The following is a 114,034-nucleotide window of genomic DNA, read 5'->3' on the forward strand; positions in this document are numbered from 1 at the left end:
ATACATGGACTACACCGACTTATTAATAAAACTAGGTCTCTCGGCTATTTTAGGATTCGCCATCGGTTTAGAGCGCGAATTAAAACGTAAACCACTCGGTTTAAAAACGTGTTTAGTTATTTCTATAATTAGTTGCCTCCTGACGATTGTTTCTATTAAAGCTGCTTACAACTTACCACATACCGATCATATGAATATGGATCCACTTCGACTTGCCGCTCAAATTGTATCAGGAATCGGTTTTTTAGGTGCCGGTGTAATTTTACGCAGAGGAAACGATAGTATTGCGGGATTAACGACCGCCGCTATGATTTGGGGTGCTTCTGGTATTGGCATTGCCGTTGGAGCTGGTTTCTATATCGAGGCTACTTTCGGAATGTGTTTCCTTATGATTAGTGTAGAACTTATACCCTTAACGATGAAATTCGTCGGTCCTAGATCATTTCGCCAACGTGATATCGCAGTGAAACTTGTTGTACGAAATATGGACAATATCCCCATTGTAATTGAAGAAATAAAAGAAATGGATATAAAGGTTAAAAATATGAAGCTTAAAACATTAGAAAGCGGCGCTCACTACTTACATCTTAAATTGTCTATCGATCAAAAAAGACATACTGCCGATGTTTACTATGCTCTCCAACATCTTGAGAGTGTTCAACAAACTGAAGTTGAAAGTATGTATTAATTATGAAACGAACTCTCTTTTTAATTAGAGAGTTTTTCTTTTTTCTATAATGGTAACAATGAATGTAGTCCTGAAACGTAAGGAGGAATAGGAACTTGAAATCCCGTCCGAATTTAGTAGATACATTTCGTGATTCCATTATTTTTCGTTTAATTTGTTTTATTATTGTACTTACTGCTTTCTCCGGCTTTCTTATACATATATTAGAGCCAGATCACTTCACCACATGGTTCGACGGGATTTGGTGGTCAATCGTTACCATTTTCACCGTTGGATACGGCGATTTCGCCCCCCATACAACGATAGGAAAAATTATCGGGATAGGCATCATTTTATTAGGAACGGGATTTTGTTCTTATTATATGGTTCTATTCGCTACCGATATGATTAATAAACAATATATGAAAATTAAAGGAGAAGAAGCTGCTACCTCTAATGGTCATATGATTATCGTTGGCTGGAATGAGCGCGCAAAACATGTTGTAAAACAAATGCACATATTACAACCGAACCTTGATATCGTTTTAATTGATGAAACACTTTCTTTACTTCCAAAGCCATTTCATCATTTAGAATTTATAAAAGGTTGTCCGCATCACGATCAAACTTTATTAAAAGCTAACATTACAACAGCTCACACTATATTAATAACATCAGATAAAGAGAAGAACGAAAGCTTAGCAGATACACAGTCCATTTTAAATATTTTAACTGCAAAAGGACTTAATCCAAACATTCACTGCATCGCTGAACTTCTTACTTCTGAACAAATCCAAAATGCAATGAGAGCTGGCGTATCAGAAATTATAGAAGGAAATAAATTAACGAGCTATGTATTTACCGCTTCTCTTTTATTCCCTTCCATTTCAGGCGTACTATTCTCCCTTTACGATGAAATCTCTGATAACAAATTACAACTGATGGAGATTTCCCCGTCCTGCACCGGACAATCCTTTGCAAATTGTAACTATACTCTTTTAAAACAAAATATTCTCTTACTAGGTGTAAAGCGCGACGAACAATATATGATCAATCCAGTTCATTCTTTCATTCTCATCGAAAGCGACATACTCATCGTTATTCACCATTAAAAAAATGACTTTCTAGTTCTTGTACTAGTACTTTACCAATATTGATATATTTTCTTTTCACGTCTCCATCGGGATCTTTCGGCTCAGCAAATTGATCAACTCCACTCGTTCCAGCTGTTAAAGAATTAACATTATCATCTAGTTCGTCTTGATATACATGCGAAAGAATATACGGCGTTTCAAGACGGACTATTACCTGAGGCACATCTAGTTCTCCATCCACCGCTGTAAATGGTACTCGTAAAAATTGATAACCATCTTCTTCGTCGATTTTATAATCAAAACATCCTTTATCATAATCCCAATTACCACCAATACTATATCCAAGTGGTTTCATAACCTCTTCTAACTTATATAACGCATATGTACGTCCTTCTAAATTTGATTGAATCGGAATCAATCCCATCCCTCCTAGACTTTTCCTTTAGCATACCCATTCTAGTTTGAATATACCGGTGTACTTTTCAGTAAAATAATAAAAAGCGATCGGAGACCCGATCGCTTTTTATTATTTTAAACGCTCTTCTAATTCTGCTTTTAACTCTTCAAATCCTGGTTTTCCAAGTAGAGCAAACATATTTTTCTTGTACGCTTCTACTCCTGGTTGGTCAAATGGATTTACGCCTAATAGGTAGCCGCTCATCGCACATGCTTTTTCGAAGAAGTATACAAGGTAACCGAATGTGTACTCGTTTAGTTCTGGAATGTTTACGATTAAGTTCGGTACTCCGCCATCGCTATGTGCAAGTAATGTACCTTCGTATGCTTTTGTGTTTACGAAGTCTATCGTTTCACCAGCAAGGTAGTTTAATCCATCTAAATCGTTGTCGTCTAATTCGATTTTTAGTTCGTGTGTAGATGTACCTACTTTAAGAACTGTTTCGAATAGGTCACGACGACCTTCTTGAATGTATTGACCTAATGAGTGTAAGTCAGTTGAGAAGTTTGCTGAAGATGGGAAAATACCTTTTTGATCTTTTCCTTCACTTTCACCAAATAACTGTTTCCACCACTCAGAGAAGTAGTGAAGTGCTGGCTCATAGTTAACAAGCATTTCAATTGTTTTCCCTTTATTGTATAGGGCATTACGAACTACTGCGTATTGGTAAGCTGGGTTTTCTTCAAGTTCTGATTTCGCGAAGTCATTATGACCAGCAGCTGCACCGTTCATCATCTCTTCAATGTTTAGGCCACTTACTGCGATTGGTAATAATCCTACTGGTGTTAATACAGAGAAACGACCGCCAACATCATCTGGAATTACAAATGTTTCGTAACCTTCATTGTCAGCTAATGTTTTTAATGCACCACGCGCTTTATCTGTAGTTGCATAAATACGTTTGCGAGCTTCTTCTTTTCCATACTTTTCTTCTAATAATTTACGGAAAATACGGAATGCGATTGCAGGCTCTGTTGTTGTACCTGATTTGGAAATAACGTTAATAGAAAAGTCTTTACCTTCTAGTACGTCCATTAAATCTTTCATGTAAGTGGAGCTAATGTTTTGTCCAACAAATAGCACTTGTGGAGTTTTACGTTGTTCTTTAGAAAGCGTGTTATAGAAAGAATGGTTTAACATTTCGATTGCTGCGCGTGCTCCTAGGTAAGAACCACCAATACCTACAACAAGTAAAATGTCAGAGTCATTTTTAATTTTTTCTGCGCATTTTTGAATGCGAGCAAATTCTTCTTTATCATATTGAAGCGGAAGCTCTACCCACCCAAGGAAATCGTTCCCAGCTCCAGTTTTTTCGTGGATTGCATGATGTGTTACTTTTACTGCATCACGTAAATAAGTTAGTTCATTTTCACCGATGAAGGATAACGCTTTAGAATAGTCGAACGTTACATGTGTACTCATCTTTTTCCCTCCAATTATGTATATGTATTTCTGTATTCACTTTAGCGAAACTAAAGTTGTAAATCAAGCGATTCAACAATTGTAAACGTAACCATTATTTATTTTTTAGAAAAAGTTCATTTTTTGCATAAAAATTCGCATTTTTCGGTATAGATGTATATACATCCTTTTTTCGTACATTTTTCATGTATAAAAACAACAAAACTATACCATTCTATAAAGGAGTTAAATTTTCTTATTAACTCCTTGCTTGCTCACGCTTCACATTAAGGGGGGACTTTTCATGAGTACCTTGCAACGTATCGCATTAGTCTTCACTGTAATCGGCGCTGTTAACTGGGGACTGATCGGGTTCTTCCAGTTTGACTTAGTAGCAGCCATTTTCGGTGGACAAAACTCAGCTCTTGCACGTATTATTTACGGCATCGTTGGTATTTCTGGGCTTATCAACCTCGGCTTACTATTTAAACCATCCGAGAATCTTGGTACTCACCCAGAAACACATGAAATTCAATAGTCAGTATGTCTTTTTCGCCTCCGACATACGAATATGATTGCATGCAATCATATTTGCAAATATATATATCATAAGTCAAAGTAAAAGAGGAACGCTCATATGCGTTCCTCTTTTACTTTATTACCTCCGACTCTTCAATCCATTCTGCTAGCTTTTCTCGCAGTGTATTAAATCCGTTCTCAGATGGATTCGGTATAAGAATTCGTCCTTGCTTTCTTTTCGCCGCCTTTAACGATAAACTCATTTTTCTGTGTTCTTCATCAATTGAAAGTACTTTTACTTCTACTGTATCTCCGACCTTTAAAAAGTCATGAATATCTTTTACATACCCATTTGTGATTTCAGATATATGCACAAGTCCTTGTGTTTCTGCATCCAAAGCTACAAATGCACCGTAATCTTGAATTCCAGTTACTTTCCCTGTTACAACCACTCCCGTTGTATATTGTTCTGACATGTGAAACACTCCCATACGTTTACCATTTTCTCTACAATTGTAAATAGCAAAGCAGATGTATTTATTGTTAAATATCCGATTAGTGAGTAAGTATCCTAAGTAAAACACCGAGGATACCCCTACCTTATATTAGTAAATTATACCACTTTGATAGAACTCATTCAAAATTCACGAAAAAATTTCCTGTAATACGTATAATTCTCCAATATTAGGATAGAATACTAACACATGGCTTTCTAGTATTCCCCCCCTTTTTATGGACAAAACGTATTGTGTTTTGTCCTTTTTTTATTCTCTATGAACCGTTCCATTCTCTTCATTGCTTCCATAAGTTGCTCCAGCGATGTTGCATATGAACAACGAATAAATCCTTCACCACTCCCGCCAAACACATTTCCAGGAACAACAGCCACTTTTTCTTCTAATAATAATTGTTCTGCAAATTCTGCTGAAGATAGTCCGGTTGAAGCTATAGAAGGGAAGACATAAAATGCCCCGCCTGGCACATGACATGTTAAGCCCATTTCATTGAAAGATGTCGTCATAAAGTTACGACGTTTTTTATAGCTATCTCTCATTCGAATTACTTCATCATTTCCCCCGCGTAATGCTTCAAGTGCTGCAAATTGAGACATCGTCGGTGCACACATCATTGAATACTGGTGGATTTTGAGCATTAATTCTGAAAATTGCACAGGGGCTGCAATCATCCCAAGACGCCATCCCGTCATTGCAAATCCTTTTGAAAACCCTGAAATTAAAATTGTATGGTCACGCATATTTTTAATACTCGCGAAACTCGTATATGCTTCGTCGTATACGAGCTCTGCATAAATTTCATCAGATAGCACGATTAAATTATACTTCTCAACAATAACTGCTAGCTTTTCTAATTCGGATTTATTTAACATTGCGCCTGTTGGGTTATTGGGAGAACAAAGTAATATTGCCTTTGTTTTCGTTGTAATAGCTGCTTCAATTTGATCTGGCTGTACTTTAAATTCATCTTCTAATGAAGTCGCTACTGGAACTGGGACCCCGCCCGCTAACGTAACAAGTGGTGCATACGAAACGAAACTTGGTTCAATAATAAGTATTTCATCATCAGGGTTTACAATAGTACGCATCGCTATATCTAGCGCTTGACTCGCTCCAACTGTAACAATGATTTCATCATTCGGATCATAAGATACTGCAAATTGTTTTTTTAGATACTTTGCTATTTCTTGACGGAGCTCCAATAATCCTGCATTTGCTGTATATGACGTATATCCTTGTTCTAAAGAACGAATACATGCTTGCCTTACATTCCAAGGTGTAACAAAGTCCGGCTCCCCCACTCCAAGTGAAATAACACCTTTCATACTTGCCGCTAAATCAAAAAACTTTCGTATACCGGACGGTTGTAAAGATTCTGCTACTCTAGATAGGTCAAATTGCTTCACGGTGTCACCACAATTCTCTTATCATCATCTGTCTTTTCATAAATAATCCCCTCATGTTTATACTTCTTCAAAATAAAATGAGTTGTCGTTGAAACGACAGATTCAATTGTTGCTAATTTCTCAGAAACAAACATTGCTACTTCTCCCATTGTCTTCCCTTCTAATGTAATAGAAAGGTCATATGTCCCAGACATTAAATAAACGGATTTCACTTCTGAATAGCGATAAATTTGTTCAGCTACTGCATCAAAACCGACACCACGCTTCGGTGTAACTTTCACATCAATCATCGCCGTTAAACCAGTATGTTCTTTCACTTTTGTCCAATCGATATGTGTTACATAGTCCACGATAATCTTTTCACTTTCTAATTTCGTAACCATTTTTTTCGCTTCTTCTACTTCTATATTTAACAACTTCGCTAATGTATCTACAGATAAACGACTATTCTTTTCAAGACAAGCTAATAATTCCAATTCTTTCTCTGTCACCATATAAATCATCCTTCCTTTTAGTTTGTGTCTAAATTATACAAATACTCTTTCCAGTTTGAAAAGAAGATTTTTTTTGAGAATTATGTCAAAATAAAGTGAAACTTTAATCAGCGGAATGCTTTATCCCGCTGATTATTAGTTGAACCAATCGGGCTTTTACGGACAGTTGCTTTCCAACTTATATTCTTTGCCTTAGCTGTTCTTCAAGGCGGAAAGCTTACTGTCCGTTAATGCGGGGTAAAGTGAAACTTTAATCAGTGGTAGGGTTCATACCCGCTGATTATTAGCACACACCAATCCGGGTAAAGAGGAAAGGGGATGGAACCGTGAAAACAAAAGTATATATTGCCGAACCAGTTCCAACATTTGTAGAAAACTATTTATCAGAACACTGTGATTTTGAAAAATGGGATCAAAACGAGAAAGTACCTCGTGATGTTCTATTGGAAAAAATAAAAGATAAAGATGGGTTATTAAATTTCGGATCTGCTATAAATGAAGAATTATTGCAGGCTGCTCCTAATTTAAAAGTAGTAAGTAATATTTCTGTTGGCCATGATAACTTTGATTTAAAAGCGATGAAAAAACAAAATGTTATCGGAACGAATACTCCATATGTGTTAGATGATACAGTAGCCGATCTCGTTTTCGCTCTTATGTTATCTGCTGGTCGCCGTGTTTGCGAACTCAATTCCTATGTAAAAAATGGTGAATGGAACGCTGAAATCGGAAAAGAACACTTCGGACTAGATGTACATCATAGTACGATCGGTATTATCGGAATGGGACGAATTGGAGAAGCTGTCGCAAAACGAGCGAAATTCGGATTTGATATGAATGTCCTTTACTATAACCGTCGCCGTAAAGAAGAAGCTGAGCAAAAATTTGATGCTACATATTGTGATTTACAAACTCTAATCAAACAATCTGATTTTATTATTCTTCTTACTCCATTAACAGATGAAACGTATCATCTTATCGGTGAAAAGGAATTTTCACTAATGAAAGAAACAGCAATTTTCATTAATGCTTCTCGCGGGAAAACAGTAGATGAAACTGCATTAATTCATGCGCTAACAGAAAAGAAAATATTTGCAGCCGGCATCGACACATTTACACAAGAGCCGATTCAAAAAGAGAATCCGCTCTTATCATTACAAAACGCTGTAACTTTACCGCACATTGGATCTGCAACATTAAAAACTCGGCAGCAAATGGCTATGACAGCTGCTGAAAATTTAGTGGCAGGATTACAAGGAAAAACACCACCTAATATTGTGCGTGGGTAATTATAAATCCGCAAAAGGCAAGATGACGATGTCATCTTGCCTTTTTTTGTTAACATATTTTGTTTCTTGCCGGGAGATGATATGAACAAAAATCAATGGAGTGACAAAAAATGAACCATGAATGCAAATGCCCTTACTTCACTTTTTCCACTCGCGGGACTACTATTCATTACGAATTGTATGAAAATAATACTAAAAAAGAACGACCTACTTTCGTACTCGTTCACGGCTTCCTCTCTTCCTCATTTAGCTATCGACGACTCATTCCTTTACTAACAAAGGAAGGTACAGTAATTGCCCTTGATTTACCACCATTCGGAAAAAGTGATAAATCTCATCTCTTTAAATATTCTTATCACAATTTAGCAGCTATTATTATCGATTTAATCGAACATTTATCTCTCTCAAATATTGTATTAGTTGGTCATTCTATGGGCGGACAAATTTCACTCTTTGTAAACCGACTACGCCCTGAATTAATTTCAAAGACGATTTTACTATGTAGCTCTAGTTATTTAGCACGCGCAAACTTCCCTTTACTGTACTCCTCTTATTTACCGTTCTTCCACTTATACGTGAAGAACTGGATTATTCGAAGGGGCATCGTTCATAATTTAATGAATGTCGTTCATGACCATTCATTAATTGACAATGAAATGATGGAAGGCTATGCTGCTCCTTTTTATGATGATCGTATATTCCCTGCTTTAACTCGAATGATAAGAGACCGTGAAGGTGACTTATCTTCAACTGAATTACAAAAAATCGAAACCCCAGTATTACTCATTTGGGGTGAAAAAGATCGCGTCGTCCCTGTACATGTAGGACACCGTCTCCATAAAGACCTACCTAATTCCACTTTCATTTCTTATGAAAATACAGGACACTTACTACCTGAAGAAAAGCCGGATCATGTTTATGAAGAAATTATTGCGTTTGCGGCGCAATAAAGTGAAGCTTGAATCCGTGGGAGGTTCTATCCCCACGGATTATTAGCCTTCATCAATCGGGTTTTTACGGGCAGTTTGATTTCTCGCCTAACCTCTTTGCTTCAACCGAGTTTTGAGGCGGGAGTCTTACTGCCCGTTAAAACGGGATAAAGTGAAGCTTTAATCAAACCGCACAAATGAAAATAAACAAAAAGGCTGTCGTAAATTCCGACAGCCTATAATGAACAACTTCCGCCTTCTTTTAGTACGAGTAACTCTACTGCTAATTTTTCGCATTTTTCAAGTGCAGGTACTTCTTCAAAAGACATAAAGTATATATGTTGAATCTTCTTTGCGATGTATTTCGGATCATCAAACACACTTACGACGTTTACGACATCGCTCGCTTCTGTTTCATAAAACTCCGGTCCCATTTGAAACGGATCCCAATTTTTCACAACCTCAATCATTTTGTCATATGCACCCATCTATTTCCCGCCTTTTCACTTTTTAATGCTTTTCTTTATCGTATCATATCAGCTATTCTATAAGAAGAGTGAGAATTTTCATAACTTAACAGTTTGACAGAAGAAAGGAGCAAACATATGCAACTATTTCATAAAACGGTAAATCGTCGCGGAACACATAGTACAAAATGGGATACATATAAAAATGAAGAGCTCATCCACGCTTGGATTGCAGATATGGATTTTGAAGTACCAAAACCAATTCAAACTGCATTACAAAAACGCACAGAACATCCTATTTTCGGCTATACACTTCCTCCTGAAAATATTGGGGATATCATTTGTAATTGGACGAAAAGCCAATACAATTGGGAAATACAAAAAGAATGGATTGTATTTAGCGCAGGTATCGTTCCAGCTCTTAGTACGAGCATACAAGCTATAACGAAAGAAGGAGAAGCCGTACTCGTACAACCTCCTATTTATCCACCATTTTTTGAAATGGTCAAAACAAATAATAGACAATTATGTGAGAGTCCCTTATTTAAACAAAATGGCATATATAAGATAGACTTCGAGCATCTAGAAACTCAATTTAAACAAGGTGTAAAACTAATGCTTCTTTGCAGCCCTCACAATCCTATCGGACGCATTTGGACGAAAGAGGAGCTAATAAAACTCGGTACGTTATGTACGCAATATAATGTAACCGTTGTCGCGGATGAAATTCACGCCGATATTATTTATAAAGGCCATACTCATATACCGTTTGCTTCTTTATCTGAAGAATTAGCAGCACGCACTATTACTTGTATGGCTCCGAGCAAAACATTTAATATCGCTGGATTACAAGCATCGATCATTATTATTCCGAATGAAAATCTCCGTAATGCCTTTATGTCTATCCAATATAGACAAGGATTCCATGGATTAAATACATTTGCTTATACAGCAATGCAAAGTGCCTATACAGAATGTAATGATTGGCTAAATGAAATTCGATTGTACGTTGAAGATAACGCTCAATTTGCTTGTGAGTATATTCAAAATCACATACCAGCTCTTTCTGTAATTAAACCAGAAGGTAGTTTTTTACTGTGGATTGATTGTTCCCACTTGGACCTTTCTCAAGATGAACGAACAGCATTGCTTGAAGAGAAAGGTAAAATCATTATTGAGCCTGGTGAGAAATATGGAACAGGTGGAGAAGCCCATATCCGAATTAACATTGGCTGTCCTAGATCTGTTTTAGAAGAAATTTTAAACAGACTACACCATACATTCTCATAACAAAAAAGGAGGCTATCCCAAAACGATTTTGGGACAACCTCCTTTTTTCGGTAAATCGATATAATTCCACTTACCATCATGTGGTTTTAGAACAAAATCTACCATTCGCGGTAGCTTCTATTTTTTCTTCATATCCGACGCTTTTTTAACAATAACACCGCAAGCAATTCGGCCACCAGATTTACCCGTTGGTTGTGTCATACCATCATCAGCGTTTTCTGTAATAATAATAGACGCTCCATCTTTTCTATGAATCGTCGTTTTTCCTTCTTCAAGCGTTATATGCGGAGCATCGATTTCTGCTTTAATCTTTCCCGAACCGTCTGCAACTACGTTCGGTAAATCACCATTTTCCGCACCTTTCGGATTCAAGAGCCCATGTTCTTTATTATCCGGATTAAAATGATTCCCAGATGATTCGAAACGTGGCGCTTTACATTCTCCGATTTCATGTACATGTATCCCGTGTGATCCTGGTGTAAAGCCTTCCGCTTTAATCGTAATTTTCACTCCACTTGTTTGCTGAGTTACTTTTGCAGTCCCAACTTCATCACCTGAAGCATTATGTAATTTCACATCAATTTCTTTCGGCTTCCCTTGGTCACAACCCGCCATTAGAAATAATAAACAACAACTGAAAAAAAGCCGTCTTTTCATTCAATTCCCTCCAAAATACTTTCTGCCCTTAGATTGTCCGAGCATAGAGGGAAACATGCAAAAATGAATTACTGTTTCTTTTCAGCTAAAAGCTTTTCTTCTACTTTCTGTAATCGCTCTGCTTCTCGTTTTGATACACGAATAAACATACGCCACGTAGCAACCGCACCGATGATAAATAGAACGCAAACAATACCTGGAATAATATACTCCGTTTTATCTTCAGGAAAATATAAAGGCATCATATAGAACACTCCTTATCAGGGAATTTATGAAAATAATTAACATCAGAATTTTCTGTTATATCATTTTAAATTATAGTTGAAGCCTGTCATATTCTCAAGGACATTCAAAAATCAACTGATTTCTTTGACTACTTCTTATACTTTCCTTACTATAAACTTGAGGTGAAAAATATGAGAGAAACATTTGAAATTGGTGAAATCGTTACTGGTATTTATAAAACTGGAAAATACATTGGCGAAATTACAAATAGCCGTCCTGGCAGTTACGTCGTAAAAGTATTAGCTGTTTTAAAACATCCAGTGCAAGGGGATTTACATAATGTAAAACAAGCTGAAGTACCATTCTTCCACGAAAGACGTGCTTTAGCTTTTCGTGAACAGACGAACATTCCAGAGCAAATGGTGAAGAAATATGAAGGAGAAATTCCGGATTATACAGAGTCACTAAAATTAGCATTAGAAACTCAAATGAATTCATTTTCTGAAGATGATTCACCTTTTGCGGGGCGTAGTCTAGAAACACTTCAGCAATTGAAGCAAGATTACAAACTTTAAAAAACAAAACGACCAAATTACATGTTTTGCAATTTGGTCGTTACTGTGTACTTACTTTCTTTAACACTTTCGAAAAATCAACAAGTTCCCCTAATGTTGGAGGTGCTGGTTTGACTAAATACTCTTTATCTTTTTCTACTAACTTAAAAATATTATATGTCGTCATCGCATCATCAAGCGCACAATGATGCTTTCCTGTTCCTGCTTTTCCATACGCCTCAATTGCTTTCCACAGCCCTGTTTGATTTCTCTCTCCAAAAAACTTCTTATACTCAAGCGATAAATCACGACACTGTCCAAAGAATGGAAATTCTACTCCCGCCATTTCGCAATTATGCTTTAAGACTTTCATATCCATATTTCCCCACGTTACAATTGTCGGTTTACAACTCTTTTCATATTCTGCAAGTTTCTCAACAAGTTCATGAAAAGAAATTCCTTTGTCCACTACTTCCTGTTTAATTCCTAAAAATTTTTTACATCGATCCGTTAAAGACGGAAATGTTTTCGGTCTAATATGCGATGAATACGTATCTTCCACCTTACAACCAACAACTGAAACGAGTCCGACCTCAATAATTTCTGGGAAAAAACCTTTTGGCTTTTTTCTATGCTGGGGCATCGTAAACTCAAAGTCTAAAAACAAAAATCGTTGTTCATCCATACGATCCCTTCCTTATCATCTTTGTCATTCCTTTCTATTTGACACTCCTACACGAACAAGCTCGAATGCTGATTCAATTTTAAATATTCAGATTGGATGTATCTTATATATATGTTAAATGCCCACAAATATTTTTAAAAATAAGAAAAAATGACCTATGCAGAAAATATGACAAAATAAACCCTTTCATTTACATCCGCCATTTTTCTACTTTATAATGACGTTATGTGTGTTTCATCTAGTTAATTTTTTGACACACTAAGAAAAGTGAATGAAAGGAGATGAGAGTTTTGCACGAAACAACGCAAGAACTCGCAAACTGGCAGTATTATTTCGCTATCGCAGTCTTTTTAATTACATATGCCATTATTATTTCTGAAAAAATTAACCGCGCTGTCATCGCACTTCTTGGTGCAGCATTCATGGTAATTGCCGGGGTCGTTGACTTACACAATGCCTTTACGAAACATATTGAATGGGGAACAATTACATTACTCATCGGTATGATGATACTGGTAAACATTACAAGTAAGTCAGGTGTCTTCCAATACGTTGCCATTAAAGCCGCAAAAGGAGCACAAGGAAATCCAATTAAAATTTTAATTTCACTTTCCTTACTTACCGCGCTTGGCTCCGCATTTTTAGATAACGTTACAACCGTACTTCTTGTTGTTCCAGTTACTTTATCTATTACGCGCATCTTGCAAGTAAATCCTGTTCCATATTTACTTTCTGAAATTATTTTTTCAAACATCGGAGGAACAGCAACATTAATTGGTGATCCGCCAAATATTATGATTGGTTCTGCTAATAAACATTTAGACTTCAATGCTTTCTTATTCAACTTAGCACCTATCGTAATCATCATTATTGCTGTTACAGCAACAATGCTTTACTTCATGTACCGTAAGCAATTAATTGCTGATCCTGTACAAATTAAAAAGCTAATGAGCTTAGATGAAAAACAATACATTAAAGATCCAGTATTAATGAAAAAATCTTTAATAGTACTTGGACTTACTATTTTAGGTTTCATGACTCATTCCATCTTCCATATTGATGCAGCTATCATCGCCTTAACTGGTGCTACTGTCCTTATGTTAATCGGTGTGAAAGAACATGAAATTGAAGAGGTATTCGCAAGTGTAGAATGGGTAACAATCTTCTTCTTCGCGGGACTATTCGTACTCGTTGGAGGACTTATCGATATCGGTCTTATCAAAACGTTAGCTCAAAAAGTAATTGGAATAACAGGCGGAGATATTTCTCAAGCATCTATCCTTATTCTATGGGTATCTGGTATCGCCTCTGCAACAATCGATAACATTCCATTCGTTGCAACAATGATTCCGCTTATTAACGATATGGCAGTTGGGCTAGGTTTATCACCTTCTGACGCACAAGTCGATGTACTATGGTGGGCATTAGCATTAGGTGCTTGCCTAGGTGGAAACGGAACATTAATCGGGGCTTCTGCTAACGTAATCGTAGCCGGAATCGCAAGTCGTGAAGGACATAAATTCAGCTACATGGAATTCCTTAAAGTCGGCTTCCCAATTATGATCGTTTCATTAATCATTTCTCACATTTACATTTACTTACGCTATCTTATGTAGTAGAAAAAAGCGCCCCGCTTAGCAGGGCGCTTTCGTTCTTTTTTCAGCATATCCGAATTATTATAGAACCAAATATATCGACCGCTCGACAACTTTGATACGCCTACTCTTTATACCTCACCGGCTCATTCCGAATAATGAACAAATGAATCGGCAAGAAAACCGAAAACGTGATTGTATGAATGATCGTAAATAGTATGGAATTCGTTCCGTATCTATCCAAAATAGCGTAGATGAGATAAATAGACAGCACAATCGATACGGCTGTTGCTAGCAAACTTATAATTGGTACGAAATTAAAAATGAAACATCCGACATATATGCCAAATACTTTCCACCCTGCCTCTTCTTTCAAGAAATCTGGTAATTTATCTTTCGCTAAATCGCCCCATGTCTTACTATTTATAAACGGAATAAAAGCAAGAACACCATCAGTTGCACCATCATTTTTCGCCATCGTATAAAGTGCAAAAGCCGTTAACAAATACGAAATAATTGCCCAAATTATTATAACAAGAATAAACGCAAAACTAAGAGCAAAGAAACCTGCTAGTACGCTTTGATCTTCCATCTTATCCTCTCCTCTCTCTTCTCAACATATTTCATTACATTGCAAGTTATGTTTTAAAATTCACCCAAACTCTTTGTATAATAATATGAGAAAGATAATAAGAGAGGAGCACATACCTATGCATCCATTTGTAAAGGCATTACAAGAGCATTTTACAGCTCATCAAAATCCCGAAAAAGCAGAACCGATGGCACGTTATATGAAAAATCACTTCCCGTTTCTCGGTATTCAAACTCCCGAGAGAAGACAATTATTGAAAGACGTCATTCAAATACATACGCTCCCAGATAAAAAGGACTTCCAAATTATCATACGTGAGCTTTGGGACTTACCAGAACGTGAATTTCAAGCTGCCGCACTCGATATCATGCAAAAATATAAAAAGCACATAAACGAAACTCATATCCCATTTCTAGAAGAACTTATTGTCACAAAATCTTGGTGGGACTCTGTTGATAGCATCGTCCCTACATTTTTAGGTGCCATCTTTTTAAAACATCCAGAATTAATTTCTGCATATATTCCAAAATGGATTGCATCAGAAAACATATGGTTACAGCGTGCCGCTATTTTATTCCAGCTGAAATATAAACAAAAAATGGATGAAGAACTCCTTTTCTGGATTATCGGACAACTACATTCTTCAAAAGAATTTTTCATTCAAAAAGCAATCGGCTGGGTCCTTCGCGAATATGCAAAAACAAAGCCAGATGTAGTTTGGGAATACGTTCAAACTAACGAGCTCGCTCCACTAAGCAGACGCGAAGCAATTAAGCATATTAAGCAAAATTACGGAATAAATAACGAAAAAATAGGCGAGACTCTATCCTAGATAGGCACGTTCCTCTATTGAGATTTAAAAAAGAACGTGTTAGAATATGTTCATTATTATTAATATAAGTAGCGATGACGGACTTATAAGTACTTGCATAAAAAGCGATTCAGGGATAGTGAAAGCCTGAAGCTGCGAGGAAACGGCAGTCTCGAGCAATACGTGATAAAGTGGATGCACATTTTGTGTATCAACTAGGGTGGAACCGCGGGCAAACGCTCGTCCCTAGGCGATTAAGCCTTGGGATGAGCGTTTTTTTATGTTTTTTAAAGCATATATTGCTCGTTTCCAAAGTACCCATCACGTCATCGCAAATACGTTAACTTTCAAAAGGAGGATTTTATTATGTATTCAATGGAACAAGTTGTAAACTTAGCAAAACATCGCGGTTTCGTTTTCCCTGGTTCTGAAATTTACGGTGGTCTTGCAAACACATGGGATTACGGTCCACTTGGAATCGAATTAAAAAATAACGTTAAAAAAGCTTGGTGGAAAAAGTTCATTCAAGAATCTCCACACAACGTTGGTTTAGATGCTGCTATTTTAATGAACCCAAAAACTTGGATCGCTTCTGGTCACGTTGGTAACTTTAATGATCCAATGATCGACTGTAAAAAATGTAAAGCTCGTCACCGTGCTGACAAATTAATTGAAGATGCATTAGACGCAAAAGGCATCGAAATGGTCGTTGACGGTCTTACTTTCGACCAAATGGCTGACTTAATGAAAGAACATGAAGTAAAATGCCCAGATTGCGGTAGCCAAGAATTCACGGAAATCCGTCAGTTCAACTTAATGTTCAAAACATTCCAAGGTGTTACAGAGTCTAGCACAAACGAAATCTTCCTTCGTCCTGAAACAGCACAAGGTATTTTCGTAAACTTTAAAAACGTACAACGCTCTATGCGTAAGAAACTTCCATTTGGTATCGGCCAAATCGGTAAAAGTTTCCGTAACGAAATCACACCTGGTAACTTCACATTCCGTACACGTGAATTCGAACAAATGGAACTTGAATTCTTCTGTAAGCCTGGTGAAGATTTAGAGTGGTTCGCATTCTGGCGTGAAACTTGTAAAAACTGGTTACTTTCACTTGGTATGACTGAAGAAAGCATGCGTCTTCGTGACCACGGTGAAGACGAATTATCTCACTACAGTAACGCAACAACTGATATTGAATTCAGATTCCCATTCGGTTGGGGCGAACTATGGGGCGTTGCATCTCGTACAGACTTCGATTTAAAACGTCATATGGAACACTCTAACGAAGACTTTAACTATATCGATCCACAAACGAATGAGCGTTACGTGCCATACTGCATCGAGCCATCTCTAGGTGCAGACCGTGTAACATTAGCATTCTTATGTGATGCATATGAAGAAGAGCAATTAGAAAACGATTCTCGTACAGTTCTTCGTTTCCACCCTGCTTTAGCACCATATAAAGCAGCTATCTTACCATTATCTAAAAAGCTATCTGAAGGTGCTACTGAAGTATTCGCAGAACTAGCTAAAGACTTCGTGGTAGACTTTGATGAAACTGGTTCTATCGGTAAACGTTACCGTCGTCAAGACGAAATCGGTACACCATTCTGTATCACATACGACTTCGACTCTGTTGAAGACAAAGCTGTTACAGTACGTGACCGTGACACTATGGAACAAGTTCGTATGCCAATTAGCGAACTAAAAGGTTTCTTAGAGAAAAAAATCCAGTTCTAATTATAAAGTGAAACTTTAATCAGTGGGGGTTTTGTTCATCCCCCACTGATTATTAGTTGAACCAATCGGGCGTTTACGGGCAGTTAATCTCTCACCTAACTTCTTTGCTCCAACCGAATTTTGAGGTGGGAGTTTTACTGCCCGTTAATGCGGGATAAAAAAGAGGCAGCTCATAAGAGCCGCCTCTTTTCTATTTTTCACGTTTTTCTTTAATTGCTACTGTACATCTTGATATGCATAGTAAATCATCATTTTCATCAATGATGCGAATATCCCAAACCATTGTCGATTGTCCTCTATGTATCGGTGTTCCGATTGCTGTTACAATTCCATCTTGCTTTGAGCGAATATGATTTGCATTAATTTCTAATCCAAAACAAATACATTTCTCTTGATCAATTAAATTGTATGAACCAACGCTTGCCACAGTTTCTGCTAATGCAACAGATGCACCGCCATGTAAAAATCCAAACGGCTGATGCGTACGTTCATCAACAGGCATCGTAGCAACTACTTTATCCTCTGTCATTTCTAACAACTCAATTCCAAGCGAATCCATTAAAGTTTTTGACATATCGTTTTCAACCTCTCTCACCTTAAATCAAATGTATAATTTTACCTGTTTAATTTCAAACTACCTATAACACTTATATAAGGAGGTTTCACCTAAATGAAACAGAAATTTTGTATACTATTGCTTATGTTCTCCTTCCTGACTATTGTACCAAATTGTGCAATAGCAGCCAAAGCATCCAACCTGACAATCAATGTTAAGACTGTAACACAAAAAGGTAAGAAACCTTATATAGAATATCAAATTAATAGGCCTTCCTTTCACAACTTTTCTGATTCGAAATTTCAAAATAAGCTAAATTCCTATTACAAAAACTCTACTGCTACATTTAAAAGTAAATTAGAAAAAGAAGCGAAGAAATATTATAAAGAAACAGAAGGATCTAGCACACCTTTTCATCCATACGTTGCAAATGTTGACTATAAAGTAGCTTTAAACAAACCACCTTTCCTAAGTCTATATGTGAATTACTATCAATATACAGGCGGAGCGCACGGACTTTATACGTGGAAGGCAAATACATTTGATTTAAACGAAAAAAAATTATTACACTTAGACGATTTATTTCAACAAGAGGATAAATATAACGAAATAATTCGCACAGAGATTGTAAGACAAATTAAACAAAATGAAAGCATTTATTTCCCTGACGCAGCCGAAAAGGTAACGAGCACTAAAAAGTTTCACTACTTTTTAGAACCGGATAATCTTGTGATTTATTTCCCTTTATATGAAATTGCTCCTTATTCAAGCGGAATCCCGCAATTTCGTATTCCATACACATTGCTTAGAGACTATTTAAAGCCTTCTTATCAAAATATTTTGATTGACAACAAGTAAATATTTTCGCTACGATAATGTTAACCTAAACACAACTGGAGGTTAACATTATGAAGAAGCTTCATGTTTTAGATTTAGCATTAGCTGCGATGTTCGTCGCTCTTATGGCTATTGGTGCAAATATTGTATCGTGGGCACCATTCCTACAAATAGCGGGCGTCCCGTTATCTATGCAACCATTTTTCGCAATTTTAGCAGGTCTTCTTCTTGGGAGTAGACTTGGGGCATTATCAATGACTGTTTACATGCTTGTTGGAGTAGCGGGTGCGCCAATCTTCGCTAACTTCAAAGCTGGATTCGGGGCACTTTTAGATCCTACTGGTGGTTTTATTATCGCATTTATTATCGTTGCTTACGTATCAGGAAAACTAGTAGAACAAAAAGAACGACCAACATTCAGCACCTTTGCAATTGCTTCTTTCGTCGGAATCATTTTAACTTATATTATCGGTACTACTTATATGTACGGGGCAGTCAATATTTTCATGGGTGGTAATATGAGTTATAAAGCTGCCTGGATGATTATGATGTGGTTTGCAGTAAAAGATATTGCGTTTACAATTATCGGCGCTATTATCGCACCTCGCATATACTATGCTGTACGTCGTTCGGCTTATCAGCATTCTCATTCGACGATTTCATAATAAACAAGGAGCTGTTCCTATAGGAACAGCTCCTTGTTTATTATATTAAGACTCTTGCTACATTTGTTCTTCTAAAATTTTCTTCATCATTACTAGCATATCATCACGTAATTCTGGGTGTTGCAATGCCATTTCAATTGTTGTTTGAACAAATCCTAATTTTTCACCAACGTCATAACGCTTTCCTTCGAAATCATATGCAAATACACGTTGAATTTCATTTAAACTTTGAATTGCATCCGTTAACTGAATTTCGCCGCCCGCTCCAGCTTGTTGCTGTTCCAAGAACATAAAGATTTCAGGAGTTAAAATGTAACGTCCCATAATCGCTAAGTTTGAAGGCGCAGTACCTTTCGTTGGTTTTTCAACGAATTGACGAACTTGATAACGACGTCCCTCTTGCTCTAACGGATCAATAATTCCGTAGCGATGTGTTTCTGCTTCAGGAACAGTTTGTACACCAATAACAGAAGAAAGTGTTTTGTCATACTCGTCCATTAATTGACGTAAACATGGTTTTTCAGCTTGAACGATATCATCGCCTAATAATACTGCAAACGGCTCATCACCAATGAATTTACGTGCGCACCAAACAGCATGTCCTAATCCTTTTGGTTCTTTTTGACGAATGTAATGGATATCTACCATTTTAGAAGAAGCTTGTACTTTTTCAAGTAACTCATACTTTTTCTTCTCTAATAAGTTTTGCTCTAATTCAAATGCGTTATCAAAATGATCTTCGATAGAGCGCTTTCCTTTACCAGTAACGATAATAATATCTTCGATGCCTGATTTTACTGCTTCTTCTACGATGTATTGAATTGTTGGTTTATCTACAATTGGAAGCATTTCTTTTGGCATTGCTTTCGTTGCTGGTAAAAAGCGTGTTCCTAATCCCGCTGCCGGAATAATTGCTTTTCTCACTTTTTTCATGACAAATACCCTCGCTTTTCATTCTAATTCTCTTAGTAAAGTGCAAATTTATAACACTCGCTCGTAATAATCCTCTACATCAAACAAAACTACAAGAAAAGAGGAGGCCGTTCTCCGTTCTCCCCTTTTCCTATCAGTAGCACTCTATTCTATTATAAACGATTCATAATATCTTCTTTAATAGTAAGTAACTTTTGTTCACTATTTTGTAAGGAATCATCTTGTACACCAAAGTAGAATTTAATTTTCGGCTCTGTTCCAGATGGACGTAAGCAGAACCAAGAACCATCTGCTAATTGATATTTTAACACATTTGATTTCGGTAAGTGAATCTCTTCCTTATTTCCATCTTGTAACGTTGTAATGATGCTTTCCTTATAATCCTCAACTGCAACGACTGTTAAACCAGCTACTTCTTTCGGAGGATTCGCACGGAATGTTGCCATCATCTTTTGAATCTGTTCGGCACCATCTTTTCCTTTTAACGTTAACGATACAAGGTCCTCACGGAAGAACCCATACTTCTTAAATACTTCTAACAAACCATCGTATAACGTTTTACCTTGTGATTTGTAGTACGCAGCTACTTCACATGCAAATAGGACAGATTGAACCGCATCTTTATCACGGCAGAATGGACGGATTAAATACCCATAGCTTTCCTCATAACCGAATTGGAATTCATATTGTCCGCTTTCTTCATACTGTCTAATTTTTTCACCGATAAATTTAAATCCAGTTAACGTATCAACTGTATCTAAACCGTATGCTTTTGCGATTGTACGGCCAATTTCAGACGTTACGATTGTTTTTAAAACAACACCGTTTTCTGGAAGCGTTCCGTTTTCCTTCTTTTGTGATAATAAGTAATCAAGCATTAACGCACCTGTTTGGTTACCAGTTAACACTTGGAACTCACCATCATGATTGCGAACTGCTACACCTAGACGGTCTGCATCAGGATCTGTTGCGATTAACACATCAGCGCCTACTTTTTCACCGTCGCGAATTGCATACTTAAACGCTGCATGCTCTTCTGGATTTGGTGATTTTACTGTAGAGAAGTTTGGATCTGGTAACTCTTGCTCTTTTACAACTGTTACATCTGCAAATCCAACTTCTTCTAAACCACGGCGTACCGAAATATTTGATGTTCCATGTAATGGTGTAAAGACGATTTTTAAATCTTTTCCTACTTCTTTCACCATCTCTTTATTAATAATGACATTGTTCAATTCTGCCGCATATGCATCATCTACTTCTTGTCCAATTATATGTAATAAACCGTCAGCTTTTAATTGCTCAACATCAGCAACTTCAACTGTTAATTCATTTTCTACTGCATTTACGTAGCTAATTAACTCATCAGCTTCTTTTGGAGGCAACTGCCCACCATCTTCACCATATACTTTATAACCGTTATATTCGGGCGGATTATGGCTTGCCGTAAGAACGATTCCACTTACTGTATGTAAATGACGAACTGCGAAAGAAAGCACTGGCGTTGGACGTAAGCTTTCAAATACGTATGTTGTAATACCCTGTGCACCAAGAGTAGCAGCTACTTCCATTGCGAATTCAGGTGATTTATGACGAGAATCATACGCGACAACAACACCTCGTTTTTTCGCTTCTTCACCTAATTTTTCAATAAACCTAGCTAATCCTTTTGTTGCTTTACGAACTGTATATACATTTAAACGGTTCGTACCAGCACCAAGTTCACCACGCATACCACCTGTGCCGAACTCTAGATTTTTATAAAAGCTATCCTCGATTTTCTTCTCATCTTGCTTCATGTTTTCTAGCTGTTCTTTTAATTCTGCGTCTAATTCTGCATATGAAAGCCAGCGACTAAATTCTTGTTTCCAATTCATACTTCCATCTCCTCTCACCTGTCGTACCTTCATTATATGAAAAAAACAACCTGCATCTCAATATTTTTAAAAATCTAACAGGATTTTACTATAAATATTTGTATACACTATGGTTAAATACTCCACCAAAGGGAATGAGGATTATGCAAGAATGGGGCTTGTCAGAAGAGCTCAAAATAAAAACAAAGCAGATGATTGAAATTGCTGAAAAAGAATTATCAAACATGAAGCATGCAATCGATAAAGAAGATGAATGTATTTTATGTAAAATGGAAGATATTCATCATATGTTAACAAATGTACAGACGTTAGCAGCTACATATTATATTCAAGCATATTTATCACCTTATACGGAAAGTTCACATTTCATCACTACAGCTGTCCAACATTTAAGCGCTCGAAAACACGGTGCTCTTATCGTTGTGGAACGAAACGAGACGCTTGAATCTTGTATTCAAACTGGAACAACATTAAACGCTCATTTAACCGCACCATTACTCGAATCAATTTTTTACCCAGGTAACCCTCTTCATGACGGCGCCGTTCTCGTTAAAAATAATCATATTGTCTCAGCTGCTAATATTCTTCCGTTGACGAAAAGCACAGAAGTTGATCCTGAGCTAGGAACACGTCACAGAGCTGCAATTGGCTTATCAGAAAAAAGCGATGCACTTATATTAGTTGTCTCTGAGGAAACAGGGCGTACTTCATTCGCTTTAAGCGGGACGTTATATACGATTTCTTTATAGAATACCTATAAAATAAAAAAAGCTGTTCCGGAAAGGTTCAGTATGTAATGACCTTTCCAGACAGTTTTTTTTTCATTCTTTATTCTTCTCCGAAACGCTCAACAAGTGTTGCAAGTGTACGCACCATTGCACCTGTTGCTCCAGATGGTCCTAAATCATGTGCACCTGTTGTTTCAGATGTTCCAGCGATGTCTAAGTGTACCCATGGTGTTTCTTCTGCAAATTCACCAAGGAATGTCCCAGCCATAACCGCATGTCCTTCACGGCCTGGTGAGTTATTTAAATCAGCAAATTTACTGTTTTTGACACGTTCTTTATCACGTTCAAAAATCGGCAATTGCCAAATTGGCTCATCCGTTTCCATAGAAGCCTCTAACACTTGTTCAAACAATTCTTCATTATTTGTCATCGCGCCTGTTGTATGATTTCCAAGTGCAACAATTACACCGCCTGTTAATGTTGCAACATCAACTAAGTAATTTGCACCAAGTTTCTTCGCATACGTAATACCGTCAGCTAACGCTAGGCGACCTTCTGCATCTGTATTTAATACTTCAATTGTTTTTCCGCTCATAGATGTAATAACGTCATCTGGCTTAAATGCTGTACCACTTACAACGTTGTCAGTTGATGGAATAACAGCAATTACATTTTGCTCTGGGCGAAGTTCACCGATGATCTCCATCGCGCCAAGAACAGCTGCAGCGCCGCCCATATCACCTTTCATACCAACCATGCCTTCACGTGGTTTTAAAGAATAGCCGCCAGTATCATATGTAATCCCTTTTCCAACAAATCCAATTACATCTTTCCACTCTTCTTTTCCTTTATAAATAAGAGCGATCATTTTTGGCGGTTCAGTAGATCCTTGGTTTACTGCAAGTAATGCACCCATACCAAGCTCTTCCATCTCTTCTTTCTCAAGAACCTTATAATCCATATCGTATTTTTCCGCTAATTCAACTGCATACTCAGCAAGCTTTGTCGCTGTTAATACATTTGGCGGCATATTTACAAGCGTACGAGCTGAATTCGTTGCACGTCCATGTACGTATCCTACCGTTAATGCTGCTTCAATTTCTTGTGCATCTTCTGCTGTAATAGCAATCAGTTTTTCTAACTCTACTCTTTCTTTTTCATCCGTTTTATATGTTTGCAATCCGTATGTACCAAGGCAATATACTTCCGTTGCAATATGAGCTACATCAATCGCATCTAATTTCTCTGTTACGAAAGAATCAAGTAAGATTGCTGCGTCTTTTACTTTTGCTGATTGTAACGATTTAAAAGCTTTACTAAGAGCTGCACGTAACGTTTCTGTTGTATATGACTCTTTCTTACCTAAACCAACAAAATAATAACGTTTAACACTTGTTTTTCCTAAGCTATGTACTTTTGAAATGGCCTTCTTCTTAGTTGAAAGTTCTTTTTCTTCTAATAAAACTTGTAATTGTCCTTCAAACGCTTTATCCAGTTCTTGTACAAAGCTACTCGTTTTATCTTCTTCAAATAAGGCAACAATTACCGCTTCATGACTTGCTAATTCTTTTTGTACTTGAAACATGTTCAGACCCCCTAAATTTCTCTACGTCCATTATAACTTTATTTTCGATAAAATGCGACAATTCTAAATTCTGTTATTTCATATAAAGTGAAACTTTAATCAGTGGGGGGTTTTGTTCATCCCCCACTGATTATTAGCCTTCACCAATCGGGCGTTTACGGGGAGCCCGACTCCCACCTAACTTCTTTGCTCCAGCTGAATTTTGAGGGGGGGAGTTTTACTGCCCGGCAAATAGCGGGATAAAGATGCTATCTCCTATGGTGAAATAAGACAAGAAAAAAGTCTAGCGTTATTACCACTAGACTATCTTTGTTTTAAATATTGTCCACGAAACACTTGCATCGTTTCGTCTTGATTTAACATCGTTAACTCTTCTTCCGAAAACTTACCATTTCCTATTTTCACTATATACACATTTACTTTTTTCTTACCCCATTGGCTATAAACATCTTTCACCGTATCATAATATAAATCGAGACGATTTCCTTTTATAGCACCGCCCTTATCAGCTACAACACCATATCCGTAACCTGGCACGAATAGAATTGTCCCAAGCGGGAATACGCGCAAGTCAGCAGCGATTGTGGAATATAAATCCCTTTTTGCTTTAACACCTGAATATGTAATGCCATACTCTGGATGCCCCGGCCTCTTTCCAGTTGACTCTATACCTGATGTATAACCAGTTGCAGTCATTTCTATAACACGATATTTAGACCAGTCATTTGCCTGTTCTAAAGCATTTATCACTTCTTTACTCGGAGCAACTTTTTTCTCAATTTCTGCTGCATGTACTTCTTTTACACTTGTTCCTTCATATGATTTTATAATCTCTAATAAAGAAACTCCTGTGAAAGCCTGCCATGTTACGCATAATGCGAATGCAAGTAAACAAGTCATCATAATGCGAATACAATATCGTTTTAACATTTTTATATTCCACACTCCTTCATCGTTAATCATTCCCTATACGATGAAGGAATATGCAAAAAAATAATCTCCAAATTGATTGGAGATTAAAACATTTGATATCCACTTTTCCGAAGTTTCTTAATTATGATTCCTGCTAAAGCAGCACCTACTAATCCAGTAGATAGAATAAACACATCTGCGTGTCCTAAATGCGATACACTCGTCCCAAATGAAAAAAATGTTTCTTTTGGCTTTGAAAAATAGTCCCATACACTCGCTTTATTAATAATAAGCATACAAATAATCGGATACACAATAACCATTACCCACGTAGCTCGCAAAATCATGTTGAGTAAAAATCCAATTCCAAAAAATAAAATAAAGAACAACATCATTGAAATAAGTAGTACCGGTATACTCACTTCTTCTCCCTCTCCTTCGCATACGCCGTAAACACATGATAAGCCGTATAACCAAATTGCTCTCCTGGATTTAATGTTTTGTCCATTTCAAAATGCGACTCTGCTCTTCCTTCTAATAAATATTTGATGAGTACAGAAGTATTTTGATCATCTGCAATATTTTCTGGATGTAAAAAAGCTACTTCCGACAATTCTTTCTCCTGTACGATAATGTCTTCTCCCTCTGGCTCTAGAAGAAAAATAATCATATTATCACTAATTTCATTATGAATAACACCTGAGCGAATACCAATAATCCCCTTTACATGAGCAACAATGCCTGTCTCTTCCAAAATTTCACGTTTCACAGCTTCATCAACAGTCTCGCCTTCATTAACAAAACCAGCTGGTAAAGACCATTGCCCTTTCAATCCACCGTATTTTTTCTTAACGAATAGCCATCTCCCATCTTCTGTAGCTACTAAGCCACTGACAGCTAACCACACTTTCCCTCGCTTCCCCATGATATAACCTCCTCCATCGAACGGACAGAATATTCTTTCTTTTTTATATATTATACTATATTTTCAATACGAAAAAAGCAGAAACAGCTCATAGCCGTTTCTGCTTTTTCTACTATATATTAAAAGAACTTCAATTTACCTTTTTTTAGAACTAATAAAGGTCCGCCTAGTAAGAATAAGTAACGGTTGTCGATTACTTTCTTCATGAATGAAGCTTTCCAACCTGTTAACTTTTTACCCATAACAACGCCCATTGCATCGTCATGACCTAATGAACATACAGATCCTTTATTATCAAATGCGAACTTTTTCATTTCGCCTTTGCCGCGAACTAACACAGTTAAATTGTGTGCAATGTTATAACCTTCTTGAATTGCAATCTGTGCTGTTGGTGGGTATGGACGGTTAATCTCCTCATTGATGATTAATGCTGCGTCACCAACCATGAATACATCTTCATGACCCGGAGCGTGCATGTACTCATCCACTTTAATACGTCCGCGCATTGCTTCAAATCCAGACTCTTCCACAATACCGTTACCACGAACACCTGCAGCCCAAACTACAGTTTCAGATTTAAGAAGTTCAGCATCATCACCGTTTGCAACGATAATACCTTCCTCAGTTGCTTCCTTAATTGCTGTACCGATGCGGAATTCTACACCTTTTTTCTCAAGTTGTTTTACAGCGTACTCTACTAATGCTGGATCGAAACCAGGAAGTGCTGTTGGAGCAGCTTCTACACAGATGATACGTGCTTTTTCACGTGGAACATCGTACTCTTTGCAAAGTTCAGGAATACGGTTTGCAAGCTCACCTACGTACTCGATACCAGTAAATCCAGCACCACCAACAACGATTGTTACTAACTCATCACGTTTTTCAGTCGCATATTGAGCAAACTTTTCTTCCATATGCTCACGAATTTGACGAGTTGCATTAATGTTAGTGATTGAGAATGCATGCTCTTTTAATCCTTTAATTCCGAACGTTTCTGATTCGAAACCAAGACCAATTACTAAGTAATCATACTCTAATTCACCATTTTTTAAGATAATACGTTTTTCAGCAGCTTTAATCTCTACTACTGTATCTTGTACAAAGTTCACTTTATTTGTATCGATAACGTCTTGAATATCTAGACAGATTTTATCATCTTGTAATGTACCAGCTGCACTCTCATGTAACCAAGTTGCTTGGTAGTGATAGCTATTGTTGTTTACTAACGTAATTTCAGCTTCACTTACAGATAATGTTTTTTGCAGACGAACAGTCGTAATCATCCCGCCATAACCTGCACCTAAAACTACGATTTTTGGAGTCTTCACTAAATCACAACCCTTTTCTTTATATAATAGTAATAAAAAATAATACCAAGTACTAAAAACTCTATTTGTCAAGAATGTGGAATTTATCACATTCTATATCATAACAAAACGCAGTCAAGAAATCGTACGAAATTTGTCATAGAAATTTAACATAATACTTCCCTATATTAGTCGGTTTCATTCCATAATTCAAGCACCTAGAGAATTATCAATATTTTAAAATAACATAGCGTTTTCAAGGGTTTTTCAGCCTTTTTTTCATGTATTTTCCTTTCGCTATATTTTATACGATTCTAAAACATCTATGCGTAAACTTACTTATTATTCAGTCGTTTTCAGAAGTATTATTAACTGAAATATGCTATCATTTATTTGAATGTGTCATCATTTGCAGGATTTTCATGTACATATGAACAATATATGAAATCAATATTAAAATTCCATCATCTATAGGGGGAATGAAAATGACAGAAAATCAAAAAGTTTACGACATAACGATTATTGGTGGTGGCCCAACAGGACTATTCACCGCATTTTATGGCGGAATGAGACAAGCAAGTGTAAAAATTATTGAAAGCTTACCTCAACTTGGAGGGCAATTATCCGCATTATATCCCGAAAAATATATTTATGATGTAGCTGGGTTCCCAAAAGTGCGCGCACAAGAGTTAGTTGATAACCTAAAAGAACAAATGAAAAAGTTCGATCCAACTGTTTGCTTAGAAGAAGCTGTTGATACGCTTGAAAAACAAGCTGACGGTATATTTAAACTTGTTACAAATAAACAAACTCACTACTCTAAATCTGTCATTATTACTGCTGGCAATGGTGCTTTCCAACCACGCCGCTTAGAATTAGAAGGCACAGCAAAATACGAAAAGAAAAACTTACATTATTTCGTTGATGATATGAATAAATTTGCTGGAAAACGCGTCGTAGTATTTGGCGGCGGTGACTCAGCAGTAGACTGGACAATGATGTTAGAACCGATTGCGGACAAAGTTACAATTGTTCATCGCCGTGATAAATTCCGTGCACATGAACATAGCGTAGAAAGCTTAATGAATTCCCGTGCAGAAGTAAGCACACCGTATGTTCCAGTTGAACTCATCGGTGATGACACGATTGAACAAGTTGTTCTTCAGCACGTAAAAACAGAAGAAAAAGTTATCCTTGATGTTGATGACGTAATCGTAAACTACGGCTTCGTTTCTTCGCTTGGTCCAATTAAAAACTGGGGCTTAGATATTCAAAAGAACAGCATCCTCGTGAACTCAAAAATGGAAACAAATATTCCTGGCATTTACGCTGCTGGTGACATTTGTACATATGAAGGAAAAGTAAAACTCATTGCTTGTGGCTTTGGTGAAGCACCGACAGCAGTAAACAATGCAAAAGCTTACTTCGATCCAAACGCAAAACTTCAACCAATGCATAGCTCAAGTATGTTTTAATATAGAAATAAAAAGAACTCCTTTTAGATGAGAGGAGTTCTTTTCATACCCTCTTCTTTTCCTAACTAAAATACATTCCAATTTGATAAAAAACACTACTTACTTCCAAAATATGTTACAATAAAAACAGAACGTACGTTTCTTTTAATAAAGGGAGGTTTTATTAATGAAAGAACCTATTATCGTAAAAAAAGGAGCTTTCCAAGCAATCGGTGTTTCTATTACAACTACAAACGAAAAAGAAGCATCGACTGAAGGAAGGATTCCAATGCTTTGGAATCGCTACTTCCAAGAACAAATTATGCACCAAATTCCAAATCAACAAACAAAAGAAACATTCGCTTTCTACTCAAACTACGAATCGGATGAAACTGGTACATATCAATTTACTATCGGCATGCCTGTTTCTTCATTAGAAGATGTTCCTGAAAATATGACAACTTTAACATTACCTGCCGCAACGTATGCGGTATTTACAACGAGAAAAGGTCCTGTTTCTGAAGTCATTTGTGAAACTTGGGAATATATTTGGCAATGGTCGAAAGAAAACAAGCGTGCTTTTACAACAGATTTTGAGCTTTATGACGAAAATGCAGTAGATCCAAATAACGTACAAGTGGATATTTATATTGCATTAGCCTAAAACATAAAAAAGAAGATGCCCTTGGTATCTTCTTTTTTTGTCGTGAAATAGCCACTGTGCAAATTCATTATTATTGTCTACAATGAGAAAGTGCAGTATAGAACTATTAGAAACTGTATAAAGTGAAACTATACTCAGTGGGGGTTTTGTTCATCCCCCACTGAGTATTAGCCCTCACCAATCGGGCGTTTACGGGCAGTTGGTCTCCCACCTAACTTCTTTGCTCGAGCCAAATTTTGAGGTGGGAGTTTTACTGCCCGTTAACGCGGGATAAAACGATTGTTAATAGGTTTTTCAGTCTAAAATCGGTACATAGAAAGGAAGCACTATGGAGGAACTACAACAAAATAAATCTGCTTTAGAAGGAAGCGGAAAACCGTTATTAAAAAATACGAACTTCCTTTTTCTTTGGGCAGCTACTCTCTTTTCAAGTTTTGCTTTAGCCTTTTTTACTTTTTCACAAACATGGTACATAGCAAAAACATTAAACCTTGAGGCTTCACTCGGTATTGTTTTCGTGGCTCTTAGTGTTCCAAGGCTCATCTTTATGATTATCGGCGGAGCATTAGCTGATAAATTCCCGAAAAAAAATATTATGTTTTACTCTAATATTATTCGCGCTATTCTTGTCGCAACCATTCTCACCTGGTTCATCGTCGGTGATGTAACACTATATACATTTGCTTTGTTCGCTTTGTTCTTCGGACTTGCTGACGCTTTCTTCTGGTCAGCAGATGGATCTATTCTGCCTGAACTCGTAGAAAAAAGCCGTTTAACACAAGCAAATTCACTTACTCAAATGACAAACCAAGCATCTGTCATTTTAGGACCTGTACTTGGCGGTATTCTCATTAAATTTACGAACTATGAAACGATTTTTTCAATTACAATCCTGCTACTCATTATCGCTGCAATACTCGTTCAAAAAATACAATTTACCGTACCCGAAAAAAATGAAACAGACAAAGGCATGTTCACTTCTATTAAAGAAGGAATCTTATACGTAAAGGAATCACCATTCCTTTCAACTTTCCTGATTTGTAGCGCCTTTCTAAACTTATTTTTAATCGGTCCGATGCAAGTCGGTTTCCCTCTTTTTGTTAAAAACGTTCTGCACGGTGATTCACTTCAATTTAGTTACTTAGAAGCATCTGTCGGCGGTGGAATGGCCATAGGTGCTATCATTGTCGGGTTAAAAAACATTAACCGCAGACGTGGTCTATTTTGTATTATCATGATGCTACTGTCTGGTGTATTCTTCTTATCCATCAACTTTAGCACTGTACTTTGGCAAGCGTTATTAGCCGGAATGTTTTACGGTATTACAATTGCGATGGCTATCGTTCCACTTATGGCAATGATTCAATCAACAGTAAAAGAAGAGATGATGGGACGCGTTATGAGTTTACTCATGCTTTCATCGATGGGATTCATTCCGCTCTCTTACGCATTTACATCGCTTGCACTTGGGATCGGCATTCCAATTGTAACGGTTATGAAAAGCGGTGCAATCGCGGTTATCGTCTTCGTACTATTTGTAGCGATTCGTGTTCCAGTTGTAAGAAAGTTCGATTAAATACTTGGAGTCATGTATTATACGCATGGCTCTTTTTTAAACGGATCAAATAACGGTATTCCCTTACTTCTCCTTAATGCCGCTCCCCACTCTAATCCAATTTCTAAAAATAAATCTCGCATCGTACTATACAACAGTGCTCCAACATCTTTACGAATTTCTCCGTACTTATACGCTCTCACAACACTTTTCACCCTCCAAATTAAATTTCCACGCACTTCTTCATCAGCTAATATTCCCTCTAATACAGCACCTTGTTCTAGTAATCCGCTCTTTTTATAAGCAAGTTCCACCTTACTCCAAAATATATTAATCTTCTTCGGATTACTCGTCATCGGTATGAGCGCGTATATAAAAGGCTTCGGTATATCGTGACGACAATACGTTTCATCAAGCTCGTACGTTACTTTTCTTTTCTCTTTTATTTGTGGAATGTTTTTAGAAAGAATTGTTTCCCCCTCATTTTTTTGCTCATTTCCACTACAGCCATCTGCACGATCATCACTTTCACATGCGGACATCTTCATACGGTCATCCATGCGGTCAATCGCAGATTTAAGAAATACATATAAGTTTGCACTATATCCGCCGCGCTTATATCTTTCTTTTGTCGCAACACGCTTTATAATTCCAAGCTCCTCTAACTTCGCAATCGAGCGGCGTACCGTACGAATACTCTTTCCAACATTTGTAGCAATTGTCTCCATTAACGGACAAGCAACCCCCACTGTTTTTTGTTTCTCATTCACCGCATACTTTCCTAAAAAATGAATAATGATAGAATCCGTTTTATTCAATTGAAATCGATAGCACTTCAAAACTTGTTTTTGATATACATTAAACTCTTCTTTACTTCGAAATTCACTATATGGTTTCATTAAATTATATAAGCTTCCCATTTTTATCACCTCATTTATAGGTAAGAGTCAGGAAGAGAAATTGGCGGGATATTTAATATTTTTTATTGGAGATGAAAATATGATTGTAATTAGCGCTTGTTTAGGTGGCATTGCTTGTCGTTATGACGGCAACGATAATCTCGTTTCAAAAATAGAAGAGTTATTACAAAGGGAAGACACCACCCTCGTTTGCCCCGAAGTATTGGGCGGTTTACCTACACCTCGTCCTTCGGCTGAAATTATTGGTGGTAATGGTGATGACGTTTTAGACGGGACAGCAAAAGTGATAACGAAAGAAGGCCAAGATGTCACGGAGGCTTTCGTGCTTGGTGCTTATAAAGCATTAGAACAAATAAAAGGTTTAAACCCAGAATATATTATTTTAAAAGAACGCAGTCCATCTTGTGGCAGTTCTACTATTTACACAGGAGAATTTAATGGCAATAAACAAATCGGTTACGGGGTCACAACGGCTTTATTTAAAAGACATGGATTTATAGTCATTTCAGAAGAGGATTTTGAGAACGAAAAAAGGAATTGACCCTGTTCGTCAATTCCTTTTCCATCTGTCTTATTTCACACCTAATTTTTCTTTCACTTTCGCAGGAAGTTCGTCCTTCTTCACTTCTTCCCAAGCTGTTACACCTTTTTTATCTGAGTGGAATACGCGTAAGAATGCTTCTTTACGAAGGTTTTTCGCAGCGGTAAATTCCATTTCTTTTTCTTTACCATCCTTATCAAATGCAGGTAACTTATACTCGAATGATTTGTACGGCTGACCATTATCAGCTTTTTCATTCTTTTCGATTCCATCAGTAGTAATTTGAACGTAGTACTCATCTTTACCCATACGGTTTAAATCACAGCCAACTAACAAACTTGCGAATACAACTAAAATACTAAAAAGTGCAATATATCTTTTCATTTCCTTCACCTCATGTGTTTTTCTTATATTGTTATCTTAAAGCCTAAGCTTTAAAGAAGAAATTCAAAAACATGACATGAACATTACACTTTTGTAAGATAGTAAAAATCCGTATGTACAACCGTTCAAATATAATTATTTCTTCACTCTAGAAATTGGCCTTCCCCTTCATGTATCCTCTTTAGCCTTCTTCTTGCATATATTCACTATCTTTGTCCTGCTCTTTTTCTTTTTAAAGGCAAAAGAAAAGACCTTCTAACGATTTGATTTCATCGCTAAGAAGGTCTTTATATGCAACCTACCCATTCAATTTCCATTTAGCATAACGGAATGAAAAAACTTAGCACTCTTCCGGCTTACCAGCATTCGACGATGTACGGAAAGATGATCCGCATCCACATGATGCAATTGCGTTTGGATTATCAATTGTGAATCCGCCGCCAAGCATAGATTGCTTATAGTCAACTTTCACTCCTTTAACAATCGGAGCACTTTCTTTATCGATAACAAATTCAACACCGAAAAACTCAAGAACTGTGTCGTCTTCCTTTGGTTCTACTTCAAATCCTAAGCCGTAAGAAAGACCACTACATCCGCCGCCATGTACAGCAAGGCGCACGTACTTCTCTCCATCTTCAGCATCTTTTAACATATCTTTAATTTGAAAAGCTGCTTGTTCTGTTACTTCAATCATGAAATACACCATCCTTTCTGTTCTCATTCTATTATACATCTTTACGCTTCTATCTTGTACTCATACACTCCGCGGCAAATTATTTCCGCAGGTCCTTTCATTAATACATTTCCTTCTTCTGTCCATGCGATCATTAAATCGCCGCCTGCTAAGTGAACTGTAATTTCTTTATCGTGTTCCATTTTTCCATTTAAAATTGCCGCAACGACAGCTGCGCATGCTCCTGTCCCGCAAGCTTGTGTTACACCAGATCCACGTTCCCAAACGCGGAAATTCATCTCTTCATCATTCAAAATCTCGATAAATTCAACATTCACTCGCTCTGGGAACATTTCATGCGTCTCAAGAACCGGTCCTAACGTTGTAAGAGGCGCTTTTTCTACATCATCAACAAAAATAACCGCGTGCGGATTCCCCATTGAAACAGCTGTAAATGCATAACGGTGATTATTGTATAAGAAGTTTTCACGAATAAATGGTGTTTCTCCTTCACCAAGCATCGGTATCTCTTCACGTGTTAAACGAGGTGCCCCCATGTCGATTTTCGCTAATGTAACTTTGTCATCTTCTACCGTTACTTCTGCCGTAACAATACCAGCTAACGTTTCAATTGTGAAAACTTTACCTTCTACTAGTTTATGCTCATACGCATATTTCGCTACGCAGCGTAAACCATTTCCACAGCTCTTTCCTTCTGAACCATCGTTATTAAACATGCGCATTTTTACCGGTGCCACGTCAGAAGGACAAATTAAAATCATTCCATCTGCACCAATACCAGTATTAATATTTGAAACCTTCTCCGCTACAAGTGCTAAATCTTCTTCTCTAATTTGTTCCTCAAACATATTTACATATATATAACTATTTCCAAGACCATGCATTTTTGTAAAAGAAAATTGGCTCATTTTTATTCACTCCAAAAATAATTTATTATTTCAAGTATAAAATGCATGCTTTTAGAACACAATACGAATGTCCCCCCTTTCTCATATTTGACAGTATTTTGGCAATAAGCCGTTCTTACACAAATCGCGTAAGAAAAAAGCCCTTCTAAAAGGGCCTTTTTTTTCGAAATAAACACTCCTAATAAATGAAAAAAGAAAAACGTTGCCTGTTTGCAACGCTTTAAAACATCGGATTTTCATCCATATAATCATATATATTATTTACAAGTTCTTCTACTGTTGCACCTTGTACAACTTCACCATTTACAAGTGCAAATGGACCTTCAAAACAAATGCCACAATACCCTAAACACCCATATTCCATGACATCTAAATTAGGATCTTTTTCTAATTTTTCTAAAGCCGCTTGCGAACCGCTTGCAAGGTTACCTACACAAAATTCGATTAATGGTTTAATCAAAACTCTCCCCCCTGTATCTCTAAACAAATTACCATTTACTTTAGCAGGCATGAAGTGCATACCTAATTTGCGAAACGGATAAGTAACCCTTTGTTACCATTCCACTTTATTTATAAGAAGAAAACTAAGCTGTTTCTTGTTGTTTTCGTTATATATTCTAAACTATCTAGTTACTTCACTATTTCACTTCACAATAGATAGTCTTCCTTATATAACATACTACTCATAATGAAATAGTAAATAGTAACTAGAAAATGAAAACAGTTTACTTTACTTTTCTTCTTATTGTACAACAGAGTATTCATTCATGCATTGTTATTTGTTCACAAATTCGATATAATTTGATTGTGTAAAGTCAAAATATTTTATTAATATAAAATTGTATGATTAGGGGATATTTCAACAGAAAAGGGGTAATCCATCATGAAACACCTCGTAATACTGGGTGGGGGCTACGGTGGAATGAGAATTCTGCAGCGGCTACTTCCAAGCAATCAACTTCCAAATGATGTACAAGTGACATTAATCGACAAAGTACCATATCATTGCTTCAAAACTGAATATTATGCATTAGTTGCGGGTACAATTTCAGAAACGCATATTCGTATACCGTTTCCTGAACACCCACGCCTCAATATTCAATACGGCACAATAACAAATATTGATCTCGAAGAAAAGGCTGTTCATCTCGATGGCGGCGAAGCAATCCCATATGATGATTTAATTATCGGACTTGGGTGCGAAGATAAATATCACAACGTTCCTGGGGCGAAGGAATATACACATAGCCTACAATCAATTGAACAAACACGTAAGACATATGAACAATTAAATAGCTTAGAACCAAATGCAACAGTAGCTGTCGTTGGGGCTGGTTTAAGCGGCGTTGAAGTGGCAAGTGAACTTCGTGAGAGCCGTTCAGATTTAAAAATCTATTTATTTGATCGAAAAGATAGAATTTTATTCCCGTATCCAGAGAAATTAAGTAGATACGTAGAAGAATGGTTTGTAAAACATAAAGTTACCATTATACGAAACTCTAACATTACAAAAGTGGAACCAAACATTGTATACAACCATGATGAACCACTTGAATGTGATGCAATCGTATGGACAGCTGGTATTCAAGCAAATGAAGTTGTTCGAAACCTTCCAGTTGAACAAGATGGTAGCGGACGGGTTGTTTTAACTAAATATCACAATATTCCAAATAATGAGCACGTTTATGTTGTAGGAGATTGTGCAGCACTTCCACACGCACCATCTGCTCAACTTGCTGAAGGTCAAGGAGAACAAATTGTCCAAATATTATTAAAACGTTGGAATAACGAACCACTTCCTGATGAACTTCCTGTTATTAAATTAAAAGGTGTCCTCGGTTCTCTCGGTAAAAAACACGGATTTGGTTTACTAGCAAACCAACCATTAATGGGGCGTGTACCGAGATTATTAAAATCCGGTCTTCTTTGGATGTACAAATATCATAAGGGTTAATACTTTAAGGGCTGTCTACTATGTAGTCAGCCTTTTCACGTCTATTTAGAAAGGAGCAATTTATGTTTATATTAAAAGACATCAAATATAAAGATATTCTACACATTCCTTACTTACAAATTCAACAAGAAAAAATAACTTGTATTATCGGTGAAAGTGGTAGCGGAAAAAGCACATTACTTCGTATGTTAAACGATTTACAATCGCCAACATCTGGCACAATTGAATATAACGGAAAATCTATTTTAGATTATCCTCCCATTCAATTACGCCGTGAAGTTGTCATGCTCGGACAAACTCCGCCTATTTTTGATGGAACAATTAAAGATAATTTATTAATGGGACTTCGATTTTCTGAAAAGCCATTTCCAAATGACGATGCCCTGCGGGACGCATTAACGACTGTTAGTCTAGATAAAAAATTAGAAGATAACGCCTCTTCTTTATCAGGTGGCGAAAAACAAAGACTTGCTTTCGCTCGCATTATACTAATGGATCCGCCCGTCTATTTATTAGATGAACCAACTTCGGCACTAGATGGTGATACAGAACGCCGCGTTATGAAACAATTCACTCTACTAGCAAGAGAAAAGAAAAAAACAGTTATCTTCATTACACACTCACAGCAACTTCCGGAAGAAATTGCAGACGATATTATTGAAATTAGTAAAACAAACGGTGCAACTAGAAAGGAAGTGCTATCAATTGAAGGGCGTTATTGAATTACAAATTTGGCAACTTGCAGCTGCATATATTTTCATCCTTATTTTAATCGGGCTTGTGAAATTAAAAGGAATACCACGTGAGAAACAAATTACAATTGCTACATTACGTATGACGATTCAACTTGTACTAGTCGCCTATGTTCTTACATACATATTTGAAAATAGTAATCCGTTTTATACAATAGCTCTCATTACTTCTATTACTACATTTGCAATTTTTAATATTTATAAACGAATTAATATTCCAATGTCAAAAGAATTAAAACGAGTAGCCGCCCTCTCCATGATTACTGGATCAATTGGCCCTCTTCTACTATTTATCTTTGTCATTATCGGGCACGATCCTTGGTATGCTCCGCAGTATATCGTTCCTATTGCCGGCATGCTAATCGGTAACGCTATGACAGGTATTTGCCTCGGGGCAAATACCTTTTTAAGCAGTATGAAATCACAAAGAGATCATATCGAAGGTGCACTTATGCTCGGCGCAACACCGAAAGAAGTAGCTGCTCCGCTCATTCGGGATGCTTTCGATTCTGCTATTTTACCAACAATTAATTCTATGGTCGGAATGGGAATTATAAGTCTTCCAGGCATGATGACAGGACAAATTTTATCCGGTGTATCACCATTTACAGCTATCCAATATCAAATTGCGATTATACTTGGCATTTCTGGAAGTACAGCTTTCTCTGTTATTATCTTCTTACAGCTTGGGTATAAAACGTTCTTTAATAAGCGGTGTCAGTTGAAAGAAGTTGAAGTACAATCATAAACTAAGTGTTACGCGCCGAGGTAAATGAAATTATATCAACGATTCTATTAGAAATATCGATTTACCGACAAAAACTGACAATAAAAAAAGAGGAGGCTACTCGCCTCCTCTTTTTATTTACTTACGCCTTCTTAACGAACTGTGATTTTAACTTCATAGCTCCGAAACCGTCGATTTTGCAATCAATATCGTGATCTCCCTCAACTAGACGGATACTCTTTACTTTCGTACCAATCTTCACAACTGAAGAAGTTCCTTTTACTTTTAAATCTTTAATTACAGTAACAGCATCGCCATCTTGAAGAACGTTTCCGTTCGCATCTTTTACAACTTTTGCACCATCATTATTTTCAGCTTCCGCTTCTTGGCCCCACTCATGGGCACATTCTGGACATACGAAAAGAGCGCCATCCTCATACGTATATTCTGAATTACATTTTGGACAATTTGGTAAAGTAGCCATAAATTCATTTCCTCCGTTCATTATTTATACGTAAAAATCACTTCTGATGTTTACATGTCGATAAATAAAATTTGTATAGCATTTCTTTATACTGCCATAGTCTCACGTTATTGACAAGCCTACCTCAAATTCTCATTTTTTATTGTATTTTACAAAATTTTAATTAGTATGGCGCTCCCAATAAACAAAAGAAGAACCTTTACAAGATTCTTCCTTTCCAAATAAACGAGTTTCTCTCTAGAAAAACCACATATTTTCTTCAACGTAAATTTGATACTCTTCTGCTTCTTCTTCACTTAACTTTTTATTATTTAAATAAATTTCTTGCCATTCAAAGTAATCATCATTTAAATATACAGCGAATTTAATTTTCACATTTTTCTTTTCTTCATAATCATAACCAGTAAATTCTACTACGTCATAATCTTTTTCTTTTTTAACGTACTTCCAATTTGGTTTGTCTGTGATAGACTCTAAAGCCTCTCCTTCAAGACTTAAGCGAACAACGTTTTTAATATTAGATTCAGTCGGTAAATGTGCTAAACCGAAACTTATCACGCCAAATACCGCAATTACTATTGCTTGTAAACCAATCATAAGCCCGATATGAGCGCCGCCTTTTGATTGTAAATAATACTCTTTCTTATAATCAGGCACATCTTCTGCCTTATGTAAAATACGGATAACATGCTTATAATACAATCGATTCCCTTGCCATCCAGTAAACAGCATCGTCCCCACATATATTATAAAATCTATCCACATTGGTATATCAATAAAAGTAGCTGTAATTAAAGTAGGTACCGCTAATAACGTAAGTATAATAAATAACTGATACATTTTACGATAAGCTAACCAAAAGTGCGGGAAGATAAATGCTACCCAATTCCACGTATTTTCTTTCTCGGGATTGTTCACTTGTCCCCACTTAAAATCGTAATATGCTGTATTCTTTTGAACACCTTTATGTAGTTCTTGCTGGGAGATGGTTTCTTGTAAAACAGTTTCCTTCACGTACATCATCCTTCTCTTATTTCGATATAATTTTATTGTATATGCACAAATCGAAGGAATCTAACAAAAAGTACATATATTTCACAAAAATGAACGGAAATCGAATATATTCCGACAATTATCGGTTTCATATTTCATTTTACTTTTAAATATATTAAAATACTTATGAATGATGCATTTAATACACTAAGTTAAACATTTTACATATTTTATAATAAAAAATGTTTCACATGAAACTTCCCATATTTCGTATTATTTTTCTATCATTTTCGATTAGGTTCAAATGTGGGCTTCATATGAAAAAACTAGTAGAAAACACAATTTGTTTTCTACTAGTTTTTTATCACAGTTCTACATATTTAGTCCCCTTTTATATCCTCCCTACGACTCCCAAGTAATATTCATTTCTTCAAACGACTCTTTACTCACTTCCAACCCTTCGCTATCATTTGTTCCAATCATCGCTACCTCCTCTTTAGACAACGTAATTTCCTCGGTTGGATTTTGAATTTTTCTCTCATACACTAATTGTAAAAGATCGATTTGTTCCTCTGTCAGTTCATACTCTTCTTCCAACCTTTCAATTGCTGATTTCGTATCAAGCATTGGGATTTCTAATAAGAATCCACCGTTCTCTTCCATCTCTTCAAATGAATCGATTGAATATGCACCGTTATCATCAATCCAAAATGCTGTCGTAATGAAAAGCACTGTTTCCCCCTCTACCTCTTCTAGTAAGTATTGGAGTGCTTCCTCTTTAGCAATGTCTACTACTTCCGAAGGCGCCCCTTCAAAATAATTTGCCGCATCAATCCACTCGTCAATTCGCTCACTATTCACATCTTGAAGACATACGATTGTGTACTTCGGATGAAAGGTAATTGTACCTCTTCCGCCTTGACTATCTTGCACACTATAGTTAAAACCATCCCACGAACTTTCATGTGAGAAATCAGGAGCATGTGCTACAAAAATTGCATCTGCAATCGATCTTAAAATACATCCTTTCCATAGTTGTTCTTTACTTATATGAAAGTTATATTTACTCATTCTCTTCCCCCGTATATATATGTTTTTTAATATTGTCTTTCGACTTCTCATTTCTTGTAAAGTACTTTTTCATTATATAAAAATAGTAAAAGCACCCTTCATACAAAGGATGCTTTTACTATTCACCTACCACTTTCGCCTACACTCCTTAATCACACTAAGCAAATACCTCTTCGTCATATCAGCCCGTCTCCAACTAGAGAGCTTTCGCTTTTCCTTTGGATTATGCCGTATTCGCTCTACTTCTCTTAATAAAGGCTCCCACTTATGAGAGTAAAGTTCCAACATGTATTGCAATCCTCTATCTTTTGAAACGATTGTTTTATGATCTAACGTATATAAAATGCGTCCCATCGTAACGACAGCTGATTCTACCCATTCTTCTATGAAAAATAAATAGGGACGCTTCGCTTTTTCAAGCCAGTAATGTTCTACGTTATATTTCATTGTATTTACTACATCGTTCCACTTTATTTGAAAGGGAAGGTCTTCTGCTTCTTTCCCGATAACTGTAATGCCTTGGTTTTTCAATGTCCACCATGTTACCGCGTTAATATCCCAATGACCAATATCAGCCTTACCATCTGCACAATACACGTACTCATTGATTTCATGATTGTATTTCCCTAAGTCATCAAGCGGAATATACATACCGTCCATTCTTTTACCTAACGTACTTTTCCTAAGTTTTTTATGTAGCTCTATAATTTGCTGTTTTTCAGCTTCATTCACGGAATCACTTATTACCGTAACAAAATCAACATCGCTCGTTTCTATATGAAATGCTCCTAGCGCGATGGATCCGTAAATATATACCCCCACTATTTTTTCATCTAAAAAAATTTCTTTTAATTCTACTATGTACTGCTCCATTAATTGCTTTACTTCTTCTGGTAAAGCATGTTTTATTCCATTCTCCACATCTATCCCTCCATTAAAAAAAGCCTTCGCAAATTCGCAAAGGCTTCCTGTTTTATAAATATTTCTCGATTTCTTCGTAAACATCCTTCAAACGAGGATTTCCTTCTCCAACAATTTCTCCATTCACAAGAACGACTGGATAAAATAAATCTTCCTCCACTACTCGCTCTGCGAATGCTTTTTTATCCTCATCTTCTTGTTCTTCTTGAAAATCAATATAATCAAACTGAAATTTATTTTCTTGTCCTTCATATTTACGACCAATCGCCGCTTGTAACCACTCAAACGTTTCTGTTGAAGATGGCATTCCAACGCAGCTCGCACAAATCACTTTCGTCCCATACACTTGCACATTAACCATTTCTTCTCCCCCATTCCTCGTTCTAACAGTATATTCAGATGTCTTATTGCATAAGCACATCATTTTACAAACTTATTCCATACCCCTATACTGAAAAAACACGTTGTACACATGCTAAAATATTTCGACAATAAAACAAGAACAGAAAAAATAGATTTTCCCCTCTATCTTGATTATAATAAAACTGATGAAAGGAGTCGATAAAAATGGAAAACCCACATATGCAAGAACAAGTACTAGAAGTATTAGATAAATTACGTCCATTCTTACTTCGCGATGGCGGAGACGTTGAATTAGTAGACATTGAAGAAGGTATCGTAAAACTACGCCTTATGGGTGCATGCGGAAGCTGCCCAAGTTCTACAATCACACTAAAAGCTGGTATCGAACGCGCACTACTTGAAGAAGTACCAGGCGTTATTGAAGTAGAACAAGTATTTTAATCTAAAAGCAGAAGCGGCTCGTTCAAAGCTACTTCTAAGAAAAGAGACCAAATTTGGTCTCTTTTTTTGTACGCAAACAAGACATACTCCCCTACACTATTAACATCATAAAACAAAATTGGAAATCCTTCTCAAAAAATGCGATAATTAATATATAGTGAATCGTTCACACATATAAAGCGAAAAACATAGGGGGACGACGTATGCCAAAAATAGGGAGTACTTTTGTAACAATTCAAGAATTAGAACAGAAAAAAGAATATTTATTAAGTCTTTCACCCGTTATACCAACATGGAATACGAGCTATCAATTTTTATTTAAAGAAATACAACAAGAATTATTAAAAAAGGTAAATGAAAAAATTGAAAGACACCACATTATTTTAACTATATGTACAGATCAAAAAGTAGGAGCATAGCTTCTTATTATATAAAGATAGACACGGGTATCTGTTGTGGTATAAAAAAGAGACCTCAATTGGCCTCTTTTTTATACTTTTAAGATAGCCAATCTAATTTCCTAATGCCTAACTTATCAACTGGTAAACGAAATGACTCGTAAAAATGATTCATAAATTGCTCAGTGCGCTTCACATCATGTAAAATGATTTCTAAACGAGCTCTATAGATGCCTTTTTGTTCTTCGTTTCCTGTTTGATAATATCGTTCAACCGTTTCAAAGTAGTGAAGCGGGAACAGAAGCCTTGCGAATAATAAGCGCCAACCAAATGAAGAGAGCGAATAATTACGTTCATAATCTGTAATGAATTGAACTACCGTTTGCTCCCAATCTTTCTTTTTTTCTATCATCATATAGCGAATACATTCTGCTATATCCCTACTTGGGTGATCATATACCCAATCAAAAGGAAGTTTTAAGCGCTTCGTTTGATGCCATAATAGAGGTGTAAATCGTTCTTGACAAATTGTTGCTGCGTCAGTTATTTGTGGAGTATCGTCCATTTCTGTATCGACAACATATTGAATTGCATTTTCTGCAACTCCTAAGTAATACGGGAAGGATTCAATAAACAATTGATCGAATACGTCTGAAGGATGGTTCATCACTTGCGATTGCCAAAACCTTTCTAATTGGTCGAGCCTTTTTTCCCATAATGCTTTCCATTCACCAATGCGGCTTAATTGCTCAACTTCTTCTGGAAAGAATGCACCACGTTTATGGAATATAGAAAGCTCACTTCCTAATGATGTAGCATGTCGCTCTAACATACGCATACCTTTTAATAAGCAGTAATTTTTTTCTTCTATCTCACTTACATGGTAGCCGTGTATAGTCGGAACGAAAGTCGCAACAGTTATATCCCCTTGCTGGTTCATATAATCACTGAGCTTTTTCATCTCTACAAGTACTTCTTCCTCCATTTCTCCAATTGGAACAAGTACATAAATTTTGTTGCGAATCCAAAAGCTTTTATAGGGGCCAAGGGGGATTAATTCTTTAACATGCATGTGATAATGCTCATAAATATGCTGAATCATCGCAGTCGCCACCTATGGTTTTTCTTTATATATATGAGCTTGTGCTCGCCTTTCATTCCTATGCACATGATAAAGCAACGAAACGTATACAAATACTAAAAAGAAAAAAAGGTGATAAACATGAAAGACTCAAATCAACTACAAGAAAGAGCATTACAACTATTACAAGAACGCGGTGTAACAATTGACGATATTGCTGATCTTGTTCATTTTCTTCAAAAGAAATACCATGCAAATTTAGAGATGTCAGAATGTCGCTATAACGTTGAGCGTGTACTATCAAAACGAGAAGTACAAAACGCACTTATTACAGGCATTGAACTTGATGTCCTTGCTGAAAAAGGACTATTAAGTCAACCGTTACAAGATATCGTAAAACGCGATGAAGGACTATATGGAATCGATGAAGTCATCGCACTTTCAATCGTTAACGTATACGGGTCAATTGGCTTCACGAATTTTGGATATATCGATAAATTAAAACCAGGTATTTTAGAATACTTAAATGATAAATCAACTGGAAAGGTGCACACATTCCTTGATGATATCGTTGGTGGAATCGCTGCCGCTGCTTCAAGCCGTTTAGCGCACCGTGCTGAGCATTCAGAGTAACGTGTCTAGGCCGTCAGTTTCATACTGACGGCCTTTCATATTCCATCAGCATAAACTCTCTTCCACGGCTCCAAAAAACAGGTCCTACTTGAAATCCAATGTTTTTATATAGCCTAATCGCTCTCTTATTGAATGTCGCTACACTCAGTCGAAACATTTTCGAATTCAATTCCTCAGTAGCAAATGCTATTCCCGCTTGAAAAAATATTTCCCCCATCCCTTTCCCTGTCAAATCCGGCTTCATTCCAAGTCCGATATCTACAACATCTTCTCCCTCATATAAATTGGCATCTCTTCCGCCTGGAACTTGTGCATTTTCTCCAAAACAAAAATAGCCGATAAATTCTCCCTTCTCATCACAACAACCGTAATACGTCCCATCTAGCAACTCTTCTATTCCTTCAGCCTCTCCTGAAAAACTATATAAATTGTACGGTTCCTCATACGTCCACATATTTATCTCATTCGCTTCTTCCTCTGTTAATTTATGTATTTCCATTCCTCTCGCTCCTCATCAAATATTCTATATATATATATTTACTCATTCATTTTTCACATTCAATTTCCCTCTAATTACAATATGCATAATTGCATGCGCACACCCATTTAAAAAATGCTAAAATTTATTTGAATCGCTGTTGTTACACTTCTTGATTAAGAAAGACCGTTAACCGGAAAATTAACGTCTTATCAAATTCAAGCAATTGGCACATGTTGTCATCATGAAAGACACTCGAAAGAGTGTCTTTTTTTCTATACCTGAGAAGGACCTGCTCATTTACAAAATAAATGCATAAATTAATATAACTCTTTAAACGCATTATTCCCTTTCTATATGTTGCGGCGTTCGTTGCGACAGATTCGGATAATAAAAAGCACTCCAGCCAGAGTGCTTTTTACTTTCAAACAAGGAGGTTACATATATGGATAGTACTCTCGTATTTAACTTCGGTATCGGTATTGTTATCATTTTATTCGTCTTCTTTGTACTTTGTATGAGCGGGATATAGCAATCTTTTATGCCGATAATTCCTTTAAAGTATCACTTAATTTGAACTTTCTTAATTGTAATGAAGCAATCATTGCCGCTCCCGCTCCGAGCACTAGACTAGCTAGAGCTAATATGAAAACTTGATTATAAGGAATGATAATAACCGTTAGATCTAAGCTTGATAACACAATATAACTAAACAAAACCCCACCAAAAATGCCAATACAACCAGCTATCGCTCCAAGTAAAGTTCCCTCTAATAAAACAATCCGTCTCATTTGCTTCGGAATAGCTCCTACCGCACGAATCATACTAATTTCAGCACGTCTTTCATGTAAACTTGAGACAATCGCATTCATTAACCCTATACCAGAAATAATGAAAACAATTACAACTAACAAGCGAATTAACATCATCATTTGCGATAATAACTGCTCCTGTTCTTTTAATAAATCGTAGCTGTTAATAACCTCTACGTTCTCTTTATTATTTGTAATTTGTTTTACTTGCTTCTTAATCTCTTCAAATGATTGATTAGAATTTGTCATAACTTGAATTGCTTCATATCCTTGCACGTGAAACTTATCACGAGCCCATTGTTCATTTACGAAAATGTCTAATCCTCTTCCCCTTAATCCTTGCTCAATAATCGAAACGACTTTAATCGTTTGTTTTTCTTTCCCTTTTCCTTGTACTTCAATCGTATCATGCAACTGAATCCCTAATGTTTTAGCAGTTCTCTTCGTAACGACTCCCTCACCATCTTGTAATGGCTTATTTAAATCTCGTCCTGTAATCACTTTCGCTTTTGTTACTTTTTGATAAGCAACAATATCATTCCCCACAACCTCTATCACATCATATTCAAAATCATCTTTCCTCACATTTTCATACCACTCTTGATCCGCTTTTTTAAAATCATAATTTATAAGCTTCGCTGTAAAGTCAGTAACATTTGCTACGCTCTCTTCTACACCATCAATTTTTTTAACCTTCTCCATCCAACTAAATGGTAATACTTCAGTACTTTGCGACTCTACTGGAATTCTTATTACTAAATCAGCTGGTAAATGTTTTTGTAACCCATCTTTCATGCCCTCGTAAATAGAGTTTATATACATTGTTCCAACAAGTGCTAACATAAAACCAAATGCTAGTATAGCAACAGACACAGCTGCCTTATTCCGATAACGAATTACATTTCGGCTACTAATCGTCGTTTCAATTCGTAATATCATTTGAAGTGGTTTTGCAATCACTGGTGCTATCATCCGAATAAATAACGGAATCGCAAATAACAAACCGACCGCAAATAACAGCGCACCTATCGCACTTGGATTAAAACCGATATACCGCTCTAATACGTTACCCGCTAGTCCAATAACAGTACCAATGATTAAAATGCTACAACTAAAAGCACTCCACCTTTTTTCTTTTTTCTCATTACTAGGAAGACCTGGCCTAAGCGCTTGAACTGGCGGAATCTTTCTAACCATGAAGGCTGGTATAATAGCCCCTATGATAGACATAACAATTCCTAGTAAAAACGTAATGAGTAAAATCTCGCCTGAAATCGAGAATGATTCTTTCCCTGCACCCTCAATATTCACCCATTTATTAATAAATGATGCGGCGATTTTTTGCGTACCTGCTCCAAGAATAACTCCTGCTAGTGATCCGATTGCCCCAATACATAAAGCCTCTAATAAAACGACTAATATAATTTGATTTGGATTACTACCAAGTGCACGTAATAATGCCCATTGCTTAAATCGACTTCTGACAGATAAGAAGAAACTTCCCATTATTAAAAGGGCTACAACAAATAAGGCAATACCACCTAAACTAAAAATTAATGGCTTCATTACATTTAGTCGTTCAAATGCCTTATCTACATAAGTACGTTGGTCCACCTTTATATTTTCAATCTTTTTATGTACATCAAAAGCAATTGCTTTTTTCATATTTACATCTTGTACTTTCACTTGAACGAGATTGAATTGATTTGGTAAATTTAATTCTTTTTGAAGCCAATGGATTGGAAAATAAGCACTATGCCCCATTGACGCCATTAACGGTGGATTTAAAATACCGACAACTTTCACAGCCTTTTCACCATGCTGCGGGAATGGCAGTTTAATCGTATCTCCTACCCGTATATTTTCACGATCTGTATACCCTTTTGTCAGTGCTACTTCAGCACCTTCTTTCGGATATCGTCCTTCTAATATTTTATAAGAATGCATTTCTGGAGAATCTTGCTCAACACCCCAATAAGATGGCTTTCCCGATAATTCTTTATAATGTGGAAAAGGATACGGTATAAGTGCTTTTGATATTTTTTCAGCATTTTCTAAGCCATCTATTCCTTTTAAACTTTCATTATTTAAATACATATCATTTTTTATATAGCCAAATTGTAAATTATAATCTCCATACCGACTTACTACTTGTTCCTTCACACTTTGCTCTACTGATTGATTACCTAGTAATAACATCGTCGCTAACATAACACCTAAAGCTGCACCGAGAGCAATCAACATATTTCACAACCAATTTTGTTTCATCGATTTTACCGCATACTTAATTACCCATCGCATCACCTTTACCTCCTACTTTAAAGTGACGATTCATAATCTCTTGAATTTGAGTAACTTGTTGCGGGATATTTCGAAATTTCCATCCTTTACTTTCAGCATGCTCATGAATCACTTCACCATCTAATAAGAAAACAACTTTATCAGCATGGGCCGCTACGAACGGATCGTGCGTTACAATGACAGCTGTTTGCCCTAATTCATCACATGCATTGCGAAGTGCCGCAATAATATTTTTGCTATTTTCTGAATCTAAAGCCCCTGTTGGCTCATCTGCTAATATAATAGCCGGCTCATTTGCAAAAGCTCTTGCTATCGCAACCCTTTGCTGTTGCCCACCTGATAACTGTGCTGGTAAATGCTTTTCTTTTCCTTTCAATCCAACGAGCTCTAATAAACGATTTGCTGTCACCGTTGCCTTCTTTTGCGAAACATTATCTAATAGTAAAGGCAGACCTACATTTTCCTCCGCATTAAACACTGGAATTAAATTAAACTGCTGAAAAATAAAACCGATTTTATGCCTTCTAAATAAAGCGAGCTCTTTTTCTTTTAATGTTGAAATCTCCGTACCATCAACTCGAATACTACCTACCGATGGAATATCTAATCCACCTAACAGCTGAAGTAAGGTCGTTTTACCCGATCCACTTGCCCCCATAATACAAACAAAATCTCCTTTTTGAATTTGAAGATTAATATCTTTTAAGATTTTTACTTTACTATCCCCAATATCAAACGATTTTTCTAACCTTTCAATTTCAATAATATTCATCCCTATATCCCCTTCTCTTTCTATTTACCAATCTATATATTCTATTCGAAATGAAAAATTCCTACTATTTTGTATTTTTTTGTAATATACTAACATTTATATTAACCGGCAGTAAGTGCCCGATTAGTGTGAGCAAATAATCAGTGCGGGATGGACACCCCCCACCGATTAAAATTTCACTTTATTTCTCACGTCAGAAAAATTGACTCTCGTAAAAAAAGTAACCATAATAGTTACACGAATATATAAAAACTATTCACATATCCACAATTAGGAGGAAGAACAATGAAACATGTAATCGTTTATGCACACCCGAATATAGAAAGCTTCAATCATGCAATTTTAGAAACTGTAAAAAGTGAATTAGAAGGAAAAGGTCATGAAGTACGCGTTCGTGATTTATACGAATTAAACTTCAATCCAGTATTAGGTGCTTCCGATTTCATCTCATTTTCCCAAGGAAATACACCAGAAGATATTAAAGAAGAACAAGAGCATATCTCTTGGGCTGATAGTATTACATTCATTTACCCAGTTTGGTGGGCTGGTCTTCCTGCTATTTTAAAAGGATACGTTGACCGTGTATTTAGCCACGGCTTCGCTTATGCTTACGGTGAAAGTGGCATTGAAAAGTTATTAAGCGGTAAAAAAGGATTGTTATTATCTACAATGGGTAATACGAAAGAAGCATACACAGCAGGCGGTATGTTTGACGCAATGAAGAAAACAGCGGATGTTGGTATTTTTGAATTTACAGGCATTGAAACACTTGAGCATACATTCTATACAAGTGTTCCTTCTGTGGATGACAGTGTGCGTAAACAATATCTTGAAGAAGTTAAAGACGTTGTGAATCGTGCATTTTAATAAAAAACTCCGGTTATAACAACCGGAGTTTTTTATTTCATCATCAATTTCGGAATATATCTTTGAAGTATACTTTCTAATTCATTCATATCTTCCTGTCTAATAAGTAAATTTACATTGTCATTCATTTTTTCTCGCCCGCGATATAAAAATATATTTTCTTTTGGATTTTCCCATGTTGATGTTTTATAGCCTTTTAATTCTTCGTATGAATAAAAGTTTAATCCGTCTATTACACCTTTGTCATATATTTGTACACTTTTAATAAGATGGATAGCTATTAAAGTCATAAAACAACTTGCTACAGCATGAATACCTAACTGAACGAGAAACTGTTCAACTGTACCAATATCACCACTTATGTACTGAGCATATATATACATACATTGCCCGATGAAGTACGCTGGTCCAAGTAATGCAATCCAACGTCGCTTCACCCGAGGATATGTTGCAATAAGTTTTCCCGCGCTTTTTTTCATTTCATTTATTTTATATATCTTCCATAGAACAAAGAACAAAACACATAATGTAAAAACAAACATAATGCATGACATCCAGTACACTCTTATTCCCTCCCTTTTATATCATTACATGTAAATTTTACATTTTATATACCTATAGTACATATGCAATTATGCATAAAAAAACAGGCAACCTCTTCCGGTTACCTGCCCTTCATTACATCTTCTCAATCCACTCCGTCAAGTTATGCACAACTTGCGTCGGTTGTACTTCATATTCTGTTAACTTCTCCACAGTTGTTACTCCAGTGTGGACAATAAGGGTATGCATACCAGCATTTATCCCCGCTAAAATATCTGTATCGTAGTTATCCCCAACCATTAAAGCTTCTTCTTTTCCTACGCCAAGCACTTTTAACGCTTGTTCCATAATGATTGATTCTGGTTTTCCAATAAAGATTGGATCCACACCTGTTGATACTGCTACAACTGATGTTAATGAACCGTTACCCGGTAATAATCCGCGCTCGGTCGGAATTGCGATATCCCCATTTGTTGAAATAAACGTTGCACCGTTACGCACAGCAAGACATGCTTTTGCTAACTTTTCATATGTGATGTCGCGATCTAATCCAACAACGACGAAATCAGGATTTTCATCCACAAGTTCAAATCCTTTTTCAACAAGAGCATCATGTAAGCCCTCTTCACCAATCATATATACAGTTGCATCTTGTTTACGCTCATAAATAAAGTTCGCTGTAGCCATGCTCGTTGTGAATACTTGCTCCGCTTTCGCTGGAATATCGAAACGAACAAGTTTTTCTGCAACTTGTTCTGGTTTACGAGTTGAGTTATTTGTAACGAATAAATATGGAATACCGCGTTCTCCTAATGCTTTTACGAAGTCGCTTGCTTCTTCAATTTGTTCTTCACCGCGATACATCGTACCGTCTAGGTCAATTAAATAGCCTTTATACATCTATTTTTCTCTCCTTCTATGCTAACGTTCTCACCTATCATACCACTCTTATATTAACCCCTTTTTCAAAAGAAAAAAACGCTTTACCCTAAAGCGTCCCATAACGTTCATTTTTTCTCTTTTATTTGATACGAGCAATTACAATCGCCTTCACACATGTTCGTTAACGTCTTCACATTTGCATCTACAAATAACCGCTTGTACATATCTTTTTCATCTTCACACACTTGCGGGAATTTCTCCGCTATTTCCTTTAACGGACAGTTTTGCTTTTCAAGTATGAAAGAACGTTCCCCATCTCTCTTTACTTGAACCATATAACCATTTTTCTCTTGCATAGCGGCTATTTCCTGTACTTTATACGCTAAATTACTTTGATTACTTATCTTCTTTTGCAACTGCTCTTCCATTCGTTTTGTTCTCGCTTGTAAAACGTAACGAAGCATTTTTTCATCGCCCATTCGAGCTAAATCATCTAGTATTTCAATAGCAAACTGCTTATATTCTTTCGGGAATGTATCTTCTCCCTTTTGACTTAATCCATACAAATATGTTGGTCGTCCAACATGCTGCCTTACCATCTTTGAATAAATTAGCTCATCTTTCTCAAGATTACTTAAATGCCTTCGAATTGCCATTTCCGTAATTTCTAAAGCTTCGGCTAATTCTGCTACAGTATGCTCGCCCTTTACCTTCAACAATTGTACAATCTCTTCTTTCGTCGTACGTGCTTGCCCCATAACTCGCCCTTCTCCCTTTTCTCATATACAATATAAGATCCCCAAAGGAATCCCCGGGGATCTTATAAGCACAATTATTCTGGTACAAATGCAGATACAGGCCCTAATTCCTTTTCTAAATAACTGTGAATATTCGCTGGGTATTTCTCTACCACGGCGATATGTTTTTGAATCGTCTTATATAATTCATCATGATTCATTTGAATATAATCTTGCGTAAGCATTTTTCGAAGAAGAATAATTTCTTTAATATGCGCTCCCTCTTCTCCACTTATAACTCTCTCGTCCATTAAAATATCAATAATATCTTCGTAACTTCCTGGATCGCGCATAATAAATCCATCAATCATCGCATTCCCTACATCTAATATACAATCGATAATAAGATGCGCCATGCGCTCTAATGCGTAAAATTCAAACTCGGTTTCATATGTCTTTTTCTCTTGAAATGTATTTGTTGCTCGTTCTAAACATACTAGCATTTGTTCTATTTTCTTTCTGTCTACGAAGTACATGAATGTCACCTACCTGGAAATTAAAGCATTTACATTTTAATTGTAACGCTTTCTTCTGAAAAAATCGACAATTTTTCGAATTCACCTTTTCCTCGTTATTTGTTATAGTTATATTTGTATGATTTTTGAAATTGGAGGAATGCAACCTTGGAACGTGAACTCGCACTAGAAATTGTCCGTGTAACAGAAGCAGCAGCCTTAGCATCCGCACAGTGGATGGGCCGCGGAAAGAAAAACGAAGCAGATGATGCAGCAACTACAGCTATGCGTGATATGTTCGATTCAGTAAACATGGCAGGTACAGTTGTAATCGGTGAAGGAGAACTTGATGAAGCACCGATGTTGTATATTGGTGAAGAACTAGGAACAGGTAACGGTCCAGAAGTAGATATCGCCGTTGACCCGTTAGAAGGTACAAACATCGTTGCGAAAGGCCTTGCAAATGCAATGGCAGTTATCGCAATCGCAGATAAAGGAAACCTTCTTCATGCTCCGGATATGTACATGGAAAAAATCGCGGTTGGTCCAAAAGCAGCTGGTAAAATTAGCTTAGATGATCCAATTGAAAAAACAATTGATATTGTAGCAGAAGCAAACAATAAAAAAATTCGTGACCTAACGGTTATCATCCAAGAACGTGAACGTCATCAAGATATTATTGACCGTGTTCGTGCAAAAGGTGCACGCGTAAAATTATTTGGTGATGGAGATGTTGGTGCATCAATCGCTACAGCTTTACCTGGAACAGGTATCGACTTATTCGTAGGTGTAGGCGGAGCTCCAGAAGGCGTTATTTCTGCAGCAGCATTAAAATGCCTTGAAGGTGAAATGCAAGCTCGCTTAGTTCCAATGAACGAAGAAGAAGAAGCTCGTTGTCGTGAAATGGGATTAGAAGATCCTCGTCAACTTCTTATGTTAGATGACTTAGTATCTGGTGATGACGCAATCTTCTCAGCAACAGGTGTATCTGCTGGTGAATTATTAGACGGCGTGAAATTCCTTGGCGGAGATTTAGCTGAAACATATTCTATCGTTATGCGTTACAAAACAAGAACGGTACGATTTATTAAAACACACCACCATTTAGACCATAAACCACACTTAAACTTAGATATTTAATAAAGGAGCCATGTGTATGGAAGAACGTTTCTTTCTGTACGACGATACTGTCGCTACAAAAACTCGTTTCGTTAGCTTTCTGGGGGAAAATGAGCGTCATGATTTAGCGCTTCTATACTCCGATCGTCATTACGGTAAAACGATAGTCCTTGATATGCAGAGCAACAAATTTGCTATCATCGGTCCTGACGATTTAAACGAACCAGGCTACTTAGAGCATGCATTTTCGATGTCTGAAGAAAATGCAGAAGAATTACGCTCATTTTTATTTGAACTTATATAATTTATCTTATACACCAGCTAAAATAGCTGGTGTTTTTTCATTATAAGAGTTTTGAATTTTCAATCTTCCATGTTATACTTATGAACAAATCTATTTGGATAGAAAGGACGTTATCTACGTATGCCAACATTTACTTTGTAATGGACCAGCAATTGGATAGCATTACTCTCAAAAAAGCACCGTGCTTTTTCAAGGGAGTAGTCTGCCCATTCCCATTACGAAGGAACGTAACGCATCTGTAGTATGATGTTTACGGAGGTTCCTCTTGGGGGAATCTCCTTTTATTTTTGTCTACTTCTCATGTCTTCATACTACAAGACATCCAAATAGCTGTATTACGTTCCTTTGCCACTAATATAAGAGGTGAAGGAAAATGCAGAAAGTACAACTTTCTTGGAGTTTATATGAAAACGAGTTATCCACAATCGAAAGATATTGTAAAAATTGTAGGCGTACTACCCTTTTTACTGATACGAATATTCGCAGGCATAACGCAAATGGAAAAAACATATACCGATTTGCAATTTATAAATGTCCGAAAGATCATACGTGGAACCAAAAGCTTCACATTTATAAATCATTTACTGATCATGTCGAAACTGTCGATATGGCTCAGCAAGAACAAACTGAAACAAACACGATTATTTCTATTACAGAGTATAAAGAAAGTGGTATAGAAGAAATAACAATAACATTAGAAATTGTTCTCGGATCTCACCGAATTGATAAAGCATTATCCACATATATTTCAGATTGGAGCCGCGCTGCCATTGTGGATAAAATTAAAAATGGTCGTATTCAGTTAAACGGACGACACCTGAAACCAAACACAACACTCACTGAAGGTGATTTCATCTCAATTTGTTTATAAAGGAGACGATTATGCTAAAAATAAGAAAAGGCACAATTGATTTATTGGACGAATTAGATGTGATGTATGCAGAATGTAAAGAAGCACTCTTACAGAACAAAATTTATCAATGGGATGATTCTTATCCGACGCGAGAACACATTTCCTATCATTTAGAACAAGACGAATTATATTGTCTATTCCAAGACCAAGTACTTGTCGGCGCTGTTGTCTTAAACGAAGCAGAGTCTCCAGAATACAAATTAATTGACTGGTCAGAAACAGAAGGACACTTTCTTATCGTCCACTCTTTTGTCATCCATCCGCTCGCGCAAGGCAAAGGATATAGTAAAGTACTATTATCCTTTTGGGAAAGCGAAGCAAGGCAGATGAGCTACAAAGGAATACGCCTAGATTGTTTTACAGGTAATCCCGTTTCATTAGGCCTATATGAAAAAAACAATTATATTTGCCGAGGTGCTGTTTATTTCAAAAGTAAACAGCCTCCTCATAATTGGTATAACTGCTATGAAAAAATCCTCTTACAATCGTAAGAGGATTTTTTTATTTCTTCACTTTTCGTAATACAAAATGTGCACAACCGAAGTTACAGTACTCGTATAAATACTCCGATAAAGTACTAATTTTCGTATCATATGTCGAACGTTGATTACTATCATCAAAGAATCCACGCAATCTAAGTTGCTCATAACCCCAGTCTCCAACGATATAATCATATTTATTTAAAATTTCTGCATAGCGCTCTTTAAGTGCTTCTTCACTAAAACCGTCACGAAAGTTTTTAATTACTTCGTACTGAACATTATTAACGCTCACCGTAGTATGAATCTCTTGCTTTTGCTCCATTATGAACTTCCTCTCTAAGCATTCTTCTTTTTATCGTATCACAAAGCATAACAACCAACAATTTCAAATACAAAAAATTGAAAATTAGTGCATGCTATGGAGAAGGAGGTGATACATCGTGAAAAAGCAAATTATCCTCTCTCTTCTCACTCTTTCCTTATTTGCAGGCTGCCAATCAACTAATAAAGCCGAAATGGAGCGTGAAGAAGGAAGTCGTGTTCTTGTTTCCAATAAAAACGACATGTATCATACGGAAAACACAAATACAAGACTCACGAGAGTCGGTTATTCTTCTAAACAGAAGCATGAAGTATCTAACAAGCAAGTAGGCGCTATTAACCGTGAGAAAGTCGCCGAAATGATTACGAGCATGACAGTCAAACTTCCTGACGTCACCAATGCCGCTACACTCGTTACCGACGACGAAGTGTTCGTTGTATACCGTGCAAACACAACGGATCCGAAACTCGTAACAGATCAAGTATATAAAACAGCTTTGTCCATCGTCCCTCGCTATTATAAAGCATATGTATCAACAAACCAAAAGTTGATTTCTCAAATTCAAGGTCTCCAATCTGGTAGCTTAAACGATAAAGAATATGAACAAAGTCTTGATATGTTAAAACGTGAAATGAGCAAAAATCCTCATTTGAATAATACGGGGGATCAAACTTTAAATAATATGATAAAAAAATAAAAAGGTGGAGAAAACATCCACCTTTTTACTATTTCTTACGATCCGCATAAACCTCCATCGCATCACACATAAACTGCGCTAATCCCCCGCCAAACTTATCGATATTTTTCGTAAAGCGCTCATCAGCAACATACATTTGACCGAGTCCCTTAAAGGCCTCTAATGAATATTCACCGAAGTTTTGCAAGTAATCGTACCATACCCCGATTGCTTCTTGCGCCTCTTTAGAATCCGGTGCTCCATTTCGAAGTGTTGCTAGCTTTCTGTAAATATTATTAAACTCCTCCTGTTTCTCTGTAGACATACCCTTCGCTGTTTTATTCGCTTTATCTACAGCCTCATCTCCCCATCGTTCACGTGCTTCTTCTTCATACGGATTATGACTAAAATCAAATCCTTCAAATTTCTCTTTATTCGTCATCTCAATCTCTCCTTTTGTATGCTGAATTGTTTTATTAATCGTCGCTATCACTTTATCCAATCTAGCCCGCTTTTCAAGAAGCATTTTCTTATGAAGCTGTAATGCCTCTTCACGGTCGAATGAAGGACTCATGATAATCTCCTTAATCTTCTTTAAAGGGAAGCCAAGCTCTTTAAAAAATAAAATTTGCTGCAACGTTTCTAAATTTTCATTGGAATACAGACGATATCCAGACTCTGTCGTCTCATCTGGGGTTAACAACCCAATTTCATCGTAATGATGCAGTGTGCGCACACTAATTCCAACTAAATTAGCTACTTCTTTTACCCTCATTGTCATGCATATCTCCCCCTTAATACATACGATAAAGTATGACGCAACGTTAGAGTCAATAAGTAAATTCATTTTATTGCTAAAAGTTTCATCTCGCCTATATTTCATGCATAATAGATATGTACATATATTAGAAAGCGGTGAAAGTATGGTTTCAAATACTGTAATTGCCAGCATCACAATTCAGCTCATTCTCTCGATTTTGGTCCCAATTATTGTACTCGTTTATTTCCGTAAGAAATATAGTATTAATTTGAAAATAGTTGGCGTTGGTGTCCTTATCTTTATCGGGTTTACCCAAATTCTCGAAACACCATTCCAATTATTCATGCGCGGAAATCCAACAATAGGTCCAATTTTAGAAAACCCATTTATTTTCGCAATATATGGTGGGTTGACTGCTGGTATTTTTGAAGAACTAGGTCGTTTCGTTGCCTTTTACTACTTACTGAAAAAATATCGAGATTATAAGGACGGTCTTGCGTACGGAATTGGACACGGCGGTATTGAATCGATTTTAGTCGGCGGATTCGCTGGGCTTCAAACTCTTACCTTTGCAACATCTATTAACAATGGTAGCTTCGCTCAAATGGTTGAACAATACCCACAGTTGAGCCATATCAAGGACTTGTTAATAGAGCAACCTGCCTATTTTTACTTACTTGGTAGCCTAGAAAGAATTATGGCATTAGTACTGCAAATTGCCTTCACAATGCTTGTCGTATACGCGGTAAAACAAAAGAAATACATTTTCCTCGTATACGCTATACTCTTCCACGCACTTGTAGACTTTTTCGCAGCACTTTACCAAACAAAAATGATTAACATCTTTGTAGCAGAAGGAATTACTCTTCTCTTCGCGATTGGTGCTTTCGTTCTTATTCGAAAAATGAAAGAGAAATTAGTGAGTGTACCAGAGTAAAAAATAACCCACCAATTGGTGGGTTATTTTTTATGTGGATTATCGCAATAGTGATAGCTTTGTCCACTTACAAACTCCTTCTTTGTTTCTGCATCTATAACTATATACTTCTGAAACTCATCTCCTTCATCTTGAGAAAAAGAACCAAAAAAATAAACTTGGCGATCTGGATGAACAAACGAATCTTGAATCACCACTCTACTTCGACAGCCGACAGCTGTTTTTTGTCGGAAGGTAAATTCTGCATCTTGTACTTCTTTAAATAAGATTTTTTTACGAACGCTATATGTTGCATTTTTGTATTCCTTATAAACCTTCTTATCTAACTGTTCATAAAATAGATCTTCATTCACAAACGATTTATTTTGATTGCTCGGATATTCTAATTCTTGATTGGATTGTGCATATGCTGTGGACAATTGTATGAGAAAACAAACACTGAATACAATACATATCATTTTTTTCATAATTGCACCTCAAATTTTGATTTATCCACATTACTTTTCCACAGACTTAGATCACTATGCCCTTTCCAAGAAAAAGGGATTTTTCCACATTTGTCGAAGTATATATCGTCAACTTGAAAGATGGGGATGAAATATGAAGAAAATTATTGTAATCAGGCATTGTTCAGCAACTGGACAAGAGCGTAATGCCGAATTAACAAACATGGGAAGAGACCAATCAAACACCGTTGCTACATTCCTCATGGAAAATCATCTACAAATAGATCATATTATTTCAAGCCCATTTGTCCGAGCTATCGATTCTATTCGGCCATATGCCCTCCAAGCTAATTTATCTATTCAAGAAGATGAACGGTTAGCAGAACGTATATTAAGTACTGTTTCAATGGATGATTGGCTTCAAAAACTAGAATACACTTTTACCAATATAGATATTGCCTTTTCGGGCGGAGAGTCAACAAAACAAGCGATGGATCGCGCCACCTCACTTATTCAGGAAGTTTTAACACTAGAGCATGACACAACATTACTCGTTACACACGGCAACTTACTCACATTAATTTTAAAGCACTTTGATCATACTATTGGCTTTGACGAATGGAAAACTTTAACGAATCCTGATATTTATGAAATTACACTTGATGAACAATCTATCATAAAACGATTATGGGAAGCGCCATCCAAGTAATATCCCTTTCCAATACATTCAGTTGACACTGCGAGAAGATATGCTAGGGCTGCAGTAAAACATAGAGAGGGGTATCATTCAATATGTACGAAGACGTACTTTCTTTACTACATAAAACAAATGCTTCTTATGAAAAGTTTGAACACGAGCCAGTACTTGACTATGAGACTGATCGCATCGTTCGTGAAAGGCTCGGCTTACAAGGTACGCCAAGTAAAAGCCTATTTTTAAAATCAAAAGCCGGGGCGTATTACGTATTCTTTACGTTAGAGGGAACTCGCCTCAACCGAGGAGAGATGAAAGAAATAACAGGAGAAAGCTTATCTCTCTGTTCTCCTGATGAGCTAAGAGAAGAGACTGGTTGCATGCCAGGATGTGTAGCTCCTTTCGGTTATTCACAAGATGTAACGATTATTGTGGACAGTTCGATTTATACTTACAAGAAAGTTTTAATCACACCTGGTGTACCCGAATTTACAATTGAATTATCCACAGAGGAATTAAAAAGAATTTTATCAACGTGTCAAAATACTGTTTTAGAGTATAAGAAAAAGGAGAGCTAATATTAGCTCTCCTTTTTCATTATTTCGCTTCTGCTACTTTTTCTTTCGCAGAACGTACTTGCTCGTCCGCATGATAAGAAGAACGTACAAGTGGGCCAGCTTCACAGTGGCTAAATCCTTTGCTAAGTGCAATTTCTTTAAGCTCTGCAAATTCTGCTGGTGGGTAATATTTAAGAACTGGTAAATGCTTCTTAGATGGTTGTAGGTATTGTCCAAGAGTTAAAATATCCACATTGTTTGCACGTAAGTCATCCATTGCTTCAATTAAATCTTCTCTTGTTTCACCTAAGCCCACCATAATGCTCGATTTAGTTGGAATATCAGGCTGCATTTCTTTTGCTCGACGTAAAAACTCTAATGAACGGTCATACTTTGCTCTAGCGCGAACTCGGTTAGATAATCGACGTACTGTTTCAATGTTATGGTTCAAAATATCTGGTTTTGCATCCATTAACATTTTTAAGTTTTCTTCTACCCCAGCCATATCAGATGGTAATACTTCGATAGATGTGAATGGGTTTTTACGACGTACAGCACGTACTGTTTCAGCAAAAACAGCTGCTCCGCCGTCCTTTAAATCATCACGTGCAACCGCTGTTATAACAACGTGCTTTAAGCCCATTTGTACTACAGAATCCGCTACGCGTTCTGGCTCTTGTAAATCAAGCTCAGTTGGCAAGCCTGTTTTAACCGCACAAAAACGACAAGCACGTGTACAAACCGCACCTAAGATCATAAATGTTGCTGTTTTCCTTACAGCCCAGCATTCATGAATATTCGGACATTTCGCCTCTTCACAAACTGTATGAAGATTTTTAGAACGCATCATTTTCTTTAAGCCTGTATAGTTTTCATTCGTGTTTAACTTAATTTTCAACCATTCGGGCTTGCGCTTATACTCTGTTTGTTTTGTCATGGTTATCAACTCCGCACAATATGAAATAGTTTACCGTGTTCGCTTCTTTCAATGTAACATATCTATTCTAACGTATGAAAGCGATTTGCTCAAATGAAGATTCTAAGATTTTTTCCAATCGTTCCCTATAATGAAATACTCCGTATATCCCACACTAAAAAGAGTGATGTTGTGAAAGGAGTCTATTTCATGCTTCGAAAAATTTCTCTTTTGCTTTCGATTTGCTTTCTTCTCCACCAAAACATCGCTTACGGTGAAGATAATCAGCAAAGCATATATGAAAAGCGCATGGCACTATATAAAGAAACTGAGCAATCTTCAAGTATTCCGTGGTATTACTTAGCTGCAATGGATCAATACGAAAGAAACATACGGAGCGTAAGAAAGGATATTCCGAAAAAACCAGATGCCATCATTTCCCTTTATTTCAAACCTGAAATATGGGCTGGACCTGCTAATAGTAATGATACTCTCCCCCATACGATTTCTCTATTTGGCGGAATGGGTTTAGATGGTGACAAAGATGGATTTGCAAATGCAAATAACGATCGTGATCTTCTGTATACAGCAGCAACTATTTTAAAGAAACAAGGAACGTCAGAAGAACGTATTAACATTATGCTTTGGGAATATTATAGACGTGCAAAAACAGTTGAATTAATTACAGAATACGCCCGAATTTATAAACATTATGGACGCATTAATTTAGAAGGAAATGCTTTCCCTCTCCCGATTCGCAGTGACCATAGCTATCGTAGTACTTTTGGTGCTGGTAGAAGTTTTGGCGGCAGGAGGATTCATGAAGGAACCGATATTTTTGCTGGATATGGCGTACCAGTACGATCAACTTGCTATGGCGTTATTGAAACAAAAGGATGGAATCGTCTTGGTGGATGGCGCATTGGTATTCGTGACCTTCATAATAATTACCACTATTACGCTCATTTAGGCGGGTTCTCTAAAGAAATACAGCTCGGACAAATTGTCGAACCAGGAAAAGTAATCGGATTTGTCGGTAGTACTGGTTATGGTCCTCCTGGTACAGCTGGAAAGTTCCCGCCTCACTTACATTTCGGCATGTATAAAGACAATGGCTATACCGAATGGGCTTTCGATCCATACATGCATTTAAGCCTTTGGGAACGAAAAGAACGAGCAAATACAAAACGATAACCGTAGCGAATTGCTACGGTTATTTTTTATCTGGTACAACAACTCCGCCACTTCCGTAATAAGTAGGTACTTCACCTTGAACGATGCGCGTCGCAATCGGAATGTTTTGCTTCACCTTAATTTCTTTCGTGCGTAACGGAATCATAACTTGTAACGTCACTTCCACTTCCATAATAATTTTGATCGCCGTATTATTAATTCCTTGCGGCTCAACTAGCTGTTTAATATCTGTATTCACATGACCAATTGGCGTAAAATTAATCGGAATATCTGGTCCTATATTACCAAGAAGCGCATTATCAGTTATTCGCCCAAAAGGAACTGACATAGATACCCCGTTCTCTTCAAAAATACCAAGTGCTTTCGTATCCCCTTTTTCTACTTGTTGTAAATATTTCTCTATGTATGCAGTAGTCGATGTTAATATTTCATTTACTTGTTTCGTATTTAAATCAATTGTAGATACTTTCCCGTTCTTATCCGTTTGTACTTTCATTAATGAATCTACATCAAACCCTTCATTAATTCGGTCTTTTACCGCTTTCGTCATAACTGCTGTTGCCATTTTATGCGTCTCTGTTTCCCCATACTTAATTAACGTTGGCTGAATACTTTTATTCACAATCCATAAACCTTGAACTACCATTACGATAAAAATAATAAACGAAATAAGCAGTATATACCGAAAGGAAATCGGTCCCCTTCGAAACCGCGAATTTTTCGAACGAAATATGCTCATAAGAAAACCCTCCTTCTTATATTATTTCTATGCAAGAAGGAGGGACGATATATGCTTATCTCATTTTTAATAGTGCATCTTTTCCGATTGTGCCTACCGGAATGCCTAAAGCTTCGGCTTCAATCGTTACTGATTCCAGCGGTGCTTCAAGAAGTTGTTCAATCGTTCTTACACCAACCGCACGGCCAGCAATAATTCCTCGATCGCCTAACTTCTCATTTAAAAGACCTACATCTAGAGCACCGCACATAATATATCCTTTATCGCTCATTACAGCTAGCAAATTTGTCTTCGGAAGTTTTACGCTAACAGCAATGAACGTATAGTTATCAATTATAATTGGCTCTACATTAACCATAGTTCACACTCCTCTCTTTCTTATCTTTATGACAAGAGAAAAATGAGTGTTACAAGTTAACTAGCCTATAGTTTGACTGAAGATGTATAAGTTATCAACATGTCTGTTAGTACATCTCTAAGTAATTCCGGCATATAATATTGTTTGTCAGAAAGTGTGGATAGCTCTGGGTATAAGTATCCGAATGTAAACATATCAATCGTTCCTACCGTATATATACGGTCTAATTCCAGCGATTCGCCGTTAATCAATACATCTTCTAGTAAAATTTTATTCCCTGGAATCGTATCTGGAATCACTTCCAGCCCATCGTAAATCATTTTCCCCATTACTTTTCCGCGAAATCCGAATCCTTTCACCTCAAGATTCTCCATATTCGGGCGGCGCGCTTTCAAAATAACTTCTCTTAACGTTTTCCCTGGTACTTTTAACAGACATGGATTAATTGGATGTGGACAAATTCGATGAATATCTCCGCGCGTCACAACACCTTCATTTAATCCCTCAAGAAGTACACCAGCGTTCACCATCCCAACATCCGCATTACACCACTCTTTAAGCGCACTTGCCAACATATGAGAAAACGTCGTCTCCTTAAACCAATCAACCGGCAATGACTCTTTTAAATGAACGACAGGCTCAGCCATTATCTGTTTACTTTCTTCCTTTAGCATTTCAATTGTGGATAACGGCTCGCTATAAGCACCTAACCGTTCTGTCTTAATCGCTCTACCGTCTTTTTTCATCAGTCTCTTCGTCTCTTTATCCACAGCAAGCTGAACATGTCCAACGTAATGTCCCCACTTTTCACAACAGCAAAGCAAAGTATTATCCACAAGAACACCGCGCTCAAATAAATGATGCGTATGTGCCCCTAAAATAACATCTATATCATAATGCTCAGCCATATACTCGTCCATACTTTTTCCAAGATGAGAAAGTACAACCGTAATATGAGCTGTATCCTTAACTTCTTCTAAAATAGATTCTAAATGGATGATTGGATCTTCGATATGCCAATCGAGCATTTCATAAAACTCTGGATAAGCTACCGTTAATCCAATAAAAGCAATCGTAATCCCATCTGTCGTTGTATGTAATTTATAAGGCCGCGCCCACGCCGGACGTACACCTTCTTTTTCAAATAAATTCGCTACGAGCACCTCAAACCCAGCATCATCATATAGACGATTCAAATGCTCTTTCGCCAATGTAATTCCTTCATTATTTCCGATCGTTACATAATCATATAACGCCTCATTTAAAAGCTTCGTATTCCCAAGTCCATTTGTCGCTTCCGAAATACTATGAAAACGATCCACATGATCGCCAATATCCACAGTTAAAACAGTCTCTCCCGCTTCCTGTCTTCGCTTTTTCTCCCCTAGTACAAACCGAGAAATTTGCGGCCAATTTTCAAAATGACTATGTATATCGTTTGTATGATAAAGGTGGATGATCGTTTCTTTATTTATATTCAGAGAAAAAACCTCCTCTCAGTTCCTTACTGCCATTTACGCTACACGTACGCAATAATCCTGTAAATACTTTTCGTCTTTTCTTGCTATTCTACATTGTACTCGCATTATAAGAAAAAGCCAAAGATTGCCCTTTTATTATGGAAAACTTTATATTACTTTTTCTAGTGTGTGAAATGATTCTAGCTGGTGGAGCGGGGATTTGTCAGAAAGTTTAACAGAGAGCTTGTTGGCTGGGTCTTCGGCGGATTTGTCAGTATCTTTGCCTTACTTCCATATAGGTGCTCCTCTCGTATTTGAATGTTGAGGGGTATATGAGAGATTTCTTTTGTCTCATTTTATCGATAAGTCGATATTCCTTGTCGAAACGTCGATATATTGGAATAATCGCTGATATATTCCAAGTTGTGGTCGATATATTTGAAAAATCGCTGATATATTTTACCGAACACCCACCTGGGTATCCCTTCCCAACCAGACCAGCTTACCCAACACAAAAAAGCGCCCTGCATGCAGGGCGCTTCCTTCATTCTACATATTAACCAATAGAACCTTCCATCTCAAACTTGATTAGGCGGTTCATTTCAACTGCGTATTCCATTGGAAGTTCGCGAGTGAATGGCTCGATGAAGCCCATTACGATCATTTCTGTAGCTTCTTGCTCAGAAATACCGCGGCTCATTAGGTAGAATAATTGTTCTTCTGATACTTTAGATACTTTCGCTTCGTGCTCAAGTGAAACGTAATCGTTTTTGATTTCGTTATAAGGAATTGTATCAGATGTAGATTGGTTATCCATGATTAACGTGTCACACTCGATGTTAGAACGAGAGTTTTTCGCTTTTGGTCCGAATTGTACGATACCACGGTAAGTTACTTTACCACCATGCTTCGCAATCGATTTAGAAACGATTGTTGAAGATGTGTTTGGTGCTAGGTGAATCATTTTCGCACCAGCATCTTGGTGTTGGCCTTTACCAGCAATCGCGATAGATAATGTTAAACCACGAGCGCCTTCGCCTTTTAAGATAACTGCTGGGTATTTCATCGTTAATTTAGATCCGATGTTACCGTCAATCCATTCCATCGTTGCGTTTTCTTCACAAACCGCACGTTTTGTAACTAGGTTGTATACGTTGTTCGCCCAGTTTTGGATTGTTGTATAACGGCAATATGCATCTTTCTTAATGATGATTTCTACTACCGCACTATGAAGTGAGTTAGTCGTGTAAACAGGTGCTGTACAACCTTCTACGTAGTGTACGTGTGCGCCTTCGTCTACGATGATAAGCGTACGCTCGAATTGTCCCATATTTTCAGAGTTAATACGGAAATACGCTTGAAGTGGTGTATCAACTTTAATACCTTTTGGAACGTAGATGAATGATCCACCAGACCAAACTGCAGAGTTTAATGCAGAGAATTTGTTGTCTGTTGGTGGGATTACTTTTCCGAAATGCTCACGGAAAATATCTTCGTTCTCTTTTAATGCGCTATCTGTATCTTTGAAGACGACTCCTAGATCTTCTAGGTCTTCTTTCATGTTGTGGTATACAACTTCAGATTCGTACTGTGCAGATACACCAGCTAAATATTTTTGCTCAGCTTCAGGAATACCTAATTTATCAAATGTTGCTTTAATTTCCTCAGGTACTTCATCCCAAGACTTCTCAGATTTCTCAGATGGTTTTACGTAGTACGTAATTTCATCGAAATCTAAGTCGTTTAAGTCGCCGCCCCATTGTGGCATTGGCATTTCATAGAACTTATCCAGTGATTTTAAACGGAAGTCTAACATCCACTGTGGTTCTTCTTTCATACGTGAAATCTCTTCAACGATCTCTTTTGTTAAACCGCGTCCAGCACGGAAAATCGAAACGTCTTTATCCTTGAAACCATATTTATAATCGCCGATATCTGGCAGTTGCTTCGCCATGTTGGTGTGTCCCTCCTTATATAACCTCGTTTTTAGGAACCTTTAACATTACTTATCTTCGTTTAAGCCCTTTTCTAACGCTTTCCACGCTAATGTTGCACATTTAATACGTGCCGGGAACTTGCATACGCCTTGTAATGCTTCAATATCTCCTAAATCAATGCTGTCATCATACTCTTTTCCTAGCATCATGTCAGAGAAAATTTTAGAAAGCTGAAGAGCCTCTTCAATTTTCTTTCCTTTTACTGCTTGTGTCATCATTGAAGCTGAAGACATTGAAATTGAACATCCTTCGCCTTCAAACTTCGCTTCTTGTACAATACCCTCTTCTACTTTCATCGTAAGTTGAATACGATCGCCGCAAGTTGGATTGTTCAAGTTAACGGTAACACTATCTTCTAACACGCCATGGTTACGAGGATTTTTGTAATGATCCATAATAACTTGACGATATAACGTATCTAAATTATTAAATGACATTTGTGAAATACTCCTTTGTCTTGATTAGCGATTCAACAAATGTATCAATTTCTTCTTTTGTATTATATAAATAGAAGCTCGCACGTGCTGTAGAAGAAGCTTTCAGCCACTTCATAAGTGGTTGTGCACAGTGATGTCCTGCGCGAACCGCAATGCCTTCTACATCTAATACAGTTGCTACATCGTGAGGATGTACTTCATCAATATTAAATGTAACTAGACCAGCGCGATGCTTTGGACCATAAATTGTAACGCCATCTACTTCTGATAGTCTCTCTAAAGCGTATTGCGCTAATTCATGTTCATGCTTTTCAATATTATGAAGACCGATTTCTTCTAGGAAATCAATTGCCGCACCAAGTCCGATTGCATTACCAATAATCGGTGTACCTGCTTCGAACTTCCACGGAAGCTCTTTCCAAGTAGACTCTTGTAAGTCTACGAAATCAATCATTTCACCACCAAATTCAATTGGTTCCATATTGTTTAGCAATTCTTTCTTACCATATAATACGCCGACACCTGTTGGTCCGCACATCTTATGAGCAGATAATGCGTAGAAATCACAGTTTAAATCTTGTACATCCACTTTCATATGAGGTGCACTTTGTGCTCCATCAACGATCATGATTGCACCGTTTTCGTGTGCGATTGCTCCGATTTCTTTTACAGGGTTAATCGTTCCAAGTACGTTTGACACGTGCATAATAGAAACGATTTTTGTATTCGGTGTAACTGTTTGACGAACATCTTCTAAAGAAATTGTACCGTCTAGTTGAAGCGGAAGGTATTTTAAAGTTGCACCAGTTTTCTTCGCAACTTGTTGCCACGGAATGATGTTACTATGGTGCTCCATGTAAGAGATGACGATTTCATCGCCTTCTTTTACATTATCAAGACCATAGCTAGCTGCTACTGTATTTAATGCAGTTGTCGTTCCGCGCGTGAAAATAATCTCTTCCATTGATTTCGCATTAATAAACTTGCGAACTTTCTCACGTGCACCTTCATACGCGTCGGTAGCTTTCGTACCGAGCGTATGAACACCGCGATGCACGTTAGAATTATACTCTTTATAATAACGTTCTAACGTTTCAATGACTTGAATTGGTTTTTGAGAAGTTGCTGCACTATCGAAATAAACAAGTTGTTTGCCGTTCACTTTTTGATCAAGAATTGGAAACTGTTTGCGTATTTCATGAATATTCATTAGCGAACTTTCCTTTCAATTACCTCAACAAGCTGTGCTTTTACTCCTTCAATTGGAAGCTCATTTACTACAGGTGCTAAGAATCCATGGATGACTAAACGTTCTGCTTCGCGTTTTGGAATCCCACGGCTCATCAAGTAGTATAATTGGTATGGATCTACGCGGCCTACTGAAGCTGCGTGACCTGCCATTACATCATCTTCATCGATTAAAAGAATTGGGTTTGCATCACCGCGAGCTTTCTCATCTAACATAAGAACGCGAGAAGATTGTTGTGCATTTGATTTAGATGCACCGTGTTCAATCTTACCAATTCCATTAAAGATAGATGTTGCACTATCTTTTTGTACTCCGTGTTTTAAAATCCAACCTTCAGAGTGTTTACCGAAGTGAACAACTTTAGTTGTAAAGTTTTGTGTTTGGTTACCACGGCCAATTGTTACTGTTTTTGTATCAGCAAATGATCCGTCGCCCATTAAGTTCGTAACGTTCTCTGAGATTGTATTTCCGTCATTCATAAGGCCTAGAGCCCAATCAATACGAGCGTCGCGTCCAACAATGCCGCGGCGGTTAACGTAAGTTGTTACGTCTTTTGCTAATAGATCAACCGCACCGAATTTCACTTGTGCGCCTTGTTCCACGATTACTTCTGCTACGATATTTGCAATACCTTTAGCATTTTCATTTGCAACGTAGTTTTCTACATATGTTGCAGTACTGTTCGCATCAGCTACGAATAATACGTGGTTATATACGTTAGCTTCTTCGCCGTCTACTAAGAATACAGCTTGAAGTGGAGTTTCAAGAACAACGTTTTTCGGAACATATACGAATGCACCGCCGTTGATTAATGCAGCATGAAGTGCAGTTAGACGATGCTCGTCTACTTTCACGCCGTCTTTCATTAAGTACTTTTGTACTAGTTCAGCATGCTCTGTTGCAGCTGTTACGATGTCTGTAAAAATAACACCTTTTTCTTTCGCTTCGTCTGCTAAAGAAACGAACGCAGTTGTACCAGCACGTTGTACTAATACGCTGTTATTTTCATCGATTAAGTTTTTCACTGCTTCTGGAAGCTCTGTTAAAGAACTTACAGGCTCTTGCTTAGCAGCGTCGCCTTTTCCGATAAAGTCCCATTTTTCAATTTTCGTTTTATCAGGCGTTGGCATTGGAAGTTCAATTGCTTGTGCAAGAGCTTGTAAGCGGAACTCAGTCAACCAAGCAGCTTCGTTTACTTCGCTTGCGCGCTGACGGATTGTTTCTTGATCGAAAGGTAATGTACCGATTGTCATGTTTATGCTCCTCTCTTACGCTTCTTGCTCTGCTGTTTCGTCTTCAATACCTAATTCTTTTTTAATCCAGTCATAACCTTCAGCTTCTAGACGTTGTGCAAGCTCAGGGCCACCAGATTTAACGATACGACCGTTCATCATAACGTGAACGAAGTCTGGAGTGATGTAGTTTAATAAACGTTGGTAATGCGTAATCATTAGGCAACCGAAATCTTCGCCGCGCATTTGGTTAATACCTTTAGATACAACTTTTAATGCATCGATATCAAGACCTGAGTCGATTTCATCTAAGATTGCAATTTTTGGCTCGATCATCATTAATTGAAGAATCTCATTACGTTTTTTCTCACCGCCAGAGAAACCTTCGTTTAAGTAACGTTGTGCCATTTCTGGATCCATTTCTAGGAATTCCATGTTTTTATCTAATGTACGGATAAATTTCATAAGAGAAATTTCTTCGCCTTCTTCACGACGTGCATTAATTGCAGAACGTAAGAAGTCAGCGTTTGTTACTCCGCTAATTTCACTTGGATATTGCATTGCTAAGAATAGACCTGCTTGTGCGCGCTCGTCTACTTCCATTTCTAATACATCTTCACCGTCGATGATGATGCTACCTTCTGTTACTTCATACTTTGGGTGACCCATAATCGCAGAAGATAAAGTTGATTTACCTGTTCCGTTAGGTCCCATAATTGCGTGGATTTCTCCACCTTTTACTTCAAGGTTTACACCTTTTAAAATTTCTTTACCGTCGATTGATACGTGTAAGTCTTTAACCGTTAATGTAGAACCAGCCATCTCAATACCTCCATTAATCCTCTATATACATTTTAAAAATTACTAAAACGTTCATATTCTCATTTTATTCTCATTCTAATCTTATAGCAAATAAAATGATATCGCAAACACTAAGAAAATGTAACAATTTTTTCACAAATGTATATAAGTATTTCCTTTACATCCTCTTATGATACACCTTTCTTCTTATATATATAAAGAAAAAAGGACTGGGTTATTCCCAGCCCTTTCCAGCACCTATTCGTTCACAGGAAGTACAGCACCTTTATATTCTTTGTTAATAAAATCTTGAATTTCTTTTGAATGTAGCACTTCTACTAGCTCTTTAATTTCTTTTTTCTTCTCGTCACCTTTACGAACTGCGATAATATTTGCGTAAGGAGAGTCTGATCCTTCAATTGCGATTGCATCCTTTGTTGGATTTAATTTCGCATCAATTGCGTAGTTTGAATTAATAAATAAAGCATCACCTTCATTGTTTTCGTACAGCTTCGGTGAAAGTCCAGGTTCTACATCTGTTTTAAACTTTAAATTTTTCGGGTTTTCTACAACATCTTTTACTGTCGCTTTAACAACATCTACACCGTCTTTTAATTTAATAACGCCGCCTTTTTGTAACAACGCTAACATACGACCACGCTCAGCTACGTTATTACTCATAATAACCGTTCCTCCATCTGGAAGATCTTTTAAGCTTTTATATTTCTTAGAATAAATGCCCATTGGCTCTAAATGAATTTTTCCTGCGTTTACAATTTTATATCCTTTTTCTTGAATTTCTTTATCTAAATACGGAATGTGTTGGAAGTAGTTCGCATCAATTTCTTTATCCGCTAACGCTTTATTCGGTAACACATAGTCCTGGAATTTTTTAATCTCTAATTTAATACCTTTTTTCTCTAATATCGGTTGTGCTTTCTCTAAAATAACAGCGTGCGGCACGTTAGAAGCTCCGACAACAAGCTTATTTTCCTCTTTCCCCCCGCAGGCGGCTAATGTAAATACAGACAGTGCTGTAACAACTGACAGTATAATCTTTTTCATATGATGTCCCCTTCTCCCCTATAGTTATGTAGTTAGAAAAAGGAGCCGGCATACACCAGCCCTTCTTCAAACGATTATTCTTTTACAGGAACAACTGCCCCTTTATATTCTTTATTAATAAAATCTTCAATTTCTTTAGAATGCAGCACTTCTACAAGAGCTTTAATCTCTTTTTTATCTTTATCGCCTTTACGAACTGCTACGATGTTAGCATATGGAGAATCACTACCTTCAATTGCAATTGCATCCTTTTCTGGGTTTAATTTCGCATCAATTGCATAGTTAGAATTAATTAGAACTGCATCGCCTTCTTTATTGTTATACACTTGTGGTAATAAACCAGGCTCAATATCCGTTTTGAACTTTAAATTTTTCGGATTATCTGCAATATCTTTCGGAGTCGCTTTAACTGGATCTACTCCGTCTTTAATTTTTAAAACGCCTTCTTTTTGTAAAATTGCTAAACCACGTCCATGATCAGCAACAGAATTACTCATAATAATTGTCGCCCCGTCTGGAAGTTCTTTTAAGCTTTTATATTTTTGAGAGTACACGCCAATTGGTTCTAAATGAATTTTCCCCGCTATTTCAAAATCATATTTTTTATCTTTAATTTCTTTTTCTAAATACGGAATGTGCTGGAAGTAGTTTGCATCTAAATCCTTATCCGCCAATGATTTATTCGGCAACACGTAATCTTGGAATTTTTTAATTTCTAACTCAATTCCTTTTTTCTCAAGTAATGGCTTTGCCTTTTCTAAAATAACCGCATGAGGTACGTTAGAAGCACCAACAACTAGTTTCTTTTCATCTTTATCTTTCCCACCACAAGCAGCTAGACCAAAAATTGAAGTTGTAATAAGTGCTGTAAGTAATAATTTTTTCATTTGAAATACCCTCCTGTTTTTCATTATCTTTTATCTATTCGAGTCGTTAAACTATCACCAATCCACTGAATGAGAAATACAACTAGTAATACACAAATTGTCGCAACGATTGTTACATCGTTATTTCCTCGCTGGAACCCTTCTAAATAAGCAAGTGTTCCAAGGCCACCAGCACCAACAACACCTGCCATTGCCGTATAGCCTACTAAAGCAATTGTCGTTACCGTAATACCAGATACTAATGCCGGTAACGCTTCTGGAATTAATACTTTCAAAATGATTGTGCTTGTTTTTGCTCCCATTGCTTTTGAAGCTTCAATTACACCTTTATCAATTTCACGAAGTGCGATTTCAACCATTCTCGCGTAAAATGGTGCCGCTCCAATAATTAAAGCTGGCAGCGCTGCACTCGCTCCGAGAATTGTTCCAAGAAGAATCTTTGTGAATGGGATTAATAAAATAATTAAAATGATGAACGGTATAGAACGGAAAATGTTTACGAACGCTCCAATCACTGTATTAATCGCTTTATTTTCCCATAAATTATCTTTCGCTGTCATAAAGAGTAATAGTCCTAAAATAAGTCCTAAAACAAATGTGGCAAGCGCTGCGATTGCCGTCATATATAACGTTTCACCAGTTGCTTCTAACATTTGATTCCAATCAACATTTGCGATTAACTTATCCATGTGCAATCACCTCCAGCTCTACTTGATCTTGATGAATTCCTTCTATTGCTTGCTGGATCGCTGTTTCTTCACCATTTAAATGAACGACTAGACTTCCGTAAGAGCCGTTATTCGTTTGTGCGATATTTCCTTGCAAAATGCTAACTTCTATATCACCGCGCTGCATTAACCTTTGAAGTACCGGCCTTTCTACCGCTTCACCGACAAACTGCAAACGAATTACTTTTCCATCTGGATACTTTTCTATTAAACTTTCAATCGTTTCATTCGTATCTTCAGAATCAGTTAACTGCTGTACAAATCGTTTTGTAATGTCTTGCTTTGGATTACGGAATACGTCAAGTACTGGACCCGTTTCTACAATCTTCCCTTTCTCCATTACAGCAACTCGATTACAAATTTTGCGAATAACATGCATCTCATGCGTAATCAATACAATTGTTAAGCCGAGACGCTTATTAATATCTAATAATAAATCTAAAATTTGATCCGTCGTTTCTGGATCAAGAGCTGACGTTGCTTCATCACATAAAAGTACTTGTGGATTATTTGCTAACGCTCTTGCAATCCCGACGCGCTGCTTTTGTCCACCACTTAGCTGAGATGGGTACGCGTCTCCTCTTCCCTCTAATCCAACAAGATGAATTAACTCATCGACACGTTTTCTTCTCTCTGCCTTATCGACACCTGCAATTTCAAGTGGGAATGCGATATTTTCACGCACAGTTCGTGACCAAAGTAAGTTGAAATGCTGAAAAATCATTCCGATTTCTTGTCTTGCCTTACGAAGTTCATTTCCAGTAATCGCTGAAATCACACGATTCGCAATTGTAATTTGGCCAGAAGTTGGTTTCTCTAACTGATTAAATAATCTGATTAACGAACTTTTCCCAGCACCACTATATCCGATAACACCAAATATTTCGCCTTTCTCTATTTGTAAGTTGGCGTTATCTACAGCAGTGACATCACCGCTTTTTGCCTTATATATTTTCTTTACATTTTCTAATAAGATCATGATGCTCACCCCTCTTTTGTTTGGACAGACTCCGCATTTTTTTATTTTTGATACGTGTAGTCCATCGTTATAGCTCCTCTTATTATTTGAATATCCTCCGCATTCAAACAACAAAAAACCTTTCCGCTTCTAGAGAAGCAGAAAGGTTTATATGCGTATATAACAACATTATCCCTCTCTCTCATCTCTCAAAGCATTTGCTTTGCAGGAATTGGCACCATTTCAACATAAGTTGACGGTTGCCGGGCTTCACAGGGCACAGTCCCTCCACCTCTCTTAATAAGAGAAATCAGATTAAATTTTCGTCTGATTTAAAATTTATGAAATTGTCTATATTTTATGAATTGAATTGTATCAATATCCACACGCCGTGTCAACAGAAATTTTCGCAAAAAAAGAAACTTCAGAATTTTAAGCCCCGACTGACATCGGTTTACATATATGAAACATCGATTCAACTAATAACATCGTTCGATACGTTCCAGAATATTGTACCCGTCCATCACTCATTAACGTTTGCAACCTCATATTTCCAGTCACTAATTTTTGTACATCCTCTTCCTCTAAACAAACGATTTGTTCCGTTCCTCTCGCCTCTTTCAAAAGTTCTATATAATCTCTTGAAATTTGTAACGAACAGCATTCATCTCCAAAACGAAAATTAACAGTTCTTTCTCCTTGCCTTAAAAGCGGTTCTAAATGATATTGACCATTAGCGTAATTTACAAATGATTGAAGCAAAGAATATAATTTCATCCTAAACCACATCCCTCATATCACTTTCTATTACATACCATTCCCTCTTATTAAAGAGCAATCCTGTTACTTTCGCTCGACAAATACTGTATCTATCACGCATGTCGACATATTTCCCAAGAAATATGTCGAGGCGGCAAAAACTTTGCCGCCTACTTTAATTCCGTATATAAATATTCAACCGAATGAAATGCATATATTTTCTTCATCAGTGTCCCATTTTCAAAAACAAGTAAACACGGTACACTTTCTATCCCATACTCTTTCGCTAAATGCGGGGCATAATTTAAATCTAACATCCCAATTTTCAAATCTTCAATCGTCATCTCGACGACCGTTAACATCTTCTTTGCTAACTGGCATGTTCCACACATTGGTGTATACACATATAACACTGTTTTTTCTTCATTTCCTATTAGATCTGTAGCTTCGGCACCTGTCCAATCAATCACTTCTATCATTCCTTACCGTAAATATTCTGTATAAACGTCAATGTCAGCTCCCCATAATACATTTGCTAAATGTGAAGAAGGTGCAGTCGCCACCTCGCGATACGAGCGATCAATATAAATATGCTCTGCTTGCGGAAATTCTTTTCGGAATTGTTTCCTTAACTTTTCTCCTGCATCATCAGCATCCACTAGCACATATACGTCCTTATCAAAAAGTTGATCAATGAGCTCATCCATTTTCGACAAACCAATTGTACCATTTGTACAAACAATTTCCACTGGTTCACGAATAATAGATTCAATCTTTCTTCTATCCGATTTACCTTCTACAATAATGACTTTTTCCACATAAATCATATGTCATCACCCGATCACCATATACTATACAACCTTTAACTTAGTATATAGTATATTCGTTATTTTCATGTTGTTTCCTGTTTATTTTTGCAAAAGAAAAGCGCAAGCGGCTCGTTCAGATTGTGAGGGGGATGGAGCTTCTGACGTAGAGGCGCTTTTTGCCTCGCAGGAAGACGCGAAGCCACCGAACATTCTAGCCGCTGGAGCTAGACAATGAAAAAAGTTTTTTCAAAAACGTTCTCCTATATAATAATTAATATATATGTTTTTAAATTCATTATGTACACAACATAAAAAAGGACAGCACAAAGGCTGTCCTTTTTCTTCGACTATAATTAGTCTTGGTTTGTCATTTCTGCATATTTTTCTGCAGTTAATAACTTCTCAACTTGGCTTGCATCAGAAAGTTCAACTTTAACCATCCATGCACCCTCGTATGGAGATTCGTTAACTAGTTCTGGTTGGTCACTTAATTCTTCGTTTACTGCTACAACTTTACCACTTACAGGTGCGTATAATTCAGAAACTGTTTTAACAGATTCTACGCTTCCGAATGGCTCGTCAGCTTGGATTGTTGCACCTACTTCAGGAAGTTCAACGAATACGATATCGCCTAACTCACCTTGTGCAAAATGAGTAATACCGATAACAACCGCATTACCTTCTGTTTTTACCCATTCGTGTTCTTCAGAGTAACGTAAATTATTTGGAATGCTCATGACTGTACCTCCAGTGAATGTATTAATTATGTAAAAATACCTTATTGGTATTTTTTCCACGCACTTTCAAACTGCTCTTCGTTAAAACCAAGTGTTACACTCGTTCCATCTGTTACAATTGGACGTTTAATTAACATGCCATCAGATGCTAAAAGCTCGTACATTTCGTCTTCGCTTGCATCCTTTAACTTATCTTTTAAACCAAGTTCGCGGTAACGCATTCCACTTGTATTAAAGAATTTTTTTAATGGTAATTCACTTTTCTCATGTAAATTACGTAAATCTTCTTTTGACGGTGGATTTTCAACAATATGAATCATCTCATATGCTACATCGTTTGCCTCAAACCATTTCTTTGCTTTTTGACATGTGCCACACTTTGGATATGAATAAAATGTTACTGTCATAAATTCACCTACTTTTTTACTAACCTTTACCTTTATCATATAGAAAACATTTTATTATTTCAAACGATTATTCGCTAAACTTTTACTTATTTCGTGATAATTTTTAATAATCCTGCTAATTTTTCTTATTTTTCCGCCATTTATTAAGAAAAAATAAATATATAATTTTTTTAAAACTTTTTTCTCATTCCATGCCGAACATATATCTTAAACAAACGTTTGATTAATTTCATATTTTTCTACCTCAGCCTTTGGAATACGTAGATTCTTTCATACCGAACATATACCTTAAACAAACGTTTGATTAATTTCATATTTTTCTACATCCACCGTTGAAAAATATGACTTTTCCCATACCGAACATACCTCTTAAACAAACGTTTGATTAATCTCATGTTTTTCTATATCACCGTTGGAAAACATGATTTTCTATACCGAACATATATCTTAAACAAACGTTTATTTAAAAAATAAGAAGCCCTTTTACAGGCTCCTTCATCATCGACTTAAATAGTCCGAAATGGTTTGAAATACTACTATATACATATTATGAATATTTTGATCCGAAACCGTATCATTATATAACCCTATACCCCAATATTGTCCTTCGGGTCTTCCCATATTCACAAAACCTTGCGTATACATCATTGCCCTATCCCTTGGAGCATTGTCAAAATCTAAATCTTTTTCAGTAAAAATCAAATACGGTCTATCTTGTAAACCAATAAAAAACACCGGCTTCTTTAACGATAAAAATAAGTCCGTATACTGTTCCTTTGATGCTTCTTGAAAATATTCTTTCATGACGAGAAAACCATCAACTTTTTTGGATTTCTCCTGCATCTCTTCTAACTTCACGTTTTCAAACTTTATATTTCTAAATGTATCTTTCGGCTTTTCACCAACAACTCCAATGACGAGCGCTCTCCCGTTATATTCTAATGTATCTCCTTCATTATCCTTGGCACATCCAGTACCCACTAGGCATAACAATATAAAAAATAAGAAATAAAGTGAACGCTTCATATAGCACCCTCCCCCTCTTTTAAGTCAAGTGACAAAAATGTAAGGTGAATTCAAGAAAATGTAAGTGAAATCGATAGCCCAATTGGATTTTCTATATTATAATCAATTGAATTTATTTACATTACTAAAACATAGGAGATTATCATGAAGAAATTTAAACTTTCATCTCTTCTTCCGTTAAGTTATATACTTCTACTCGTACTCGTAAGTCCCCTTTACGATGTATTAAATAAATCTACTGTTCACGCAGTAGATGTCACAACTGTAGTAGATGATTGGATTCCATTTGTGAAAGCATTTATTATTCCTTACTTACTTTGGTTTCCATACTTATACGGTGCACTTATTTATTACTGTTTTGCTGATCGAAAGCAATATTATGTCACTTTAAGTAGTGTAATTCTTGGAAAACTTGCTTGTTTTTCGATTTACTTTTTTTGGCAGACAACTGTGCCACGCCCAACCGTCGTTGGAACAGATGTATTTTCCGAACTAGTCCGCTATATTTATAGTATTGATCAACCAGTAAACTGTTTCCCAAGCATTCATGTCCTTACGACATTTGTAATTATGTTAGCTGCCTTTAAGCGTAGAGAACAGCATGCTTTGGAATATTACATCCTTACTTTCTTCGGTACGCTTATTATTTTATCAACGCTATTTACGAAGCAGCATGCCTTTGTAGACGCCATTTCTGGAATGACGCTCGCAAGCATACTATACTTCGGTGTTCAACTATTATTAGCAAAAGAAACAGTACGCGTTCCAGTAAAACGAAATCATAAAATGTAAAAAAGCAGACTGTGGCTTCAGTCTGCTTTTCCCTATATTAAGGAGATTTTCAAATTAAGATTGCGGTACAGTCATATCACCAGAATGAATACGACCTGCTTTTTTAAGAGCAATGTAAAGTATATAAGAAACAGCTACTGGGATGATGATATAAGTGATCACCATCGCTGGGACAACCTCCCACCCTTGGCTGGAAATTAAATTAATTGGTGCGATAAGAGAGCTTAATCCAAGACCTGCAATTTCTTTTCCTGCTTCCAGTTGGAAAATCAGTGCTGATACTGGGCCCACTATAGCACTGGCAACAACAGTTGGGACGAGAATCATTGGATTTTTAGTAATGTTCGGCAACTGTACTTTTGGAGTACAAAGTGCCTGAGCTAATATGCCACCTAAATTATTCTCTTTCGCTGAAATAACAGAGAATCCGATAAACTGAGCAACACATCCTGCAAGTGCTGCACCTCCCGCAACACCATCTAAGCTAAGTGCTATCGCTAAAGCAGCCGATGAAGCTGGAGAGATAAGTAATAGTCCCCAAACTACAGCAATCACGACAGAAGCGATAAATGGGCTACCAGCTGAACTATCTTTAATGAATGCTCCAACTGTATTTAAAACTGGGCTAATATTTTGAGCTAACCAAATACCGACTAAACCAGAACCTAATATTGCTGCAAATGGAACGAGCATCATATCTAAAGCAGTTTTTCCACTTAATCGTTTACCAATATAAACTGCTAAAGTCGCTGTTAATAATGCACCGATCGGTTCACCTGTTTTAATGATGAGACCAGCTTCAGTAATTGAAATTGAACCAGCACCAATTGCTCCAGCTACCATCGCCGAGAAAATTACGAGCCCGTTTGCACCGAGCATAAAAGCAATCCCGGCTCCAATTGCTGGTGCCATAAGTGATTTTGCAACAACTCCGATTGTAATAAGTAATGGGATATCAACAATTCTTCCTATATTTTCGATCAGTAAACCAATTCCAAGGGATACGAAGATACCCTGTGCGATTCCGGCAGAAGCTTTAAACACACGAGACATTATATATTCCTTCATTTGTTTCACCTTCTCCTATAATTTAGTAACTAATTGTTTTCATATAATCGCGTAAAACATCGTTTGATTTCGCAAAGCGGCTTTCTTCATCTTCTAATAAGTTCAGTTCTACCACTTCTCTTATACCGTCTCTAGTAATAATTGCTGGCACTCCTGTACAAATTTCGTATTCGCCATATTCACCATCTAAAATAGCTGAAACAGCGATAACACGGTGATCATCATTGAAAATTGAGCGAGCAATATAAGCTAGAGAATTTCCGATTCCGTAATAAGTAGTTCCTTTACGCTTATAAATTTCCCATCCAGCTTTTGCAGTCTTCTCCACAATTTCATCTAAATCTATTTCACCAAATCGTTCTTTTTGTTCCTCTAAAATTTGCAGAATCGGTTTTCCACCAACAGTTACGTGAGACCAAGCAACCATTTGAGAATCACCATGTTCTCCTAATGAATACCCATGAATACTGCGAGGATCTACATGTAACATTTCAGATAAAATTGTTCTTAAGCGAGAAGAATCTAGTGATGTACCTGTACCAATCACACGATTTCTAGGTAATCCAGATAGCTTCCACACTTGATATGTAATAATGTCAACTGGGTTCGATGCGAGTAAGAAAATGCCATCAAATCCACTTTCCATTACGCCGCCAACAATACCTTCCATAATCTTAGCGCTTGCTCCTAAAGTGTCTAAACGACTTTGTCCAGGCTTCGGCGCTGGTCCTGCTGTAATAATGACAATGTCCATATCTTTGCAGTCTTCATAACTTCCTGCATATACTTTTGTTCTTGTATTTGTAAAGTTAATGCAATGTGATAAGTCCATCGCTTCTCCAACTGCACGTTCATGATTTATATCAATTAACAATAGCTCTTCGCAAATCCCTTGGTTTACAATGGAATACGCACAGCTTGATCCAACTAATCCAGTACCGATAATTGCAATTTTTCTTGTATTTCTATTCATAGCAATCTCTCCTAATCGATCATGTAGTCTATTTCTTTCGTTCTTTACACTCCTAATTATAGAGGTTCTCACGATAGAAACCATGGATACTTTGTGAAATATTGAGCAAAGTTTTTGTCCTTTTTGTGAATTGTTATATTTGATTTTTGTCATATTTGTTACAACTGGAAAAATATTTATTATGTATTTATTGACATATACCAAACAAAAAAAACGAGCGAATCCATTCGCTCGTTTCATTCATCGCGCTATTCCGCACTTAATTGACTTTTTAATTGTTGTACAATCATTGGATTAGCAGGCGCTGCCGGCTTATAATAACTTTTTTGCTTTGCGTATTCATACATATTACGTTGACGAGATTCATCTTGATTACGAATTTGAATTAACGTTTGATGTAACTGTTCATTATCAGATTGAGAAATATAATTTGCATAACTTGTTAAACTTGAATTTAACCCTGCTAAATAATCATTTACCATATCTTTTTCATTCATTTCTCTCTTCCTCCTATCCTAAAAAAGTCATTAACTGCTGTTTCGTATTTCGTGCATCTTGCGCATCCTTTTGTAGCATTTGTTTCAACTCTGGATCTGTACAAGCCTGTGCATACTGGTCCAATTTGTTAATAATCGTCGCATGACCACCAATTAAATGACGTAAATTTTCTACTTCAAGCTCTGTTAAATTTTGCATAGAACATACCCGCCTTTCTTTTTTCATTCGTCATTAGTATTTGGGTTTTTTTGGATTGTATGCATAAAAAAAAGTCGCAGTATACAAAGCCTAATTTCCATTTTTTTACACGCGTGTTCAAATATGCAAAATTACATATTTTTAACTTGTATTTTCACATTAAAATATAGGCATATACTATAAAATAATTAACATGAAAATCCCTTTAAAATACTTCTCATTCTTTGCAATTCCACCATTTTTCTTATTCATCATCTCTCGTCTTCTTTTACACCAAATAATAAATTATTAATGAAAGGAGAAATAAACATGAAAACACATGACTTCCTTACAGAAATCCAGAAAGGCTCTGAACCTAATCCATATCAAGATCCTATCGTATTTATTTTCCTTTGTTTTTCCTTAGCCATATACACATTTTTAAAACCATCAAAATAATATTATCTAGCAAAAAAGAGCCTCTAAATTATTTGAGGCTCTTCCCTGTTAAATTCCGCTTTGCTTCTTCAATCGCCCGTTGCATTTGCCATAATGGATTTTCAATCATCTTCCCGTGACCTGTCGCCAATATAGACGGCTTATACTCCAGCAATTTCTGAGCGCTTGTTAATGAAACTTCTGCATCCCAAGTACCAAACATAGGAAACGGAAAAAGCCACTTCAATTGCCCCGATACCGCTATCCCGCCTCTCGTTTGAAATGCATCTCCAACAATGAGTGCATCATTTCTCGTGTCTAAAAACGCCATTGATCCCGGTGTATGACCTGGAGCTGCAATTGCTACAAGAGAACCTATTTGATCTCCCTCTTGAAGGAGAATATCTGGAATCGTCTTTATCCTTTTTGACACACTCACTTTTACCTGCGTGCCTGGTTCCCCTAGTTGCAGTGACAAATCCCCTTCAAGTAAACTTGCATCTCTTTTAGAAATATAGACCGGAACATTCGGCAATTCTTGTTTTATAGCATCAAGTGCTCCTATATGGTCATCATGCGCATGTGTAATAACGATATTCGTAATCGGTTTCCCTATTTTTCGGGCTGATTCTAAAATCCGCTTTGCACAAAATGGTAAAGCTGCATCAATTAAAGTTAATCCAGCCTCCTCCTCAACAAAATAACAGTTGATTGGAAATAGATGCGGGAAAAATGCTATTTGATGAACTGTTTCTGCTTTTATTAACTTCATCCCCTTTACCTCCATTAAAAAAAGCCGTTTACAAATACATATGTAAAACAGCCCTTTTTCATTTAATATTTTCTTTTCAAAACTACGATAGTTAAAGCATAAGAACAAAGTACCCCTGCTAATAAAAATGAATTCGCTAATTTATATTGTTCGCCTGTCAATGAATATAGATTCCCAATTAAAAAGATAACTAAATATAGAAATAAAAATACAAATAACGAAATTTTAGCTGCATTCCCCGTAATATGCTCGCCCCTTTCGTCTTCCCCCTCATTCTTCTGAAAACGTGTTGAATATAAAACACCTATTAGTCCTGCTACTGAGATTATTATCCCTACTACAATACTCATTCCGTTTCCCCCTCTATCTTATATTGAAAAACTTCATGAAACTCCTTACCTAAAATACGTGCAATTTCAAAAGCTAAAATTAAAGATGGATTGTAACGATTCGCTTCAATTGAAGCGATCGTTTGTCTACTTACCCCAGCTTGGTTCGCTAAATCCGTTTGTGACCAGCGTTTTTCTGCTCGGAGTACAACGAGATTATTTTGTAACGTTCCACTCTGTTTCATAACCTCTCCTCATTTTACATTATTTTCTATATTTTAATTGTAATTTATTTTTAACATTATGTAAATTATTTTTAACATCAATAAAAATAAAAAACCAGCAGCCAACAGGCCACTGGTTCCCCATCATCTATTAAACTGTGTAACGCTCATCTTCTAAAATTTTCGCAGCGATTTCACGTTTCTTCGGAATTACGTTAAGTGGTGTGTGGCGAGTTAATTTGCGTAATGATGATAACATCATGCGCAGCATGTCGCCATTTTCAACTGCGATAAGTGTTTCTTTCGCATCTGCTTCGATTTCGTTGAATGCTTCTTGGCAGAATACTTCAGTGTATAATACTTTTTGTTTATTCTTTTCAAGACCAGTTGTTTTAATTGCTTTTTCTGTACGAAGAAGAGCTGATTCCATTGCGTAAAGGTTACTTACGATGTCAGCGATATTCACAAGAATTTCTTGCTCTTTATCTAATGCTTTACCATATTTTTGAGCAGCTAATCCAGCTACCATTAAACCGATTTTCTTCGCGTTCTTTACTAAATGTTTTTGAAGTGCTAATGGCTCATCGCCTACTTCTTCTGGCATCATCATCATTAACTCTTCTTGTAATTTTTGTGCTTTTTGAAGAAGTGGTAATTCACCTTTCATCGCTTTACGTAAGAACGTACCTGGTACGATTAGGCGGTTAATTTCATTCGTTCCTTCGAAAATACGGTTAATACGAGAATCACGGTACATTCTTTCAATCTCGTACTCTGCCATAAATCCATAACCACCGTGAATTTGAACACCTTCATCTACTGTATAGTCTAGTACTTCAGAACCGAATACTTTATTTAAAGAGCACTCGATTGCATATTCAGCGATAGAAGCTGCTACTGCTTTACCGTCTTTTACTTCTTCTTCAGATAACGTGCTCATGCGGCTTTCGAATAAACCTACTGTACGATATACAGAGCTTTCAGCTGCATATGTTTTCGCTGCCATATTCGCAAGTTTCTCTTGAATTAATGGGAAGCGAGCGATTGGTTGTTTGAACTGTTGACGTTGATTTGCATATTGTGCTGAAATTTCTACTGCACGTTTCGCAGATCCAACTGTACCAACACCTAATTTATAACGACCGATATTTAAAATGTTGAACGCGATAATATGACCTTTACCGATTTCACCAAGTAGGTTTTCTTTCGGTACTAATGCATCTTCTAAAATTAACGTACGAGTTGAAGAACATTTAATACCCATTTTCTTTTCTTCTGGGCTTGTAGATACGCCAGCGTATTCTTTCTCTACGATAAATGCTGAGAAGTGCTCGCCGTCTATTTTTGCGTATACGATAAATACGTCAGCGAATGCAGAGTTTGTAATCCATTGTTTTTCACCATTTAATACGTAATGTGTACCTTCTGCATTTAAACGTGCAGTTGTTTTCGCACCTAATGCATCAGATCCAGAACCTGGCTCAGTTAATGCATATGCAGCTAATTTTTCACCAGTTGCAAGTAGTGGTAAATATTTTTTCTTTTGCTCTTCGTTACCGAATAATACGATTGGTAAAGATCCGATACCAACATGAGCACCGTGAGTGATTGCAAAACCACCAGCGCGCGAGAATTTCTCTGCGATTAACGCTGAGCTTACTTTATCAAGGCCAATTCCGCCGTACTCTTCTGGTACGTCAGCGCCTAATAAACCAAGTTCACCAGCTTCTTTTAAAAGACGCACAGAACGATCAAACTCGTGTTGCTCTAAATATTCAAGCTCCGGAAGAACTTCATTTACGATAAAGTCCTCAGTCGTTTTTGCAATCATTTTATGCTCAGATGAAAAATCTTCTGGCGTAAACACTTGATCAATCGTAATCTCATCTACTAAAAAGCTACCGCCTTTAACCGCACTTCCTACTGTTTTTTCCATGAAAATTTCCTCCTTCATATTTTCATGAGCCGCTTCTCTCTTTTGAAAGAAGCTAGCTCTCCCATTTATTTTTTATAAACCTTTGTTGCTTCCATTCTTTGCTTAAGCGTCCTCTTGTTTTGAGCGAGCCACCTGCACTTTTTTTATAATCTAGTTCCAGCGGCTAGAATGTTCGGTGGCTTCGCTTCTTCCTGCGAGGCAAAAGCGCCTCTACATCTGAAGCTCCATCCCCCTCCCATTCTGAGCGAGCCGCTTACACTTTTTTTATAATAATTCAAATACTCCCGCTGCTCCCATTCCGCCGCCGATACACATTGTTACGATACCGAATTGTTGGTTGCGGCGTTTCATTTCGTGAATAAGGGATAGTGTTAGTTTTGCTCCTGTACAGCCAAGTGGATGTCCAAGTGCGATTGCACCGCCGTTTACGTTCACTTTTTCTTCATCTAAACCAAGTTCACGAATAACTTGGATAGATTGAGAAGCGAATGCTTCATTTAGTTCGAATAGACCGATATCAGATAGCTCTAAACCAGCTAATTTTAACGCTTTCGGAATTGCAGCAATTGGACCGATACCCATTATTTCTGGTGGTACACCAGCTACTGCAAATGAACGGAATTTCGCAAGTGGCTTCATGCCATCGCTCACTGCTTTTTCACGATCCATTAATAGTACAGATGCTGCTCCATCACTCATTTGTGAAGAGTTACCAGCCGTTACAGAACCACGAACGTTAAATGCTGGACGTAATTTACCTAAAATGTCTAGCGTCGTCTCCGCTCTTACACCTTCATCTTGTGCGAAAATACGTGTTTCTTCTTGCAGTTTGTTGTTTGCTCCAACAGTGCGTAACATTACATCTACAGCTACTGTTTCATCCGCAAAGTTCCCTTCAGCTAACGCTTTTGCTGCGCGCTGGTGACTTCTTACCGCAAAAGCATCTTGCTCTTCACGAGAAATTCCATATTTCACAGCAACTTGCTCTGCTGTATGTCCCATACCCATATAATATTCTGGAGCTGCTTCTACAAGGCGACTATTCGGACGAACAACGTGCCCCATCATTGGAACTAAACTCATTGATTCCGCTCCGCCTGATAATACAGCTTCAGAGTGCCCTAGCATAATACGCTCTGCTCCGTAAGCGATACTTTGTAAACCAGAAGAACAGTAACGGTTAATTGTAATAGCTGGAACATCGTAAGAAAGTCCTGCTAGCCCGCCGATATTACGAGCCATATTTAAGCCTTGCTCTGCTTCTGGCATCGCACAACCGAAAATTAAATCGTCGATTGGCCCTTCATAATTCGCACGCTTTAACGTTTCCTTTACTACTAACGCCCCTAGATCGTCAGGACGAACTGTTTTTAATGAACCCCTCTTTGCTTTTCCAATTGGTGTTCTTGCTCCCGCAACAATGACAGCTTCTCTCATGAACGATATCTCCCCTCGTTATTAGTTACGTAATGGCTTTCCTTTTACAAGCATGTGCTGCATTCTTGCTTGTGATTTCATCTCACTTACTAAGCTAATAAATGCTTCACGTTCTACATCTAATAAATACTGCTCATCAACTTCTGTTCCGTACGGCACTTTTCCGCCCGCAATGACATATGCAAGTTTCTTCGCAATGTGAAGATCATGTTCAGAAATGTAACCTGATAAATGCATTGCTTCTGCACCAAGTACAAGCGTTGCATAGCCTGTTTCACCAACAACTGGTATCTTTTTACGAATCGGCGCTTTATAACCCGTTTCATATAAAGAAAGTGCCTTTTGTTTCGCATCATATAGTAAGTGATCACCATTCACACTAATACCGTCTTTATCGCCTAAGAAATTGTTAGAGACAGCTTCTTGCGCTGATGTAGAAACTTTCGCCATCGCTACAGATTCGAATACTTTATTCGCAACTTTTTGTAAGTCGAATTCTACACCGTTTGCCATTTTGTTTAAGTGTTTAATGTATAGCTCTTTGTTACCGCCTCCGCCAGGGATTAAGCCAACACCTACTTCTACTAAGCCCATATATGTTTCGCTAGAAGCTTGAATGCTCGCTGCTGGTAAACAAACTTCTGTACCGCCGCCAAGCGTCATACCATATGGCGCTGCTACAACTGGCTTAGAAGAATACTTAATTTTCGTCATTGCATCTTGGAAATTTTTCACAACCCACTCAATTTCAAAGTAGTTGTCATCTTGTGCTTCCATTAAGATCATTGCAAGGTTCGCACCAACGCAGAAGTTCTTCGATTGGTTTCCGATAACAAGACCTTTATAATTTTTCTCTACTTCATCAACAGCGTAGTTAATCATTTGCGTAATATCCATACCGATTGCATTGCTCTTCGAATGGAATTCTAAGCAAAGGATGCCGTCGCCTAAATCAATTAAGCTCGCTCCGCTATTTTTCTTTAACACACCGTTTTTCGCTTTTAATTGCTTAAGCGAAATTGCTTTTTTGTTACGTTCGATTAGCTTATATTCACCGTTATCGTAATAGTAGCTATCGCCATTATCATGTTTATAGAAAGTAGCAAAACCTTTCTCTACCATTTCTTTCACCCAAGTAGGAACAACTGCGCCGTTTTCTTCCATCTTTTGAATGGACTTTTCAACGCCGATTGCATCCCAAATTTCAAATGGTCCTTGCTCCCAGCCGAAGCCCCATTTCATCGCTTGGTCAATTGCAACGATATCGTCAGCAATTTCTTTATGAAGTTTTGCAGAGTATAAAAGAGTTGGTGTGATAATATTCCATAACAACTCTCCTGCGCGGTCTTTCGCGTATACAAGCGCTTTCAATTTATTCGATAATCCTTTTTCTTGCTTACTTAACTCGATAGATGCAGCTTTTAATTTTTTACGCGCTCCATATTCCATCGTTTCTGGATTTAATTCTAAAATTTCTTTTCCTTGCTTTAAGAAGAAGCCTTGACCCGTTTTACTTCCAAGCCATTTTTTATCAAGCATGTCATGCATGAAAGCAGGTACTTTAAATACGTCGCGCTCTTCTTCTTGTACATTTTCATATACGTTATTTGCAACGTGTACAAATGTATCTAAACCAACAACATCTAATGTACGGAACGTTGCGCTCTTCGGACGACCAATTAATGGACCTGTTACAGAGTCAACTTCTCCAATGCTATAGCCACGCTTAATCATTTCTTGAAGCGTTACAAGCAAGCCATACGTACCGATGCGGTTTCCAATAAAGTTTGGTGTGTCTTTTGCGATAACAACGCCTTTTCCAAGAACGTCTTCGCCAAATAGTTTCATGAAGCTTAATACTTGTGGATCAGTTTCTTTCGTCGGTATTACCTCTAGAAGTTTTAAATATCGTGGTGGGTTAAAAAAGTGTGTTCCTAAGAAGTGTTTCTGGAAGTCGTCTGAACGACCTTCTGCCATCTTTTCAACGGAAATGCCTGATGTATTTGAACTCACAATTGAGCCTGATTTACGAACAGCATCTACTTTTTCAAATAGTTTCTTCTTTATATCTAAGTTTTCAACTACTACTTCAATAATCCAATCTACGTCAGCAAGACGCTCAAGATCATCTTCAAAGTTACCTGCTTCAATCAGCGCTAGATTACCTTTCACTGTCAGAGGAGCTGGTTTTTGCTTTACTAGTTTTTGCAAAGCCGTGTTACTAAAACGATTTCTCACACTTTTATGTTCTAATGTAAGTCCCTTCGCTTCTTCTTCCTTCGTAAGCGCCGGTGGTACAATATCAAGCAATAATGTCGGAATACCAATATTAGCTAAGTGTGCCGCAATCCCTGAACCCATTACGCCTGAACCTAGAACAGCAGCCTTTTTAATTTGGAACATCCATTTCTCCCCCTATTCTTGAATGAATGCTCATTCAATTTTTCGACATAAGTCGCAATCAATGAATGAGCCTCTACTAATAAATATATGATACAGTTTGAATTTTCGCAATATATTTATTGATAAAATTTTCTGAAATAAATATATTTCTTTCATTTGGCTATGCTATACATGTGTATTTTCTTTATTAAAATGCACTTTTCCTTTTTTATAATCTGACGAAACTGGAGGAATATATATGGCAAAACTTAAGAAGAACCCTTCAAAAGCTGGAATTAGCGCAGCAAGTGTAACTGGAAATGCAGGTCCGCATAATCACGGTGTTGAAAAAGGGCGTCAAGGTAATAACCAACAATATAAGAAGCATAATATGGGCGAAAAATAACGCTATATTTTTGGGCAGAGAACGTGGCATAATGATTAATGGCTGCTTTTTCTGCCCAATTTATTTGTACATATGGAAAACAAAAGAGGGAACGACGATGAAACGAACAGTAATTATGATTGTAATGATCGCCACACTATTTACAGGGATGATTTTCTTCTCTTATGCTCACAGACAACAAGCTGTAAAAGCAGATCAACCTAGTATTACTGGGCAATACGGGATTACAATCGATGCAGACACAGGTGAAACTTTGTATGGAAAACGGGAAGATGAGCGCTCTTATCCCGCTAGTATAGGGAAAATGATGACTGCCTTACTCTTACTAGAGAATGTAAAAGAAGATGAAGAAATTACGGTTACAGAGAATGCGATTAAAACGGAAAGTCAAAGTAAGAAGATTAAGCTTCGCGCCGGTGAAAAGTTAAAACGTGATGAGGCATTAAAACTTATGCTTATTATTAGTGCAGACCCAATCGCTGAGTCAATCGCTGAACATATTGCGGGATCAAAAGAAGAGTTTGTGAAAATGATGAATGCTAGAGCGAAGGAACTTGGTACAAAGCATGCGACTTTCAAAAACGCAAGTGGTGCTGATGCACTTGGAAATAAAGTATCACCTTATGACATTGCTATTATTACGAAAGAAGCATTAAAGTATCCAATTGTTTTAGATTATATGAACTCAACACGTACTACTCTACATACTTCAGAGCGCTCTCCAAAAATTGCAAACTATGGACGAGAAGAACTATCTGACGATCCATATGCCATTGGAAGTAAAAGCGGTTTATCAGCACTCGGAAAATACACAGTCGTAACAGTTGATGAAAAAGACGGTAAACGCGTCATTAACGTCGTGTTATCTTCTACTCGTACACAGCTATACCCTGATACGAAGAAAATGGCAAACTACGCATTTCAGCAATTAAAATAACCAAGGAGTATTTTCTCCTTGGTTATTTTTTGATCATACCTTTTAATACGAACGCAACGTTTGCTGGACGTTCTGCTAGACGACGCATGAAATAGCCATACCAGTCGTTTCCATAAGGTACGTAAACGCGCATTTTGTAGCCTTCTTTTACTAGCTCAAGTTGACGCTCTGTACGAATACCAAATAACATCTGGAATTCAAATTGATCCCTTGGAATGTTGTGTTCTTCGGCAAGTTTTTTTGTATATTCAATAATCGCTTCGTCATGTGAAGCAATTGCAGTGTAATTTCCATTTAATAAGTGCATTTTAATAATCTTTTTATAATTGTCATCTACATCTTTCTTTTCCGGGAACGCTACTTCTTCAGGTTCTTTATAGGCCCCTTTTACAAGACGTAAATTAGGATTATAAGCGTTTAAATCTTCCATATCCTTTTCTGTACGATATAAGTAAGCTTGAATAACAGTACCAATATTATCGTATTCAGATTTTAATTGTTTAAAGATATCAATTGTTTTCCCGCAGCGCGTATAGTCTTCCATATCAATTGTAATAAACACACCATTTTCTTTTCCAGCTTCTAAAATACGGCGCATATTGTTCATTACGATTTCGTCAGAGATATCTAATCCCATAGAAGTCATCTTTAAAGAAAGCTGCGAATTAAGACCTTCTCTTCCAATTGCACGAATCGCTTCAATCGATTCGCTAGCCATTTCATTTGCTTCCGCTTCGTTATCAACGAATTCACCTAAATAATCGATTGTTACACAAAGACCTTGCTTATTTAATGCTTTAATTGCAGCTGTCGCTAATTCAATCGTTTCCCCTGCGACGAAGCGACCTGCACCAAAGCGTAAACCGTACTTTTTAGCCAGTTTTGTTAGCGCTTTATTTTTAGATAAGAAAAGAAACGAATTTCGCATTAATTGTTCCATGTAATTCACCCCTACGACTATGATTTATCTGTTTTTTACCCCTCTTCGAAATTATATCACTGTTTAAAATTATTTGATACAAATAATTATTTAGATAATTTATAAAATACTATCAAAACATTTAAAACCCTATATTCCCGTTTATAAATATGAAGAAAATATTTTTCGACATTCAGAAAAAACGGGTTTACTAGGGAAAAAATGAGCATGCCGAAAATATTCGACATGCTCACAAAACCATTTATATTTCACCTAAATTATATGAGGATATTAATAACAAAAACTTGAGGTAACATTATCTCAAGCCTTCTTACTTCTCATTTCGCTTCTCATCATTCAGCTTTTTAATATTCGTAATTAACTGTACCATCTCTTCTTTTGCATCTGGATACGTCTCATTCCAATGTTTCACTAAAGCTGGCATCGTCTTAGCCATATAAGAATAAAGTGCCCATTTCTGTACCTGCTCTTTTCGCTCTTCGTTGCTCTCTCCAAGTAATAATTCCGTGTATTTCTCTAGCAAGCCATCAAACTGCTCATTAAACTTTTCACTCATCTTATTTTCCTCCTATATGAAAAAAGCAGCGAAAATCGCTGCTTCTTCTTATAATTTTGATCGAACAGAGTTTAATTTCTTCTCCATTGTGCTTACTTTATCACGACGATCATCGATACGAATTGTTGTCGCAACGCGCTGTGCACCTTTCGTATATGGAACTTCATGCATTTGTTGAATGACTTCTAAAATGACAGGAAGATCTCCTTCAATTACTGTATTCATCGGTGTTAATTGATACTTCACGCGATCAGCATTTTTCTCTAGCACCTTTTGTACTTCTGCTACATATTCACTAACACTTGGATTACCTGTTCCTACTGGAATAATCGATACATCAACAATTGCCATAATAATCTTCCTCCTATAACTGCTTCTTATATATCCATTATCTATTTTACCGAAATCCTCATCATTTTACTAATACGTTACTCTTCTACTTTAAACTGCTCAACCACTCTCTCTAAGTCCTGCATATTCTCTGTCAAACTTTCCATCGTATGAGCTACTTTTTCTAAATGATTCACTTGTGACTCAGTTGCTGCATTTACCTCTTCAGAAACAGCCGCGCTCTCTTGACTTGTGCTAGCAATTGTTTGCATAACTTCTGTAATGTCTTCTTGCTCGTGACCTATGTTATTTACCTCTTCTACAATTTTTCCAACTGATGTACTAATTGTGCTTACAACTGACATAATTGTGCGGAATTCAGCCTCTGCCTCTGTCGTAACTTTTTTTTGTACATCCGCAATGTCTTTCAATTTACTTACAACTTCTACAACTCGTTTTACTTCTAACTGCACATCGCTAATCATTATTGCAATCTCACTCGTTGCCTCTTTTGATTGTTCAGCTAATTTTCGAACCTCTTCCGCAACAACAGCAAAGCCCTTACCTTGCTCACCTGCACGTGCTGCTTCAATTGAAGCATTTAAAGCCAGTAAATTCGTTTGATCCGAAAGACCTTTTATAAGTTCTACCACATTTTGAATCGATCCAACCCTTTGCTCTAACTTACCGGATGCTTCTTCCGTATGAACAACGATAGAAGATGATTGTTCTCTTGTACGAACTAAATTCCGCATCGTATTGAGTCCCTGCTTAGATGCTTCTTCCGCCTTGCCAGTCACTCCCTTTATTTCACCAACGGAACTATTCATTTCTTCCATCGACTGCGCCATATTTTCAAGTTGCGCTGAAACCTCCTCTACACTATTAGCAAGAGTAGACGCGCCTCCGCTCACATCATCCATTGCACCTGAAACTTCTCTACTAGCTGCTACAGTTTCATTCGTTAAATAATGCAGATTGTGAGTCGATTGCTGTACTGTCGATACACTATTTTTAATTTTACTTACCATTTCATTCATTTGCTCAACCATATCATTAAAGTGAGTCGTAAGCGTACCAACCTCATCTTTACTTGTCACCTTCATTTGTAGTGTTAAATCACCTTCCGCTACTTTTTGAACGTGATTTGTTAATAGTTGTAATGGTCTTGCTAATCTTCTTGAGAATATATATGATGCAACTATTCCAATTAATAAACTTATACACGCCGTTAAAATAACCGTATTTCTTGTTTCTATTAGTAAGTTATCAATGGACTCTTTCGGATATACAATCCCGATTTTCCATTTCATCTTATCAAACAATTGACTATAAGCTACTACATCTTTTCCGCCTAATGTCGCCGCCGCAAATTTCGTTTCATCTTTATTTAAGCTTTTAACAAGTGGTTCTTTCGAAACATCTTTTCCTACTTTCTCCGGGTACACAATGGCAATATTTTTATCATTTACAATAAACATTTCTCCGCCATTATTATATTGAATATTATGGAGCAACTTCTGAATCGTTCCTAGCGATACATCCATTGCAACAACCCCTAACACAGAACCATCTTGCCCGACAATGGCTTTTGAAACTCCAATACTTAACTTACCTGTCGCGATTTCATATTGTGGTTGTCCCCAAATAATCGATTTTGTATCTGCTTCGGATGTTTTATACCACGGACGACTTGTTGGATCATATCCTTCAGGTACTTTTCCCCCATCAGCAAGATTTGCACTCAACATTTTTTTATCTTTCGTCCCTATGTAGACATCTAAAATATCAGGATGATTCTTTTTAAACCTTGAAAATTCCTTTAAAATAAAACTCTCCTCTTCTGGGGTAACCCCATCTTGTAGCATGTTTTGAATATCATCATGAGTTCCATAATGCCCCATATCTTCTTCAATTCGCTGCATAAATGCAGTTAACTGCTCTGTCACAAGATCCATCGTATTTTCAGAATACTGGTCTAAGGAGTGCGTTTCTTTCTCTTTTTGCAATTGATACACAGCTGTACCTAATATTACAAACATCATAGAAATAAGTACCGAAAATACTACTGCAATTTTTAAACGTAAACTTCTCAACATCTTCCCTCAAGCATCCCCTTCTCGATGAAATCTAATTATGTTAATCACTATATTAAGTATAATGGATAAATCAGAAAGCTCAATCCATATAGTTTAAAAAATTGAAATTTATTCTCATTTCAATCAGCTTAGTTATTATCTCGACACTTGTGTAAAAACAAATAGTTCATTATCCTTAACATATAATCTCATTCGTTCGGAGGGAACTATGCTACAAAAATTCGGTTTCTCACAATATGAAAGCCAAGCTTATGAAGTTGTCGTATCAAGCAATGACCCATTAGATGCAACAACTATCGTTAAACATTCAGGTGTTCCAAAAGCAAAAATATACGAAGTGTTAGCACGACTCATTGATAAAGGGATGGTAATGGATTCTGTTTCTGAAAAGAAAAAATTGTATACAGCATTACCACTCAAGCTAGCAATTGAAAAGTTAACGACAGAATTCCAATCTAATATTCAAGAACTTGAAAATAATATTTCTAAAAAGTCATTTACAGATGACCGCGTTTGGAGTTTAAAAATGCAGTCTTCTATTAAAGTACAAAGTAGGCAACTTATAGAAGATGCCAAAGAATCCATACGTATCTCAGCATGGAACGATACCCTTTTAGAATATCTTCCTTTACTAGAACAAAAAGCAAAACAAGGCGTCCAAGTCGAGTCCCTCATAGTTGGAAAAGTGGAAACAGACTTAGAAAACATGCATTTTTTAATCCCAGCTCAAGAACCTAACGCATTAGAGCGTTACTTACTACTCATCGTTGACGATCGTGAAATTTTATTTGCTGGTGTAGAGCAAGAATCATGGCAAGCGATGAAAACAATGTCACAACCTTTCGTGAAGTTCTTTACGGAGTTCTTCTATCATGACGTTGCACTTGCGAAGATTACAGAGAAGCACCATGATCTCTTTATGGAAGATGAGGAAATTAAGAGTTTGTTGATGAAATTGAGGTATTAATACATTCCTATAGTAATTTCTCACATAAAAAAATCTGTACCAAAAGGAGTTTTACATACTCATTTGGTACAGCTCTTTTTTTACGCTTTCGCTAATTCAATTTTATGTAGTTGGTTTTTCGGATGGTTTTGATTTGTAAATACAGAACGGTCATTCTTTATGTGTACGTTTTGTAAAGTTTACACCCAAACGAATAGACCATTTTACGATTTTTTTTGCTCCTTTAGCTCCATCAAAAGCTCAATAATCTTCTCATTTTGCTCCACTTGTTTCTCTGAATTTTGATAGAGGAAACGAACCCATCTAAATACAAAAACAATCACAAATAACGGAAGTACTGTGAATATAAAACCAATAATTGAATAATCCATATACTATCACCCCGCTATATACTTCCTTCTTCATTTCTCTACTAACCCCTGCAATTTTTTACACAAAAAAAAGAACCTATCAAACGATAGATTCTTCTTTCGTAAGCTGATTCGAGCGTCCTCTCGTAATAGAGAAAATCGCACAAAGCAGTGCCAATATAATGAAAACGCCACCTACCCAAGCGTTATATATAACAGATGATCTTTCAATAACAACTCCGCCCACTGTTGAACCGAGTGCAATCCCTAAATGAAGTGCAGAGTTATTTAAACCTTGCTGAATACCAGCTGATTCTGGTGCAATTTCAATTAAATAGTTTTGCTGCGCTGGTGAAATCGCCCAGCTCAGCATACTCCACAGTCCCATCATAATAATAAAGAGCGGGAATGAGAATGTCATCATCGGCAACATAAAGATTGCACATGCAAATACGATAATGATGGAAATAATACTTTTCTTCGATCCCCATTTATCAGCAAGCCAGCCTCCAAGGCCACCTCCAAGTACCGCTGCAATCCCGAAAATGAAGTAAAACACACTAATCCAATTTGATTCAACATGCATGACATCTTTTAAAAACGGTGTTAAATATGCATATAGCGTTAAATGACCCGTTAAAAATAAAAATGATGTTAACTGTGCACTTACAATTTTTTTATCCTTTAACGTAGCGATTTGTTCTCTTATTGATAATACCGATGTCGGTGGTACTTTCGTTAAGAATAATGAGATACAAGCGATCGCCATAACAGTTAATATCGAAATTAATACAAATGGCGCACGCCATCCGTATGCATTTCCGAGTACAAGACCGAGCGGTACTCCAAGTACGAGTGATCCGCTAATCCCCATAAAAATGATCCCAATTGCACGCGCACGAAAATGCGGTTCTACTACACTAGAAGCAAGTGTTACAGATAGTGCAATAATAAGCGATCCACTCGCCGCACAAATTACCCTTGAAAACATCAACATCTCATAATTCACACTAAATGCCGAAATGATATTTCCAATTAAGAAAATTGATAATGCCACAACATACAATTTCTTTCTTTCAAACTTGCCTGTTAATGCTAATAAAACTGGCCCTGATAGAGCGAATACTACTGAAAATATTGTAATAAGCTGACCAGCTGCACTAATCGACACACCTAAATCATTGGCAACTAAATCAAGCGTTCCTCCTATAATTAGCTCAACCGTTCCGACTACAAAAGCCGCAATAGCTAAAATATACACACGAAAATTCAAGTCTTTCCCCACACTTTCTCTTTTGGTTACTACCATTATAGTAACCAAAAGAGAAAGTGGACGCAAGTACAATTTTTTTACAGCAAAAAAGCAGGCGTATTATACGCCTGCCTTCAATCATTAAACTCCAGTTTCTTTCTTCTTATTTAAATACCAATACACCGGAAGTCCTGTAAATACAATTCCAATTGATAAGAAGCAACTTACCGGGTCGTTAATAATCGCACTTCCAAGTACAAACAACGATCCTAAAATCGCAACGATTGGTACAATCGGGAATAACGGTACACTATATGCACGCTCTTTATCCTTGTTACGCTTTCTTAAAATGAAGACACCAATAAACGTCATTACATAGAAAATATAAATAATGAATACGGAAATCTCAGATAGCTTATTCGGATCACTAATAAGCATTAAAATAATTCCTAATATGATTTCAACAGTAATCGCATTCGCTGGTGTTTTAAACTTCTCGTGTGCCTTTGCGATAAACTTAGAAAACGGAAGGTGTCCACGCTCTGCCATCGACATCGGAATACGTGGGAACGTTAAAATCTTTCCATTTAAACAGCCGAAAATAGAAATGATAATACCAATACTAATAATTTTCCCGCCATATTCTCCAAGTAACATGCCCGCAGCTGTCGCCGTTGCGTTTTCTCCAAGGTCCACAATTTTCGCTGCTGGTAATACATTTAGTAACGCTAAGTTAATTAATACGTAAGCAGCTGTTACAATTAAAATCCCAATTGTCATTGCCTTTGGTAATAACTTTGTTGGGTTCTTCATTTCTCCGCCAATAGAAGCAAGTAAAATCCAACCATCATAGGCAAATAAAGTTGCTAAAATTGCCATCCCGATACTTTGATTTTCTGATATCGGTACAACTACGTTGAAGATATCACTATTCCCTTTCCAAAACCCTAGCACAACAATTAATATAATTGGAATCATCTTCCCAACTGTCGTAACCGTTTGGACGATGCCCCCATATTTTGTTCCCAAACTATTTATAACGCCTAGGAACACAACTGTTCCAATTGCGATTGGTAAATTCCAGACTTTATCTAAATAGAAAAAATTGATCATTAAAGAACTAAAATACAAACCTAACGTTCCAATAATAGCTGGTCCATAAACAATTGTTTGCATCCAGCCAGATAAATACCCCCAAAAACTTCCGTAAATCTCCTCTAAATACGTATACAACCCACCATTTTTGGGAATTTGCGCTCCAATTTCGGCTACTGTTAAACCACTTGCTAACGTCAACAGACCGCCAATTACCCAAGCAAAAATAGCCATATTAGAACTCCCTGAGTAATCTAATACGCTCCCTGGTTTCATAAACACACCAGACCCAATAATAGTTCCTACTACGATAGAAAGTGCCACTGTTAAACCAATTTTGTTTTTCTCATCATGATGCATGCTGCGTATCCTCCTTCCAATTCTAGTGTGATGCAAAAATGAAATAAAAAAACACTCCTCCCTAAAAAAGGGACGAGTGTTGTATTCGTGGTTCCACCCTTGTTTCAATTAGTAAAGTGACACACTTCACCAATTTCTCAAGTCTAAATAACGGTTTTTGCCGGCAAGCAATTACTAGATATCCGTTCACTGCTGCAGTTCAGAGGTGGTAATCGATTTTCCCGTATTAGGAAGCTCACAGCCAAAGGCCTCCCTCTCTGAGAATCGTAAAAAATTGATCATGTCCTCATCATCACTTCTTGATGTCGAATTTTGTAGTTATTGTTCATTATATTGAATTGTTAGAAAAAATCAATATATTTTTTATATAACATAAGAAATATTTCTCTCCTTATATTATAACAGAAGTTACCATTTTTCTCTAATTTGCTCTCTCGTGAACAACGTGATCTGGTGAATGAAATTATATCGACTTCCCAACAAAAAACGACAACGATAGCAACCTACATAATAAGAGGAAGCTGTTCCAAAGACAGCCTCCTCACATATGTACCTTTCGGTTGCCCACACGAAAGATACGGCATAGTTCAATTATTTATCATCTTTTTTCATGAAAAATTTATGATTTGGAAGATCGACATTTAATTCCGCTAATTGTTTCTTTTCATTTTTTAGAATCGCTTTCGCTTTTTCTTTTGTCGCTTCATCTAATCCCGTAAAGATGTCTTCATGCTTCTCTTTCTCGGGAAGGTTTACGCCTAACTCTTTCAATTTCTCTTTCACTTGCTCACGTGTTAATGCTCCGGATTTTTCTTGCTCTAAAATCGACTTCGCTTTTTCTTTCGTCGCCTCATCTAAGTTTGCAAACATGTCCTTGTGCTTACCTTTCTCTGGAAGGTTTACGCCTAACTCTTTCAATTTCTCTTTCACTTGCTCACGAGTTAATGTTCCAGACTTCCCTTTCTCTAAAATCGATTTCGCTTTTTCTTTCGTCGCCTCATCTAAGTTTGTAAACATGTCCTTGTGCTTACCTTTCCCTGGAAGGTTTACGCCTAACTCTTTCAATTTCTCTTTCACTTGCTCACGAGTTAATGTTCCAGACTTCCCTTTCTCTAAAATCGACTTCGCTTTTTCTTTCGCCTGATCATCTAATCCCGCAAACATTTCCTTGCGATTACCCTTCTCTGGGAATTTCACACCTAGTTCCTCTAACTGTTTCTTTGTATCGTCCATAATCGTTTTTACTTTTTGTTTTGTCGCCTCATCTAAATTCTTCTTTGCAGTTCCTTTTGTAACTTGCTCAGCTGCTGGAGTATTAGTTGCCGCAAACGCTGGTATGCAAGCTCCTCCTATAATTCCAAATGATAAAGCACCTGCAATTGCTACATACCCAAATGTTTTTTTCTTCATAGGAAATTTCCTCCTTCATATTTCTAAAGCATGTACACTTTCGTATACAACGCCTATAGTAATGTTGGTTTCTTAAAATTTCCTTAACGATTTAAATAAAGTGAAACTTTAACTAGTGGGGGGATTTGTCCATCCTCCACTAATTATTAGCCCAAACCAATCGGGACAAAAAAACACCGCTCATCATGAGCGGTGTTTCTCTATGCATTTTGTAATTGTACTTCTTCACGTTCCATTACTTTTCTTAATACAATTGTTTGTGTCATTGTAAATAAATTACCTGTAATCCAGTACAGCACAAGTCCTGATGGTGCCGCAATACCCATAAACAAAATCATTGCTGGCATCATAATTTGCTGTATTTTCAGCATTTGTACTTGCTCTCCAGGCGTTATATTTGATTGGAACACCTTCATTTGAATAAATGTTGTTAATGCTGCGATAATCGGTAATATATGATATGGATCTGCATGTCCTAGGTTCACCCATAAAAATGAAGATGTACGAATCTCTTCAGTTCGGCTAATCGCATAATACAAAGCAGAGAAAATCGGCATTTGTATAAAGATTGGCCAGCACCCAGCTAACGGATTCCAACCGCCTGATTTCATTAGTTCTGACATTTCTTTTTGATACTGCTTTTGTTTTTCAAGATCTTTACCCACATCACCGTATTTCTGTTTCAGCTTCTGTAATTCAGGTTGCATTTTTTTCATTTTCGCTTGGCTACGATATTGCGAAACAGCTAATGGAATCATCGCTGAACGAACAACAAGCGTAATGATAATGATTGCAATCCCGAAGCTAGCTCCAGGTATATGATGAGCAACAAATTGAATCATAAATGAGATTGGATATACGAAATAATGGTTCCAAATTCCCGTACTATGTGAATCAATTGTACCTGCATTACTGCAGCCAGATAAAACAAAAACAAGTAATAATGATAAACTAATGAGCCTAGCTCGGTATGATTTTAACATGTTCATTCCTCCAATGTTTCGTAATTAATTAGCGAAACATTGGTGTATACGGACCTACCTCGTCACTCTCTCCACTCGATTCTTGTCTGCGGACAGAACGAATCATTCCATATTTATAAAAAATAGAAAATAGCGGTACATTTCTTGTACCCTCTTCACACGTATCAACTAGTTTAAACGCTCTCTGTCTACCGTTCGATGCTTGCTGACGCACAAAGCGAGAAACGTTAGCAAGAAAGAAAACTTCTAATAAACAAAGCGCCGTCGTTACAAACGATATATATAGAATTGCATCCTGCAATAAAAATTCCATTGCTTCACATCCTTAATAAAGTCATTTTAGCACATTCCACAAACATTCTCTATTTCCTTTTGTTCTCAAAAGTTTTTTTGCATATTTTCTCAAAAAATTATGCTAGAAAACTAATGTATTCGCTTTCTTTAGTATATTCACACGTATCTTTGAATAGGTTTAATTTGTTAGAAATTTATAAAATTTTTGTATTATAATAAAACTATTGCCAGTTTTTGAAAAAAGCTTTATTCTCTTCTTGTAATCAAAAATGAATATGGAGATGAAACATACTATGGGTCAACTAGGAGACGCCGATTACGTTCCCGACACCGCCTTTTTATCCTTCCCAGCAGCTAAAACATTTCACTTAGAATTTATGATACAGTTAGTTGTTATTTTTATAGCTTCTATTTTGTATGCAATTTCTATGAATATGTTTTTTATCCCGCATAATATGATTAGCGGTGGGTTCGCTGGTGTAGGGATGATTATCGGTTATTTAATGCACTACAATATCGGAGCACTTATCTTTTTACTAAACATTCCGCTTCTTATTTTAAGTCACTTTTACTTAGGAAAGAAGACAACCTTTTTAACGGCATACTTTGTAGCTGTATCATCTTTAGCGATGAACATTATCCCAGTACACCAAGTCTCAGACGATATTTTACTTTCTTCTGTATTCGGTGGTGTCATCTGCGGTGCTGCCTCAGGAATCATATTCCGATTTGCTTCTTCAACAGGTGGTTTTGATGTTGTTGGATTGATTGTAGCGAAACATCGCGATGTTTCAATTGGAGCAATCATCTTTGGATTCAACTTAATCTTACTTGTTGCAGCAGGATTTATTTTCGGATGGGATATTACGCTTTATACGTTAATTAGTCGGTTTGTAGTCAGCAAAGTAATTGATGCCGTGCATACAAAACATATTAAATTAACGATAATGACAATTACAGAAAAAGGTGAGGAAATAAAAAGCTCACTATTACATCACGGCATACGTGGGGTGACAATGGTAGATGCTGTCGGCGGCTATACAAACCATAAGAAAAAAATGATTTACACTGTCGTAACTCGCTACGAGTTGGGCGAAATGAAACGTATTATCCGCCAAGTGGATAATAAAGCATTTATGAACATTACTGAAACAGTTGAAATTGTCGGCCGTTTCAAACGTATATAAAAAAGCGCAAGGAACTACAATTCCTTGCGCTTTTTAATTTTTACACTTATTACAAAATCAGATAATTCTATAATTGTGCCCCTAAATGTGTTATAATGAAAGCAGACTTACAAAAAAGAGTATATAGACTTGGAAGTTTCTCTTATTTTTATAAGCAAAAAGAAACGAGCAGTCGGGTATATTTCAGACACCATACACGTAACGGTTTTCCAAAAGCCGTTCATCTTAGTTATTCTTCACTGATCTTTTTATAAAAAGATACGTACAACTAAAATTCACTTCAATATACTATACCTACCTTTTTGACTTCCAAATCATCTTATTACATAAGGAGATGAACATATGAATCAATATATACGATACACACTAGCTGTCCTATTTGCCATCGTCGGCGGTGCAATCTGTTTCTGGACAAACACTGAGCTTGGAGAGAATATCATTTTTAATGGAATCGAAACCCTTGTAAGCGCTTCAATTTTAGGCGGATACATTTTCTTCCTCTTCAATCCAGAAGAAAATGCTCAAAAAACAATGTTATTAACAATGATCGGAATCGTTGGCGGATGTATTTCCTACTCAATGACAAACTATACATTACCACTTCAATTAAGCTCAGCTTTCTTCCACGGTCTATGGACTTGGTTTATCGCATTCTGCCTAGCAGACGTATTCAACCTACTACAAGACCACGAAGAAGAAAATGGTCAACAAATTGAAAGTAATTCTTAAGCTGGAAGATACTCTTCCAGCTTTTTTGTTTGCTATTCTCCACGCTTGCATACCCCGCTTGGTATTTATCGAAATATATCAGCGATTCCTCGATTATATCGACCGTTTCTCCAATTATATCGGCGATTTTTTCATTATATCGACGTTTCGACACAGGATATCGATTTACCGACAATTTTCAGCAACCTACTTATACTCAATACCCCATCACTAAAATAAAAAGAAGTTACCTTTACGGCAACTCCTTTCCCACATACCCCACTCATTATTCACTAAAATATATCAACGATTTTTCAAATATATCGATCGTTTCTCCACCTATATCAACGATTTTTTCAATATATCGACGTTTCGACACAACATATCGATTTAACGACATCCTTCGACAATCAAAACGTGCAACATACCCTATCCCCCAAGCAACTTACTACCGAACTCCACGATTAAAAAGATAACTAACAGGATCGCAAGTATTTTCAATGCTACATACGTCACTTTAAAAATTACATAAATGAGCAAGACTAACAAAATAATCGCTAAAATTTCCATATATAATTCCTCCAAGCTTTGCTCTTCTTACCTCATTTTACTCGCCCCGAACTTTTTATGGAACGGCAGAAGATTACATATAGAAAAGAGGATACCTCACCCATCGTAAGATACCCTCTCCTTCAACCGCTCAAACCATTCTCTCTCCAGTTTTAAATATCCCAATTCACTCTTCTCAGCGGTCTTCAACTCTTTATCTGCTTTCTTCATATAAATATGGAAGGCTTCTATGTCTTGCTCTAAATATTTGATAATTCCTTGTGTGCGGTAATACCCATTTAAGTCCATTTTTGTAATTGCCTTTGCATGTTCCTTCGCTTCTTGCAGGGAAAGATTTCCCTCCTGATACAGTACTTTATATAAAAGATACCAACTATGAAAACTACCAACAAAATATTTATTCTCTTTTGTCACAGGTAACTGCACAATTTTCTCTAAATGCACTATCGCTTTTTCCATTCCCTCTTGATCAGCTCGGGCATAAAAGACAAGCATAAGTCCACTCATTATCTCGCTTATACTTTTATCCTCTTTTAATTTCCCCTCACTAAGTTCTATTAATCTCTCATCCCAATCTTCCGGTCTTTTGTAACTAAATAACTCACTCGATACTTGAATCGTGTATAAATGCTCTCTAGCCTTTTCATCATCTTTAATTAAAATGAGAAATTGCATGCCATCGCTTAGTAGCGTTCCCTTTATTGGAATTGCTGTGACGACAAAGATTGCAAGGTGTAAAACAGAAAAGTATAAAAGCATGTGGTAATAACTCACCATATATATATAACCTGATACAATGCCAAATACGAAACTCGTTAATGGTCCGCTTAAAGTCATCCATGCCCATTTTTTCGAAAGGTTCGGTGTGTATGTGGAAGGCGGTACTAACATTGCGACGCCACCAACATACATCCATATTTTATTTTCTCGAATTCGTATTTTTCCCTTTTCTTTTTGAACAGTAATAGGCCCTACTGTCATAAACTTAAATTTCAAACCTACTATCAAACCACATATTACATGCCCTAATTCATGAATAGCTAACACTAGCAATGCAATCCCGAAAAAGGCCCATATTTCTATAATTTGCTGTACTTTTTCTATTCGAATGAATCCGTATAAAGCGGAGCAAACGAAGGCAACTAATAATGAAAAAGCAGGTCTTCTTAAAATGTCCACCGTTTCTCTCCCCTTAATAAATCATCTTTTTATGCATTTCGTACATATATGTTCCAACATGTAATACCCAAACAAACGAAATCATAATGACCATAAAGAAATCTTTCCCATCTAAAAGTGCATACGCAATCGCCGCAAACCATGCACAAACAAGTGTCATATTTGTATATTGATATGCCTTATATCCGGCTTCATGAACGATCTGCTTTTGCCCTTCATCTGCATTCTTTGCCCACATTTCCATTGACTGAGAATACGTGACACTCTGTTCTGGATATAGAGTGTTATACCTTTTCTTCACTGTAAATCCTAACCAGGTTATAGCGATGAAGCATACTGCAGATGCCACTGTACTTACACTTACAAAGAATAAGTTCCCTTCAACTGTATACATTCGGTAAAAAGAAATAATCGAGCAAACAAACCATGATGGAATAACAATTTCCATTATTCGAAGATAAATAAGTACTATTCCTAATCTTCTTCCCTTAACATTCTCCTCTTCATCTTTCGTTTGTGCGGGCGCTCTTGTACGCTCCCAAATATAATATATAGCTATTGCGCCAAATAAACTCATCATAACAATGCTAACAACAGAAGATATTTTGCTAGTATCCTCTGTTGCAATATCTCCTACTGCATACCCTATAAACCCGCCAAATACTGCTCCTACTAACAGTTTAAATATAGCTGACATTTTCCCCTTCTCCTTACTCTCCATCTTCCTCTTCCCCCTCCACTAACATAAATATCTCCTCCACTGGCTCTCCAAAAATTTGTGCGATTTTTAGCGATAACACAATAGACGGCGCATAATCTCCGCGCTCAATTAAACTAATGGTTTGCCGAGATGAACCAATCGCTTTACCTAACTCACCTTGTGATAAACGATGCTTTGCTCTAAATTCCCTCACTCTATTTTGAAGCTTCATGCTTTACCTCTTTTTCATTTATTTAATTAAAATTGTAAATAATATCCTTTCAAATGTCAATTATCATTGTCATTTTGACGTAGATACATGTCAAAAATGGATATATATTATACTAGACATAACGTATATAATAATTTTTAAGAACTACATAATTGAGGTCAACGTAAACTTCCTTATTACTGAAAATAGCACCTACCAAGGTTATAGCACTGGCTTTTCTAGTGAATTTAATAAAGTGAAACTTTAATCAGTGGGGGTTTTGTTCATCCCCCACTGATTATTAGCCCTCACCAATCGGGCTTTTACGGGCAGCCCGACTCCTACCTAACTTCTTTGCTTCAGCTGAATTTTGAGGTGGGAGTCTTACTGCCCGGCAAATAGCGGGATAAATATGAACCTATGTCCATACTAAGCAACGATACGTACGAACTTTCACCTAGTAAAACGGGAACATATTATATAGTAGTGACCGGTTACGGTATCGAGGGAAAAATAAAAGCAAACTGGAAAATACAATAAAAAAGGCAGTGCTTTTGCACTGCCTCCCTTAAATCTGACATAGAATGGATTCCATATTAACTTGCGTTTTGTAAAAATACTCGTTTTAGTTGTTTGCGGAAACGAATGCCTAACGTAATTGCTACAATGACAATAGCTCCGAAAATGATTTTACCGATATGATCTCCCAGTAATCCGAAAATATCATGTAAGTTACCACCTAACCAGTAGCCACCAATTAAGAAGAATGATACCCAGAATAAAGCACCTGAATAAATTGTAATCGCAAAGCGGCGAAACGGTAAGTTAATGATACCTGCAAAGTATCCTGTAAAATGACGTACACCAGGAATGAAGAAACCGATAAAGATTAGAAAATAGCCATACTTATCGAACCACATTCTCGTTAAATCAATTTTTTTTTGTGTTAAAAATACGTACTTCCCGTATTTTTGAACAAAAGGCATACCAAGCTTATTTCCTAAAAAGTATTGGATTGTCATTCCTACACTTGTCCCAATAAAGGATAGGATAATTAAAATAGGTAAACTTAGGTCACCCTTCTGTGCTAAAAACCCCGCATATGCTAATGTTGGCTCTCCCGGAAACGGAAGTGCAATATATTCTAACAGCAAACCTACAAGTACTACATAATACCCGTATTGCTGAAATAATTCATGAACCCATTCCATGTCATCTCCCCTTTCATCCACGTACAACTTGTTACTATTATTGTATAAAAAAATTGTCGAAATAACTATCACAATAGCTTACATTTTTATTACATTTTTGTAAGGCTCCTGCTAAAGTTTTCTGTTCTTTATTTAATTATATAAATTATCGTTTTAAAACGGGATGACACCTACCTATTACAATGGCGAGAGACGTTAATATACAAATTTTATCCAGTTTTTAGCACTCGAAAATCGCCTCATTTTGTTCTCTATAAAAAACCATAACAAACTCATACTAACTTCATATTAGCTTCATATATGTATTGTAAGATTATATCGGAATTTGTTGAAAACTTTTACTACTATATTACCTAAACATTAAATTGAATAAATATAAATCGCTTTCTAAAAATGAAAAAAGGGAGAATAAGAATGGAAGCTTATAAAATGCACGATTTTATTAATACCAATATTGAACCTCATCCAAATGAAACGATTTTTAATTTACACATATGTGAAACAAATGAATTTGACGTAAGTTTAACAAAATCCACAACGCTATCTTTTGTCGTTTCTAAAAAGAATATTAAAATTGTCACGAAAAAATGGACTAATTCTAATCAAGAAAGCATGATTGGAAAAAGTTATATCATTCCAACGAAAGCGTTTCACTATTTCTTACCTATGATTTCTGAAACAGAAGATGAAATGAGTATTCAAGTACAGAGCTTCGGACTACACGGTGAGCTTTTACTAAATGAAAGATTGCTCATTGATAAAAACAACAAACATAATACAAAAATCACTACTTTTTTTGAATCACTAAATGAAAACGTACATCAAGCATTACGAGGATTACAAATTCATTGCATGTAATACTACTAAAATAGTAAAAGGAGAATATCAATGAAAAAATTACTAGTAACTATAATGTTATCGTTAGGTTTTTTAACTGTTCCATATATGTCTGCGGAAGCAGCTTCAACTAACGAACAGCTTATCGTTGACACGAAATTAAATAAAATGGATTTCTATCAAAATGGAAAGTTTATAAAAAGCTTCACTGTCGCTACTGGCAAAACAGCAACACCTACACCTAAAGGTACTTTTCAAGTGGTAAATAAAATTAAAAACCGTCCTTATTATACAGGACATATTAAAGGCGGCGATCCACGTAATCCACTTGGTGACCGTTGGCTCGGATTAAATATGGCAGGAACATACGGAACAACGTATGCGATTCATGGGACTAACAACAATCAAGCGATTGGCAAAGCTACAACACTTGGCTGTATTCGCATGTATAACAATGATATACATTGGTTATTTGAACGTATTCAAGAACGTGCCACTGTCACTGTAAAATAACCTATGAACAAGATTTACATGTAGCCAAGAATTTTATATCTTGGCTTATTTTATTTATTCATTTACAGTAGCTAAACAACTCTACTTGCATATATAATGAGAGTAGACTGCACTAAATAGCATAAAAACATTAATAAACATAGATATTAAAATTATACAGTTAGAATGTTTTATAAATTTTACATTGCATACTATAATAGAACTACTGTAATACTGAAATATTCAGTTCCAATAAACAACTCCCCTTGCTACTTTTATGATTATTTTATAGCGGGGGCTTATTATATGTATATACAACCTGAGTCACCCGAAAAATGATGAATTCGAATATTGCAGTAAAAAGCGTTATTTAGGAGGTGTTACTATGACGCATATACTGGTGATTGAAGACAACCCAGATATACAAGAACTTATTCGTGAATTTTTAACTGCTCAAAATTTTACCGTTGATGTGGTTGGTGCTGGAACGGAGGGAATTCTTCTTTTCCAAAAAAATTCATACGACCTTGTCCTCCTTGATGTAATGTTACCGGATATAGATGGTTATAGTATTTGTAAAATTATGCGAGGACAGTCTGATGTACCAATCATTATGTTAACAGGCTTACATAATGAAGAGAGTGAAATTAAAGGGTTTGAGTTAGGCATTGATGACTATATTACGAAACCGTTCCATTACACAGTATTTATTAAACGCGTAGAAGCTGTATTAAGAAGGACAACAACGAAGGAAGCCGAAACTGCAACTATACTACAATTCCATGAATTGATGTTAAATTCTACAGCATATGCGGCTTATGTTCATGGTAATCAAATTGAACTAACAACTAAAGAATTTGAGATTATATATACGTTGTTACAAAATCGAGGAAAAGTATTATCAAGAAGTGATTTGTTAAATAAGGTATGGGGCTATGAACATTATGGTGATGTAAGAGTTATAGATACACATATTAAAAATTTAAGGAAAAAATTAGGGATTACTTATATTAAAACGGTGAAAGGCATTGGCTACAAAATCGAAGCATAGTAAGGATAACATCACCAAAAATATTTTCATCAAAACCCTATTGTTTTGTGTTCTTTTATCAATTTGTCTTTATCAAATCATTTATTTTCTAGCTTTAAACTATGATAAAGGGCGTTATGCGAAAAACCCTGAAACTCAAACTGTGGAACATGCGGATTCAGTTACGAAAAACGAACAAAATAAAAGAGAACAGAATAAAGCTGTTTCAGAGGGTAGCATTTCAAATTTCCAGTCATCTATTATAGATTTCAAAACACTCTCTACGGCTATTAATCATCTTTTGCAACCTAGCCAAACTACAAAAGCAAAAGAAAATGTAGCAAATCTTTCGGAGGAAAGTAACAAAACTGAATCACATACTAAAGCGGAACAAATAGCCGCTAACACTGATTCCTTACATACACAAAATGCAGCAAAGAAAACAAACGAAACACATGATAATCCTAGTTTAGCAGATGCCTTGCAACAATTAGCTCCAAATATTGGTGCAACAATGCTTGCATTATCTCTGCTCGGTTCTTTAGTTTATGCCAAACTAATTGCCAAACCTTTTCAATATATGAGTGATACTTTAAAAGATATTATAAATCTGGACTTTTCAGATCAACAATCACCTAACAAAAATACAGATCAAACAGATTTTAATTTGCAAGTAGCCGCTTCACAAGTCCCAACCATTGTGAAGAATCTACATGAAACAAATACAGATTTACGAAATGAGCTCAAGAAAGAACAACAATTAGAACAATCTCGCAAAGAATTTATGTCTATGGTATCCCATGAATTAAAAACACCTATCGCAGCCGTTATGGGCCAACTAGATGGCATGATTCACGGAATCGGTGCTTACAAAGATAGAGATAAATACTTAAAACGTTCCTACGAGATGATGCAGGATATTAACGTATTAACGGAAAAAATGTCAGAATTATCCAAAATGCAAAATCCTCAATTCAAACCGAATTTAGAAGTTATTTCACTATCTAACATCATTGAGGACGTTATGAAGAAAGTAGATTATTTTATATCTGTAAAGCAATTAAATGTTCAATCTAATATTAAACAAGACGTACAAATTTTAGCTGATCCTAAATTTATTCAAACTGCTATTTTTAATATTATTTCAAATGCAATTCACTATACAATCGATCATCAGCATGTATATATAAAGCTTTATGAAAAACCGAACGGTTACGCATTAGAAGTATTAAATACAGGTTCACAAATTGATGAGGACAAACTCGCTCATTTATTTGAGCCATTCTATCGCGCTAATCCTGGAAATAACGGTTTAGTACAAGGTAGCGGTCTTGGATTATATATTGTAAAACAAATACTAGATAAACATCAGTTTCCTTATGGAATACAAAACACACCTCAAGGTGTAAAATGCTCAATTGTCTTTCCAAAAGCAATGTAAACTACTACTATAATTTCATACCCCAAACTCATACTTCGTATGAGTGGCGGAATTTTGTAGAGTCTCTGTCTCTGTTTCGTTCGCCCGTTGTCCTTATTAGGATAACGGGCGTTTTTTATTTATCCCGCTATTTGAGGGCATTAAAACTCCCACCTCAAAATTCGGCTGGAGCAAAGAAGTTAGGTGGGAGTCGGGCTAATAATCAGTGGGGGATGAACAAAACCCCCACTGATTAAAGTTTCACTTTATATAAGGAGGTTTTCACATGGAGAAATTTAAGTATTCATTACTAGTTTTATTCGGCGCTTGTAGCTACGGCGTACTTTCAACTATTTTTAAACTCGGATTCATCGAAGGATTTTCATCACACCAACTACTAGGAGGACAATATGTCTTCGGATGGATTGGACTCCTTTTACTCGTTCTGTTCTTTTCACGTCATAAAGTATCAAAAAAACAATTCTTTTCGTTACTAACAGTCGGCACAACAATGAGCATGACAGGTATTTTCTATGCTATTTCCGTAGAAGAATTGCCAGCCTCTATCGCTGTCGTTTTACTCTTTCAGTTCACTTGGATTGGTGTAGTCATCGAAGCGATTGCGAATCGAACATTCCCAAGCCGTGAGAAAGTTATATCTATTATTATTTTATTTACTGGTACATTGTTTGCTGGTGGAGTATTTGAAGGCCTTGGACAAAACTTTTCGACGAAAGGTATTATTTTCGGACTATTAGCTGCCGTCTCTTTCTCATTCTATGTATTTGTAAGCGGGCGCGTTGCTACAGATGTTCCGCCTTATACGAAAAGCTTTCTTATGACAACGAGTGCTACTCTTATTGTATGCTTATTTTTCCCGCCTACCTTTTTAACAGATGGTACCTTACAAGCAGGCCTATGGAAATACGCTTTCTTCCTTGGACTGTTCGGGGTTATTATACCTGTCATTTGTTTTTCAATTGGGGTACCAAAAGTAGGAACAGGACTTGGTACAATATTAGGTGCAGCTGAATTACCAACAGCAATTATCGCTTCTATTACACTTGTTCATGAAGTTGTATCGCCAATGCAGTGGATTGGGATTGTGGTTATATTACTCGGTATTTTTACACCACAACTACTTACTGCTAGGAAAGAAAAAAAACATAATCGTGTGCATAGTGCGTGAAAACATCAACTTGTATATAAATGTGAATAAAGTTACGATATGTTAAACTTTATTTCTACCTTCAAAATAACATATGATATTGCGGCTATTATTCTCGTAATCCTTGCTGTGCTTTTCTTTTTAAAAGATAAGAAAGAGGGTTATACAGCATGACAAAAGACCTTTCATTTATTTGAAAGGTCTTTTCCTTATATTTCACTTTACCGCTCCATATAACTTCTCTACCTCATGTTCAATTTGTTTTACATCGATTCGCTCAAATAATGGCTGTACATTATCAATTCGGTTTGGCAACGTGTTTTGAGGTTCCCAATTTACTTTAACACTCGATAATGTATTTCTAACTCTTTCACTTGAAAACGGTAAAAATGGTTCAAGCAGTTGTGCAAAGTTTGCTATCAGATAAACACAATTATAAATTGTTTCCTCACATGAAACTGAGTCCTCTTCTCTTTGTTTCCAAGGCTGCTTTTCATCAAAGTATTTATTTGCAAAGCGTACTGCATCAAATATTGTTTCTAGTGCCACCTTAAATTTAGTTTGTTCAATCGCCTCTCCTACACTTTTATATAATCCTTCTACCTTATCTCTCAGCTCTATATTAATATTTGCTTTTGGCACAATGCCATCATAATACTTTTCAATGAACTTCAATGTCCGGTTCACAAAGTTCCCGTATGCGCCTAATAGTTCACTATTATGACTGTAAATGAATTCACGCCATGAAAAATCAGTATCACGATTTTCTGGTGCATTTACTGTTAAAAAGTAACGAATAGAATCTGGATTATAGCGTTCCAATATATCAGGTACCCATACTGCCCAGTTTTTACTTGTCGATAACTTTCTTTTTTCTACTGTTAAATACTCATTCGAAACGATATGACGCGGGATCGCTTCTTCTCCTATTCCAAGTAATACCGCTGGCCAAATGATTGAATGAAACGGAATATTATCCTTACCATGTACATAATATGTTTTCGCATCTCTATCCCAAAACTCTTGATCAGCTTTCTCTGTTTCGTCAGCCCAGTGTTTACTCGCTGAATAATATCCTGTCACCGCTTCAATCCATACGTAAATTTTCTTATCTTCATATCCTTCCACCGGAATTGGTACCCCTATTGGTAAATCACGTGACACTGCCCTATCTTGTAATCCTTCCTTTAAATATCTCTCTGTTAATTGAATTGCATTGTCGCGCCATGTTCCTTTCTGCTTTGCAATTTCTACAGCCTCTTTAATTTGTTGTTGAAATTTATGCAATGCAAAATAGAAATGCTCTGTTTCCTGTACTGATGGCGTACTACCACATAACTTACATTTCTTTTCTAACAAATCGAGTGGATCTAAAATAGCGGAACAAGCATCGCATTGATCACCCCTCGCCGCTTCATGACAATGTGGACAAATACCTTCTACATATCGATCCGGTAAAAATTGCGTACACGTTTCGCAATAAGCTTGTTCAACAACTTTTTTATAAATATAACCTTCTTCTAATAGTCGTAAAAAGACTTTTTGAACAGTTTCATGATGATGCTCACTATCTGTACGTGTATAGTAATCATACGTAAAACCAAGATTATGAAAACATCTCTCGAATTCCTCATGATATTGATCAGCTATTTTCTTTACTGTAACCCCTTCTTGTTTTGCTCTAATTGCAATCGGTGTTCCATTACAATCACTTCCTGAAACATACAAAACATTCTCACCTTTAGCCCGGTAATAGCGCGCTAAAATATCTCCTGGTAATAAACTAGCGATATGCCCAAGATGCAACGAACCATTTGCATACGGCCAAGCGCCTCCAATAAAAATACTCATCTTATATTCCTCCTTTAAAATATAAAAAGCCCCACCCCTATCTTAAAAAAGATAAGGGCGGGGCTGGATAAACAGTCGCGATACCACCTTATTTCGTCAGTTATTCACATAACTAACCTTAACAAGTACGGAGCTATATGCTCTTATACTGTGGTTTTGATAACGAGTACCAACTCTCGTCGCCGCCTACTATTATCACTTGATAAGTTCAGGACGAAGCTCAAAGGCCATTGTTCAAATGAATATTCTTGCTTCTTCTCAGCTACCGAAGCTCTCTGGAAAGAATGGTTTCATTCTACTTTTCCTTTTCAATGCTTTTATGTATAACACGTATTTTACGACTTAATAACAGAAAAATCAAACTTTAATTCAAAAAGAACAGGAAATCTCATTCTCCCGCCGAATAAATATACGTTCACAAAAGGAGTGATAACATTGAATCAAAAGCAACTAAGCACGATAAATGAAAAAAGCTGGAACGCAGCTGCTTATGAAGCTTGGACAAATCGCCACGGGGCGCCAGAGAATTATGCGAAAAAGCTCATGGAAGATCCAATACGCGAGGTAGATCATTATTTACCCTACATACAATCTCCAAAAGGAAAGCGTATTATTAATTTACTCGGATCAAAAGGCAACAAAGCAGTTGCTCTTGCTCTTTTAGGAGCCGATGTAACAGTTGTAGATATTTCAGCAAGTAATGAAAAATATGCAACCGAACTAGCCGAAGCTGCTGGTGTCTCTATTCAGTATATCGTTTCCGACGTACTAGATTTAAATCTATCCCAATCATTTGATATCGTGTTACTGGAACTTGGCGTGCTCCATTACTTTTTAGACTTAAAGCCACTCTTTCATATAATCTCTCACTTACTAAAACAAGATGGGACATTTCTACTGCGCGATTATCATCCCGTTTATACAAAATTATTAGGA

The 114,034-nt window shown here is 36.7% G+C and carries 129 protein-coding genes, 1 riboswitch and 2 other annotated features (1 of these 132 only partly in view); of the genes, 45 read left to right on the forward strand and 84 right to left on the reverse strand.

Translation table 11 applies throughout. The features are described 5' to 3' along the window. Positions 1–4 precede the first annotated feature (4 nt). Complete coding sequence (locus NSQ47_RS17945) at positions 5–688, forward strand: MgtC/SapB family protein (protein ID WP_002160049.1); 684 nt, start codon at positions 5–7, stop codon at positions 686–688. Positions 689–783: 95 nt separating this feature from the next. Then, positions 784–1,779, forward strand: a complete 996-nt coding sequence (locus tag NSQ47_RS17950) for a potassium channel protein (RefSeq protein WP_078173474.1) — start codon at positions 784–786, stop codon at positions 1,777–1,779. On the opposite strand, the gene NSQ47_RS17955 is transcribed toward NSQ47_RS17950, so the two are convergent. Continuing rightward, positions 1,766–2,179 carry a YugN-like family protein gene (locus tag NSQ47_RS17955; RefSeq protein WP_002160047.1) on the reverse strand — a complete coding sequence of 138 codons (414 nt, stop codon included), beginning with the start codon at positions 2,177–2,179 and terminating at the stop codon, positions 1,766–1,768. The two genes, NSQ47_RS17950 and NSQ47_RS17955, sit on opposite strands and share 14 nt — an antisense overlap. A gap of 108 nt (positions 2,180–2,287) precedes the next feature. Further along, entirely contained in the window at positions 2,288–3,640 is a 1,353-nt protein-coding gene (locus tag NSQ47_RS17960) for a glucose-6-phosphate isomerase (RefSeq protein WP_002112570.1), read from the reverse strand. Positions 3,641–3,923: 283 nt separating this feature from the next. Between NSQ47_RS17960 and NSQ47_RS17965 the strand changes: the two genes are divergently transcribed. Then, positions 3,924–4,157 carry a DUF378 domain-containing protein gene (locus tag NSQ47_RS17965; RefSeq protein WP_002034535.1) on the forward strand — a complete coding sequence of 78 codons (234 nt, stop codon included), beginning with the start codon at positions 3,924–3,926 and terminating at the stop codon, positions 4,155–4,157. A gap of 112 nt (positions 4,158–4,269) precedes the next feature. Here the strand turns inward: NSQ47_RS17965 and yugI are convergent, their stop codons facing one another. From yugI to NSQ47_RS17980, 3 genes are all read right to left on the reverse strand, one after another. Further along, a complete protein-coding gene (gene yugI, locus NSQ47_RS17970) occupies positions 4,270–4,614 on the reverse strand; it encodes a S1 domain-containing post-transcriptional regulator GSP13 (RefSeq protein WP_002015848.1) in 345 nt (114 codons plus the stop codon). Between the two features lie 254 nt (positions 4,615–4,868). Next, positions 4,869–6,059: an aminotransferase gene (locus NSQ47_RS17975; protein WP_341037573.1), complete on the reverse strand. Its 1,191-nt coding sequence runs from the start codon at positions 6,057–6,059 to the stop codon at positions 4,869–4,871. After that, complete coding sequence (locus tag NSQ47_RS17980) at positions 6,056–6,553, reverse strand: Lrp/AsnC family transcriptional regulator (RefSeq protein ID WP_016106498.1); 498 nt, start codon at positions 6,551–6,553, stop codon at positions 6,056–6,058. Before NSQ47_RS17980 ends, NSQ47_RS17975 begins: the two co-directional genes overlap by 4 nt. Before the next feature lie 296 nt (positions 6,554–6,849). Between NSQ47_RS17980 and NSQ47_RS17985 the strand changes: the two genes are divergently transcribed. Together NSQ47_RS17985 and NSQ47_RS17990 are read left to right on the forward strand one after the other, a co-directional pair. Next, complete coding sequence (locus NSQ47_RS17985; protein ID WP_341038245.1) at positions 6,850–7,842, forward strand: 2-hydroxyacid dehydrogenase; 993 nt, start codon at positions 6,850–6,852, stop codon at positions 7,840–7,842. A gap of 110 nt (positions 7,843–7,952) precedes the next feature. Then, positions 7,953–8,792: an alpha/beta fold hydrolase gene (locus tag NSQ47_RS17990; RefSeq protein ID WP_078181325.1), complete on the forward strand. Its 840-nt coding sequence runs from the start codon at positions 7,953–7,955 to the stop codon at positions 8,790–8,792. A 215-nt stretch (positions 8,793–9,007) separates the two neighbouring features. On the opposite strand, the gene NSQ47_RS17995 is transcribed toward NSQ47_RS17990, so the two are convergent. Further along, positions 9,008–9,259, reverse strand: coding sequence for a YugE family protein (locus NSQ47_RS17995; RefSeq protein ID WP_002015854.1), 252 nt, complete (start codon positions 9,257–9,259; stop codon positions 9,008–9,010). Between the two features lie 117 nt (positions 9,260–9,376). Between NSQ47_RS17995 and NSQ47_RS18000 the strand changes: the two genes are divergently transcribed. Beyond that, positions 9,377–10,528 carry a MalY/PatB family protein gene (locus NSQ47_RS18000; protein WP_341037575.1) on the forward strand — a complete coding sequence of 384 codons (1,152 nt, stop codon included), beginning with the start codon at positions 9,377–9,379 and terminating at the stop codon, positions 10,526–10,528. Between the two features lie 117 nt (positions 10,529–10,645). Here NSQ47_RS18000 and sodC read toward each other — a convergent pair whose 3' ends face one another. Both sodC and NSQ47_RS18010 read right to left on the reverse strand, forming a co-directional pair. Further along, a complete protein-coding gene (sodC, locus tag NSQ47_RS18005) occupies positions 10,646–11,185 on the reverse strand; it encodes a superoxide dismutase [Cu-Zn] (protein ID WP_002160043.1) in 540 nt (179 codons plus the stop codon). A gap of 68 nt (positions 11,186–11,253) precedes the next feature. Continuing rightward, positions 11,254–11,430: a hypothetical protein gene (locus NSQ47_RS18010; protein ID WP_000982763.1), complete on the reverse strand. Its 177-nt coding sequence runs from the start codon at positions 11,428–11,430 to the stop codon at positions 11,254–11,256. Positions 11,431–11,601: 171 nt separating this feature from the next. Between NSQ47_RS18010 and NSQ47_RS18015 the strand changes: the two genes are divergently transcribed. Further along, a complete protein-coding gene (locus tag NSQ47_RS18015; RefSeq protein WP_002112579.1) occupies positions 11,602–11,985 on the forward strand; it encodes a kinase-associated lipoprotein B in 384 nt (127 codons plus the stop codon). Between the two features lie 40 nt (positions 11,986–12,025). Here NSQ47_RS18015 and kapD read toward each other — a convergent pair whose 3' ends face one another. Beyond that, positions 12,026–12,649: a 3'-5' exonuclease KapD gene (kapD, locus tag NSQ47_RS18020; protein ID WP_002112580.1), complete on the reverse strand. Its 624-nt coding sequence runs from the start codon at positions 12,647–12,649 to the stop codon at positions 12,026–12,028. Between the two features lie 290 nt (positions 12,650–12,939). On the opposite strand from kapD, the gene NSQ47_RS18025 reads away from it, so the two are divergent. After that, on the forward strand, positions 12,940–14,265 hold the full coding sequence (locus NSQ47_RS18025; RefSeq protein ID WP_341037578.1) for an ArsB/NhaD family transporter: 1,326 nt from the start codon (positions 12,940–12,942) through the stop codon (positions 14,263–14,265). 103 nt (positions 14,266–14,368) lie between these two features. Here the strand turns inward: NSQ47_RS18025 and NSQ47_RS18030 are convergent, their stop codons facing one another. Continuing rightward, positions 14,369–14,836: a hypothetical protein gene (locus NSQ47_RS18030; RefSeq protein ID WP_002160040.1), complete on the reverse strand. Its 468-nt coding sequence runs from the start codon at positions 14,834–14,836 to the stop codon at positions 14,369–14,371. A gap of 118 nt (positions 14,837–14,954) precedes the next feature. Between NSQ47_RS18030 and NSQ47_RS18035 the strand changes: the two genes are divergently transcribed. Both NSQ47_RS18035 and NSQ47_RS18040 read left to right on the forward strand, forming a co-directional pair. Continuing rightward, a complete protein-coding gene (locus NSQ47_RS18035) occupies positions 14,955–15,668 on the forward strand; it encodes a DNA alkylation repair protein (protein ID WP_131232272.1) in 714 nt (237 codons plus the stop codon). Between the two features lie 345 nt (positions 15,669–16,013). Then, positions 16,014–17,390: a glycine--tRNA ligase gene (locus NSQ47_RS18040; protein ID WP_002067936.1), complete on the forward strand. Its 1,377-nt coding sequence runs from the start codon at positions 16,014–16,016 to the stop codon at positions 17,388–17,390. 190 nt (positions 17,391–17,580) lie between these two features. On the opposite strand, the gene NSQ47_RS18045 is transcribed toward NSQ47_RS18040, so the two are convergent. Next, positions 17,581–17,964 (reverse strand): hotdog fold thioesterase, encoded by a 384-nt coding sequence (locus NSQ47_RS18045; RefSeq protein ID WP_002145111.1) that lies wholly within the window; start codon positions 17,962–17,964, stop codon positions 17,581–17,583. Positions 17,965–18,060: 96 nt separating this feature from the next. Here NSQ47_RS18045 and NSQ47_RS18050 point away from each other — a divergent pair, with 96 nt between their 5' ends. After that, positions 18,061–18,804, forward strand: coding sequence for a DUF3298 and DUF4163 domain-containing protein (locus NSQ47_RS18050; protein WP_078181320.1), 744 nt, complete (start codon positions 18,061–18,063; stop codon positions 18,802–18,804). A 50-nt stretch (positions 18,805–18,854) separates the two neighbouring features. Further along, positions 18,855–19,448 carry a biotin transporter BioY gene (locus tag NSQ47_RS18055; RefSeq protein WP_002160036.1) on the forward strand — a complete coding sequence of 198 codons (594 nt, stop codon included), beginning with the start codon at positions 18,855–18,857 and terminating at the stop codon, positions 19,446–19,448. Positions 19,449–19,505: 57 nt separating this feature from the next. Here the strand turns inward: NSQ47_RS18055 and galU are convergent, their stop codons facing one another. Both galU and NSQ47_RS18065 read right to left on the reverse strand, forming a co-directional pair. Beyond that, a complete protein-coding gene (galU, locus tag NSQ47_RS18060; protein WP_341037579.1) occupies positions 19,506–20,381 on the reverse strand; it encodes a UTP--glucose-1-phosphate uridylyltransferase GalU in 876 nt (291 codons plus the stop codon). A 152-nt stretch (positions 20,382–20,533) separates the two neighbouring features. Then, positions 20,534–22,258, reverse strand: a complete 1,725-nt coding sequence (locus NSQ47_RS18065) for a phospho-sugar mutase (protein ID WP_341037581.1) — start codon at positions 22,256–22,258, stop codon at positions 20,534–20,536. A gap of 143 nt (positions 22,259–22,401) precedes the next feature. Between NSQ47_RS18065 and cdaS the strand changes: the two genes are divergently transcribed. After that, on the forward strand, positions 22,402–23,007 hold the full coding sequence (cdaS, locus tag NSQ47_RS18070; RefSeq protein ID WP_199661585.1) for a sporulation-specific diadenylate cyclase CdaS: 606 nt from the start codon (positions 22,402–22,404) through the stop codon (positions 23,005–23,007). 79 nt (positions 23,008–23,086) lie between these two features. On the opposite strand, the gene pepA is transcribed toward cdaS, so the two are convergent. The 5 genes from pepA to NSQ47_RS18095 all read right to left on the reverse strand — a co-directional run bounded on the left by pepA (position 23,087) and on the right by NSQ47_RS18095 (position 27,736). Continuing rightward, positions 23,087–24,571: a cytosol aminopeptidase gene (gene pepA, locus NSQ47_RS18075; protein WP_088079598.1), complete on the reverse strand. Its 1,485-nt coding sequence runs from the start codon at positions 24,569–24,571 to the stop codon at positions 23,087–23,089. 303 nt (positions 24,572–24,874) lie between these two features. Further along, entirely contained in the window at positions 24,875–25,501 is a 627-nt protein-coding gene (locus NSQ47_RS18080; protein ID WP_002089307.1) for a 3D domain-containing protein, read from the reverse strand. 86 nt (positions 25,502–25,587) lie between these two features. Further along, the gene (locus NSQ47_RS18085; RefSeq protein ID WP_088079600.1) at positions 25,588–25,905 is read right to left on the reverse strand and encodes a YuiB family protein; all 318 of its coding nucleotides are present in this window, start codon (positions 25,903–25,905) and stop codon (positions 25,588–25,590) included. Beyond that, positions 25,902–26,408 carry an NUDIX hydrolase gene (locus NSQ47_RS18090; RefSeq protein ID WP_002160031.1) on the reverse strand — a complete coding sequence of 169 codons (507 nt, stop codon included), beginning with the start codon at positions 26,406–26,408 and terminating at the stop codon, positions 25,902–25,904. Before NSQ47_RS18090 ends, NSQ47_RS18085 begins: the two co-directional genes overlap by 4 nt. 119 nt (positions 26,409–26,527) lie before the next feature. After that, on the reverse strand, positions 26,528–27,736 hold the full coding sequence (locus NSQ47_RS18095) for an NAD(P)/FAD-dependent oxidoreductase (RefSeq protein WP_002112603.1): 1,209 nt from the start codon (positions 27,734–27,736) through the stop codon (positions 26,528–26,530). Between the two features lie 464 nt (positions 27,737–28,200). On the opposite strand from NSQ47_RS18095, the gene NSQ47_RS18100 reads away from it, so the two are divergent. The 3 genes from NSQ47_RS18100 (at position 28,201) to NSQ47_RS18110 (ending at position 31,409) form a co-directional block, all read left to right on the forward strand. Next, positions 28,201–29,190 carry an NAD(P)/FAD-dependent oxidoreductase gene (locus tag NSQ47_RS18100; protein ID WP_002160030.1) on the forward strand — a complete coding sequence of 330 codons (990 nt, stop codon included), beginning with the start codon at positions 28,201–28,203 and terminating at the stop codon, positions 29,188–29,190. Between the two features lie 166 nt (positions 29,191–29,356). Continuing rightward, a complete protein-coding gene (locus NSQ47_RS18105) occupies positions 29,357–29,833 on the forward strand; it encodes a GyrI-like domain-containing protein (protein ID WP_341037585.1) in 477 nt (158 codons plus the stop codon). A 328-nt stretch (positions 29,834–30,161) separates the two neighbouring features. After that, positions 30,162–31,409, forward strand: coding sequence for an MFS transporter (locus NSQ47_RS18110; RefSeq protein ID WP_002145098.1), 1,248 nt, complete (start codon positions 30,162–30,164; stop codon positions 31,407–31,409). Positions 31,410–31,426: 17 nt separating this feature from the next. Here NSQ47_RS18110 and NSQ47_RS18115 read toward each other — a convergent pair whose 3' ends face one another. After that, positions 31,427–32,308, reverse strand: coding sequence for a helix-turn-helix domain-containing protein (locus NSQ47_RS18115; protein ID WP_088079602.1), 882 nt, complete (start codon positions 32,306–32,308; stop codon positions 31,427–31,429). Between the two features lie 79 nt (positions 32,309–32,387). Here NSQ47_RS18115 and NSQ47_RS18120 point away from each other — a divergent pair, with 79 nt between their 5' ends. After that, positions 32,388–32,849, forward strand: coding sequence for a DUF523 domain-containing protein (locus NSQ47_RS18120; RefSeq protein ID WP_016106513.1), 462 nt, complete (start codon positions 32,388–32,390; stop codon positions 32,847–32,849). Positions 32,850–32,879: 30 nt separating this feature from the next. Here NSQ47_RS18120 and NSQ47_RS18125 read toward each other — a convergent pair whose 3' ends face one another. From NSQ47_RS18125 to NSQ47_RS18140, 4 genes are all read right to left on the reverse strand, one after another. Further along, complete coding sequence (locus tag NSQ47_RS18125; protein WP_016106514.1) at positions 32,880–33,233, reverse strand: YxeA family protein; 354 nt, start codon at positions 33,231–33,233, stop codon at positions 32,880–32,882. A 340-nt stretch (positions 33,234–33,573) separates the two neighbouring features. Further along, entirely contained in the window at positions 33,574–33,927 is a 354-nt protein-coding gene (locus tag NSQ47_RS18130) for a HesB/IscA family protein (protein WP_016106515.1), read from the reverse strand. Between the two features lie 41 nt (positions 33,928–33,968). Next, positions 33,969–34,835 (reverse strand): diaminopimelate epimerase, encoded by an 867-nt coding sequence (gene dapF, locus NSQ47_RS18135; RefSeq protein WP_002145090.1) that lies wholly within the window; start codon positions 34,833–34,835, stop codon positions 33,969–33,971. A gap of 220 nt (positions 34,836–35,055) precedes the next feature. Next, entirely contained in the window at positions 35,056–35,295 is a 240-nt protein-coding gene (locus NSQ47_RS18140) for a YuzB family protein (RefSeq protein WP_199673997.1), read from the reverse strand. Positions 35,296–35,718: 423 nt separating this feature from the next. On the opposite strand from NSQ47_RS18140, the gene NSQ47_RS18145 reads away from it, so the two are divergent. The 3 genes from NSQ47_RS18145 to NSQ47_RS18155 all read left to right on the forward strand — a co-directional run bounded on the left by NSQ47_RS18145 (position 35,719) and on the right by NSQ47_RS18155 (position 38,289). Beyond that, entirely contained in the window at positions 35,719–36,789 is a 1,071-nt protein-coding gene (locus NSQ47_RS18145) for an NAD(P)/FAD-dependent oxidoreductase (RefSeq protein ID WP_002160022.1), read from the forward strand. Positions 36,790–36,851: 62 nt separating this feature from the next. Next, positions 36,852–37,511, forward strand: coding sequence for an ABC transporter ATP-binding protein (locus NSQ47_RS18150; RefSeq protein ID WP_002112619.1), 660 nt, complete (start codon positions 36,852–36,854; stop codon positions 37,509–37,511). Beyond that, complete coding sequence (locus tag NSQ47_RS18155) at positions 37,495–38,289, forward strand: ABC transporter permease (protein ID WP_341037589.1); 795 nt, start codon at positions 37,495–37,497, stop codon at positions 38,287–38,289. The genes NSQ47_RS18150 and NSQ47_RS18155 overlap by 17 nt, the downstream gene beginning before the upstream one ends. 121 nt (positions 38,290–38,410) lie before the next feature. Here NSQ47_RS18155 and phnA read toward each other — a convergent pair whose 3' ends face one another. The 5 genes from phnA to NSQ47_RS18180 all read right to left on the reverse strand — a co-directional run bounded on the left by phnA (position 38,411) and on the right by NSQ47_RS18180 (position 42,098). Beyond that, the gene (gene phnA, locus NSQ47_RS18160) at positions 38,411–38,752 is read right to left on the reverse strand and encodes an alkylphosphonate utilization operon protein PhnA (protein ID WP_002112620.1); all 342 of its coding nucleotides are present in this window, start codon (positions 38,750–38,752) and stop codon (positions 38,411–38,413) included. A gap of 237 nt (positions 38,753–38,989) precedes the next feature. Beyond that, positions 38,990–39,775 (reverse strand): DUF2628 domain-containing protein, encoded by a 786-nt coding sequence (locus NSQ47_RS18165; RefSeq protein WP_165762453.1) that lies wholly within the window; start codon positions 39,773–39,775, stop codon positions 38,990–38,992. A 372-nt stretch (positions 39,776–40,147) separates the two neighbouring features. Further along, entirely contained in the window at positions 40,148–40,816 is a 669-nt protein-coding gene (locus NSQ47_RS18170; RefSeq protein ID WP_341037591.1) for a hypothetical protein, read from the reverse strand. Between the two features lie 126 nt (positions 40,817–40,942). Beyond that, on the reverse strand, positions 40,943–41,737 hold the full coding sequence (locus tag NSQ47_RS18175; protein WP_341037592.1) for a nucleotidyltransferase domain-containing protein: 795 nt from the start codon (positions 41,735–41,737) through the stop codon (positions 40,943–40,945). Positions 41,738–41,789: 52 nt separating this feature from the next. Further along, positions 41,790–42,098 (reverse strand): YuzD family protein, encoded by a 309-nt coding sequence (locus NSQ47_RS18180; protein ID WP_002160015.1) that lies wholly within the window; start codon positions 42,096–42,098, stop codon positions 41,790–41,792. Between the two features lie 206 nt (positions 42,099–42,304). Between NSQ47_RS18180 and NSQ47_RS18185 the strand changes: the two genes are divergently transcribed. Both NSQ47_RS18185 and NSQ47_RS18190 read left to right on the forward strand, forming a co-directional pair. Then, positions 42,305–42,541 carry a NifU family protein gene (locus tag NSQ47_RS18185; RefSeq protein ID WP_000431159.1) on the forward strand — a complete coding sequence of 79 codons (237 nt, stop codon included), beginning with the start codon at positions 42,305–42,307 and terminating at the stop codon, positions 42,539–42,541. 203 nt (positions 42,542–42,744) lie between these two features. After that, positions 42,745–42,960 carry a hypothetical protein gene (locus tag NSQ47_RS18190; protein ID WP_002068096.1) on the forward strand — a complete coding sequence of 72 codons (216 nt, stop codon included), beginning with the start codon at positions 42,745–42,747 and terminating at the stop codon, positions 42,958–42,960. A gap of 79 nt (positions 42,961–43,039) precedes the next feature. Here the strand turns inward: NSQ47_RS18190 and yutH are convergent, their stop codons facing one another. Beyond that, positions 43,040–44,041: a spore coat putative kinase YutH gene (gene yutH / locus NSQ47_RS18195; protein WP_002198965.1), complete on the reverse strand. Its 1,002-nt coding sequence runs from the start codon at positions 44,039–44,041 to the stop codon at positions 43,040–43,042. Between the two features lie 120 nt (positions 44,042–44,161). Here yutH and NSQ47_RS18200 point away from each other — a divergent pair, with 120 nt between their 5' ends. Beyond that, positions 44,162–44,653 (forward strand): phosphatidylglycerophosphatase A family protein, encoded by a 492-nt coding sequence (locus NSQ47_RS18200; protein ID WP_078179370.1) that lies wholly within the window; start codon positions 44,162–44,164, stop codon positions 44,651–44,653. A 19-nt stretch (positions 44,654–44,672) separates the two neighbouring features. Here the strand turns inward: NSQ47_RS18200 and NSQ47_RS18205 are convergent, their stop codons facing one another. From NSQ47_RS18205 to NSQ47_RS18215, 3 genes are all read right to left on the reverse strand, one after another. Beyond that, the gene (locus NSQ47_RS18205) at positions 44,673–45,152 is read right to left on the reverse strand and encodes a GNAT family N-acetyltransferase (RefSeq protein WP_341037593.1); all 480 of its coding nucleotides are present in this window, start codon (positions 45,150–45,152) and stop codon (positions 44,673–44,675) included. Between the two features lie 518 nt (positions 45,153–45,670). Further along, positions 45,671–48,187, reverse strand: a complete 2,517-nt coding sequence (locus NSQ47_RS18210) for an FtsX-like permease family protein (RefSeq protein ID WP_341037595.1) — start codon at positions 48,185–48,187, stop codon at positions 45,671–45,673. Between the two features lie 40 nt (positions 48,188–48,227). Continuing rightward, positions 48,228–49,016, reverse strand: coding sequence for an ABC transporter ATP-binding protein (locus NSQ47_RS18215; protein ID WP_088079612.1), 789 nt, complete (start codon positions 49,014–49,016; stop codon positions 48,228–48,230). 285 nt (positions 49,017–49,301) lie between these two features. Between NSQ47_RS18215 and NSQ47_RS18220 the strand changes: the two genes are divergently transcribed. After that, on the forward strand, positions 49,302–49,883 hold the full coding sequence (locus NSQ47_RS18220) for an NAD(P)H-dependent oxidoreductase (protein WP_341037597.1): 582 nt from the start codon (positions 49,302–49,304) through the stop codon (positions 49,881–49,883). Positions 49,884–49,915: 32 nt separating this feature from the next. Here NSQ47_RS18220 and NSQ47_RS18225 read toward each other — a convergent pair whose 3' ends face one another. The 4 genes from NSQ47_RS18225 to NSQ47_RS18240 all read right to left on the reverse strand — a co-directional run bounded on the left by NSQ47_RS18225 (position 49,916) and on the right by NSQ47_RS18240 (position 52,581). Beyond that, entirely contained in the window at positions 49,916–50,446 is a 531-nt protein-coding gene (locus tag NSQ47_RS18225; protein WP_002112632.1) for a hypothetical protein, read from the reverse strand. A gap of 115 nt (positions 50,447–50,561) precedes the next feature. Then, positions 50,562–51,326, reverse strand: a complete 765-nt coding sequence (locus tag NSQ47_RS18230) for a TIGR01457 family HAD-type hydrolase (RefSeq protein WP_088079613.1) — start codon at positions 51,324–51,326, stop codon at positions 50,562–50,564. Between the two features lie 107 nt (positions 51,327–51,433). After that, positions 51,434–52,066, reverse strand: coding sequence for a helix-turn-helix transcriptional regulator (locus tag NSQ47_RS18235; RefSeq protein ID WP_215580001.1), 633 nt, complete (start codon positions 52,064–52,066; stop codon positions 51,434–51,436). A 74-nt stretch (positions 52,067–52,140) separates the two neighbouring features. After that, positions 52,141–52,581, reverse strand: a complete 441-nt coding sequence (locus NSQ47_RS18240) for a DUF86 domain-containing protein (RefSeq protein WP_002015910.1) — start codon at positions 52,579–52,581, stop codon at positions 52,141–52,143. A 147-nt stretch (positions 52,582–52,728) separates the two neighbouring features. Here NSQ47_RS18240 and glpX point away from each other — a divergent pair, with 147 nt between their 5' ends. The 4 genes from glpX (at position 52,729) to NSQ47_RS18260 (ending at position 55,387) form a co-directional block, all read left to right on the forward strand. Then, on the forward strand, positions 52,729–53,700 hold the full coding sequence (glpX, locus tag NSQ47_RS18245; RefSeq protein ID WP_002015911.1) for a class II fructose-bisphosphatase: 972 nt from the start codon (positions 52,729–52,731) through the stop codon (positions 53,698–53,700). Between the two features lie 16 nt (positions 53,701–53,716). After that, positions 53,717–53,983 (forward strand): DUF3055 domain-containing protein, encoded by a 267-nt coding sequence (locus NSQ47_RS18250; RefSeq protein ID WP_002112635.1) that lies wholly within the window; start codon positions 53,717–53,719, stop codon positions 53,981–53,983. Between the two features lie 373 nt (positions 53,984–54,356). Next, positions 54,357–54,854, forward strand: coding sequence for a cytoplasmic protein (locus tag NSQ47_RS18255; protein ID WP_341037600.1), 498 nt, complete (start codon positions 54,357–54,359; stop codon positions 54,852–54,854). Between the two features lie 11 nt (positions 54,855–54,865). Beyond that, positions 54,866–55,387: a GNAT family N-acetyltransferase gene (locus tag NSQ47_RS18260; RefSeq protein ID WP_002160005.1), complete on the forward strand. Its 522-nt coding sequence runs from the start codon at positions 54,866–54,868 to the stop codon at positions 55,385–55,387. Between the two features lie 10 nt (positions 55,388–55,397). Here the strand turns inward: NSQ47_RS18260 and NSQ47_RS18265 are convergent, their stop codons facing one another. Next, complete coding sequence (locus tag NSQ47_RS18265; RefSeq protein ID WP_002015914.1) at positions 55,398–55,700, reverse strand: YutD family protein; 303 nt, start codon at positions 55,698–55,700, stop codon at positions 55,398–55,400. Positions 55,701–55,818: 118 nt separating this feature from the next. Between NSQ47_RS18265 and NSQ47_RS18270 the strand changes: the two genes are divergently transcribed. Further along, the gene (locus NSQ47_RS18270) at positions 55,819–56,397 is read left to right on the forward strand and encodes a YhcN/YlaJ family sporulation lipoprotein (protein WP_002112644.1); all 579 of its coding nucleotides are present in this window, start codon (positions 55,819–55,821) and stop codon (positions 56,395–56,397) included. 28 nt (positions 56,398–56,425) lie between these two features. Here NSQ47_RS18270 and NSQ47_RS18275 read toward each other — a convergent pair whose 3' ends face one another. Further along, on the reverse strand, positions 56,426–57,157 hold the full coding sequence (locus NSQ47_RS18275; protein ID WP_204209658.1) for a MerR family transcriptional regulator: 732 nt from the start codon (positions 57,155–57,157) through the stop codon (positions 56,426–56,428). 100 nt (positions 57,158–57,257) lie between these two features. Between NSQ47_RS18275 and NSQ47_RS18280 the strand changes: the two genes are divergently transcribed. Further along, positions 57,258–58,073: a YhfC family intramembrane metalloprotease gene (locus tag NSQ47_RS18280; RefSeq protein WP_341037603.1), complete on the forward strand. Its 816-nt coding sequence runs from the start codon at positions 57,258–57,260 to the stop codon at positions 58,071–58,073. Positions 58,074–58,096: 23 nt separating this feature from the next. On the opposite strand, the gene NSQ47_RS18285 is transcribed toward NSQ47_RS18280, so the two are convergent. Continuing rightward, positions 58,097–58,540: a hypothetical protein gene (locus NSQ47_RS18285; RefSeq protein WP_078179382.1), complete on the reverse strand. Its 444-nt coding sequence runs from the start codon at positions 58,538–58,540 to the stop codon at positions 58,097–58,099. Positions 58,541–58,673: 133 nt separating this feature from the next. Here NSQ47_RS18285 and NSQ47_RS18290 point away from each other — a divergent pair, with 133 nt between their 5' ends. Continuing rightward, positions 58,674–59,228 (forward strand): histidine phosphatase family protein, encoded by a 555-nt coding sequence (locus NSQ47_RS18290; RefSeq protein WP_215569399.1) that lies wholly within the window; start codon positions 58,674–58,676, stop codon positions 59,226–59,228. An 83-nt stretch (positions 59,229–59,311) separates the two neighbouring features. Next, the gene (locus NSQ47_RS18295) at positions 59,312–59,791 is read left to right on the forward strand and encodes a YbaK/EbsC family protein (protein WP_002145059.1); all 480 of its coding nucleotides are present in this window, start codon (positions 59,312–59,314) and stop codon (positions 59,789–59,791) included. Positions 59,792–59,810: 19 nt separating this feature from the next. Here NSQ47_RS18295 and lipA read toward each other — a convergent pair whose 3' ends face one another. After that, complete coding sequence (gene lipA / locus NSQ47_RS18300; RefSeq protein ID WP_002112653.1) at positions 59,811–60,707, reverse strand: lipoyl synthase; 897 nt, start codon at positions 60,705–60,707, stop codon at positions 59,811–59,813. Positions 60,708–60,896: 189 nt separating this feature from the next. Here lipA and NSQ47_RS18305 point away from each other — a divergent pair, with 189 nt between their 5' ends. Then, positions 60,897–61,880: a M23 family metallopeptidase gene (locus NSQ47_RS18305; protein ID WP_199715686.1), complete on the forward strand. Its 984-nt coding sequence runs from the start codon at positions 60,897–60,899 to the stop codon at positions 61,878–61,880. Positions 61,881–61,899: 19 nt separating this feature from the next. Here NSQ47_RS18305 and yunB read toward each other — a convergent pair whose 3' ends face one another. From yunB to NSQ47_RS18395, 18 genes are all read right to left on the reverse strand, one after another. Beyond that, positions 61,900–62,619 carry a sporulation protein YunB gene (gene yunB, locus NSQ47_RS18310; protein WP_016106534.1) on the reverse strand — a complete coding sequence of 240 codons (720 nt, stop codon included), beginning with the start codon at positions 62,617–62,619 and terminating at the stop codon, positions 61,900–61,902. A gap of 55 nt (positions 62,620–62,674) precedes the next feature. Next, positions 62,675–62,977 carry a YunC family protein gene (locus tag NSQ47_RS18315; protein WP_002112658.1) on the reverse strand — a complete coding sequence of 101 codons (303 nt, stop codon included), beginning with the start codon at positions 62,975–62,977 and terminating at the stop codon, positions 62,675–62,677. 65 nt (positions 62,978–63,042) lie between these two features. Then, positions 63,043–64,458, reverse strand: a complete 1,416-nt coding sequence (locus tag NSQ47_RS18320; protein ID WP_341038247.1) for a bifunctional metallophosphatase/5'-nucleotidase — start codon at positions 64,456–64,458, stop codon at positions 63,043–63,045. A gap of 535 nt (positions 64,459–64,993) precedes the next feature. Next, complete coding sequence (gene sufB / locus NSQ47_RS18325; RefSeq protein WP_002015928.1) at positions 64,994–66,391, reverse strand: Fe-S cluster assembly protein SufB; 1,398 nt, start codon at positions 66,389–66,391, stop codon at positions 64,994–64,996. A gap of 48 nt (positions 66,392–66,439) precedes the next feature. Next, on the reverse strand, positions 66,440–66,871 hold the full coding sequence (gene sufU / locus NSQ47_RS18330) for a Fe-S cluster assembly sulfur transfer protein SufU (protein ID WP_000009523.1): 432 nt from the start codon (positions 66,869–66,871) through the stop codon (positions 66,440–66,442). After that, the gene (gene sufS, locus NSQ47_RS18335; RefSeq protein ID WP_078173447.1) at positions 66,861–68,081 is read right to left on the reverse strand and encodes a cysteine desulfurase SufS; all 1,221 of its coding nucleotides are present in this window, start codon (positions 68,079–68,081) and stop codon (positions 66,861–66,863) included. The genes sufU and sufS overlap by 11 nt, the downstream gene beginning before the upstream one ends. Further along, entirely contained in the window at positions 68,081–69,373 is a 1,293-nt protein-coding gene (gene sufD / locus NSQ47_RS18340; protein ID WP_215572166.1) for a Fe-S cluster assembly protein SufD, read from the reverse strand. Before sufD ends, sufS begins: the two co-directional genes overlap by 1 nt. Positions 69,374–69,388: 15 nt before the next feature. Next, positions 69,389–70,174 (reverse strand): Fe-S cluster assembly ATPase SufC, encoded by a 786-nt coding sequence (gene sufC / locus NSQ47_RS18345; protein ID WP_002112662.1) that lies wholly within the window; start codon positions 70,172–70,174, stop codon positions 69,389–69,391. A gap of 237 nt (positions 70,175–70,411) precedes the next feature. Beyond that, positions 70,412–71,218: a methionine ABC transporter substrate-binding lipoprotein MetQ gene (gene metQ / locus NSQ47_RS18350; RefSeq protein ID WP_088079620.1), complete on the reverse strand. Its 807-nt coding sequence runs from the start codon at positions 71,216–71,218 to the stop codon at positions 70,412–70,414. A 74-nt stretch (positions 71,219–71,292) separates the two neighbouring features. Continuing rightward, the gene (metQ, locus tag NSQ47_RS18355; protein WP_002159994.1) at positions 71,293–72,105 is read right to left on the reverse strand and encodes a methionine ABC transporter substrate-binding lipoprotein MetQ; all 813 of its coding nucleotides are present in this window, start codon (positions 72,103–72,105) and stop codon (positions 71,293–71,295) included. A 23-nt stretch (positions 72,106–72,128) separates the two neighbouring features. Further along, the gene (locus NSQ47_RS18360) at positions 72,129–72,794 is read right to left on the reverse strand and encodes a methionine ABC transporter permease (RefSeq protein WP_002159993.1); all 666 of its coding nucleotides are present in this window, start codon (positions 72,792–72,794) and stop codon (positions 72,129–72,131) included. Then, positions 72,787–73,812 carry a methionine ABC transporter ATP-binding protein gene (locus tag NSQ47_RS18365; RefSeq protein WP_098786210.1) on the reverse strand — a complete coding sequence of 342 codons (1,026 nt, stop codon included), beginning with the start codon at positions 73,810–73,812 and terminating at the stop codon, positions 72,787–72,789. Before NSQ47_RS18365 ends, NSQ47_RS18360 begins: the two co-directional genes overlap by 8 nt. 178 nt (positions 73,813–73,990) lie before the next feature. Further along, a riboswitch (SAM riboswitch) is annotated at positions 73,991–74,098 on the reverse strand. 125 nt (positions 74,099–74,223) lie between these two features. Continuing rightward, entirely contained in the window at positions 74,224–74,568 is a 345-nt protein-coding gene (locus tag NSQ47_RS18370) for a hypothetical protein (RefSeq protein ID WP_002068015.1), read from the reverse strand. Positions 74,569–74,720: 152 nt separating this feature from the next. After that, the gene (locus tag NSQ47_RS18375) at positions 74,721–75,029 is read right to left on the reverse strand and encodes a thioredoxin family protein (protein ID WP_087945836.1); all 309 of its coding nucleotides are present in this window, start codon (positions 75,027–75,029) and stop codon (positions 74,721–74,723) included. 3 nt (positions 75,030–75,032) lie between these two features. Beyond that, entirely contained in the window at positions 75,033–75,377 is a 345-nt protein-coding gene (locus tag NSQ47_RS18380; protein ID WP_002159991.1) for a toprim domain-containing protein, read from the reverse strand. Between the two features lie 335 nt (positions 75,378–75,712). After that, the gene (gcvH, locus tag NSQ47_RS18385; RefSeq protein WP_000026895.1) at positions 75,713–76,096 is read right to left on the reverse strand and encodes a glycine cleavage system protein GcvH; all 384 of its coding nucleotides are present in this window, start codon (positions 76,094–76,096) and stop codon (positions 75,713–75,715) included. Positions 76,097–76,137: 41 nt separating this feature from the next. After that, complete coding sequence (locus NSQ47_RS18390) at positions 76,138–76,503, reverse strand: arsenate reductase family protein (RefSeq protein WP_002159990.1); 366 nt, start codon at positions 76,501–76,503, stop codon at positions 76,138–76,140. Positions 76,504–77,001: 498 nt separating this feature from the next. Then, on the reverse strand, positions 77,002–77,529 hold the full coding sequence (locus NSQ47_RS18395; protein WP_341037612.1) for a hypothetical protein: 528 nt from the start codon (positions 77,527–77,529) through the stop codon (positions 77,002–77,004). A 144-nt stretch (positions 77,530–77,673) separates the two neighbouring features. On the opposite strand from NSQ47_RS18395, the gene NSQ47_RS18400 reads away from it, so the two are divergent. Further along, entirely contained in the window at positions 77,674–78,321 is a 648-nt protein-coding gene (locus NSQ47_RS18400) for a phosphatase PAP2 family protein (RefSeq protein WP_078173444.1), read from the forward strand. 54 nt (positions 78,322–78,375) lie between these two features. Here NSQ47_RS18400 and NSQ47_RS18405 read toward each other — a convergent pair whose 3' ends face one another. The 10 genes from NSQ47_RS18405 to NSQ47_RS18450 all read right to left on the reverse strand — a co-directional run bounded on the left by NSQ47_RS18405 (position 78,376) and on the right by NSQ47_RS18450 (position 88,576). Further along, positions 78,376–79,389, reverse strand: a complete 1,014-nt coding sequence (locus tag NSQ47_RS18405; protein WP_078179392.1) for a PTS transporter subunit IIC — start codon at positions 79,387–79,389, stop codon at positions 78,376–78,378. Positions 79,390–79,411: 22 nt separating this feature from the next. Further along, the gene (locus NSQ47_RS18410; RefSeq protein WP_252198716.1) at positions 79,412–80,362 is read right to left on the reverse strand and encodes an L-lactate dehydrogenase; all 951 of its coding nucleotides are present in this window, start codon (positions 80,360–80,362) and stop codon (positions 79,412–79,414) included. 248 nt (positions 80,363–80,610) lie between these two features. Further along, positions 80,611–80,859 carry a spore coat protein gene (locus NSQ47_RS18415; protein ID WP_002034620.1) on the reverse strand — a complete coding sequence of 83 codons (249 nt, stop codon included), beginning with the start codon at positions 80,857–80,859 and terminating at the stop codon, positions 80,611–80,613. Positions 80,860–80,872: 13 nt separating this feature from the next. Beyond that, entirely contained in the window at positions 80,873–81,058 is a 186-nt protein-coding gene (locus NSQ47_RS18420) for a hypothetical protein (protein ID WP_002112687.1), read from the reverse strand. 466 nt (positions 81,059–81,524) lie between these two features. Next, the gene (locus NSQ47_RS18425) at positions 81,525–82,247 is read right to left on the reverse strand and encodes an MBL fold metallo-hydrolase (protein WP_341037615.1); all 723 of its coding nucleotides are present in this window, start codon (positions 82,245–82,247) and stop codon (positions 81,525–81,527) included. Positions 82,248–82,309: 62 nt separating this feature from the next. Further along, the gene (locus NSQ47_RS18430; protein WP_078179395.1) at positions 82,310–82,597 is read right to left on the reverse strand and encodes a DUF2178 domain-containing protein; all 288 of its coding nucleotides are present in this window, start codon (positions 82,595–82,597) and stop codon (positions 82,310–82,312) included. Next, positions 82,594–82,821, reverse strand: a complete 228-nt coding sequence (locus NSQ47_RS18435; protein ID WP_000813846.1) for a helix-turn-helix transcriptional regulator — start codon at positions 82,819–82,821, stop codon at positions 82,594–82,596. The genes NSQ47_RS18430 and NSQ47_RS18435 overlap by 4 nt, the downstream gene beginning before the upstream one ends. A 130-nt stretch (positions 82,822–82,951) precedes the next feature. Then, complete coding sequence (locus NSQ47_RS18440) at positions 82,952–84,736, reverse strand: acyl-CoA dehydrogenase family protein (RefSeq protein WP_176107959.1); 1,785 nt, start codon at positions 84,734–84,736, stop codon at positions 82,952–82,954. 264 nt (positions 84,737–85,000) lie between these two features. Continuing rightward, a complete protein-coding gene (locus tag NSQ47_RS18445) occupies positions 85,001–86,173 on the reverse strand; it encodes an acetyl-CoA C-acetyltransferase (RefSeq protein WP_002112692.1) in 1,173 nt (390 codons plus the stop codon). Positions 86,174–86,194: 21 nt separating this feature from the next. After that, positions 86,195–88,576, reverse strand: a complete 2,382-nt coding sequence (locus tag NSQ47_RS18450; protein ID WP_215580029.1) for a 3-hydroxyacyl-CoA dehydrogenase/enoyl-CoA hydratase family protein — start codon at positions 88,574–88,576, stop codon at positions 86,195–86,197. Positions 88,577–88,814: 238 nt separating this feature from the next. On the opposite strand from NSQ47_RS18450, the gene NSQ47_RS18455 reads away from it, so the two are divergent. Further along, on the forward strand, positions 88,815–88,961 hold the full coding sequence (locus tag NSQ47_RS18455; protein ID WP_001096344.1) for a YuzL family protein: 147 nt from the start codon (positions 88,815–88,817) through the stop codon (positions 88,959–88,961). 97 nt (positions 88,962–89,058) lie between these two features. Further along, entirely contained in the window at positions 89,059–89,898 is an 840-nt protein-coding gene (locus NSQ47_RS18460) for a D-alanyl-D-alanine carboxypeptidase family protein (protein WP_341037616.1), read from the forward strand. A gap of 22 nt (positions 89,899–89,920) precedes the next feature. Here NSQ47_RS18460 and NSQ47_RS18465 read toward each other — a convergent pair whose 3' ends face one another. The 4 genes from NSQ47_RS18465 to NSQ47_RS18480 form a co-directional block, all read right to left on the reverse strand. After that, positions 89,921–90,838 (reverse strand): proline dehydrogenase family protein, encoded by a 918-nt coding sequence (locus NSQ47_RS18465; protein ID WP_002112697.1) that lies wholly within the window; start codon positions 90,836–90,838, stop codon positions 89,921–89,923. Positions 90,839–91,148: 310 nt separating this feature from the next. After that, complete coding sequence (locus tag NSQ47_RS18470; RefSeq protein WP_001290599.1) at positions 91,149–91,394, reverse strand: YusU family protein; 246 nt, start codon at positions 91,392–91,394, stop codon at positions 91,149–91,151. Positions 91,395–91,442: 48 nt separating this feature from the next. Continuing rightward, entirely contained in the window at positions 91,443–91,745 is a 303-nt protein-coding gene (locus NSQ47_RS18475) for an MTH1187 family thiamine-binding protein (RefSeq protein ID WP_001018862.1), read from the reverse strand. A gap of 77 nt (positions 91,746–91,822) precedes the next feature. Next, on the reverse strand, positions 91,823–93,823 hold the full coding sequence (locus NSQ47_RS18480) for a methyl-accepting chemotaxis protein (RefSeq protein WP_341037617.1): 2,001 nt from the start codon (positions 93,821–93,823) through the stop codon (positions 91,823–91,825). A 208-nt stretch (positions 93,824–94,031) separates the two neighbouring features. On the opposite strand from NSQ47_RS18480, the gene NSQ47_RS18485 reads away from it, so the two are divergent. Beyond that, positions 94,032–94,790, forward strand: coding sequence for a TrmB family transcriptional regulator (locus tag NSQ47_RS18485; protein ID WP_215569409.1), 759 nt, complete (start codon positions 94,032–94,034; stop codon positions 94,788–94,790). A 203-nt stretch (positions 94,791–94,993) separates the two neighbouring features. On the opposite strand, the gene NSQ47_RS18490 is transcribed toward NSQ47_RS18485, so the two are convergent. From NSQ47_RS18490 to NSQ47_RS18515, 6 genes are all read right to left on the reverse strand, one after another. Next, positions 94,994–95,161 (reverse strand): hypothetical protein, encoded by a 168-nt coding sequence (locus tag NSQ47_RS18490; protein ID WP_341037618.1) that lies wholly within the window; start codon positions 95,159–95,161, stop codon positions 94,994–94,996. Positions 95,162–95,240: 79 nt separating this feature from the next. Next, positions 95,241–96,449, reverse strand: coding sequence for an MFS transporter (locus tag NSQ47_RS18495; protein ID WP_341037619.1), 1,209 nt, complete (start codon positions 96,447–96,449; stop codon positions 95,241–95,243). Between the two features lie 84 nt (positions 96,450–96,533). Then, positions 96,534–97,847, reverse strand: coding sequence for an APC family permease (locus tag NSQ47_RS18500; protein WP_002159975.1), 1,314 nt, complete (start codon positions 97,845–97,847; stop codon positions 96,534–96,536). 65 nt (positions 97,848–97,912) lie between these two features. Beyond that, positions 97,913–98,149: a binding site (T-box leader), on the reverse strand. 289 nt (positions 98,150–98,438) lie between these two features. Next, complete coding sequence (locus NSQ47_RS18505; RefSeq protein ID WP_341037620.1) at positions 98,439–99,257, reverse strand: hypothetical protein; 819 nt, start codon at positions 99,255–99,257, stop codon at positions 98,439–98,441. 200 nt (positions 99,258–99,457) lie between these two features. Continuing rightward, positions 99,458–100,240, reverse strand: a complete 783-nt coding sequence (locus tag NSQ47_RS18510; protein WP_002112707.1) for a membrane protein insertase YidC — start codon at positions 100,238–100,240, stop codon at positions 99,458–99,460. 28 nt (positions 100,241–100,268) lie between these two features. Continuing rightward, complete coding sequence (locus tag NSQ47_RS18515; RefSeq protein WP_002112708.1) at positions 100,269–100,553, reverse strand: hypothetical protein; 285 nt, start codon at positions 100,551–100,553, stop codon at positions 100,269–100,271. Between the two features lie 274 nt (positions 100,554–100,827). On the opposite strand from NSQ47_RS18515, the gene NSQ47_RS18520 reads away from it, so the two are divergent. Both NSQ47_RS18520 and NSQ47_RS18525 read left to right on the forward strand, forming a co-directional pair. After that, on the forward strand, positions 100,828–101,721 hold the full coding sequence (locus tag NSQ47_RS18520; RefSeq protein WP_002145016.1) for a YitT family protein: 894 nt from the start codon (positions 100,828–100,830) through the stop codon (positions 101,719–101,721). A gap of 342 nt (positions 101,722–102,063) precedes the next feature. Next, positions 102,064–102,450 carry a DUF3938 domain-containing protein gene (locus NSQ47_RS18525; RefSeq protein ID WP_002112709.1) on the forward strand — a complete coding sequence of 129 codons (387 nt, stop codon included), beginning with the start codon at positions 102,064–102,066 and terminating at the stop codon, positions 102,448–102,450. Positions 102,451–102,858: 408 nt separating this feature from the next. Here NSQ47_RS18525 and NSQ47_RS18530 read toward each other — a convergent pair whose 3' ends face one another. The 5 genes from NSQ47_RS18530 to NSQ47_RS18550 all read right to left on the reverse strand — a co-directional run bounded on the left by NSQ47_RS18530 (position 102,859) and on the right by NSQ47_RS18550 (position 106,300). Continuing rightward, a complete protein-coding gene (locus NSQ47_RS18530) occupies positions 102,859–102,999 on the reverse strand; it encodes a DUF3985 family protein (RefSeq protein ID WP_002159971.1) in 141 nt (46 codons plus the stop codon). Between the two features lie 96 nt (positions 103,000–103,095). Continuing rightward, entirely contained in the window at positions 103,096–104,178 is a 1,083-nt protein-coding gene (locus tag NSQ47_RS18535) for a M50 family metallopeptidase (protein ID WP_341037621.1), read from the reverse strand. 13 nt (positions 104,179–104,191) lie between these two features. Beyond that, on the reverse strand, positions 104,192–104,899 hold the full coding sequence (locus NSQ47_RS18540; RefSeq protein ID WP_341037623.1) for a DUF3169 family protein: 708 nt from the start codon (positions 104,897–104,899) through the stop codon (positions 104,192–104,194). After that, positions 104,889–105,110 (reverse strand): helix-turn-helix transcriptional regulator, encoded by a 222-nt coding sequence (locus tag NSQ47_RS18545; protein ID WP_002159968.1) that lies wholly within the window; start codon positions 105,108–105,110, stop codon positions 104,889–104,891. The genes NSQ47_RS18540 and NSQ47_RS18545 overlap by 11 nt, the downstream gene beginning before the upstream one ends. Positions 105,111–105,685: 575 nt before the next feature. Next, positions 105,686–106,300, reverse strand: a complete 615-nt coding sequence (locus NSQ47_RS18550; RefSeq protein WP_016106555.1) for a DedA family protein — start codon at positions 106,298–106,300, stop codon at positions 105,686–105,688. A gap of 414 nt (positions 106,301–106,714) precedes the next feature. On the opposite strand from NSQ47_RS18550, the gene NSQ47_RS18555 reads away from it, so the two are divergent. The 5 genes from NSQ47_RS18555 (at position 106,715) to NSQ47_RS18575 (ending at position 111,268) form a co-directional block, all read left to right on the forward strand. Next, a complete protein-coding gene (locus NSQ47_RS18555) occupies positions 106,715–107,158 on the forward strand; it encodes a DUF3978 family protein (protein WP_341037624.1) in 444 nt (147 codons plus the stop codon). A 30-nt stretch (positions 107,159–107,188) separates the two neighbouring features. Beyond that, positions 107,189–107,650, forward strand: coding sequence for a L,D-transpeptidase (locus NSQ47_RS18560; RefSeq protein ID WP_002112718.1), 462 nt, complete (start codon positions 107,189–107,191; stop codon positions 107,648–107,650). A gap of 364 nt (positions 107,651–108,014) precedes the next feature. Next, positions 108,015–108,680 (forward strand): response regulator transcription factor, encoded by a 666-nt coding sequence (locus NSQ47_RS18565; protein ID WP_002159964.1) that lies wholly within the window; start codon positions 108,015–108,017, stop codon positions 108,678–108,680. Further along, positions 108,658–110,100, forward strand: a complete 1,443-nt coding sequence (locus NSQ47_RS18570; RefSeq protein ID WP_341037625.1) for a sensor histidine kinase — start codon at positions 108,658–108,660, stop codon at positions 110,098–110,100. The genes NSQ47_RS18565 and NSQ47_RS18570 overlap by 23 nt, the downstream gene beginning before the upstream one ends. Before the next feature lie 265 nt (positions 110,101–110,365). Beyond that, positions 110,366–111,268, forward strand: coding sequence for an EamA family transporter (locus NSQ47_RS18575; RefSeq protein ID WP_016106558.1), 903 nt, complete (start codon positions 110,366–110,368; stop codon positions 111,266–111,268). 195 nt (positions 111,269–111,463) lie between these two features. Here the strand turns inward: NSQ47_RS18575 and metG are convergent, their stop codons facing one another. Continuing rightward, complete coding sequence (gene metG, locus NSQ47_RS18580) at positions 111,464–113,098, reverse strand: methionine--tRNA ligase (RefSeq protein ID WP_341037626.1); 1,635 nt, start codon at positions 113,096–113,098, stop codon at positions 111,464–111,466. 50 nt (positions 113,099–113,148) lie between these two features. Beyond that, positions 113,149–113,419, reverse strand: a binding site (T-box leader). 114 nt (positions 113,420–113,533) lie between these two features. On the opposite strand from metG, the gene NSQ47_RS18585 reads away from it, so the two are divergent. Beyond that, positions 113,534–114,034 carry the 5' portion of a class I SAM-dependent methyltransferase gene (locus NSQ47_RS18585; protein WP_341037629.1) on the forward strand. Its footprint extends 318 nt past the window's final position, so the window shows 501 of its 819 coding nt (coding positions 1–501); its start codon is at positions 113,534–113,536; the stop codon falls past the right edge of the window.

It is taken from the genome of Bacillus sp. FSL R10-2780, from assembly GCF_038006125.1.
GTDB lineage: Bacteria > Bacillota > Bacilli > Bacillales > Bacillaceae_G > Bacillus_A > Bacillus_A cereus_U.

Excerpts from the sequence above, each read along its gene's own strand:
- NSQ47_RS18485 (WP_215569409.1), top strand. The coding sequence starts at position 94,032 with ATGCTACAAAAATTCGGTTTCTCACAATATGAAAGCCAAGCTTATGAA.
- NSQ47_RS18210 (WP_341037595.1), bottom strand. The coding sequence starts at position 48,187 with ATGTTGATTGCTCTCGGTGCAGCTTTAGGTGTTATGTTAGCGACGATG.
- NSQ47_RS18000 (WP_341037575.1), top strand. The coding sequence starts at position 9,377 with ATGCAACTATTTCATAAAACGGTAAATCGTCGCGGAACACATAGTACA.
- NSQ47_RS18295 (WP_002145059.1), top strand. The coding sequence starts at position 59,312 with ATGTACGAAGACGTACTTTCTTTACTACATAAAACAAATGCTTCTTAT.
- NSQ47_RS18465 (WP_002112697.1), bottom strand. The coding sequence starts at position 90,838 with ATGGAACAATTAATGCGAAATTCGTTTCTTTTCTTATCTAAAAATAAA.
- NSQ47_RS18010 (WP_000982763.1), bottom strand. The coding sequence starts at position 11,430 with ATGATGCCTTTATATTTTCCTGAAGATAAAACGGAGTATATTATTCCA.
- NSQ47_RS18505 (WP_341037620.1), bottom strand. The coding sequence starts at position 99,257 with ATGAAGAAAAAAACATTTGGGTATGTAGCAATTGCAGGTGCTTTATCA.
- NSQ47_RS18400 (WP_078173444.1), top strand. The coding sequence starts at position 77,674 with ATGAAGAAATTTAAACTTTCATCTCTTCTTCCGTTAAGTTATATACTT.
- NSQ47_RS18215 (WP_088079612.1), bottom strand. The coding sequence starts at position 49,016 with ATGAATATTATTGAAATTGAAAGGTTAGAAAAATCGTTTGATATTGGG.
- NSQ47_RS18015 (WP_002112579.1), top strand. The coding sequence starts at position 11,602 with ATGAGAGAAACATTTGAAATTGGTGAAATCGTTACTGGTATTTATAAA.
- NSQ47_RS17990 (WP_078181325.1), top strand. The coding sequence starts at position 7,953 with ATGAACCATGAATGCAAATGCCCTTACTTCACTTTTTCCACTCGCGGG.
- sodC (WP_002160043.1), bottom strand. The coding sequence starts at position 11,185 with ATGAAAAGACGGCTTTTTTTCAGTTGTTGTTTATTATTTCTAATGGCG.
- NSQ47_RS18530 (WP_002159971.1), bottom strand. The coding sequence starts at position 102,999 with ATGGAAATTTTAGCGATTATTTTGTTAGTCTTGCTCATTTATGTAATT.
- NSQ47_RS18200 (WP_078179370.1), top strand. The coding sequence starts at position 44,162 with ATGAAAGACTCAAATCAACTACAAGAAAGAGCATTACAACTATTACAA.
- NSQ47_RS18040 (WP_002067936.1), top strand. The coding sequence starts at position 16,014 with ATGTATTCAATGGAACAAGTTGTAAACTTAGCAAAACATCGCGGTTTC.
- NSQ47_RS17960 (WP_002112570.1), bottom strand. The coding sequence starts at position 3,640 with ATGAGTACACATGTAACGTTCGACTATTCTAAAGCGTTATCCTTCATC.
- NSQ47_RS18265 (WP_002015914.1), bottom strand. The coding sequence starts at position 55,700 with ATGGAGCAAAAGCAAGAGATTCATACTACGGTGAGCGTTAATAATGTT.
- sufB (WP_002015928.1), bottom strand. The coding sequence starts at position 66,391 with ATGGCGAAGCAACTGCCAGATATCGGCGATTATAAATATGGTTTCAAG.
- NSQ47_RS18360 (WP_002159993.1), bottom strand. The coding sequence starts at position 72,794 with ATGGATAAGTTAATCGCAAATGTTGATTGGAATCAAATGTTAGAAGCA.
- NSQ47_RS18255 (WP_341037600.1), top strand. The coding sequence starts at position 54,357 with ATGCAGAAAGTACAACTTTCTTGGAGTTTATATGAAAACGAGTTATCC.
- NSQ47_RS18240 (WP_002015910.1), bottom strand. The coding sequence starts at position 52,581 with ATGTACTTCGTAGACAGAAAGAAAATAGAACAAATGCTAGTATGTTTA.
- NSQ47_RS18445 (WP_002112692.1), bottom strand. The coding sequence starts at position 86,173 with ATGAGAGAAGCTGTCATTGTTGCGGGAGCAAGAACACCAATTGGAAAA.
- metQ (WP_002159994.1), bottom strand. The coding sequence starts at position 72,105 with ATGAAAAAATTATTACTTACAGCACTTATTACAACTTCAATTTTTGGT.
- NSQ47_RS18220 (WP_341037597.1), top strand. The coding sequence starts at position 49,302 with ATGAAACATGTAATCGTTTATGCACACCCGAATATAGAAAGCTTCAAT.
- NSQ47_RS18540 (WP_341037623.1), bottom strand. The coding sequence starts at position 104,899 with ATGGAGAGTAAGGAGAAGGGGAAAATGTCAGCTATATTTAAACTGTTA.
- NSQ47_RS18130 (WP_016106515.1), bottom strand. The coding sequence starts at position 33,927 with ATGATTGAAGTAACAGAACAAGCAGCTTTTCAAATTAAAGATATGTTA.
- NSQ47_RS18190 (WP_002068096.1), top strand. The coding sequence starts at position 42,745 with ATGCCAAAAATAGGGAGTACTTTTGTAACAATTCAAGAATTAGAACAG.
- sufC (WP_002112662.1), bottom strand. The coding sequence starts at position 70,174 with ATGGCTGGTTCTACATTAACGGTTAAAGACTTACACGTATCAATCGAC.
- yunB (WP_016106534.1), bottom strand. The coding sequence starts at position 62,619 with ATGAGCATATTTCGTTCGAAAAATTCGCGGTTTCGAAGGGGACCGATT.
- NSQ47_RS18555 (WP_341037624.1), top strand. The coding sequence starts at position 106,715 with ATGGAAGCTTATAAAATGCACGATTTTATTAATACCAATATTGAACCT.
- NSQ47_RS18150 (WP_002112619.1), top strand. The coding sequence starts at position 36,852 with ATGTTTATATTAAAAGACATCAAATATAAAGATATTCTACACATTCCT.
- NSQ47_RS18050 (WP_078181320.1), top strand. The coding sequence starts at position 18,061 with ATGAAACAGAAATTTTGTATACTATTGCTTATGTTCTCCTTCCTGACT.
- NSQ47_RS18455 (WP_001096344.1), top strand. The coding sequence starts at position 88,815 with ATGGCAAAACTTAAGAAGAACCCTTCAAAAGCTGGAATTAGCGCAGCA.
- NSQ47_RS18165 (WP_165762453.1), bottom strand. The coding sequence starts at position 39,775 with ATGATGTACGTGAAGGAAACTGTTTTACAAGAAACCATCTCCCAGCAA.
- NSQ47_RS18460 (WP_341037616.1), top strand. The coding sequence starts at position 89,059 with ATGAAACGAACAGTAATTATGATTGTAATGATCGCCACACTATTTACA.
- NSQ47_RS18475 (WP_001018862.1), bottom strand. The coding sequence starts at position 91,745 with ATGGCAATTGTTGATGTATCGATTATTCCAGTAGGAACAGGTAATCCA.
- NSQ47_RS17945 (WP_002160049.1), top strand. The coding sequence starts at position 5 with ATGGACTACACCGACTTATTAATAAAACTAGGTCTCTCGGCTATTTTA.
- NSQ47_RS18100 (WP_002160030.1), top strand. The coding sequence starts at position 28,201 with ATGACAGAAAATCAAAAAGTTTACGACATAACGATTATTGGTGGTGGC.
- galU (WP_341037579.1), bottom strand. The coding sequence starts at position 20,381 with ATGAAAAAAGTGAGAAAAGCAATTATTCCGGCAGCGGGATTAGGAACA.
- NSQ47_RS18035 (WP_131232272.1), top strand. The coding sequence starts at position 14,955 with ATGCATCCATTTGTAAAGGCATTACAAGAGCATTTTACAGCTCATCAA.
- NSQ47_RS18415 (WP_002034620.1), bottom strand. The coding sequence starts at position 80,859 with ATGAATGAAAAAGATATGGTAAATGATTATTTAGCAGGGTTAAATTCA.
- NSQ47_RS18045 (WP_002145111.1), bottom strand. The coding sequence starts at position 17,964 with ATGTCAAAAACTTTAATGGATTCGCTTGGAATTGAGTTGTTAGAAATG.
- NSQ47_RS18080 (WP_002089307.1), bottom strand. The coding sequence starts at position 25,501 with ATGTTAAAACGATATTGTATTCGCATTATGATGACTTGTTTACTTGCA.
- NSQ47_RS18105 (WP_341037585.1), top strand. The coding sequence starts at position 29,357 with ATGAAAGAACCTATTATCGTAAAAAAAGGAGCTTTCCAAGCAATCGGT.
- yugI (WP_002015848.1), bottom strand. The coding sequence starts at position 4,614 with ATGTCAGAACAATATACAACGGGAGTGGTTGTAACAGGGAAAGTAACT.
- NSQ47_RS18275 (WP_204209658.1), bottom strand. The coding sequence starts at position 57,157 with ATGACAATGAGGGTAAAAGAAGTAGCTAATTTAGTTGGAATTAGTGTG.
- kapD (WP_002112580.1), bottom strand. The coding sequence starts at position 12,649 with ATGGATGAACAACGATTTTTGTTTTTAGACTTTGAGTTTACGATGCCC.
- NSQ47_RS18435 (WP_000813846.1), bottom strand. The coding sequence starts at position 82,821 with ATGAAACAGAGTGGAACGTTACAAAATAATCTCGTTGTACTCCGAGCA.
- pepA (WP_088079598.1), bottom strand. The coding sequence starts at position 24,571 with ATGTTTCAAGTACAAAAAGAATTAGCAAGTCATGAAGCGGTAATTGTT.
- NSQ47_RS18205 (WP_341037593.1), bottom strand. The coding sequence starts at position 45,152 with ATGGAAATACATAAATTAACAGAGGAAGAAGCGAATGAGATAAATATG.
- NSQ47_RS18145 (WP_002160022.1), top strand. The coding sequence starts at position 35,719 with ATGAAACACCTCGTAATACTGGGTGGGGGCTACGGTGGAATGAGAATT.
- NSQ47_RS18545 (WP_002159968.1), bottom strand. The coding sequence starts at position 105,110 with ATGAAGCTTCAAAATAGAGTGAGGGAATTTAGAGCAAAGCATCGTTTA.
- NSQ47_RS18405 (WP_078179392.1), bottom strand. The coding sequence starts at position 79,389 with ATGAAGGAATATATAATGTCTCGTGTGTTTAAAGCTTCTGCCGGAATC.
- NSQ47_RS18365 (WP_098786210.1), bottom strand. The coding sequence starts at position 73,812 with ATGATCTTATTAGAAAATGTAAAGAAAATATATAAGGCAAAAAGCGGT.
- NSQ47_RS18370 (WP_002068015.1), bottom strand. The coding sequence starts at position 74,568 with ATGAAATTATATTCTTTGCTTCAATCATTTGTAAATTACGCTAATGGT.
- metG (WP_341037626.1), bottom strand. The coding sequence starts at position 113,098 with ATGAGTATTTTTATTGGAGGCGCTTGGCCGTATGCAAATGGTTCGTTG.
- NSQ47_RS17965 (WP_002034535.1), top strand. The coding sequence starts at position 3,924 with ATGAGTACCTTGCAACGTATCGCATTAGTCTTCACTGTAATCGGCGCT.
- NSQ47_RS17980 (WP_016106498.1), bottom strand. The coding sequence starts at position 6,553 with ATGGTGACAGAGAAAGAATTGGAATTATTAGCTTGTCTTGAAAAGAAT.
- NSQ47_RS18430 (WP_078179395.1), bottom strand. The coding sequence starts at position 82,597 with ATGAGTATTGTAGTAGGGATAATAATCTCAGTAGCAGGACTAATAGGT.
- NSQ47_RS18510 (WP_002112707.1), bottom strand. The coding sequence starts at position 100,240 with ATGTTAAAATCATACCGAGCTAGGCTCATTAGTTTATCATTATTACTT.
- NSQ47_RS18305 (WP_199715686.1), top strand. The coding sequence starts at position 60,897 with ATGCTTCGAAAAATTTCTCTTTTGCTTTCGATTTGCTTTCTTCTCCAC.
- NSQ47_RS18500 (WP_002159975.1), bottom strand. The coding sequence starts at position 97,847 with ATGCATCATGATGAGAAAAACAAAATTGGTTTAACAGTGGCACTTTCT.
- NSQ47_RS18180 (WP_002160015.1), bottom strand. The coding sequence starts at position 42,098 with ATGGTTAATGTGCAAGTGTATGGGACGAAAGTGATTTGTGCGAGCTGC.
- NSQ47_RS18250 (WP_002112635.1), top strand. The coding sequence starts at position 53,717 with ATGGAAGAACGTTTCTTTCTGTACGACGATACTGTCGCTACAAAAACT.
- NSQ47_RS18490 (WP_341037618.1), bottom strand. The coding sequence starts at position 95,161 with ATGGATTATTCAATTATTGGTTTTATATTCACAGTACTTCCGTTATTT.
- NSQ47_RS18290 (WP_215569399.1), top strand. The coding sequence starts at position 58,674 with ATGAAGAAAATTATTGTAATCAGGCATTGTTCAGCAACTGGACAAGAG.
- NSQ47_RS18030 (WP_002160040.1), bottom strand. The coding sequence starts at position 14,836 with ATGGAAGATCAAAGCGTACTAGCAGGTTTCTTTGCTCTTAGTTTTGCG.
- NSQ47_RS18390 (WP_002159990.1), bottom strand. The coding sequence starts at position 76,503 with ATGACAGTAACATTTTATTCATATCCAAAGTGTGGCACATGTCAAAAA.
- NSQ47_RS18395 (WP_341037612.1), bottom strand. The coding sequence starts at position 77,529 with ATGAAGCGTTCACTTTATTTCTTATTTTTTATATTGTTATGCCTAGTG.
- NSQ47_RS18480 (WP_341037617.1), bottom strand. The coding sequence starts at position 93,823 with ATGTTGAGAAGTTTACGTTTAAAAATTGCAGTAGTATTTTCGGTACTT.
- NSQ47_RS18260 (WP_002160005.1), top strand. The coding sequence starts at position 54,866 with ATGCTAAAAATAAGAAAAGGCACAATTGATTTATTGGACGAATTAGAT.
- NSQ47_RS18565 (WP_002159964.1), top strand. The coding sequence starts at position 108,015 with ATGACGCATATACTGGTGATTGAAGACAACCCAGATATACAAGAACTT.
- NSQ47_RS18525 (WP_002112709.1), top strand. The coding sequence starts at position 102,064 with ATGAATCAATATATACGATACACACTAGCTGTCCTATTTGCCATCGTC.
- NSQ47_RS18560 (WP_002112718.1), top strand. The coding sequence starts at position 107,189 with ATGAAAAAATTACTAGTAACTATAATGTTATCGTTAGGTTTTTTAACT.
- NSQ47_RS18375 (WP_087945836.1), bottom strand. The coding sequence starts at position 75,029 with ATGATAGAAGTGATTGATTGGACAGGTGCCGAAGCTACAGATCTAATA.
- NSQ47_RS18495 (WP_341037619.1), bottom strand. The coding sequence starts at position 96,449 with ATGGTAGTAACCAAAAGAGAAAGTGTGGGGAAAGACTTGAATTTTCGT.
- NSQ47_RS18090 (WP_002160031.1), bottom strand. The coding sequence starts at position 26,408 with ATGGGGAAGCGAGGGAAAGTGTGGTTAGCTGTCAGTGGCTTAGTAGCT.
- NSQ47_RS18420 (WP_002112687.1), bottom strand. The coding sequence starts at position 81,058 with ATGCAAAATTTAACAGAGCTTGAAGTAGAAAATTTACGTCATTTAATT.
- lipA (WP_002112653.1), bottom strand. The coding sequence starts at position 60,707 with ATGACAAAACAAACAGAGTATAAGCGCAAGCCCGAATGGTTGAAAATT.
- NSQ47_RS18230 (WP_088079613.1), bottom strand. The coding sequence starts at position 51,326 with ATGTATAAAGGCTATTTAATTGACCTAGACGGTACGATGTATCGCGGT.
- phnA (WP_002112620.1), bottom strand. The coding sequence starts at position 38,752 with ATGGCTACTTTACCAAATTGTCCAAAATGTAATTCAGAATATACGTAT.
- NSQ47_RS18065 (WP_341037581.1), bottom strand. The coding sequence starts at position 22,258 with ATGAATTGGAAACAAGAATTTAGTCGCTGGCTTTCATATGCAGAATTA.
- NSQ47_RS18470 (WP_001290599.1), bottom strand. The coding sequence starts at position 91,394 with ATGAGTGAAAAGTTTAATGAGCAGTTTGATGGCTTGCTAGAGAAATAC.
- NSQ47_RS18285 (WP_078179382.1), bottom strand. The coding sequence starts at position 58,540 with ATGAAAAAAATGATATGTATTGTATTCAGTGTTTGTTTTCTCATACAA.
- NSQ47_RS18515 (WP_002112708.1), bottom strand. The coding sequence starts at position 100,553 with ATGGAATTTTTATTGCAGGATGCAATTCTATATATATCGTTTGTAACG.
- NSQ47_RS17995 (WP_002015854.1), bottom strand. The coding sequence starts at position 9,259 with ATGGGTGCATATGACAAAATGATTGAGGTTGTGAAAAATTGGGATCCG.
- NSQ47_RS18425 (WP_341037615.1), bottom strand. The coding sequence starts at position 82,247 with ATGAAGTTAATAAAAGCAGAAACAGTTCATCAAATAGCATTTTTCCCG.
- dapF (WP_002145090.1), bottom strand. The coding sequence starts at position 34,835 with ATGAGCCAATTTTCTTTTACAAAAATGCATGGTCTTGGAAATAGTTAT.
- sufU (WP_000009523.1), bottom strand. The coding sequence starts at position 66,871 with ATGTCATTTAATAATTTAGATACGTTATATCGTCAAGTTATTATGGAT.
- NSQ47_RS18115 (WP_088079602.1), bottom strand. The coding sequence starts at position 32,308 with ATGGGAAGCTTATATAATTTAATGAAACCATATAGTGAATTTCGAAGT.
- sufD (WP_215572166.1), bottom strand. The coding sequence starts at position 69,373 with ATGACAATCGGTACATTACCTTTCGATCAAGAAACAATCCGTCAGCGC.
- NSQ47_RS18315 (WP_002112658.1), bottom strand. The coding sequence starts at position 62,977 with ATGGTTAATGTAGAGCCAATTATAATTGATAACTATACGTTCATTGCT.
- NSQ47_RS18125 (WP_016106514.1), bottom strand. The coding sequence starts at position 33,233 with ATGAAAAGATATATTGCACTTTTTAGTATTTTAGTTGTATTCGCAAGT.
- NSQ47_RS18170 (WP_341037591.1), bottom strand. The coding sequence starts at position 40,816 with ATGAGTAAATATAACTTTCATATAAGTAAAGAACAACTATGGAAAGGA.
- NSQ47_RS18235 (WP_215580001.1), bottom strand. The coding sequence starts at position 52,066 with ATGGGGCAAGCACGTACGACGAAAGAAGAGATTGTACAATTGTTGAAG.
- NSQ47_RS18120 (WP_016106513.1), top strand. The coding sequence starts at position 32,388 with ATGATTGTAATTAGCGCTTGTTTAGGTGGCATTGCTTGTCGTTATGAC.
- NSQ47_RS18550 (WP_016106555.1), bottom strand. The coding sequence starts at position 106,300 with ATGGAATGGGTTCATGAATTATTTCAGCAATACGGGTATTATGTAGTA.
- sufS (WP_078173447.1), bottom strand. The coding sequence starts at position 68,081 with ATGAATATTCATGAAATACGCAAACAGTTTCCAATTCTTGATCAAAAA.
- NSQ47_RS18440 (WP_176107959.1), bottom strand. The coding sequence starts at position 84,736 with ATGGAAAAAACAGTAGGAAGTGCGGTTAAAGGCGGTAGCTTTTTAGTA.
- NSQ47_RS18110 (WP_002145098.1), top strand. The coding sequence starts at position 30,162 with ATGGAGGAACTACAACAAAATAAATCTGCTTTAGAAGGAAGCGGAAAA.
- NSQ47_RS18280 (WP_341037603.1), top strand. The coding sequence starts at position 57,258 with ATGCATAATAGATATGTACATATATTAGAAAGCGGTGAAAGTATGGTT.
- NSQ47_RS18520 (WP_002145016.1), top strand. The coding sequence starts at position 100,828 with ATGGGTCAACTAGGAGACGCCGATTACGTTCCCGACACCGCCTTTTTA.
- cdaS (WP_199661585.1), top strand. The coding sequence starts at position 22,402 with ATGCAAGAATGGGGCTTGTCAGAAGAGCTCAAAATAAAAACAAAGCAG.
- NSQ47_RS18380 (WP_002159991.1), bottom strand. The coding sequence starts at position 75,377 with ATGATTTATGTGGAAAAAGTCATTATTGTAGAAGGTAAATCGGATAGA.
- metQ (WP_088079620.1), bottom strand. The coding sequence starts at position 71,218 with ATGAAAAAGATTATACTGTCAGTTGTTACAGCACTGTCTGTATTTACA.
- NSQ47_RS18410 (WP_252198716.1), bottom strand. The coding sequence starts at position 80,362 with ATGAATAGAAATACAAGAAAAATTGCAATTATCGGTACTGGATTAGTT.
- NSQ47_RS18055 (WP_002160036.1), top strand. The coding sequence starts at position 18,855 with ATGAAGAAGCTTCATGTTTTAGATTTAGCATTAGCTGCGATGTTCGTC.
- NSQ47_RS18450 (WP_215580029.1), bottom strand. The coding sequence starts at position 88,576 with ATGTTCCAAATTAAAAAGGCTGCTGTTCTAGGTTCAGGCGTAATGGGT.
- NSQ47_RS18185 (WP_000431159.1), top strand. The coding sequence starts at position 42,305 with ATGGAAAACCCACATATGCAAGAACAAGTACTAGAAGTATTAGATAAA.
- gcvH (WP_000026895.1), bottom strand. The coding sequence starts at position 76,096 with ATGAGCATTCCAAATAATTTACGTTACTCTGAAGAACACGAATGGGTA.
- yutH (WP_002198965.1), bottom strand. The coding sequence starts at position 44,041 with ATGATTCAGCATATTTATGAGCATTATCACATGCATGTTAAAGAATTA.
- NSQ47_RS18575 (WP_016106558.1), top strand. The coding sequence starts at position 110,366 with ATGGAGAAATTTAAGTATTCATTACTAGTTTTATTCGGCGCTTGTAGC.